The sequence below is a fragment of the Corynebacterium sp. P3-F1 genome, from assembly GCF_030503635.1.
Lineage (GTDB): Bacteria > Actinomycetota > Actinomycetes > Mycobacteriales > Mycobacteriaceae > Corynebacterium.
Genome location: NZ_CP129965.1, coordinates 1,089,085 through 1,204,427, shown reverse-complemented (window position 1 = coordinate 1,204,427; position 115,343 = coordinate 1,089,085). Strand labels below are relative to the sequence as shown.

Genomic DNA, 115,343 nt, shown 5'->3' with positions numbered 1-115,343 from the left:
AAACGAGACCCAACCGCTCTTCATGCAGATTGCGCAGCTCATTCAAGACCAGATCATGGACGGTGAACTCCAACCCGGACAGCGCGCCCCCTCGACGAACGAGCTCGCCGCCTTCCATGGCATCAACCCCGCAACCGCACGAAAGGGACTGACACTTCTTGCGGAAGCCGGAGTCCTAGAGAAGCGGCGCGGTATCGGAATGTTTGTCACCCCAGGTGCGCGCGAACGCATCGTAAGCAGGCGCCGCGAGGACTTCGCGGGTCAACACATCGCGCCGCTTATCGACGAAGCCGTGCGCCTGAGCTATGCCCGCACCGAACTTCACGATTTGATCAATCGTGTCGCGGAGAGCAGGGGAATGTATCAGTAGCGGTTCGGCGGTAACGGTTTATCGCGGCTCAACCGTTAACGTACGCCGTAAAGTGTTGAACAAGGGGCATCAAAAACAGGCAATGGCCTGCGGGTTTGTGTTGTTGTGTGGTGTGTGTGTAGGTTTATTCGAGTCAGCGCGACCGACAGCGCCCCGCTGGATTGTGGTTCTGGTGAGTTGGCGGTAGGAAAACGAGTGTTGGCGGATCCTTTTTGCTCACTGCGCATTGGGCGATTTTGTTTGGTGTGTGGGTGTGTGTAGGGTCGTTTAAGCCTCTTTGATGGTGAGCGGTTGTTGCCGTTTGTTGTTGGGTGTGCGTGTGTTGTGTGAGAACTCGATAGTGTGCCAATTGTTTTTGTCTGGTTGGTTTGTGTGGCTGTTTGTGCACTTTTTGGTGTGTGCTGGTCGGTGTTGTTTGAACCATTGATGGGATGACACTGTTCTGGTTGGTTGCATTGGCTGATTGGATGTTTGTTGTTGCTCTTTTCTCCTCGTCGGAGGGGGTGGCAATGTGGATGGACCCTTTTGTGGGTTTGTTCTAGTAATTTTTGGATTGCCAGGCTGCATGATGCGACGGGTTTTTGTTGTGTTGTGTGGTGTGGTTTGTTTTGGTTGGGTTTTGGGCTTTTCACGGCCTGTTTCACTGGTTTTGTTGAAACTTTTTGTGGAGAGTTTGATCCTGGCTCAGGATGAACGCTGGCGGCGTGCTTAACACATGCAAGTCGAACGGAAAGGCCCAAGCTTGCTTGGGTGCTCGAGTGGCGAACGGGTGAGTAACACGTGGGTGATCTGCCCTGCACTTCGGGATAAGCCTGGGAAACTGGGTCTAATACCGGATAGGACTGCCGTTTAGTGTCGGTGGTGGAAAGTTTTTTCGGTGTGGGATGAGCTCGCGGCCTATCAGCTTGTTGGTGGGGTAATGGCCTACCAAGGCGTCGACGGGTAGCCGGCCTGAGAGGGTGTACGGCCACATTGGGACTGAGATACGGCCCAGACTCCTACGGGAGGCAGCAGTGGGGAATATTGCACAATGGGCGCAAGCCTGATGCAGCGACGCCGCGTGGGGGATGACGGCCTTCGGGTTGTAAACTCCTTTCGTCAGGGACGAAGCGAAAGTGACGGTACCTGGATAAGAAGCACCGGCTAACTACGTGCCAGCAGCCGCGGTAATACGTAGGGTGCGAGCGTTGTCCGGAATTACTGGGCGTAAAGAGCTCGTAGGTGGTTTGTCGCGTCGTTTGTGGAATACCGCAGCTTAACTGTGGGGTTGCAGGCGATACGGGCATAACTTGAGTGCTGTAGGGGAGACTGGAATTCCTGGTGTAGCGGTGGAATGCGCAGATATCAGGAGGAACACCGATGGCGAAGGCAGGTCTCTGGGCAGTAACTGACGCTGAGGAGCGAAAGCATGGGTAGCGAACAGGATTAGATACCCTGGTAGTCCATGCCGTAAACGGTGGGCGCTAGGTGTGAGTCCCTTCCACGGGGTTCGTGCCGTAGCTAACGCATTAAGCGCCCCGCCTGGGGAGTACGGCCGCAAGGCTAAAACTCAAAGGAATTGACGGGGGCCCGCACAAGCGGCGGAGCATGTGGATTAATTCGATGCAACGCGAAGAACCTTACCTGGGCTTGACATACACCGGATCGGGCTAGAGATAGTCTTTCCCTTGTGGCTGGTGTACAGGTGGTGCATGGTTGTCGTCAGCTCGTGTCGTGAGATGTTGGGTTAAGTCCCGCAACGAGCGCAACCCTTGTCTTATGTTGCCAGCATTTGGTTGGGGACTCATGAGAGACTGCCGGGGTTAACTCGGAGGAAGGTGGGGATGACGTCAAATCATCATGCCCCTTATGTCCAGGGCTTCACACATGCTACAATGGTCGGTACAACGCGCAGCGATACTGTGAGGTGGAGCTAATCGCCTAAAGCCGGCCTTAGTTCGGATTGGGGTCTGCAACTCGACCCCATGAAGTCGGAGTCGCTAGTAATCGCAGATCAGCAACGCTGCGGTGAATACGTTCCCGGGCCTTGTACACACCGCCCGTCACGTCATGAAAGTTGGTAACACCCGAAGCCAGTGGCCTAAACTCGTTAGGGAGCTGTCGAAGGTGGGATCGGCGATTGGGACGAAGTCGTAACAAGGTAGCCGTACCGGAAGGTGCGGCTGGATCACCTCCTTTCTAAGGAGTTTATTTTTTCTGGCCCACGGTTGTGGGTTGTTGTTGGTTGAGTGCCTGTGTGTGGTGCTGCTGACGTTTTTTGAAATTCCAGGTGGATGCGCATCTTTCCCGGTTGGATGCTGGGGTGTGTGTGGATGGTTGTGTGGGCCTGCTGGGCGGAAATGATTGGTGCACTGTTGGGTGTCTGGGGCAGCACATGGTGCTTGCATGCATGGTTTGTGTGTGTGGGTGGTTGTTCCTGGTGGCTTACTGCTTGCTGGCTGGCATGGTTGTGTGTTGGTTGGTGGTGGTGGGTGTGGTGTGTGAGAACTGTATAGTGGACGCGAGCATCTTGTTTTTTGTTTGTGTGTGTTTTGTTTGTGTGTTGGGTTATTCGTGTGTGTTTGTTGTTTAAGGGCGCATGGTGGATGCCTTGGCATGCTGAGCCGATGAAGGACGTGTGAGACTGCGTTATGCCTCGGGGAGTTGTCAACAAAGCGTTGATCCGAGGGTGTCCGAATGGGGAAACCTGGCCGTGGTTGTGTGCGGTTACCCGTCAGTGAATGCATAGCTGGTCGGGGGGTGACGCCGGGAAGTGAAACATCTCAGTACCGGCAGGAGAAGAAAATAATAATGATTCTGCTAGTAGCGGCGAGCGAACGTGGATGAGGCTAAACCGTGTGCGTGTGATACCTGGCAGGGGTTGCGTGTGCGGTGTTGTGGGGTGTGGCTGGTCGTGTTCTGCCAGATGCGTCCACATGGTGCGTGTGTAAGCGGAAGTGGTCTGGGATGGCCCACCGGAGTAGGTGAGAGTCCTGTACGTGAATGTGCATGTGCGTGTGGTGGCCATATTTGCCCCGAGTAGCAGCGGGCTCGTGGAATCTGCTGTGAATCAGCCGGGACCACCCGGTAAGCCTAAATACTCAGTGTGACCGATAGTGGATAAGTACCGTGAGGGAATGGTGAAAAGTACCCCGGGAGGGGAGTGAAATAGTTCCTGAAACTGTGTGCCTACAATCCGTCAGAGCACCTCTTTGTGTGTGATGGCGTGCCTTTTGAAGAATGAGCCTGCGAGTCAGCGGCATGTCGCGAGGTTAACCCGTGTGGGGTAGTCGTAGCGAAAGCGAATGCTAATTGTGTGTTGTAAGTGGCATGTCCTGGACCCGAAGCGGGGTGATCTACCCATGGCCAGTGTGAAGCAGCTGTAAGAGGTTGTGGAGGCGCGAACCCACGTAGGTTGAAAACTGCGGGGATGAGCTGTGGGTAGGGGTGAAAGGCCAATCAAACTCCGTGATAGCTGGTTCTCCCCGAAATGCATTTAGGTGCAGCGTCGCGTAGGTGTGCCGGAGGTAGAGCTACTGGTTGGTTGAGCGGGACTATCATCTTAGCAATGTCAGCCAAACTCCGAATGCCGGTTACATGTGTGCGCGGCAGTGAGACTGTGGGGGATAAGCTTCATAGTCGAGAGGGAAACAGCCCAGATCGCCGGTTAAGGCCCCTAAGGGTGTACTAAGTGGAAAAGGATGTGTAATCGCGAAGACAGCCAGGAGGTTGGCTTAGAAGCAGCCACCCTTGAAAGAGTGCGTAATAGCTCACTGGTCGAGTGGTTGCGCGCCGACAATTCAGTGGGGCTCAAGTACACCGCCGAAGCCGCGGCAGCAGTATTGCTGGGTAGGGGAGCGTCGCATGTGGGGTGAAGCATGATCGTAAGGGCGTGTGGACTGCATGCGAGTGAGAATGCAGGCATGAGTAACGAATGATACGTGAGAATCGTATCCGCCGAATGACTAAGGGTTCCTGGGTCAAGTTCGTCTTCCCAGGGTGAGTCGGGTCCTAAGGCGAGGCCGACAGGCGTAGTCGATGGTCAACGGGTTGATATTCCCGTACCCGTATGTATGCGCCCAATGATGAACCGGTGATACTAACCACCCTGACCGCCTGCCATGGCCATCTTTGATGGTTGGGTGGGTGTGATGCGTGGGGCCTGATCTGTAGTAGTCAAGTGATGGGGTGACACAGTTTGGTAGCTACGCCACTTATTGGATTGTGGTGCAAGCGTGCAGCACGGCACCTAGTGAAATGCGGGTGCCATAAGTGCCAGGCGTGATGCGTAACCCTTATTGGGTGATGGTGGTGATCCTATGCTGTCGAGAAAAGCCTCTAGCGATGTGTATGTACGGCCCGTACCCGAAACCGACACAGGTAGTCAAGTAGAACATACTCAGGCGGTCGGGTGAACTGTGGTTAAGGAACTCGGCAAATTACCCCCGTAACTTCGGGAGAAGGGGGGCCACAACAGGTGAACCGGTCATGCGTCGGTGAGCGTGTTGGGGTCGCAGAAAAGAGAGGGAAGCGACTGTTTATCAAAAACACAGGTCCGTGCGAAGACGGTTAAGTTGATGTATACGGACTGACGCCTGCCCGGTGCTGGAAGGTTAAGAGGACCTGTTAGGACACCTGTCCGAAGCGGAGAATTTAAGCCCCAGTAAACGGCGGTGGTAACTATAACCATCCTAAGGTAGCGAAATTCCTTGTCGGGTAAGTTCCGACCTGCACGAATGGCGTAACGACTTCCCTGCTGTCTCAACCACAGGCCCGGTGAAATTGCACTACGAGTAAAGATGCTCGTTTCGCGCGGCAGGACGAAAAGACCCCGGGACCTTCACTATAGCTTGGTATTGGTGTTTACTGCGGTTTGTGTAGCATAGGTGGGAGACTATGAAGCGCTCACGCTAGTGGGTGTGGAGTCGGCAAGTGAAATACCACTCTGACCGTAGTGGATGTCTTAACCTTGGCCCATGATCTGGGTTGGGGACAGTGCCTGGTGGGTAGTTTAACTGGGGCGGTTGCCTCCCAAAGAGTAACGGAGGCGCCCAAAGGTTCCCTCAGCCTGGTTGGCAATCAGGTGTTTAGAGTGTAAGTGCACAAGGGAGCTTGACTGCGAGACCAACACGTCGAGCAGGGACGAAAGTCGGGACTAGTGATCCGGCACCTACTTGTGGATGTGGTGTCGCTCAACGGATAAAAGGTACCCCGGGGATAACAGGCTGATCTTCCCCAAGAGTCCATATCGACGGGATGGTTTGGCACCTCGATGTCGGCTCGTCGCATCCTGGGGCTGGAGTAGGTCCCAAGGGTTGGGCTGTTCGCCCATTAAAGCGGCACGCGAGCTGGGTTCAGAACGTCGTGAGACAGTTCGGTCTCTATCCGCCGCGCGCGCAGAAACTTGAGAAAGGCTGTCCCCAGTACGAGAGGACCGGGACGGACGTACCTCTGGTGTGCCAGTTGTTCCGCCAGGAGCACCGCTGGTTGGCTACGTACGGAAGGGATAACCGCTGAAAGCATCTAAGCGGGAAGCCTGTTTCAAGATGAGGTTTCATAGGTTCCCCATAGACGATGGGGTTGATAGGCCAGATCTGGAAGCACCGCAATGTGCGAAGGTGACTGGTACTAATACACCAACCAACAAACCACAACGTGCACCCAACCTAGGGCACAACACAAAAAACACAGACAAAAACGTCTACCCGCGTCCACTATGCAGTATCTGACACACCACACACACACTGTGTGGCCACCCAAAAAAACTACATACACCCGCACCACACCCACGTGGTGCGACCATGACGACAAACCCCAAAGGTGTGTCGGTGGTTGATAGCGGTGGGGAAACGCCCGGACCCATTCCGAACCCGGAAGCTAAGCCCACCCGCGCTGATGGTACTGCACCCGGGAGGGTGTGGGAGAGTAAGTTACCGCCGACCAAAAACTTCACACATACACCGGTCACCACCCGATCAACGGACAGTGACCGGTTTTCATTTTGTTGTCTACGTTTCTAGGCGAGATTCGGGAATTGGCAGGCCAGACCATCCTCGGGTGACAAAGCTGCGGCGCGTGCCGGCGATCGGGTCCGTGAATGCAAGACCGATGGACGCCAATAGCATTGGGGTGTTGAAGTTCTCTTCTTCAGCTGGCACCAGCTTCGGATAGATGGGGTCGCCGTGGATCGGCGCGCCGGCGGCATGCATCTGGACGCGCAATTGGTGTGTCTTTCCTGTCACTGGGTGGAGGACGTACCTGGCGGTATCTTTTTGCCCATTAAGGGGAGTGATGTCGGATACCGTCGTCAGAGCATTTGGCGCGCCGTCTGGGATGATGTTTGCGGCAAGCTCGCCCTCATTCTTTTCTATCCGGTGCTCCCATCGGAGCGGGGCTTTCAGTCCGATGTCGTCAGCGACCGCTTCGTACATTTTTTGTACTTCTCGTCGGGCGAAGAGTTGTTGGTAGGCGCCTCGATACTCGGTGCGTTTAGTCAATAGCAGTAGTCCGGATGTCATGCGGTCGAGCCGGTGGGCTGGTGTGAGTTCTTCGTTTCCCGTAGCTCTGCGCAGACGCACGGCGGCGTTTTCGGTGATGTGGGAGGCGCGCGGCATGGTGGCCAGGAACGGCGGTTTGCGGACCACCATGATGCGTTCGTCCTCGTACACAGTTTCTATGTCGTAGGGGACACGCTCTTCTGGGGCTGGGCGCCGGTAGAAGTACACGTCGGTCCCGGGGGCGAGGAGGTCGGTTGGGGCGAGAGAGGTACCGTCGATAAGCACGACCTCGTTTTGGGCGAAACGTTGCGTGACTGCACTTTCGTCGTCATCCGGGTGGCGGTGCCGCTGCGTGGACACGAGGTGCCAGATGAAATCGAGTGCGCGCACAGCCTCCCCGTCGGGTACTCGCGCTCGCGTTGCGCTAAGTCCTCCTCGCGGGGGTAGTGGTTGTGGACGTTTTCGCTTCTTCATACGTGACACATGTATTAACTTAGGTCACATGAACCTTGACGCTATTGTTTCGCAGATCACTCAGTTCTTCAGCACCGGCATTGGTAAGGCGATTGCTGATGCTTTGTGGACTATCTATACCTTCCTCTTCCCGGCAAATGCTGAGGCAGCTCACCCGATCGAGATTCCGCGTTAACAGGCGCGTTCCGGCAATAGTGCCGGGAGTTACAATGGGGATGTCGGGTGACCACCACCTCAAGGTGGGCACATAGGTTACGGAAAGGCATTTTCTTATGAGCCAGCAGGATTTGGTCATCGTCGCCGTCGACGGCGGTGAGCCCTCTAATAATGCTGTCCGCTGGGCGGCGAATACGGCCATGAAGCGCGGGGTCCCGCTGCAGCTGGCATCGTCGTACACGATGCCGCAGTTCTTGTACGCCGAGGGAATGGTTCCTCCGCAGGAGCTTTTTGACGATCTGCAGAGGGAGTGCCTGGACAAGATCGAGGCGGCCCGTGAGATCGCCAAGGAAGTCGCCCCGGACATTGAGATCGGTCACACGGTCGTGGAAGGCTCCCCGATCGACATGCTGCTGGATCTGTCCAAGGACGCCACGATGATCGTGATGGGCTCCCGTGGGCTGGGAGGTCTGTCCGGCATGGTCTTGGGCTCTGTCTCGGCCGCAGTGGTGTCGCACGCCGTCTGCCCGGTTGTGGTGGTCCGCGAGGATAATGCGGTGACGGATGAGACCAAGTACGGCCCGGTGGTTGTCGGTGTGGATGGTTCCGATGTCTCGGTCAAGGCGACCCGTGTTGCCTTCGAGGAGGCGCACGCCCGCGGTGCGGAGCTCGTTGCCGTGCACACGTACCTGGAAAACCAGATGCATGAGCCGGTGGCCGGTGCCATCTTGGGTGATGATCAGTGGAGTAAGTTCGAAGAAGAGCGCGAGACGAAGCTGGATAGCGCACTTGCACCGCTCGTCGAGCAGTTCCCCGATGTGAAGGTGACCAAGGTGGTCACCCGCGACCGCCCGGTGCGGGCTTTGGTGGACCAGTCGAAGAATGCTCAGTTGCTCATCACCGGTTCCCACGGCCGCGGCGGCTTCAAGGGCATGCTGCTCGGTTCAACGTCGCGTGCGTTGCTGCAGGCGGCTCCGTGCCCGATGATGGTTGTGCGCCCGGAGCGTCTGCCTAAGTAGAGGCGTGAACTCGGCTCCTGCGGGAGCATTGGATCCCCACGGTTGGTGAACTGTTATCTAACCGTGGGTTTTTCGTTGCCCGGTGTTATCGCTGCTGCGGGCATAATGGAGCATGGATTTCATTCAACACTTAATTGAGAGGATTTTGACATGACTATTTCTATGGGCCTGCTCGGTTGGATCATCATCGGCGGTATCGCTGGTTGGATCGCTTCCATGATTATGAACCGTGACGCTTCTATGGGCATCTTCGCCAACATTGCCTGCGGTGTTGTCGGCGGTCTGCTCGGTGGCTGGCTGCTCAGCTTCTTTGTGGATGTGCAGAGCAAGGGCATGTTCTTCAGCTTCCTTACTTGCATCCTCGGTGCGGTCATCGTCCTGTGGATTGTCAACGCGGTGACTAGCAAGCGCCGTTAATCTGTGTATCCTCGCAGCATCACGCTCCCGCCCCCATACACCGGGGCAGCGGGAGCTTTTTCATGCGAAGCTGACCTGGGGCCGCGTTGAGTGAACGAACCGGTTTGTCTATTATGTGGTGTGTTGTACGAGCCGAAAGGAGAAGCGTGATGTCTCAGGGCAGTGCCGCCACCGCGAAGAAGAAACCGGCCTCGCGCCGCCGCAACAGGCCCGCACCCCGCCAGCGTCTTCTGGATGCCGCGACGAAGCTGTTCACGGAGGAAGGCATCCGCGTCATCGGCATCGACCGCATCCTGCGGGAGGCGGATGTGGCCAAGGCGTCGCTGTATTCTTTGCTCGGTTCGAAAGACAACCTCGTCATTGCCTACCTGCAGCGTTTGGATGACGAGTACCGCGCCCGGTGGACGGAGCGCACTGCGGCGATGACCGATCCGGACGAGAAGATTCTCGCGTTCTTTGATATGGCGATTGAGGAGGAGCCCGCGAAGGACTTCCGCGGATCCCCGTTCGTCAACGCCGCCACGGAGTACCCGCGCCCGGAGACTGAATCCGAGCGCGATATCGTCGCTGCCTGTGTCGAGCATCGCGATTGGATGCACACGACAATGACGGAGCTACTGGACATGAAGAACGGTTACCCTTCTGGCACACAGGCGAGTCAGCTTCTCATTTTTCTCGATGGGGGTATGACTGGCGCGCGCATTAGCCGTGACGATGTCCCGCTGCTCACGGCGAAAGATCTCGCCCGGCAAATGCTGGCCGCGCCCCCGGCGGACTACTCCATTTGACCCTTCTGACCAGACTCGTTCGTTTCTCCCGCTGTTTCCTCGGGCATCTCCTTCGCGCGGCCGCCGCTGTCGGTGGCTGCTGAGTTCTCTTCCTTCCGCCGCTTGCGTTCCTCGCGCCGTCTCTCCATTTCGGCTTTGCGGTTTTGCGAGCGAACTTTGGCGCGGGCCTTCTTAAGGGATTTCTTCTCCGCTTCCCTCCCTTTTTGTTCGCTCTTGAATGCTGCTTTATCGGCTTTGATGTCGCGCCGAACTTGGGCAATAGATCCAGGGCTGGCCAGGGACGTGATTCTGCGGCGCCGCCAGGAACGCTTCGCGGTCTTCTTCGACTGCCGGTGTTCGCGCAGTTCACCAAGCACTTTGGTGCGGGACGTATGAATCTGCTTCTTATGCACCTCGCGCAGCGGGTACTTCTTGGCCAGCAGGTACCACATGATCACGGATTGGGAGAGGGTCCAGAGGTTGCCCAGGAACCAGTACATAAGCAGCGCCACGGGGATGAGGCCGGTCATGCCCACAAAGCCGAGCATGATCGGGGTGAGGATCACCATGGACCACATCCACTTGTACAGATTGCGCGATACTGTCTGGTCCCAGTTCATGTGGGTGCGCGTGCGTAGCTGGGAGACAACGGTGTTCACTGTGGTGAAGATGAGCGCGAAGATGAGCAGCGGAATCGCGACCGCCCGCACGTCGGCGCTGGTGGTGCCCAGGGACGTGAACTGCTCGGGGGACATGGACACATACGCCGGCAGCGGCGCGCCCATGAAGGAGGCCTGGAGGAAGCTGGCGGTGTCATCGGGGGTGAGCAGGCCGATATTTTCGCTGGTGCGCCCGTTCTCGGGAACGGACATCCACATCAGAAGGCGGTAAAGGCCTAGAATGAACGGGATCTGCACCAGTGGCGGGATGCACCCGGTCATGGGGTTGTAGCCGTATTCTTTGTTTAGGTCCTTGAGGGCTTTGTCGTGAGCGGCGACGTCTTCTGCGTCGGTGGATTCGCCGTAGCGCTCCTCGAGCTTTTCTTGCTCTGGCCGCATCAGGAGCATCATGCGGCTGGAGCGGTACGTGGACCAGTTGAACGGGACCAAGAAACTGCGCACGGTGATCACGAGCAGGACAATGGACATCACCCATGCGGTGTCGGGGGCGACACCCATAACGTTGGCGAGCAGACAATGCCACAACTTCATCACCGCTGACACTGGCCAGACAAATGCTTCGAGCAGCATAGGGGTGTGAACTCCTCCGATGAGCCGGTTTAAGACTGTGGGTTAATGTTAGGCCATGTCCTCGATGGCAGAAATTTCTGGGCATGGGGAACAACTAGGAGCTCCCGTCGCGCGTGTGACTGAGGGTGAGGTCATCGGCGAGATCTTCATCACCGTTGGCGTGATCCTTCTGTTAACCGCGGCTTTCTTCCTGCTCATGGATGTCGTGTTTCCCTGGGTCTCGCAATTGATGCCGTATAACGACGTGGCTGTCTAGAGCTTCGCTAGCACGTCGGCCACTGCTTCCGCCATGGCTTTCTGGCCGGCGGGCGTGGGGTGTGCGGGGAACGAGTTCGTCTCCTTGCCGGTGGGGTCCGTCCAGCGCTCGTCCACCGGGGCGCACACCGAGTGGAAGTCCGCGTTGGGGGGCAGAACGTACAGGGCCCCGTTGCGGGCGGCGGCGTCGCGCACCATCGCGTTCATGGTCACGGTCAGTCCGGCGGCCCAGTTCAGGGAGCCGCTGGGTAGGTCGGCGGTGGCCTCGCATTCGTCGCGAATCGATGCGACGGGCATGTACCCGGTGGTGATGATCGTCGCGTCGGGAGCTTTGTCGTGGATGCGGCGGTAGATGTCGTCGAGCCGCGCCGGGAGATCCACAAGTGCGCGGGCGGTGTCGTCGTACAGCCCGTCGTCGCAATCCGCCTCGCCCCTGCCGCTCAGCATTCCGGTGACGCAGCGGCTCCACGGACCGAAGTGAATGTCGTTGCCGCCGATGGACAGGGTGATCAGGTCCGTGTCCGGCTCGAGCGCGTCGATCTGCGCCGCCAGGACGCCGGGCTTGTTCTTGGAGGTGGATGTCGTTGCGCTCGTGCTTGGCGACGGCTCGCCGCTGCCGCTACTGGTGGGTGAGGTGGGGGTCGTCGATAAACTGGTGCTCTCCGCTGCTTGCTCTACTGCTTCTTCGGGGGCGAGGGAATCGTCGATGTGGCGCTCGCTGACGATGTGTTCTGTGGTGGCTCCTTGGCAGGTGGTGTCGACAAAACCGCGTTTCTCATTGATTCCGGGGTACAGCTCCGCCAAGATGTGCGGGTAATTGTCTTCGCTGCGGGCGCAGAAGCGCGGCCCCTCGAATGGTCCGGACGCCGAACCCATGGCTGCGTACGAGTCGCCGAGCGCGACGTACAGGTCGTAAGAGGACGGCAGGTCCTTCGGGTCCGCGGTCACAGTTACGGTGGTGGGAACTTCTACCGTGACGCGCTCAGACTCGCCTTCGGAACTGCAGCCGACCAACGCTGCGAGCGCCGACAGGGCCACGGCAGGGATGGCCGCGGACCCGAAACGGGTACGGGCGGAACGGCGGGAACGGGCGCGGATGGCGTTCATGCACCATATATTAAAGCGAGAGATTCGCGATTGTCTGTATGGCGATGAGCTGGGCTTTGACAGACTCCTTCTGGTTGGTCAACACCACTACAGGGAGTTGCGGCGGAGCTGCCCACATCGGGGTGCTGGGCCGGTTCGTCCCCGGTGCCGGATGAAAACGCGGTCACAGTCCCAGACACAGCGGTCAGCGCTGCTGTGCAGACAGGGTGCCAGCAGCCATGCGGGTGCGGACAGGTACGCTTTGGTGCATGACAGTCATGCTACCGACCGGGGAAAACAGGGCGGATCCCCCCGGCACGCGTGCGCTCGACGTCGGCATCGCGCTGCTGACGCTGTCATTGCTGCTTGTCTCTCTGGCCGGAGTGTTCGGCGCGACTTTCGAACATGGTGCGGTGCTGATTCTACTCGTCGCTGTCTTCGGTTTCATGTACAGCTTCGGCGCGCTCAATATGCCGCAGTGGAACACGGTCGGCCGCCTGGTGTGGCTGCTCGGACTGACAGGCGTGTGGATTGTGGCCATGATGTTCACCCCCGTCGCCGTCTATTGGGTTTTCACGCTGTTCTTCTTGTTCATGCGGTCCGTGGATAATTGGATGGGCATCGCCGGGGTGATTGTTGTCCTGGCGATTGCGATTCTCATGCAGGTTCCGCGCGGATTGACTCTCGGCGGGGTGATGGGCCCGGCAGTCTCCGCGCTCGTCGTGGTCATGATCACCTACGCGTTCAAGGTCATCGTGCGCGTGAGCTCCGAACGCGAGGCGCTTATCGACGAATTGGTGAGCACCCAAGATCGCCTCGCCGCCTCGGAGCGCGAAGCTGGCGTGGCGCAGGAACGCCAGCGCCTCGCCCACGAGATCCACGACACGGTGGCCCAGTCACTCTCCAGCATCCAGATGCTGCTGCACGCGGCGGAGCGCGACCTGCGCGCCACCGGGTTGAGCGAGAATAAACTGCGGGTGCCGCTCGAGCGGATCGAAGCAGCGCGACACTCCGCCTCGGACAACCTGTCGGAGACGCGTGCCATGATCGCGGCTCTCACCCCTGCGCCGCTTTCGGAGACATCTTTGCCGGAGGCGCTCGAGCGCATCGCGGTGTCGTTCGCTCACGCCGGGGACATCGCGATCGACGTCGATGTCGATGGGGATCCGCAGCAGCTTCCGATGCGGGTGGAGGCCGGGTTGCTCAGAATCGCGCAGGGAGCGGTTGGCAACGTCGTCAAGCATTCCGGTGCGACGCGTGCGCGCGTGACCTTGACCTTCTCTCCTGCCGAGGTGCGTTTGGACGTGGTGGACAACGGCTCCGGTTTTGACGCGGATGCTCAACCGGAAAAGCCGGTGGGCCTCGGCCACCTCGGACTCGATGCGATGCGGACGCGGGCGCGGGAGCTGGGTGGTGAGCTGGTCGTGGAATCCGCGCCGGGCGGCCCCACCGCTGTATCGGTTGCCGTGCCGGTGGACCCACCGGAATGCGGTGCGGGTAGGATCAACCGAAAGATTGAGGAGGAAGAATGATACGCGTCCTGCTTGCCGACGATCACGAGATCGTCCGCCTCGGCCTTCGCTCGGTACTGGAAGCCGCCGACGACATCATTGTCGTTGGCGAAGTAGCCACCGCTGAAGGGGCCATCGCGACTGCACAGGCAGGCGGCATCGATGTCATACTCATGGACCTGCGGTTCGGCGCTGGTGCCCAAGGCGCACGGGTGACCACCGGGGCGGAAGCCACCGCGGAAATCCGCGCCACCATGACGAACCCACCGAAGGTGCTGGTGGTGACCAACTACGACACCGATGCCGATATTCTCGGCGCGATTGAAGCGGGCGCCGTCGGCTACTTGCTCAAAGACGCGCCACCCAGCGAATTGCTCGCCGCGGTGCGTTCCACGGCCAAGGGCAACCAAGCAATGTCGCCGATCGTCCGCAGCCGTCTGCAAACCCGCGACCGCACCCCGAGTTCCTCACTCACCCCGCGCGAGCTCGAAGTGCTCCAGCTTGTCGCCGGCGGCTCCTCCAACCGGGAAATCGGTCAGCAGCTCATGCTGTCGGAGGCCACGGTGAAATCCCACCTCGTGCACATTTACGACAAGCTTGGCGTGCGTTCGCGCACGTCCGCGGTTGCCTCCGCGCGCGAACAAGGGGTGCTGTAGTAGCTGCTCCGCTTTAACGGGCTTTAACGGCCCGTCCTAGGCATTGGCGCGACGGTAGGCGTCGATGACCTCGAGCGGAATCTTTCCGCGCTGAGCGACCTTCATGCCCTTATTGCGCGCCCACGCGCGGATTTGCGAGGCATCCACCGTACTGCGCGGATCCGCCGGAACTTCGCGTGCGGCCGCGATGAACGGCATCAACGTCTCGTGGAATTTCGCGACATTCTCTTTTGACAGGTCGAGCACATATTCAGTGCCGTTGAAACTGAAGTGGACCACCTGATGCTCGGAATCGGACAGCGGCGACCCGTCGAGATCGTCGAAAAATTGGGTGACTTCACACCGAGCCATTTTCAGCCCCTTCTGCAGAATGTCTTACAGATTACTTCCTTGTTAAAACATACTAAAGGCTGAAACTGGCGGCTAGTGGCGCAGCGTCTTTTCCTGGATCTCGGCAGTGAGTTTGTTAATGTCGCGGTCGATCGTCTCGTGGGCGAGGCGGCGCTGAGCGTCGTTCATCTGCTCCACGTTGTTCACGGCAGCATCCAGCTCGTCGAGACGCACCTGCGCGTCGCGGCTGAATTTGTCGTCGAGAGCGTCGTTGTCCTCCACCTGGTGGCGGATCGCCTGGATGCGGCCCTTGAGCTCCGCACCCTGACTGGAGTAACGGGCCATCTCCGTGGCGGTGAGACCAGCGGCGCGGGCACGGTCGTTGACCTGGCGTTCCTGGTAGGAGGTCAGCGCGCGGTAAGCCAATGGGATGAGGACCGGCAGGAGAATGCGCGAAGCACCGACCCATTGCTTGGCTTTCTTCTTGGTCAGGCCAGCCTCCTGGATCTTCTTCAGCTCGGTCTGGGCCAGCTTCTTCTCGTGCTTCTGCTTGTTCTTCAGGCCCTTCCTCTCCTCTTTAAGCAGTCGCTTTTCCGCCTTGTCGAGGAGCTTGGCAGTCCGCTTGTCCTGCTTGGCTTCCTCTTTAGCCAGCTGGCGTGCACGGGCCTCGGCGGCCTTGATCTCTGCCTTGGTCTTGGCGCGGGAAGCGCGGATGGTCTCGAACAGTCCCATGGTCGGTACTCCTGGTTCGCATTAATTCGTCGCTGTTTGTCCCGTTCAACTTTACCTATCTCGAGCCGTTAGGCTGGGGCTCGGTGAAAGAAATGGGTAGCGCTGATGTCTCGCTCGTGCGGGCGAGTGACCTCGTGGGGTGTAGGTACCGCCTGCGCCAGCGCTTGGCGCACCCTGAGATTCCGCCGTTGCCGGACGCGGTGGAGCGCCAGCCGCAGGTCGATGCTGGTCGTGCCGCGGTCTTCGGGTTGCTGCCGACGAAGCGGGCGCTTGGCGACGGCCGCCGTAAAGCCTTCTCCCGCCTCGCCCTCGACCCGTCGCAGCCGGTGGCCGAGCGTGAAGCCGCAACCCGAAAATGCGTGAAGGACCGCGCCACCTTGATCGTTGACGGGGCATTGACCGGGCAGGTGGACGGAGTGCCGGTGGTAGCGGAGATCGACATTCTCGTACGCCGCGATGACGGCTCGTATGTGCCCGTGATCGTATCCAACCACCGCGTCGCCCGGGCGAGCACTACGTCGACCATGCAGTTCATTCCCACCCGCCGTTTAGGCTTGGGCAAGCCTTTGGACATCGGCGCTAAAGCCCGCCACCACACCGTGGACGGCTACCGGATCGCCCTGGCCCACCTGCTGCTGGAGGAGGCGGGTCTCGCCTCGGGCCTGGGTGCCGTCGTGGGGCAGGACCGCGAGCGTGCCTACCTGGGTGATGCGACAAAACACGTCGAAGCGTTGCGTGACGCTCTGGCGCAACCGACACCGGAGTACCCCCTGCGGCTGAAGCAGTGCGCAAGCTGCCGCTACTGGGCGCTGTGCGAGCCAGAGCTGAAAGCGATGGACGACATCTCACTCGTCTTCCCCGGCCAGAAGGCACGTCCTTTGCGCGAACGCGGCATCACCACGGTGGAGGAGACCATCGCCGCCGACCTGGGGGAGCCCAGCCAGATCGCCCGGGCATGGCGGGACGGAATCCCGGTGCTGGCGCGCGGCGATGTGCCGGCTTTGCCCGAACTGTGCGCCGATGTGGAGATCGACGTGGACATGGAGGCCTACCTGGACCAGGGCGCGTACCTGTGGGGCGCATTCGACGGCGCCGAGTACCGCGCCTTTGCTACGTGGGAGGAAGTCGGCGGCGCGGTCAACGCGGCGGAGGAAGAGAATTTCCTGGCCTTTTGGACGTGGCTGCAGTCGGTGCGTCGCCGAGCCCACGAAGAAGGTAAGACCTTCCGCGCCTACTGCTACGCGTCCGGCGGGGAGAACCACTGGCTCATGGCCTCCGCACGGCGTTTCGCTTCCGTTGATGAGGCAGAGGTCCGCGCCTTCATTTCCTCCGACGAGTGGGTGGACGTGTTCACCTACGTGCGCCGCTACCTCGTGGGAACTGAGGGATTGGGCTTGAAAGTCGTGGCACCGGTCGCCGGGTTCACCTGGGATGATGATGACATGGACGGTGAGCGTTCCGTTGCGCTGCGCCGCGAGGCCCGCTTGGGCAGCGCCGAAGCCCGCGACATGCTCGTGCGTTACAACGGGGACGATTGCCGCGCCACCGCCGCCGTTCGCCGCTTCCTCAGCGCAGGCGCGCCCGGCATTCCGCGGCTGTCATCCCTGCTGTGATTTCTTCACCGTGAGCGCCAGCCACGCCGCGATGCTGAGAAGCACAACGAGGAAGCCCGCCACCACACCCATGAACTCGCCCCAGCTAAGGAACTGGAATAGCCAGCCGGTTAGCGCGCCTAGTGCCGACGAACCGACGTAATAGAAGAACACGTATGTGCTGGACGCCTCCGCGCGGTCGCGCGTGGCCACCTGCCCCACCCAGCCGGAGGCGACCGAGTGCATGGCGAAGAAACTGGCGGTGAACAGCAGCAGGCCAGCCAGCGTGAACCAGAGGTTGCCGCTGATCAGGATGAGCGCGCCGGCGAGCATGATCGCCGCCGACACCACCATCACCCGGCCGCGTCCGGCTTGCTTGACGTAGACGCCTGCGCGGGCGGACGACCAGGTGCCGGACAAGTACATGAGGTAGACCAGCCCGGCCAGCGCCGGCGGCAGCCCAAAGTGCTCGATAGCCCGGAAGCCGAACATGTTGTACACCGACACGAACATGCCCATGCCCAGGAATGCGGATGCGTAGAGCCCAGCCAGGCGCCAGTCGGACAGGTGGCGCAGCATGGCGGAGAACTCGTGGCCGGGGTTGAGCGTCTTCGCCTCGAAGCGCCGCTGCTGCGGAAGCAGCGCCCACATGATGATGGCGAAGGTGAGGGCAGTCGCGGCACCGGCAAGCAGAGCCCACCGCCAGCTGGCCACCTCGAGCACGAAGGCGGGAATAAGGCGGCCGATCAGCCCGCCGATGGAGTTGCCCGCGACGTACAGGCCCATGGCACCTGCCGAATCCTCGGCCGCGATCTCCTCCGAGATCCAGGTCATGGCCACGGCCGGGGTGCCCGCGATGAGACACCCCTGGATGAAGCGCATCACGATGAGTTGCCCGCCCGTCTGGGCCAGGGGCAGGCAAAGGCCGAGGCTGGTGGCGAGCAGCGCGGAGATGATCAACACACGGCCGCGCCCGAAGCGCTCCGACAGGATCGACGCCGGCACCACGCACAGTGCCAAGCCGCCGGTGGTGGCGGACACGGTCAGGGCGGCCTGGCCTTCGGTCATGCCCAATGCGTCGGTAAGCGTGGGCAGCAGTGCTTGCGTGGCGTAGAGAGAATTGAAGATGGCCAGACCTGCGAAAAGAAGTGCAATACTCGCCCGCCGGTATTCGAGCGTGCCCTTATGGATCCCTTCTCGTGCGTGTGGCCTCATGTTCATCCATTCAAACACGGTCGCGTGACTCGGGCCATGTGGCCGCCCTCTTGCGCACTAAGGTCAGGCTAACCTATACTCATTTTCGAGAACGGAACAAACCCCGTATCTCGTTGCGAAAATCAGGTTGCGCTACCCCGGGTTCCTCCAGCCCCGGGGTAGCGCAAAAGGACCGCGCATTGTTTCTGGGTCAGTGCGCGGTCCTTCTAATTCGTGCTTAGGCGGAAGCCTTCGCGTAACGCTCAGCGACGTCGTCCCAGTTGACAACGTTCAAGAACGCCTTGGCGTAATCAGCCTTCACGTTCTTGTACTGCAGGTAGTAAGCGTGCTCCCACATGTCCAGCATGAGGACTGGGGTGAAGTCGACGGAGACGTTGCCCTGCTGGTCGGTCAGCTGCTGGATGATCAGGCGACCAGCAATGTGGTCGTAACCCAGGACAGCCCAGCCGGAGCCCTGTAGGGAGGTGGCGACACCCTCGAACTGCTTCTGGAAGCCCTCGAAGGAGCCGAAGTCGCGGTTGATAGCCTCGGCGAGCTCGCCAGCCGGCTGGCCGCCACCGTTCGGGCTCATGTTCTTCCAGAAGATGGAGTGGTTGGTGTGGCCACCCAGGTTGAAGGCCAGGTTCTTGGACAGCGCACGCAGCTTGTCCGGGTTGGCCTCGCCGTTGCGCTCTGCCTCGAGTGCCTCGAGCGCAGCGTTCGCGCCCTTGACGTAGGTCGCGTGGTGCTTGTCGTGGTGCAGCTCCATAATCTCGGCCGAGATGTGCGGCTCGAGTGCGTCGTATGCGTAAGGCAGGTCAGGAAGCTCGTAAACAGCCATGTTCTGTGTCCTTTCTCATTTTGTTCGCGCCCTTTCGAGCGCCGTACGTCGCCCATGATAGGGAATTTCGCCAGGTCTCGTTTTTGCGGCGCAATGTGCCGCGGTATCCGGGGTGAACTATGCGCTGCATAGTTCCTGGGGTTTTGGGGCCGAGCGAACACGGGTTCCTGGTTCCCGCGCACCCCTTCGCTATGCCCTGCATAGTTCCTGGGGATATGGGCCCGAACCGACGCGGGCTCTTTGGCCCTGGGGCACCGAATCTTTATGCCCTGCATAGTTCCTGGGGTTGCGCGGCATCGGGGCGAGCTATGCGCTGCATAGTTCCTGGGGTTTCACGTCACCAGATGTAGGAGGGGTAGTCGACTCCGTTGGTCCGGTTTCCGAGCAGGCCGACTAAGACAAGCACGGCGGCCGATAGAAAAGCGAGAAGGACGAAGCATGTGCCGTTATCGACTGTGACTCCGAGAATTGCTGTCGCCGCGGCAGGGGAGTGGGGCATGCGAGCGAGCATCATTGCTCCTAGTGCTAGTCCGCCGGCTAGCGCACCCAGCCACAAAGAGTCGCCGGCTAGGCCCACGATGACGCCGACAGCTGCGCTAAGGGTCTGTCCGCCGACAACGTTTCGAGGTTGCGCTAGGGGCAGGTTGGGTACTCCCATCACTAGCGCCATCGAGGCAGCCATTGGGGGAATCAGCCATTGGTGGCCGGTGGTGACGGTGAGAAAGGTGAGAACGGCTAGGGCTATGCAGCTTGAAATCGTTGCAACAGTGATGGCGCGTAAAGGCGGGCGCGGTGGGGCTTGGGTGGCGAACAGCATGGAGACTCCTTACTAATGGTCATGGCGTTAGTTGCCCGCTTAGCTTAGCGAAGCTTCTGCAGCACTAATGGGAATACCATTAGTTAGATTCACGTTAATCTTGGTACAACGAAATTAGGAAGATTTAGCGGAGGGTGGGATGAAGACTCAGTACGTCACCGATGGGGTTCTTGTTCGCCCTTTTGAGCAGACAGCCACCCGTTTTCTGAGTTCTCGTTTCTATGACGGGCGAAAAATTGTCGACTTATTGGAATCGACGGAATCCGCTCAGTTGTGGTTCGAGGTCATGGCTCGGGAAATAGACGTTGTCAACGTGGGCACGGTTACCGACGCCCAACTAGCTGACCTTCGCTCAGCTCGGGATCTGGTTTCCACTGTTTACGAAGCCGCCGTGTCTGGTGACTTTCAAAGTGCAGCGGATGGGCTCACGCGGCTAGGTAGATTGGTCACTGTTGAGCCGTCGTTCGCTTTCGCTGGGGCAGGTGTAGACGTTCACTTCTCTGCAGGGGATTCGGCCGTAGACGACTTTCTCGCCGAACTTTTGTTTTCGACTGCCGACACGATCACGCCACCCAATCTTTCGCGTTTGCGAAAATGTGACGGTCCCCATTGCGTGCTTTATTACACCCAGCTGAGGGAAGGACAACAGTGGTGTAGCAATACTTGTGGAAATCGGGCACGGGTTGCCCGACATGCGCGAAGGTGATGAAGGGAATCATTCAGCCGCGCCGGCCGTTAATGAGGGCATGGCATTCTTCTTCGGACGCACCCCAGAACTCGTCGACCCGGACCGCGCGCTGCCCGGCCGCACCGAACCGGTCCTGCCTAACCCGCAGCCGCATGCGGTGCTGGGCACCCCGATTACGGGGCCGTGGCGTGAGGGGCAGAAACGGCTGCTCATTGGCATCGGATGTTTCTGGGGTGCAGAGAAAATGTACTGGACCATGGACGGTGTGGAAGCCACATCCGTCGGCTACGGCGGCGGGGTGACCCCGAACCCGACGTACCGCGAGGTGTGCTCTGGGCAGACGAACCACGTCGAGCTCGTGGAGGTCGTCTATGATCCGGAGAAAATCTCCCTGAAAGAGCTCGTCCGCGCCGCGCTTGAGGCCCACGATCCGACGCAGGGCTTCCGCCAGGGCAACGATGTGGGCACGCAGTACCGCTCCGCGTTCTACACCGACAGCGAGTACGAGGCCGAGCTCATCCGCGGGTGGGTGGACACGTACGGGCAATCGCTTATCGACGCCGGCTACGGCCCCATCACCACCGAAGTGCGAGCAGGCGCGGACTATTACCTGGCCGAGGACGAGCACCAGCAGTACCTGCACAAGGTGCCGAACGGCTACTGCCCGCACCACTCAACGGGAGTGGCCTGCGGGATCTAGGAGGAGCTGGAGCGGTTGAAGGTGTTCTGCGCCGATTCCTTCGCGGCAGAGGCGGCGGTGGCGCGGATGCGGGTGGAGTCTTGGTGGATCCACTCGGAGATCTTGGAGATCTCCTCGTCGCTCGCCCCCGCATCCAGCACCGCGTTCCAGTAGGCGACTGTCTCGTCGTGGTACTGGTGCCCGTGGCCGCCCGGCTGGTTCTGCGAGAGCAACTGGTCCACGCCGACCTGCCAGCCGGTGATGAACGGCGCCCACCGCATGCTCTGAAGGACGTCGACATGCTGCGCCTCCGGCGCCTTCACACCGCGTGAGCCCGGTTCACGCAGCCAGTTCGGCTTGCGCACGAAGAGCTTCCAGTCCCACCACACGACCGGGTCGGAGGCGTGTTGGGCGAAGACGGCGCGGGGGAACTCCCATTCCTGGCCGTACTCGCTGCCGTCGAAAGTGTTCTCCAGGTGGTCGGGGTGCGCCGTGAAGCGGACGTGGCGGCCACCGTCCACAACGGGGAGGCGCTCCGGGCTGCCGTTGTCGCGGTCCCGGGTGAGCTGAATGTGGCGGGCTGTGAATCCGGGAGTGCCGGTGAACACGCCGCCGTCGATGCTATTCAGCAGCGAGTCGACGCTGTCGAAGGCGTCAGCGACGCCGTAGGCGCCGAGGGACTCGCCGCCGACGTAAAGCCGCGGGCGCTGGTCCTCGGGCATTTCGGCAAGGCGCTCGCGGATGGCGCTGATGAGTACCCGCGAGCTGCGCACCGGCACTTCGCGGTCCGAGGCATAAGAGTACGCCGAGGGCATGAACGAGTACTGCTGGGCGACGATCGCGCAGTCGCCCCGGTTCAAGAACTCGAATCCGGAGGTGTGGAAGTCGTTGATCCATCCTGTGCCGGCCGAAGACAGCACGGCGATGGCCTTCCGGGACCAGGCGTCGGTGCGGTCCATTTCTTTCAGCGCCATCTGGGCCTGTTCTTCGGGGCTGCGGTCCTTCAGGCCGATGAAGACGCGGATCGGTTCGCGCGCGCTGTCGGCGCCGAGCACGTTCTCAATATCAGCCTTCCGCGGTCCACCCGCCACAACGGCGCGACCCTGACGGCCCAGGTACTTCCAGCGCTCGAGAGAATCCGGTGAGCCGGAGCGCTCCGGTTCGCTGGGTTTGTCCGCGCCGGGCAGGAACTCCCGGTTGAGTTTGTCGGCGTTGCGGTAAGCGCTGTTGAGAATCTGACGCACGACCACCTTGTCCGTCAGCACCGCGCCGGCGGCGCTCAAGCCCACGATGGCCAGCGGCCACGATACAACTGGCGGCATCCAGCGGCGCAGCTCGTGGTTGAAGCGGTCGGCGGTGACCTGGATGCCCTCACCCAGCAGCAGGAGCACGCCGTAGCCGATGGAGCCGAGACCGATTCCCGCCAGGGTCTGCAGCGGCCCGAGGCGGGTGGGGTCGTCGACGAGGCGCTCGTGCTCGGAACGTCGTAAAGCGGCGGAAAGGTATGTGGCGACCGTGACGGCACCCATGGTGACCTGCACGGGAACCGCTGTTTTGCGGCGCAGCTTGCGCGGGTAATTCCAGTTCCGTGCGCTCGCGATGGACGCCGCGAGGTTCGACGCGCCGACGCCGACTGTGTGGCCCGCCGCCTGGCTGATCGCGACATTCGCCGTGGTCACCCACCACGGGTGGGGGAGCAGCGACGGCGAGATCGCGCTCCACGTGGCCACCTCCGCACCCAAAATGCCTGCTGCGAAATCATCCGGGAGCCGGCGCAGGCCCGACATGCGCACGACCGGGGTCAGATCCGCCAGCAGCTCCACGGCGTACAGGGGCGCGCGGACCGCGTGTGTGCGGCGTGGCCACAGCTCCTGCACCTTGCTCTTCGCGCTGGTAGCCGCGTCCCCGACGCGGGTGCGTAATGTCCGAAACGATGCGTCGAGAGGCGTAATAGACATGCGAACTATTGTGGCAAAGATCGCATTCGCCTGCCGACGTTTGCCCTCTAAACTAACGTCAGGTGAACAGCGCGTTATTTTCGCGTGATACTTCCGTATCTACCCCCGCCAGCACTTTTGCATGCTCTTTCGCGCGCCTATGGTCGGGTGGCAAGTTGCACGCGCTTTTCGGGGAGACATCGCAGGCATGACCATCGCCACCTCCGCCCAGATTTCGGCACCCAGCACCCATCCGCTCATCGTCGCCCACCGCGGCGCATCGGGGCTCCACCCGGAATCCACGCTTCGGGCATTCGATGAAGCGCTGAAAATGGACGGCGTGCACGGCATCGAATGCGACGTTCGCCTCACACGCGATGGCCGCCTCGTTGTCCACCACGACGCGCTGATCAACCGCACCTCCAACGGCGCGGGGCGCATCGCCAGGATGGATTTCGCGGACCTGCGCCAATTCAATTACGGCACGGAGGAGGATCCGCAGCAGCTTTTGCTTCTCGACGAACTGTTGGACCTCCTCCAGGATTACCCCGACAAGCACATCTACATTGAGACCAAGCACCCCACCCGCTTCGGGCCGGAAGTGGACGAGCAGACTGTGCGCACCCTCTGGTACCGCGGGATGCTGTCTGACCCGCGCGTCCACCTCATCTCCTTCTCTCACTCGGCCATGCGCTATTTCACCCACGCGGTGCCGGAACTGGAGACGTTCTACCTGTTCCGCTTGCGCGAGAAGAAGTGGAATCCCACCAGCACGATGCTCTCCCGCCCTTACGGCGTTGGCCCGGCGCTCGCCCACCTTCGCGGCAAACCGAAACTCCTGGGTTACCGCGGGCTGAAAACGTACACGTGGACCGTGAATGAGCCGGACCACATGCGGTGGTGCCGCGACAGTGGTGTCGACGTCTTCGCCACCGACCACCCGCAGGTCGCGGTGGAGACTTTCCGCACCCCAGGCACTGTGAACTGACCTGACCCCGGTAAATTGGGCGGTATGGCCAAGAAGAACCGCAAGAAGGAAGATCTGCCCGAGGGCATGAGCCGCCGCCAGGCGAAGCTGGCTGCCCGCGCCGCTGAGCGTGAAGCCCTGCAGAAAGATCCCCGCCCCTACAAGGGATTCGCCGCCGAAACCGACCTGGTGGCCCTGCAGGAATTCGTTCCCTCCGCAGTAGCGAAAGTGGATGTCAAGGGCACCGACGTCAACATCGTGACTGTTCTTCCCGGTGCCGGCGCGGCCCTGCGCCGCCCGGAGGAGGACGGCGGCGAACGCTTCGTGGCTCTCCAGGTACAGTCCCACTCGCAGAACCCGAACCGCGACCTCGCATACGCCCTGAACTGGGTGCTCAATGCCGAGCCGGGGGCGACGCTGAACTCCACCGCTGCGAACGGATCCCAGCCCGAGCTGAACACGCTGCTGGGCGAGAGCACTGAGCTGGACATCACCGCACACGACAACTTCAACTGGTGGTTCACGGATTCCGCCGCCGGCAACCCGCAGGTTCAGCAGGCCTTGGCCCGCGCCAACGATGCCGTTCTGCCCTCCACCGAGATCGTCACGGACCTCCCCGGATCCATCTGGTGGGTCAACCCGGGTGGCGGCAAGGCGCACATCCGTTGGGTCCGTCCGGAGGATGACGAGCGCACGCTTCTCAACGCCCTGGCGCGCATCGCCGCCCGTGGCGAGCTGAACCTGGGTGACGGCACCAAATTCGCCGGCACTTTCCGCACCCACGGTCTGGTTGTTCCGGTCTTCGATCTCGACCCGTCCGTCGCAGCCGATTCCTACGGCGAGGCGCTGACCAAGGTCAACGAGGCGATCGCGGCCGAGTACGACAACGATGCCCAGCTGAGTGCCGATGAGCGCAAGCAGCTGGAAAACATCAAGTCGCGCCAGGTAACCATCTAAGACACAAGGCGAGGGGCAAAGGGTCATGGCATCCGGGACAACTCAGTCTTCCCGCAACGGTTTGAGCACACGCCACCTGAATTTCATCGCGCTCGGTTCCGCGATCGGCACCGGCCTGTTCTACGGGTCCGCCGGCGCGATCCAGGCAGCCGGGCCGTCGGTTTTGTTGGTCTATCTTCTCGGCGGCGCAGTGGTGTACTTCCTGCTCCGGGCTCTCGGCGAGATGTCCGTGCGGCACCCCGTCACCGGTTCTTTCGCGGAATACACCCGCGCCTATCTGGGCGGTGCCGTCGGATACCTCACCGGCTGGATGTTCGCTTTCGAGATGGTCATCGTGGCCTTGGCAGACCTCACCGCCATAGGCATCTACATGGGATTCTGGTTCCCGGATGTCTCTCGGTGGGTGTGGATCGTGGCTGCCCTGCTCATCGTCGGCGCAGCGAACGTGGCCAGCGCCAAGGCCTTCGGCGAGTTGGAGTTCTGGTTCACCGTGGTCAAAGTCGGCGCCGTGATCGCGATGATCATTGCAGGCGCTGCAGTCCTCGTCTTCGGCCTGTCCACCGCGGAGACCACCGGCCCCGCCAGTTTGGTCAACGACGGCGGGTTCTTCCCCAACGGCTTCAGCGGTATGGTTTCGTCCTTCATCCTTGTGCTCTTCGCCTTCGGCGGAACGGAGATCATCGGCGTGGCCGGCAGCGAAGCCACCGACCCGAAGACTGCGGTGCCCAAAGCAGTGAACACCGTTCCGGTTCGCATCCTGCTGTTCTATGTCCTGTCGATCCTGATCATCCTGATGATCAACCCGTGGCGCACCATCACCGGTGAGGAGTCGCCGTTCGTCCAGATTTTCTCCACCCTCGGCGTGAACTGGGCCGCAGGGCTGCTGAACTTCGTGGTCATCACCGCCGCCCTGTCCGCCATTAACGCTGACCTCTTCGGTGCCGGACGCGTGCTCACCGGGCTGGCCAAGCAGAATCTCGCCCCGCGGATCATGGCCCGCACAGTCCGCGACGTGCCGGTGATGACCACGGTGATCCTGCTCATCGTGCTCATCGTGGGCGTGATAGCCAATACTCTCATCCCGGACCGCATCTTCGAGATCATTGCGTCCCTGGCTACCTTCGCCACCATTTTCGTGTGGCTGATGATCCTCCTGGCGCACCTCGCCTCGCGCCGGGCTATGACCCCGGAGGAAGAAGCCGCACTGGACTACAAGACACCCCTGTATCCGTTTGGACAGTACTTTTCCATTTTCTTCATCCTCTTCACCTTCGGGATCATGCTGTGGCTGCCGGAATTCAGGGGCGCATTCTTCGTCGGCCTTGCCTTCAGCGTGATCGTTCTGGCGTTGTATTTCATCACCGGACGCCACAAGCTCCCCGCCGAGCCTGAGGCGCAGGCTTTGCAGCGCTAGCGCAGTCCTGCGAATAATTGCTCGGCAGCGGCATCGTCCCAGACGAGGACGCTTCCCACGTCTGTGTCGATGAAGTTGGCAACCGGGACCGTCTCCGTGTCGGTCCCGCCCCGCAGTGCGAGAGCCATGCGGGCAAGGTGCCACACGTGGTCGCCCTCGCCGACGATGAACATACTGCTCCCACGCAGCACCAACGGGATCAGACGGAACGGATTCAACAGCACAGCCGGGGATAGCGCGCGTTTCATCAGCGCACCAACGAATTCTCGCTGGCGCTGGACACGGTCCAGGTCGCCCATCGCGGTGGCGCGGGTGCGTACGTAACCCAGGGCAGTCGGGCCGTCCATCTTCTGGCAACCGGCCTGTACATTCAGTTGGGCCAGAGGGTCGTCGATAGGCTCGGAGGGGCACAACTGCACCCCGCCGACGGCGTCGGTAATGCCTGCGAGGCCACCCATACCGATCTCGGCGTAGTGGTCGATGCGTAGGTGAGTGGCGTTTTCCACCGTTTCGGCGAGGAGCTTGGGTCCGCCGAAAGCGAATGCGGCGTTGATCTTATCCATTCCGTACCCGGGGATCTCGACGTACGAGTCGCGCGGGATGGATAGCAGCGTCGCCTTCCCGGCGGTGGGAATGTGCATGAGCATGATCGTGTCCGTGCGCCCAGTGCCAATGTCGCCACCGGTACCAAGGCGCTCCGCGTCCTTCTCGCTCAGCCCCTCGCGCGAATCGGAGCCGACGATGAGCCAATTCGTGCCAGCAGTGTTAGGGACCGGGGTGTCCGGAAATGCATCGACACGGGTCAAGCGGGCATCGGTGAACAGTGTTCCTGCGACGACTAAGACTAAAAGGATTGACAAAAGCGTCGGAATGCAGCCCGCACGCGGCCGGCGCAGCTTAGGGCGCCAACCTCTTGGTGCAGGTTGCGCCGCAGGTTGGACTGGTCGGACTCGTCGTTGCGGGGACAGCTCGAGTCGGGGTTCCCAGGGCTCCTCGCGCCGCGGGGGCGTATGCCGCGGGCGCTGGGCATTCTGTACCTGCCGCAGGTTCTGCACTTCCCGCGGGTTTCGGGGACGCTGTGGTTGCTGCCTTCGGCCGGGATCCTGGAATTGCCGCTCCGGTGAGCTTCGCCGGGGCTCGAAAGAGGTTTCGCGAGGCAGGGGCTGCCGTGGCCGCAATGTCTTGCGAATAGGGCCGTCGTCCTGGCGCGAAGCCTGCGGTGCCGATGACCGTGGCGACTGCGACTCGTGCCGGGGCCGTTGGGGCTCGTGCCGGGGCGGCTGGCTCGTGGACCGTTTCCTGATCGGGCGGCCGTACCGGTCGATTAACGGCTTCCCGTCTTTTCCCACGAGAAATTCCCCCGGGTTGTCTCGGGGGTCGTTGGAGTGCGGGGTCGGCGACATGGCATTCATCATAAACGCCATTCCCAGGTGTCACCGCATTAACACATGTAACAAGGCGGGCTGTGGTGCGGGGCGGCCTGGCCGGCCGCGGGGCAGCCGGGCTGAGCCAAACTCGCAGGGCCGGGGCAATGGAGGCTACAGGTTGGCATGAATTGGTTGGCATGAACTGAATGAGGTTGGACCGGGAGCTCACCGCTACTCGGTTCATGCCAACCAATTCATGCCCATCCCGTGATTGGGGGGCGGGACGAGAACCGCTTACAGCCCCAGCCAACTCAGGTCGAGGAAAAGATAGCCGACGTACGCGACGGCGTCGATGAGGAAGTGGGCGAGGATGAGCGGCCAGACCTTGCCGGTGCGGTGGTAGTAGTAGGCGAAGACAATGCCCATCACCACATTGCCTACCCCGGCGGAAAACCCCTGGTAGAGGTGGTAAGTCCCGCGCAGGACAGCTGAGGCCGCGATCGCGCCCCACACCGGTGCGCGCAACTGCTTCAACCGGGTGAGCAGCCACATCACCACGACGGTCTCCTCGGCGAATGCGTTCGCGGCGGACCAGACCAAAAGCAGCGGAACTTTGGCGGCGTCGGTGGCAGGCACGACTTCCTTGGTCAGACCGAGCTGGAGCGAGACCACGTATAGGGCGAGGCCGGGGATGCCGATGAGCGCGGCCAGACCAGCACTCCACGCCCAGTCGCGCCAGCGCGGGCAGGGCAGTCGCTCACCGAGCAGAAACAACGCTAGACCGCCCCATGCCAGCAGAGTCGCGGCCGATGCGAGTTGCAGGGCGATGTCGAGCCAGGAGAGGGAAGAGGCGGCGTCGTTAAGCACGGTGCGCTGCTGGTTGAGGGGGGCGGGGGCAAGGGCGGCGTCAATGAGCTTGAGCGTCGCGCGCACTCCGGACATGCCGAATGTGACGGTGAGGACGAGTGCGACCTCGATGGATAGGCGGCGCCGGTCGGTGGTCATGGGTCAACTGTAGGCTGGGTGACCATGAGCACGACCGTCGCGTATCTGGGCCCTGCCGGGACGTTCACTGAGGAGGCTTTGTGGTTGTTCCGCGACCACATTGCGGGCGAGATCACCCCGCTGCCCGTCGAATCGCCGTCCGCCGCGCTGAACGCCGTGCGGGAAGGACGGGCAGACTATGCCGTGGTGGCGATCGAGAATTCTGTCGACGGTGCTGTGACCAGCACATCCGACGCTCTTGTCGAGGGCGGCGGAGTGATGATCTACCGGGAGGTGGAGCTGCCCATCAGCTTCGCCATTATGACGCGTCCCGGGTTCGCGCTGAGCGACGCAAAGAGCTTTTCAACACATCCTGTCGCCCACCGCCAAGTCCGCCGCTGGCTGGACGACAACCTCCCCGGCGTGGACTTCACAGCGGCGTCCTCGAATGCCGCCGCCGCGAAAGCTGTGGCCGAGGGAGACGCCGATGTGGCGGCAGGTCCGCGCCGGGCCGCGGACCTGTTCGGGCTCGACATCCACGCGGAGGGCATCGCGGACATGAGCGAGGCACGCACCCGATTCGTGCTGGCGGGGCCGGTCGGGGTGCCCACACTACGCACCGGAAACGACCGCACTTCCGTCGTGTTCCAGCTGCCCAACGAGCCGGGCACACTCGTCGGTGCGCTGCAGGAATTCGCGTACCGCGGGGTGGACCTCACCCGCATCGAGTCTCGCCCGACACGGGAAACGGCGAACACGTACAACTTCTACGTCGACCTCGTCGGCCACATTGACGACGTTCCGGTCGCGGAAGCGTTGCGGTCGCTGTGGCTGCGCACCACCACGATCGCGTTTCTCGGGTCGTGGCCGCGGTTCGGGGGCAGCGGCGAGGAGCGTGTCGTCGACCCGGAGCGGTTGGACAGAGCCGAGCAGTGGGTCCGCGCGGCCCGGGAAGGAACACCATGCTGATCTTGTTGCGCCACGGCCAGACCACGTCGAATGTGGATCACAAGCTGGACACGCTTCTGCCCGGCGCTGAGCTGACTGATCTCGGCCGGGAGCAGGCCAAAGCGGCAGGCGAGGAAATCCTGGCCACCTACAACGTCGACCGCGTCATTTCCTCCCGGGCCACCCGCGCGAAGCAGACTGCCCGGATCGGGTTCGGGGAGCGCTTCAACGACATCCCCGCCGTCGACGGTATCCAGGAAGTCCACGCCGGGCGCTGGGAAATGCACAATTCACGCAAGGCGCACGAAGCTTACCTGTGCGCGTTCCGCGGGTTCTACCGTCGCCAGCTTGATTCGCTTATCGACGACGGCGATACCCTCGACCTCTTCCTTTCCCGCTACAAAGGCGGTCTGCTCCCGTACGCGGAGCAGGAGGGCACGACCGTGGCGGTGTCCCACGGTGGCGCGATCCGGGCCTTCGCCGCCAACGCCTGCGAGATCGATGCCGACTTTGCCGAGGCGAGCTACCTGCCGAACTGCCAGTACGTGGTTCTCGACCCGTCCGCGGGCCCGACCGGTGATCCGGTAGAGGATTTCGGCTCCTGGGGCGTGGTCCGCTGGGCGGACTACGAGCTGCCCAGTTAGCTCAGCTGAGCTAACCCCAGCCGAGGTGGTGGAGTTCGTGCTCCTCGAGACCGAAGTAGTGGCCGACTTCGTGGAAGACCGTCACCTTCACCTCGTGCCGCAGCTCCTCTTCATCGGAGCAAAGCGCCTCTAGGGCATCCTTGTAAATGAACACGGCATCAGGCAGAAACCCGGTGTGGTTGGCGTGTTGCTCGGGCAGAGGCACGCCTTCGAACAGCCCAAGGAGATCCGGGTTGTCCTCGTTGCAGGGGCGGGCAAGCACAACCATGTTGGTCATGTTGCGGGCGAAGTCCTCGGGGATCTCGTCGAGAGCGTCGTTGATCATGCCCTCGAAGAGATCGTCGCCGACGGGGGCCATCATGGCTGGGGCGCTGCGGCAGGGGCTGGAGCTGAAGCTGAGGCCGCGTTGCCGGGGTTGGCTGCATTCTCCGCTTCCTGCTGTTTCTTCTGCTCTTCGCGCAGCGGGCGGCGCTCCGGCGGCGCCTCCGGTGTCTGCCCGTCGACTTTCAGTGCGTCGCGGCCGTCTTTCGCGGTGCCGGTGATGGTGGCGAATCTGCCGTCCTTCGGCGCGATCAGGCCGCAGTTGACGGAGCGGCTGCCGCCGTCCCACGCCTGGGGGGAAATGGTGCCCCAGTACACCTGCAGCGTGGACTGGTAGAGGTTCTCCTCGTTGCCGAGATAATTCTCGGCGGCTTTGGCGCACACTTGACCGAGGTGCTTGTCCTGGTCCTCCGGCGAGGGGGTGCGGTCGGCGAAGACGGGTGCGAGGTCGACGACATCGGTCACCTCGATGTGGTGCGGCTCCGAGCAGTCGACGTAGCCCACATTCTTCGCGTCATCGGTCACCTCGCAGGCGCCGGGCTCAGCGACGCGGGCCTGGTCCTGGTCGGCGGCGTGACCGGTGGTGAGGATCGGCGTGCCCTCACTGTCGGTTTCTTGCAGGCCGCACAGCATTGTGCGGTCACCGCGCTCCCATGCTTCGGCTGGCGGCAGGATCGGGGCGATCGAGTACCGCCCGGCCGGGTCGTAGCGGCCATTCAAGTAGCGGATGGATGCCGTCTGGCACAGCTCCTCTCGCAACTGCGCTTGTCGCGTCGGGTTCGGGGCCTCCGCATCCGGCCCGAACTCGGCAGTCGGGTACGTGTTCAGGTCTTCCCGGGAGGAGACCTCGAAACGGTGCTCGTTGTTGCAGTCCGTCTCCGTGAATCCTGTGACCTCTCCGTCTGGGCCCACGTCCCACGTCAAGCAGGTGCCGCGGTCCGCGGCGGTGAACGAGGGGGTGGGTTCCTCGCCCTCGGTCGCCGGCGCAGACGGGCGGGCGGTGTCGGCGCCCGCCGGCCCCTGGTCGGCGTAGCCCGTCGCAAGGGCAAAGGTGCCCACGCCGAGAGCACCCGCCAAGGTAGCCACCAAGACCGTACGCAGACCTGATGTGCTCAGAGAAGATTTCTGTGCAGCCATGGTATCCATCATGCCTTATGTGGGGCGACATGCTCACCCCACGGGGTAGGGTTAGTAGCCGTGATCGATCTGAAGTTTCTGCGTGAAAACCCTGACGTTGCCCGCGCCTCGCAGCAGTCCCGCGGCGAAGACCCGGCGCTGGTGGACCAGCTCCTGGCCGCCGACGAGGAGCGCCGCGCCAGCATCCAGAAGGCGGATGAGTTACGCGGTGAGCAGAAGACCTTCGGCAAGAAGATCGGCCAGGCTGCTCCCGAGGACCGCCCCGCTCTCTTGGAAGGTTCCAATGAACTGAAGGAGAAGGTCAAGGCGGCGGAGGAGGCGCAGAAGGCGGCAGAAGAAGACGTCGAAAAGCTGCAATACCGCATTGCCAACATTGTGGAAGGTGCCCCTGCCGGCGGTGAGGAAGATTTCGTTGTGCTCGAGCACGTGGGCGAGGTCCCGGAATTCGATTTCGAGGTGAAGGACCACCTGGATCTCGGTGAGGCTCTTGGGATCATCGACATGAAGCGCGGCACCAAGGTCGGCGGCGCACGCTTCTACTACCTCGTCGGCGACGGAGCGTGGATGCAGCTGGGCATGCTCATGCTGGCTGCGCAGAAAGCGCGCGAGGCGGGCTTCAAGGTCATGGTGCCGCCGGTGCTTGTGCGCCCTGAGATCATGGCGGGCACCGGCTTTCTCGACGCGCACGACGAGGAGATCTACTACCTCGAACGCGACGACATGTACCTCGTGGGCACCTCCGAGGTGGCGCTGGCCGGCTACCACAAGGACGAGATCATCGATCTCACCGACGGCCCGCTGATGTATGCCGGCTGGTCCTCCTGCTTCCGGCGTGAGGCCGGCTCCTACGGCAAGGACACGAAGGGCATTCTGCGCGTCCACCAGTTCGACAAACTCGAGATGTTCGCTTACTGCAAGCCGGAAGACGCGACGGAGATGCACCAGAAGCTCCTCGGTCTCGAGCGCGAGATGCTCGCCGCAGTTGAGGTGCCGTACCGCATCATCGACGTCGCAGCCGGCGACCTCGGTTCTTCGGCCGCCCGCAAATTCGACACCGAAGCGTGGGTCCCCTCGCAGGACACCTACCGCGAGCTGACGTCCACCTCGAACTGCACGACGTTCCAGGGTCGCCGTCTGGGAACCCGTTACCGCGACGCCGACGGCAAGACACAGATTGCCGCGACGCTCAACGGCACACTGGCCACCACTCGCTGGCTCGTGGCCATCTTGGAGAACAACCAGCGTGCCGACGGCTCCGTGGTCGTCCCCGAAGCGCTGCGCCCGTGGGTGGGCAAAGATATCCTGACGCCGGAGAAAGGGTAGATAAGCACCATGCGCCGCATCCACCGCCTGTTCAACGTCCCGGACGATTTCCAGCGCCCGCAACCGCACCCGGTGGAATCCAAGGAGCGGTTTTACCAGGGCATCATTGGGGGCTTCAAGAAGATCATGCAGGCCCAAGGCCTGCAGTTCTACGTTCACGGAGCGGAGAATGTGCCGACGGACGGCGGCGCTTTATTCGTGATCAACCACACCGGCTACTACGACTTCATCATCGCCGGCATCGGCCCGCATCTGCGCGGCAACCGCTTGGTCAGGTTCATGGCCAAGAAAGAGGTCTTCGACATGAAGGTGGTCGGCTCGCTCATGCGCGGCATGAAGCACGTGCCGGTGGACCGGGCCGCCGGTGCCGCGTCGATCACCGAGGCAGTGAAGTGGTTGCGCAGCGGCGGCTTCGTGGGCATCTTCCCGGAGTCCACCATTTCCCGCTCCTTCGAGCTCGCCGAGTTCAAGACCGGCGCCGCGCGTATCGCCGACGAGGCCGGTGTTCCCATGATCCCGACGGTCATCTGGGGCTCCCAACGCTTGCTCACCAAAGACCTGAAGAAGAACCTCGGCCGGTCGCGCACCCCGATCATCGTCTCCTACGGCGAGCCCGTGACCACCACCGGCGACGCGGAACGCGATACCGAGCAGGTCAAGGCCGTTATGCAGGAACTGCTAGAGCGCAACCGTGTCGAGTACGCGGAGCGCTTCGGGCCGTTCCCGGATGGCCTGGACTGGATGCCGGCATCGCTCGGCGGCTCCGCGCCGACCCTCGAGGAAGCCAACGAGATCCTCGCCCGCAAGCGCGCCGACAAGCAGCGGAAGAAGGAAGAGAAGAAAGCCGGGAAAGCAAAGGACGGTTCCTAATGGCCGCGCCCGACGGGTACCGCGTTGACAGCCACGTTTTCTACATGCCGGTAGACGCCCCCGTCACTCCTGAACAGCCGGGTTGGCGCAGCGAATACATGTACCGCGCCATCAAGGCAACGGTGGTTCCGCTGCTGCGGTTGCAAGACGCGAAGTTCTACGTCCACGGCCTCGAGCACGTGCCCGCCGAAGGACCGGCGATCGTCGCCGGCAACCACATCGGCTACTACGACTTCATCACCGGAGCGTTGCCGGGGCTGCTGCGCGGGCGCCGCCCGACCCGCTACATGGCCAAGAAAGAGCTCTTCGACCACTGGCTCATGGGCCCCGTCTGCCGTGCAGTCGGGCATGTGGAAGTAGACCGTTCGCTCGGTGCCGGCAGCCTCGACGAGGCGGTCAAGCGCTTGAACGAGGGCGAGCTCATCGGCATCTTCCCCGAGGGAACACTGTCGGCCTCGCTCGAGCTCGAGGAGTTCAAGACCGGCGCGACCCGCATCGCCCAGGCTTCCGGTGCCCCGCTGATCCCTACTGCGACTTGGGGGACGCAGCGCTTCTGGGTCAAAAGCGGCAGGAAGGAAATGGGGCGTGCACACCTGCCGGTGGTCACTCACATTGGCCCTCCGGTGGACACAACAGGGTCTACGGGCGAGGTGACAGAGAGGCTGAAAGGGGCCGTGGATAAGCTGCTTGCAGCCGCTCGCTCGCACTACACCGAACTAGAAAACGGGAGGTAGGGGACATGGCGCCGAAACTCATTGTCAGCGATATCGACGGAACGTTGCTGGACAGCAACGGCCGGGTGAGCCCGCGGCTGCGCGACACGCTTGCCCGTGCCGTGCGCACCGGGACGAAGGTCGTGTTGGCGACAGGGCGGCCCCACCGTTGGCTTGCGCCGGTGCTCGACCAACTGCCGTTCACGCCGATGTGCGTGTGCGCGAATGGCGCGGTGGTCTACGATCCGTCCCGCGACGAGGTGCTGCACCGCCACGAGCTCGCCCCGGACACTCTCGCGGACATTGCGCGGGCAGCGACGGATGCGCTCGACGGCCACGGAAATTTCGGTTTCGGCGTGGAGCGCGTCGGGTCCTCCGCGTTCGACCCGGAAGAAGAATGCTTCCTGATCACCCCTGGTTACAGCACCGACCTGTGGGATATCGGCTACGGCGTTGTGGATGTCGATGAGCTCGTCTCCGTGCCCGCCGCCAAGATTCTCGTGCGGCACGAGGGCATGTCGTCCGCCGAGCTTTTCGACGTCGTCGCGCCCGCCGTAGACCCTGAACGCGCCCACGTGACGTATTCGATGGACGATGGGCTGCTCGAATTCAGCGCGCCGGGCATCAATAAGGCGGCCGGCGTGTCCATCATCGCTGCCGACCTGCGCATTGATCCGTCGCAGGTGGTCGCTTTCGGCGACATGCCCAACGACATCGAAATGCTCTCCTGGGCCGGAATGGGAGTGGCCATGGCAGACTCCGCCCCCATCGTGCACGATGCCGCCGATCAAACCACCGCGTCGAACGATGACTTCGGGGTCGCCCGCGTTATCGAGCAATGGTTCTAGTCCGTAGGGTTTAATAACCCCCATGCCGTTCATCGCCGCCATCGACCAAGGCACGACCTCTACCCGCTGCTACATCACCACCGCCGAAGGCGAAGTGGTGGGCACCGCTCAGTTCGAGCACGACCAGATCATGCCGCGCGAAGGCTGGGTCGAGCACGACCCGAAGCAGCTGTGGCGCAACACCCGCCGCGCGCTGTCGGAGGCTCTGGTCGACGCCGACTTGGAGCTCGAGGATGTCGACGCCGTCGGTTTGACCAATCAGCGCGAAACGGCCGTGATCTGGGACAAGAAGACGGGCCGACCGATCTACAACGCGATTGTGTGGCAGGACACCCGCACCGAGGACTTTGGCCCGGAAGGCGCGCCGAAGGACCGCTACATGCGCACGACTGGTCTGTTGGCTAATTCGTATCCGGCCGGACCGAAGTGGGCGTGGATTTTGGACAATGTCGACGGTGCCCGCGAGCGCGCGGAGAGAGGCGAGCTGCTCGCGGGCACAGTGGACACATGGCTGATCTGGAATCTCACCGGCGGCGCGCAAACTGGAAGGAAAAGCGGCGTTTTCGACCTGTTCACCAGCCGCAGCCGTGTGCAGCACGTTACCGACGTGACCAACGCGTCGCGTACGTTGCTCATGAATTTGGAGACTCTCGACTGGGACGAGGACCTGTGCGAGGAGATCGGCGTACCGCGCGCCATCCTGCCGGAGATCCGCCCCAGCTTCGGCTCCTTCGGTGCCATGCGCCGCAAGAAAGGCACCCGCGATGTGCCGATCACAGGTGTCCTCGGCGACCAGCAGGCAGCACTGTTCGGCCAGGGGTGCCTGAGTGAGGGCGACGCGAAAATGACGTACGGGACCGGCTTGTTCATGCTGCTCAACACCGGTGAGGAAGCACAGTTCTCCGAGCACGGCCTGCTTACCACAGTCGCTTACCAGGAGGCAGGCAAGCCGCCCGTGTACGCTCTCGAGGGCTCCGTGGCCGTCGGTGGCTCACTGATCCAGTGGCTGCGAGACCAGCTGGGCATCTTGAAATCGGCCGCGGAGTCGGAGGAACTCGCCTCCCAGGTGGATGATTCCGCCGGTGTTGTCATCGTTCCGGCGTTCTCCGGTCTCTTCGCCCCGCGGTGGCGCCCCGATGCGCGCGGTGTGATCACCGGCATCACACGGTTCACGGACCGCCGCCACATTGCGCGCGCCGCACTCGACGCTACATGCCTGCAGACATCGGAGGTCGTGCGCGCCATGGAGGCGGATGCGGGGATCACCGTCGACAGTCTGCGTGTCGACGGCGGCATGACCGGAAACGACCTGCTCATGCAGATGCAGGCTGATGTCCTCGGTGCGGCGGTGGTCCGCCCTGACAATAAGGAGACCACCGTGATGGGCGCCGCCAGCGCCGCGTGCGTCGGCGCTGGGCTGACAGATAAACCGCTGAGCCTGGGCGGTGAAACGAGCTGGAAAAGCGAAATGGCCGGCCCCGACAGGGACCGGCTCATCGCGCAGTGGGAGGAAGCGGTCTCGCGCTCCCTGGATCTCGCTTAATTACTTATCGACGTTCACATCCAGATTCTCGGTGCTGGCCACGTACATGATCGAGCCGCGCTCGAAATCGATGCGCACGTCCCCGTTATTGGCGGCGTCGTCGCTCTTGACTGGGCGGCCGAGCGGCCCTAGATCCAGGCCCTGCTTGAGCCATGCGTCGGCGATCTTCTCCGGCATCACGATCTGATCGCCCTCGCCGGTGAGTATGGCGATGCCCTTCTCGAAGATCCCGTATTGGTCCCCGCCGACGCCTTGCAGCACGCCTTCGAGCTTGCCCAGCGTCGGCTCGAATGTGGCCCACATTGCCTTGGTGTCCTCATCGCCGACGATGTCGATTGCCTGGCCGACCAACGGGCGCATGTCCTTCAGCGTCATGCCGGGCAGGACTTCGAGGTTAGCGATGTGCGTCACCTGGGACGGCAGCATGTCGTTTGCTGCCGCAGCCATGAGCAGTGCACCGGCCACAGTTCCAGCGGTCGCGGCAATAGTTTCCGGGTCGCCGGAGAGCAGCTTCTCAAAGGAGATCTGGTTCGCGACGTTGGCGACGTTATTGAGCCGCGTCACGGTGCCGTTGTCGTCGCTGACTACACCGCTGTTGCCAGAGGCGGTTGCCTGCGGTGCTGCCGGAGCAGTGTTCTGCGGTTGCGGCGCGGCCGGCTTCCACGCGGAGGTGTTTCCGCCGTTGATTTGGTCGTATTTCGTCTTGGCGTAGCTGCGGATGGTGCCCATCTGCGCGTAGAGGTTATCGCCCGGGCAGTCGTTGTAGTGGAAGTCGCGGTGGGCGTTGATGTTCGGGAACGTCTTGCCCTGGCCAGCCTTAAATTTTGAACCGCCGAAGTTGAAGTCGGCGGCCAGGTAGGAGCTACCGGTCGGGTCGAACTTGGCCACTGCGGCCTTCCAGCCAATCATCTCGCCCATGGCCTTGAGGGCTTCCTGGCTCGGCGCGGCCGTGCTGTAGTCGCCCATCATGGAGATACCGAACGTGTGCGCGTTAAAGCCGCCGACGTGGGCGCCCTGGACAGCCCGGTCCAGACCGCCGGCGCGGCCTTCGTAGATGTTGCCGTATTTGTCCACCAGGGCGTTGTAGCCGATGTCGCCCCAGCCGCGGGTGATGGCGTGGTACTGCCAGATGCCGCGGACCACGCCCGGCGCTTGTGCGGCGGAGTAGTTGTTGGAGCCTGCGGTGTGGTGCACTGTCGCAGCCTTCACCGGCTCGGTGTAGTAAGGCGAGCTGCTGCGGCCGGCACCCCACGACGAACGAGAGACGACGCGCGGCATGCCGTTGGCGTTGGACTGGGCCGGTGCGATCTCGCCGTCCACGGTGCCTTCGCCGCCGTCGATGAAGACGGCCTCAAGGTCCTCGGCCTTGGTGGCTTCGCCAGCCTGCTCAGCCGGGGCCTGCTCCGCCGGGGCTGCAGGCAGTTCTTCGACGTCCGCCACCGGCGCGATGTCACCGAGGTTGGACGGCAGAGCGCGGGGCAGGTCACCCAATGCGGACGGGGCGTTGGGGTCGGGCAGGTTGGGCAGGTCGACGATGTCCGTGCCCGGCAGGTTCTCGTCCGGCACGGCCGGAATGTCTTCCTGGTTTGTCACGTTCTGCGCCAGATCGAGGTTGGTCTCACCGAGGTCGACATTGGCAGTGGAGACCTGGATCTTCTTTGTCGGTTCCACGTAGATCGGCTCGGTGCCTTGTATCTCAGATCTTTCCGGACCAGGTTCGGGCTGCATGTGGTACCACTCCGACCACGTGCCGTCGGCACGCTGGGCGCGGACGTAGGCGGCGATGTCGCGTTCGCCTGTCCATGTGAGGCCGAAGATAGAGAATTCTTCGTCGCGGGTGAATTCCTTGACGGTGCGGGGCTGGTCGCCTTCGCCCTGGGTGGCGATGGCCGCGTCCTCTACGACCACGTTTGCGCCGTCGCCGAAGGAAGCGGACGAGCTGGTGACGTTCACGTCGCCGCCGCTGACGTCCTGGGTTTTGAGGATCTCGTTGCCGCCGAATGCTCCTGCGGCCACGAGCGCGACGGAGGTGACGGCCGCTAGGACCGGTGTCTTCCCGCCAGAAGACGGATTCAGCCGGCGTCGTTGTTTCACGGTGATCGCTCCTGAGTAAATAGTGGCAGCTGTGACTAATCTAGATCCTAGGATACGGATGTTACATCTGGTGTCAACGTGATTTCGTGGCGTGTCGCGTGTGCGCCGGACCCGCCCACCGCGCCCCGCTAGCCTTAGGCCTATGACTTATGACCTCATCGTCGTCGGATCCGGGTTCTTCGGCCTCACTATCGCCGAGCAGGCAGCTTCTGAGCTGGGCAAGAAAGTTCTAGTCGTCGAAAAGCGGGAGCACATCGGCGGCAACGCCTACTCCGAGAAAGAACCGGAAACCGGCATCGAGGTGCACAAGTACGGCGCCCACCTCTTCCACACCTCCAATGACCGCGTGTGGGAGTACGTCAACCGCTTCACCGATTTCACCGACTACCAGCACCGCGTCTTCGCCATGCACGACGGCACGGCGTACCAGTTCCCGATGGGCCTGGGCCTGATCAACCAGTTCTTCGGCCGCTACTACAGCCCGGACGAGGCCAAGGCGCTCATCGAGGAGCAGCGCGAAGGCAAGGACCCGGCCGAGGCCACGAACCTGGAGGAGCGCGGCATCGCGCTGATCGGCAAACCGCTGTACGACGCCTTTGTCAAGCACTACACCGCCAAGCAGTGGCAGACCGATCCCACGGACCTGCCGCCGGAGATCATTTCCCGCCTACCGGTGCGCTACACCTTCAACAACCGCTACTTCAACGACAAGTACGAGGGTTTGCCCGTCGACGGGTACGCGGCCTGGCTAGAGAACATGGCGTCGCACGAGCTTATCGACGTCCGCCTCAACACCGATTGGTTCTCCGTCCGCGACGAGCTCCGCGCGCAGTCCCCGGAGGCCCCCGTCGTCTACACAGGCCCGCTCGACCGCTACTTCGACTATGCGGAGGGCCGCCTCGGCTGGCGCACCCTCGACTTCCAGCAGGAAGTCCTGGACACCGGCGACTTCCAGGGCACCCCGGTGATGAACTACAACGACGCTGACGTCCCGTACACGCGCATCCACGAGTTCCGCCACTTCCACCCCGAGCGCGACTACGGCGACGACAAGACCGTCATCGTCAAGGAGTACAGCCGCTTCGCCGAGGACGACGACGAGGTCTACTACCCGATCAACACCCCGGAAGACCGCGCGAAGCTAGAAGCTTATCGACGCCTCGCCGCCGCCGAATCCCGCGACAACAAGGTCCTTTTTGGCGGCCGTCTGGGCACCTACCAGTACCTGGACATGCACATGGCCATCGGCGCCGCCCTGTCCGTCTTTGACAACCACGTCCGCCCCTACTTCGAGGACGGCAAGGCCATCGACCAGCCGCGCGGGCACTAGCGGATAGCGCCCACGCTGTTGGCCACCATGTAGATGCCGACGATCGCCGCGATCCACAGCAGCGTCACCTTGGCCTCGTACTGAAGGCGGGGGACGGCCTTTTCAAGGCGGGGGAAGAATCTCTGTCCCGCTACGAGGGCGATCGCCGCAAGGATTACTGTCGGCGCGACCATGATGCCGCAGTACGCGGCGATGGCCGCTACCTGTCCTGCAATGGGCGTATCCCAGTCGCTGATGATTCCCATAGCTGCAATGTAGGGAAGCATTGTCGCCGCTTCCGTCAGCGAGGCTCCGAGCCCCAAGGCGATCATCTTGGGCACGCTGGTGTGGATGGGCTTGTTCAACTGTTTCGGCAGCTCACCCGGTGCAGGTTTGACTGGGTCGGGTGCGAAGATTCCGTAGATGGCTAGAAGCGCGCCGAGGATCAGTGTGATCCACGGAAAGACGGGGGTATCGGTGATTCGCTCTACATAAGAGCTGAGGCCGGTGAACCCGAGGAGCATGGCCACTCCAAGAGCGAAATACACCGCCGCGACGGTGAGGAGGTACGTGGCGAGTGCGGGTACGCGCACGCTGCGCCACACGAGAATGAGAGCCAACGGAATGACCAGGGTGCCGATGCTCAAGCTGTCGAGCAGAGCCAAGCCAATGAGCGGAAGGAGGGTCTGCATGGCGGGAACCTTCTGTGTCGTACGAACGTAAGGGACCCTTACGAACGTACGGCAGGCTAAGCTGGTGTGCAACCATGAACAATTTCTCGTTGGACCACCAGTTCTCGGAATCGTCCGCTGCCGTTGCGGATGCGACCATCCGGATCATCGCGTCACGTGGCCTCGACGCAGTCAGCGTGCGCGAGGTGGCCAAGGAGTCAGGATTCGCCGCGGGATCCGTGCAGTACCATGCCCCGAACAAGGAGATCCTGCTGGCGCACGCGTTCATCCGCTCCATCCAGAGGCAGACAGCCCGCGTGAATGCGGCACACGTGCCCGACGATGCATTCGAGGCCTGGGTCGTCCGGCTCTCCGAGCTCCTCCCCCTCGGTGGCGAGCGCCAGGAGGACGCCACGATCTGGGTCACCTACGGTTCCGCCTCGGTGACGCGTGAATGGATAGCCGACCTCTACGGTCAGGTCCTCCGCGACTTCCAGAAAGCAGTCGTGGAGGTGTTGGGCGACAGTGACCATGCCGAGCGCAAAGCGCGGCTGATCACGGCGCTGGTGAACGGCCTGACCATCGACAATCTGGTGGCGCCCGCTTCGGAGGCAGATCGGGTTGTCGGCGACCTCCGCGCAGGTTTGCGTTTGATCCTCGGCGTTTAGCTTCCTAGTATCGTCGCGGCAGACCTGCAGCAACAAAGAATGTCCGGTGGCTTAGCTACGATTGCCCCGTGACTGTCTTCCTCGCCGTCATCGGCCTCCTCCTTGCCACTGCTCTCGTCGCCTCCATCGGCGAGCGAACAGGTTTGCCGTGGCCTGCGCTGCTCACCATCGCAGTCGCTCCGGTGCTGTTCATTCCCGGCATTGAGACGGTCAGCTTGGACACCGAGCTGATCCTGCCGGTCTTCCTACCGCCGTTGTTGTGGTCGTTGGCCCGCCGCACGAGTTGGGCCATGATCCGCGCGCAGGTGCACGTCGTGCTCGTGATGTCGGTGGTGCTGGTCTTCCTCACTGTTGCGGCGCTGACGGCGACAGCAATGTGGCTCATGCCCGGCATCGGTCTCGCGGGAGCGATGGTGCTGGCAGCGGCGATCGCGCCGCCCGACCCGGTGGCTGTCGATGCCGTCGCTGGCCCCGCAGGCATTCCGAAACGCATCACCGGCACACTTCAGACGGAGGGATTGTTCAACGACGCGGCTTCCATCGTCGCGTTCAACGTAGCGCTCGCCGCCCTCGTTGCCGGGGGTGAGGTGGACTTCGGCGAGGGGTTCCTGAAATTCCTCTACTCCGCCGCTGCCGCCGTCATCATCGGTCTGGTGGTCGGCCGCTTGGCGGCGATGTTCCTCAACAACGTCCCCGATTCCGTCATCCGCACCGCCTTCACATGGGTGCTCCCATTCGCCATTTACGTTGCGGCCGAGGAAGTTCACGCTTCGGGCGTGATCGCCATCGTGATCGCCGCCGTCGAGATGTCGTCGCGCGCATCACTCACCGCCGAGGACCGCCTCTCCGGCCAATCATTCTGGGAGACAGTGGAGTTGCTGTTCACCGGTGTAGCCTTCGGCCTGATCGGTATGAGCGTGCGTGACGCGATCGACGACGCGGGGACCAAAGTCATGGAAGCCATCCTCATCGGGCTCGTGCTCTCCGCCGTCGCTTTCGTCGTGCGTTTCGCCTGCATGTGGGTGCTCTACATGATCAAGAAACGCATGAACCGCACTGACGTGGCGCCGTTGCGCTTGCAGGAAGTGCTGCTCATGACCTGGGCCGGCATGCGCGGCTTGGTCACCTTGGCGCTCGTGCTGTCCGTTCCCGCCGGAACAACCCAGTACCACCACGAGTTCTCCGTCATCGCACTCAGTGTCCTCACGTTCACCATGGTCATTCCCGGCCTGCTTCTGCCGTGGCTGGTGGGCAAGCTCGACCTGGACTCCGGTCCGGACGCGCAAGGCGACCGGGTGAACGCCGAACTCAATCAGCGGGTGTACGTCGCGGCCCGCAAGGCTGTGCAACGACATGGCCCGGAGTACGCGCCCGAAGCCTACGACATGGTTCAGGAGTGGCTGAACCTCATGGCAGAGAAGAGGGATGTGGACCCGGAGGGTTCAAAGGAGCGTCGAAAAGCGTTTGCCCAAGCGCGGCAAGCTGCCGCTGAGATGCAACGAATCGCGCTTGAAGCCGCAACCGCTGAGATGCAGCAAGCGCGCCGGGAGCGGCGCTACAACCCGGCAGACGTGGACGCGGTGCTCGACGAGATCGACCGGATGGTCATCGCGAGTGAGCGGGACGCTTTCGCGTCGCCGGGGCAGATGCTCGCGCGACAAGACCCCATGCAGCGATGATGAACGGCAGGGTCATGAACATAAACCCCGGCATGTGAATGACCATCTCGTCGAATGCGGCGTTGCCGGTCGCGGGCCAGAGAGGATTCGCGACCACGAAGAGCAGCGCCAAGACCGTGACGGGCCAGTGCATGGGGGAATGGGGGCGGCACACGGTGAGCACAAACGGGATGAACCAGATGGCGTAGTAGTTCTGCATCAAGCCGCTGACCATGAATCCGCCGGCGAAGCACACCGCAACCGCGGTGAAGCTGAACATCACCGGGTCCACTTCCTTCCAGCGCCACAGCGTGACGACGGCCGCCAGCGTTCCCACGAGCGTCAGCACCGTCAGCGCCGTCACCGTTGCATCCGACCATCCGAGCACGATTCCGAGTCCGCCGATCGAACCGTTGAAACGGGGCCGCGGCTCACTGAGGTAGGGGACGAGGTTGGTGAAAAACAGCTCTGGCTGCGCAATGGTGAACCACCCGAAAGTGAACAGGGCCGCAGCTACCAGGGCTGCAATGACGACCACCGCGACCTGGAAGTAGGCCAGCGACACGATGAACAGGACACCGAATTGCGGCTTGATAGACACAGCGATTCCAGCCACCGCGCCCGCAAACCAGGCTTCAGGCCGGTTGAAATGTCCCAGCCATCCCGCGCCCTGCGACTGGAGACGCAGAGACAACCAGACAAACAGGACCTCGAGCAGCAGCATGAACCCGTTGATATTCGTCAGCGCGAGTGTCCAACGGATTGGCTCCGGGGTGACGAAGAAGAAGCTGACCGTCAGTGGGAACGCGTAGTGGAACCAGCGCGGAGCGGCCATCCAGGATGCCAAGGCGATCGCACCGATGATGCAAGCCGCGCCCAAATACGCCATCGCTGCCCGCGCCATTGATTCCGTGGGGAACAAGGCCACCGGCGAAATCAACACGGTGCCTGCAGGACTGTACAGATAGTGCGGCATATCGATGGTGTAGTCCGAGTTGAACACCGGCTCGCCTGCAAAGTACTCGTTCGCTGCTGTCCAGATCGGAGTGAAGTCCGTTCCCGGATTGACCAGAGGCAGCATGAACGCTGAGCGCAGCAGAACAAAGCCCATCAGGGTGTAGAGCAGTGGCGCTGCCACGTTGCGTCCCGGGGCGGTTTCTCGGATGGCGGGGATGCGGCGGGTGAGCGCGGTGTCGTCGATAAGCACAGCGGGAGACTAGCACGCCAAAAAGGGCTGGCGGTTGACTCAAGGTGTCCGTCAGATTAACTAAAGTGTTCATATTTGTTGGATAAAGGTGAACTGCAGATTAACGAAAGGGCGCCGATCGCCCATGCAGACTTTTATTCATCGCATAATAGCAGCGCAAACAGTATTTAAATGGTTGACGTACATCAATGCTTGAGGTTCACCAACCATCTACTAAAGTTAACGCCAGGTTAACAAAGAGCGAAGCTCGAAACCTTGTCCGGGGTTTCCCTCGGACACACCTTCAACTTCATGGCAATCAGAAAACGAAAGGAGGATGCCATGATCGCAATCAACAATATTTCCAAGGACCTGCACGCTCGGTTCGATGAGGAGCTCGGCGCACACATCGTCGAGACTATCTTCCGCGACACCTTGAGCGAGCACCTGCAGCGTGCGACGGTGACCGATTGGGTTCCCGTGCTCGCCAACCGCGATGCAGCTGACAAGCTCGCGCGCTTCGCAGACGGCACCCTCGATACCGGTGACCACCACTCCGGATCTTTGATTGCCGCATAACGCGAACCGAATCTGCCTCGTTCCAGAACTTTCTGGAGCGGGGCTTTTTCGTTATACGTTCACGGCTTAAGTTCTAGTGGTCGTTGCAACACTGATCTGAAGGGTTGGTGTTGGTGATGACGGTGTCACGGTGGGATCCACCGGTTGAGGAGATCACTCGGTTCCACCAGTTGGTGGTGGGTGATGGTTTGTCGGTGCGTGCGGCTGGGCTGGATCTGGGATGGTCGTTAGCTACGGCGTATCGGATTGCGCATCGTGATGGGTTACCACTGCGGAATAAGACGTTGTCGTCACAGGTGGTTGACGAGATTGTTGCGTTGTTTGCCCAGAATGTCGCGCCAATGGATATTGTGCGGCGGTTGGGTGTGAATCCTTCGTCGGTATACCGGGTGGGGATATCGATTGGTGCGCGGCCCCGTCCTGCTCCTGAGGGTCGGCGGGCTGTGGCTACGGCGCGGCGAGTGGAGTATTTGGAGCTTCGGGCCTGTGGGTTGGATCGTCGTTCTGCTGCAGCTGCGTGTGGGATGGGGTTACGTGGTGCGCTTGATGTTGACAAGGGGGTGATTAAAACACGTGGTCGGCGTGTGCCGTTTGTGCCTGATGGCCAGGCAGTTTATCGCTATAAACGGCTTATGCTGAAGCGTCCTGGTTTTCGTTCCGCTTATTGAACGCCCAACGGGTGGGCGTGTGATTGTTGATAGTAGGCGTCTTCCATCTCTTGTGGAGTGATGTATCCCAATGACTCGTGCAGGCGATGGTTATTCCACCAGTACACCCAGCGAAGGGTCGCGATCTCGACTTCCCCAACCGACGCCCACGGCCGGTGGGGATAGATCAGCTCGGTCTTGTATAGACCGTTGACCGTTTCCGCCAACGCGTTGTCGTAGGAATCGCCGACGGTGCCAACGGACGGATCAATCCCAGCGTGAGCAAGCGCCTCACTGTAACGAATGGACACGTACTGCGAGCCGCGATCGCTGTGATGGACAAGTCCTTCAGCACGGAGATCACCTGCGTGATAAAGAGCATGCTCAAAAGCCTCAAGAGGCAGCTCATCGGTGCGCATGCTCGCCCTGGTGGCAACCCCGACAATCTTGCGGGAGTACGCATCGGTGATGAACGCGGTGTACGCAAACCCCGACAGGGTACGCACGTAGGTGATGTCAGCGACCCACAGCCGGTGCGGCGCTGACGCGGTGAAGTCACGATTGACCAGATCAGGACGACAATCCGGGACATCAGCCCGAAGCGTTGTGATCGGAGTGCGGCCCCTTCTGCGGCCTTGGATGCCGGCGAGTTTCATCAACCGTGCCGTCTGATCACGACCGATGTCCCAGCCGGCGCGCTGCATGGCCTTCCACATCTTGCGTACCCCGTACACGCTGAAGTTGTCCTCGAAGACTTTCACCAATTCGGGGATAAGCAGCGCGTCTGACAAGCTCCTGGCCGACGGGGCTCGTGTTTTCGCTGCTCGGTAGCCACGAGAGGTGATAAACCCACATTCTGTCTGCCTTAACGTGCGACAGATGGCCTCGACCCCGAAGCGATCGCGATACGTGTCGATGTATTCGATCATCTTCTGGTGGGACGGTCGAGTTCCGCTGCGAAAAAAGCTGAAGCGGTCTTCAAGATCTCGTTTGCCCTGCGCAGCTCTTTGTTCTCTTGCCGCAGACGCTTCAGTTCGTCGTCGACCGACTCGCCAGTGCTCCGCTGAACGTCGGGGGACGCTTTGACAGGTTTCAACCAGTTGTTGAGCGTGTGCGCCGAGACACCGAGCTTCTCGCCGATCTCCTCCGCCGCCGCCCACTTCGAGCACCCCTCAAGCTCAACGAGCTCCTCGGCTAACCGCACCGCCTTGTCCTTGAACTTGAAGCGTCCTGGTTTTCGTTCCGCTTATTGAACGCCCAACGGGTGGGCGTGTGATTGTTGATAGTAGGCGTCTTCCATCTCTTGTGGAGTGATGTATCCCAATGACTCGTGCAGGCGATGGTTATTCCACCAGTACACCCAGCGAAGGGTCGCGATCTCGACTTCCCCAACCGACGCCCACGGCCGGTGGGGATAGATCAGCTCGGTCTTGTATAGACCGTTGACCGTTTCCGCCAACGCGTTGTCGTAGGAATCGCCGACGGTGCCAACGGACGGATCAATCCCAGCGTGAGCAAGCGCCTCACTGTAACGAATGGACACGTACTGCGAGCCGCGATCGCTGTGATGGACAAGTCCTTCAGCACGGAGATCACCTGCGTGATAAAGAGCATGCTCAAAAGCCTCAAGAGGCAGCTCATCGGTGCGCATGCTCGCCCTGGTGGCAACCCCGACAATCTTGCGGGAGTACGCATCGGTGATGAACGCGGTGTACGCAAACCCCGACAGGGTACGCACGTAGGTGATGTCAGCGACCCACAGCCGGTGCGGCGCTGACGCGGTGAAGTCACGATTGACCAGATCAGGACGACAATCCGGGACATCAGCCCGAAGCGTTGTGATCGGAGTGCGGCCCCTTCTGCGGCCTTGGATGCCGGCGAGTTTCATCAACCGTGCCGTCTGATCACGACCGATGTCCCAGCCGGCGCGCTGCATGGCCTTCCACATCTTGCGTACCCCGTACACGCTGAAGTTGTCCTCGAAGACTTTCACCAATTCGGGGATAAGCAGCGCGTCTGACAAGCTCCTGGCCGACGGGGCTCGTGTTTTCGCTGCTCGGTAGCCACGAGAGGTGATAAACCCACATTCTGTCTGCCTTAACGTGCGACAGATGGCCTCGACCCCGAAGCGATCGCGATACGTGTCGATGTATTCGATCATCTTCTGGTGGGACGGTCGAGTTCCGCTGCGAAAAAAGCTGAAGCGGTCTTCAAGATCTCGTTTGCCCTGCGCAGCTCTTTGTTCTCTTGCCGCAGACGCTTCAGTTCGTCGTCGACCGACTCGCCAGTGCTCCGCTGAACGTCGGGGGACGCTTTGACAGGTTTCAACCAGTTGTTGAGCGTGTGCGCCGAGACACCGAGCTTCTCGCCGATCTCCTCCGCCGCCGCCCACTTCGAGCACCCCTCAAGCTCAACGAGCTCCTCGGCTAACCGCACCGCCTTGTCCTTGAACTCGTCACTGAACTTCCTAGGCATGGTCCAATCCTCCTCTAGAAACGATCGGAACTAAACCCAGGACACTTCAATGCAGGTTCTTGCGTATGTTGATGGCCGGGTCAGTGTTCCGGTGGAGGTGTTGCCGCAGGCTGCGGTGGAGAAGGTGATTGACCGGCGGTACTTGTCGTTGGTGGAGCGGGAGCGCATCGCGGATCGGGTGAATCGGAATTTATCGGTTCGGGCGATTGCGCGTGAGCTTGGGCGTGATCCGGGGACGATTTCGCGCGAGATTAGTCGCAATAGTGGTGATGATGGCATTTATCGCCCGTATGAGGCGCACCGGAAGTCAACGCTTCGGAGGTTTCGGCCGAAGGTGTCGAAGATTGCGGCGAATCCGCGGTTGAAACAGCAGGTGTGGCAGTGGTTGCGGATGGAGTTTTCCCCTGAGCAGGTGGCTGGCCGGTTGCGCAGGGAATTCCCTGGCGATGAGACTATGCATGTGAGTCATGAAACGATCTATCAAGAGCTGTATTGCCAGGCCAGAGGCGAGTTGAAGAAGGTGGTGGCCCATGCCCTTCGTACGGGGCGGACGCGGCGTAAACCGCGTGGTCAGCGTGTTGCGAGGAGTCGGTTTATTGATCCGATGATCATGATTGCCGATCGTCCTGCTGTTGTTGAGGATCGGGCTGTGCCGGGGCATTGGGAGGGTGATCTGATTATCGGTGCAGGTGGAAGGTCTGCGATTGGGACGTTGGTGGAGCGGACGACGCGGTATGTGATGTTGCTGCATTTGCCGGATGGGCATGGTGCGGTGGCGGTGCGTGATGCGCTGGTGGAGGCGATTATGACGTTGCCGCAGCATCTTCGGGGGTCGTTGACCTGGGATCAGGGTTCAGAGATGGCTGGTCATAGGTCGTTTAGCATTGCGACGGATTGTCCGGTGTATTTCTGTGATCCGGGGTCGCCGTGGCAGCGGGGGACGAATGAGAACACTAATGGGTTGTTGCGTCAGTATTTTCCGAAAGGTGCGGATTTGAGTGTTTATGGGCGGGAGGAGTTGGAGCTTGTTGCTCATCGGTTGAATTGTCGGCCGCGTAAGACGTTGGGTTTTGCTACTCCTGCGGAGCGGATGGCGGAGCTGTTAGGTTTAGCTGAAAGCTAGGAAATGTTGCAACGACCCCTAGAATCCGCCCGCCCTCGCAGGGGACAAATGCTGTTGGGGTGTAGCGGAGGTAGGTAACTGCCGGCGTGGGGGTCTAACTTCGGGGCGTTTAGGACATTTGTCCCGGATGACCCGTGGAAAGTGCAGCGTTGAGCGTGGAGAGTGGAGGCACGGGTGAGGTTTGGAGGGTGGACCATGGCGAGTGGAGACCCTCACGGTGCGTCCGCGTGTACACGTGACCGAGTCATGCCACACCCACCTGCATCTGTTCGGGTGTCAGCCTGTTGCCCGCCTAGACCCACATCTAGCTTAACTATCCAGCAGTTCGAACCAGGCCGTCAGCCGAGTATCCTCCGCTAAGTCGGCGAAGCTCACATCGTAGCCTTTCTCCTGCAGCCAAGTGAGAACCGTAACTAGCTGCAGAGAGTTCATACCCTGGTCATAGAGTTCCTCGGAAACCTCGATCTCCGCTGGCTCCATCTTCATCGTCTCGGCTACACATCCGCGCAACTGGTCTTCAGTGATTGGTTCCATTAGTTCGCTACCTCAATCTTCCGTTCGGCCGTGCTATCTGCGTTGTTCTGTTGGATTCGTTTATTCACTTTGCCCACCCCGGTGGTGGGGAACTCCTCCACGATGTGCACGTGGTCCGGTACTGCGAACCGCGCGATACCGGCAGCCCGAGCATGCTTCCGGACAGCAAGTGGCGTTAGATCATCCACCCCATCCCTCAGGATCACATAGGCCGTGATGGCTTCGCCCAGATTGTCGTCCGGAGTGCCAACCACCGAAACATCGTGGATATCCGGATGGCTGAGCAACGCGTTTTCGACTGCTTCCGGAGCCACCTTTTCCCCACCGCGGTTGATCTGATCCTTTGCCCGGCCGACAACCGTCAGAGCACTATCGTCGACGGTGACGATGTCGCCAGTAATGTAAAAGCCATCTTCGGTGAATGCCCTAGAGTTGATCTCTTCAGCACGGTGATAGCCCCGGATCGTGTACGGCCCGCGGGTGAGTAGGTGTCCGGGGTGGCCTTCGGGGAGGGGGAGCATGGCGTCATCAACAATGCAAATCTCATCGTGGCTGCTCATGGGGCGACCCTGTGTATTGATTATTTCCTCGGTCGAGGCGTTTAACGGTGTGAAGTTTACGAGTCCCTCAGCCATGCCGAAAACCTGTTGCAGTTGACAGTCGAGTTCCGGCCGGATGCGGCGGGCCACCTCGGCAGATAGCTTCGCCCCACCCACCCATAGCGTGCGCAGAGTGCGTAGGTCGTGGCGATCGCGGGCCGGTGCATGGAGAATGCCCAGTACCGCCGGAGGTACCAGGGCGAGGTGAGTCGCACCGTGGCGGTCAATGGCAGGCAGCAGATCGCTGGGCATCGGTGATTTGGCGAAAACGATGTGCGCTCCGCGCAGCAGCGCACCCAGAATTCCCGGCGAGCTGAGAGTGAAGTTATGCGCCGCGGGCAAAGCGACGAGCAGGCAAGATTCCGTCTCCAAGTCACAGGCTTGCAACGCACAACGGATCGAATAGAGATAATCCGCATGGGTTCGCGGGATTAGCTTCGGTAGGCCGGTCGTGCCACCGGAGAGTTGCAGGAACGCAAGCTCGTCTGCTTCTACATCGGCGGTTGGAGGGGCGGGTGACTCTTCGTTTGCAGCCTCCGAGTGCCCCGTTGATTCGGTAGCCCAGGGAGATTCGGCGGTCTCGTCGATGAGGATCGCTCGAACAGTGCGGCCATCGTCCAGCGGCTCTTGTAGCGTGGCGTGGACGCCCGCAAGGTGCCGATCGGGGCGTGACGTGCTGATGTAGAAGCGTGCTGGCGCGTGGCTGGCGAAGTGGCGCACCTCCGTGGAGCCGAGGTCAGGCAAGGCGAAGATGGGAATGGCGCCGAGCTTCCATAATGCCAAGAGAGTTTCGAGGAACACCACACTATTGGGAAGCTGCAGGATGCAGCCATCGCCCCGGCGTACTCCGGCTTGGTGAAGGTAGTGGGCGGCGGTCTCGACGCTGTTGTCTAGTTCGTGCCAGGACAGGCTGCGGTGGCCGTCCGTCGTGGCGGGTCGATTGGGAAAGGTGGCAACCGTTTGCTGGAAGACATCCCAGTGGGTGTGGTGGGTCCATATTCCCTGGCGGTGGTATTCCTGCGCGAGGGTACGGGGCATGTGGTTGGCCAGTACCTCTGGGCCGTGGCTTCCGTTAAGCGGGCTGAGGTGGGGCTCGGGATTGGGCGCTATGTGTGCTGACGGGGGCTGCGCGGTGCCTTCTGTATCTCCCTTTGCGGCCAGTCCCAACAGCGCACGCACCGGACCGAGTTTGAAGTTGGTTTCCTCGATCTCCTGGTCTGGCTGGGATTCGGCAACGATTCCGCCGCCGGCTCGGGCAGACACTTGGGAGCCTTGAACCGTGGCACTTCGGATAGCTACCCGCCACTCGCCATCGCCGTGGGAATCTGCGTATCCGATGGCGCCGCCGTACAGACCCCGCTCCGGCTCCTGCTGGCGCAAAAAGTCCAACGCAGCAGCGGACGGTGCTCCATTGACTGCCGGAGTGGGGTGTAGCAACGCAGCCAACTCCAGAACGGAGGTATCAGGGTTCCGCAACGTGCCTTCGATATGGGTTCCTAGGTGCCAGGTGTGCGACGTGGCGGTCAGCGTGGGTAATTCCGGAACGTGTAGCTGAGTACACAGGGGTTCAAGAACCTTCCGGATGGCCGTGGTCACGAAGCGGTGCTCGGCGATGTCTTTGTGGGAGAGCGTGAGCTCAATTGCCCGCGCCCAGTCCGTCACCGGGTCCTCCGATCGAGCGATAGTTCCGGCCAGCGGGTGGGAAACAATCCGCGCGCCTTCCTTGCGGATCAGTAGCTCCGGGCTAGATCCCACGAAGAAAGCTTCTTCGGGGCCGTTAGTCGTAGCTACCAGGTGCCCGTGCCCCGTGGCGGAGGTTTCCATGAACCCTCGTAGCAGGGCTTCCGGCTCCACAGGGCTAGCCAGCGTGTACTCCTCCTCGCGGGAAAGCACCACCTTTTGAAACTCGCCACGCCCAATCGCCTCCACGGCACGGCTAACCCGCCGGCCATGCTCTTGCAGGCTGGGGCGTTGTGAGATGTCCACCACGTCGGGAACCAATGGAGCCGTCTTCCAACGCGGAGCTCCCGCGTGCCGCTGAAAGCTCTCGGGGGCCAGCAATACCGGTGCTGTGTCTGGATCGAAGGGCAGCGCTCCCACCACGACGTCTTCCCGTCCTGCCTCCGCCGCCCTACGAAGTGCTGCGGCGGCTTGCTCTACCGTGCCATAACGAGTTTTGACGCCGCAGGTTGTCAGAGTCTGGTCGCTGTCGCTCATGACAAAGCTGGGTGGGCCACTAGCCTCCCCACTGGGCGGACCATCGTGCACCTCCAGCTGTTTCAGCGCGCTGGCCGTATCCAGGCTTCTTCCACAGCGCTTGGCTACCCAATCAATCGTTTCCTGGTGGTCCTGTGCCGTGAAATCCGCAATTCCGTCCGTGATCACAAACGGCTGAATGTCCTTCATAAACGCATCCACCGCGGTGACCTTGCAGCCCATGTGGCCATATACCCCGGTGATAATTAGCTGATCCCGCCGAGCGAAAGCCAGCGACTGGTAAAGGTCCGTGCGCTCGAATGCGGAATAGCGCCACTTCGTGAGTATCTGGTGATGCTTGCCTGGCGCCAACTCTTTGATGATCGACGCTTCCTCGGCTGTTTGTAAACCTTGTCCCCACATATCGCTTAAGAGCCCTCGTCGGGTGGGGTGCTGTTGCGGCGGCTGGGCGGAATAGAACACAGGAATACCCAGCTGATCCGCCGTGGTGATGAGGCGCGCGATGTTGGCGAGCGCCGAGTGTAGCGGTTCTTTGTTCCAGTCATAGGCAGCTAGGAAGTACTTCTGCATGTCGTGCACCAGCAGTGCTGCGCGTGCGGGCTCCAGGGCCCAGGATCTCGCCGGACAATCGGCGGGCAGTGTGGTGGATGGAGTGGGGATGGGATAGGGCGAAATGGGTGGAATCGCCATAGAGATAACCTTTCGTTGGGCTGGTGGGGTACAGAGGCTAGGCATCTAGGGTGGCGCCACCATCAACACGGAGGTCGTGCATGGTGATGTGGCAGGCTGCAGGGGAGATAAGAAAGAGGCATGCTGCCGCGATATCTTCTGGCTGCGCGATGCGTTGTAAGGGGATGCCTAACCGGTAGTCCTCCGGTACACCGGCAAGGGTCTGCGCGGCTCGATCCTCGCCGTGCCAGCTGGTGCGTAGCATCGCGGTGTCTGTGGAACCAGGGGATACGCTGTTGCAGCGCACCCCGTGTGGGGCGCACTCTAGCGCCAGAGTTTTCAACCAGGCAGTCGCTGCCGCTTTGGAAGCTCCATAGGAGGCCATGCGTGCCCGGGGCTGTGCTGCTGCATTGGAAGTCACTGCCACAATTGCTCCAGTGCCGCGATCCACCATGTGCTGGGCGATTGCGGAGCATGTGCGGGCTAAGCCGGTGACGTTGACAGCGAAGTTGTTTTCCCAGGCTCCGGTCTCGTCGGGGTCCGTACCGATACCCGAGACTGTGTCAACTGTGTCAACTGCCGTGGGGCCCGTCAGTGCGCTATCTGGGATTAAGGTTCCCGCGCAGTGGATGAGTGCATCAATGTGCCCGTGAGCTGCCAGTGCTTTCGACAGGTGGCTTTCCACGCTGCGTGGGTCAGTCGGGTTTGAAGAGGTGATGTCTACTTCCGGTAGATCCCAGCCGATCACGGTGTGATCGTTCTGTCGTAGCAGGCGCACACACTCGCGGCCGATGCCTCCAGCAGCACCTGTCACGATCACCGTTTGTTGTAGTTGCGCTTGCTCCGGCGGCGACTCGGTTGGCTGCCGTGTGGCTAGGTGCGGAGGAATGTTGAAATCCATAGCGGACACTGTAATCGACTTAGGTTAGGCTAATCAACGGTGTTATTTTTGGATTTCTTGAGAGGGATGATGAGCGGGTCGCCAGTCTCCGGATCTTCGATCACCCGTGCTCGCAGGTCGAAAGCCCGCTGCAGTAGCTCTGCAGTAATGATCTCCGAAGGCGAACCGGAGGCCATCACCTGGCCTTCATTCATGACCACTAGATAATCGGAATAACGCACCGCAAGATTTAGATCGTGCAGCACCATAACCACGGTGCGGCCAAGCCGTTGGCACAGGTCCTCAACCAGTTCCAAGATGTCCACGGAAGTCGCCAGGTCTAAGTAGGTGGTCGGCTCGTCGAGGAAAAGGATGTCGGTGTTCTGCGTCAACACCATGGAAATCCACACGCGCTGGCGCTGGCCGCCAGAGAGTTCATCCAGCGTGCGGTTAGCAAGATCCTTGGAATCTGTTTGCTCCAGGGCCTCGAGTACCGCCCCTTCGTCCGTGGAAGACCATTGCCGGAACCACGCCTGGTGTGGGTGCCGCCCGCGAGCCACCAGATCGGAGACCAGCAGGCCCTCTGGGGCCACGGGCGATTGGGGAAGTACGCCCAATAGTCGGGCGACCTCCTTGCGTTTCATGGCCGTGATGTCCTGGTTATTCACACGAACGGTTCCCGTATTGAGGTCAAGTAGGCCGGACATGGCACGCAGCAATGTGGACTTACCGCAGCCGTTGGGCCCCACGATGGTAGTAATCTTGCCCGCCGGGAACGTGGCGCTAAGGTCGCGGATGATGGTGCGCTCGCCGTAGCCCACCGTGATCGAGGACGCAACTACGCCGCTGGTGTCGCTTGGCTGTGCTGTATTTGGTAGTGCCGTGTTGTGCTGTGCTGTATTTGGCTGGGGTGTGGAAGAGGTCATGCGTCTGTGCTCCTAGTGCGTTGAACGAGCAGATAGACGAGGAAGATGCCACCTAGGGCGGAGGTCACAATGCCCACCGGAAGTTCCACCGGCAGAATCGCTTGGGTGACGATGTCCGCCCCCAGCAGCAGTACTGCACCGGTGAGCGCCGAAGCCGCAAGCGGTGGGGTGGGTACGCCGCACATTCGAAGGGCCACCTGGGGTGCTACGAAGGCGACGAAGCCGATGGGGCCGGCGGCGGAGACTGCTACCGCAGCTAGGGCCACGGCCAGCGCCAGCATCGCGACCTGTACACCGTTGACCCGCTGGCCGAGTGCCCGAGCCAGATCGGGTCCCAAAGTGGTGGCCAGCGCCTGGTAGCCGATCCAGGCCAGTAGGGGACAGCACGCGATCACCAGAATCACCATCGGGATGGTGGTATTCCAGCCCGCTGTGGCCAAGGAGCCTGTGAGCCAGAACTGCGCTTGGGTAGCATTCCGTAGCTCCGAGCGGATCATAAGGAAATTGATGTAGGAACTGAGCAGCGCGGTGATGATGATGCCAAAGAGCACTAGTCGGTAGGAATCCGCCTGGCGCCGCCACGCCAGTGCCCAGATCGCTGTAGCGCTGAGTATCGCCCCTAGTAGTGCGGCCAGAGGGATTCCGATTCCGGACAGCCAGCTGAGAAATCCGCTGCCACCGCCGAGGACGATGACCGTCACGGCCATGGCTGAGGCGCCCGTGGTGATACCAAGGATATCCGGGCTGGCCAGTGCGTTGCGGGTGACTGTCTGAGTTAGCGCGCCAGAAAGCCCCAAAGCACTGCCGACCGCGATGGCGGTTGCTACACGGGGCATGCGCCAGTCCAGGACCACTAGCCTTTCCACGCGGTTTCCATCCCCGCGGAAGACAACCTCCAGCACTCGGGAAACGGAGATGGGGAAATCACCTAGTCCAATGGAAAATGCTCCCAAGAAAACGATAAGGGCCGCGGCAATGAGGCATACAAGCAGCACTCGTGGGCGCCAAACGAAGGAGATTGGCCCGACCCTGAATGCCGGACGGCCTGGAAACCGCTCGGTAGCGGTGAGCCTATTGCGCGAAGTCTTGTTGAGCCCCATCAGAGCGTCGCCACCTTCTTTCGGTAAATCAAGACGATGAAGAACGGTGCACCCACGAACGCCAGTACAATGCCCACCTGGAGCTCGCCGGGCCGGGCGATGAGGCGCCCCACCACGTCCGCGTAAAGAAGTAGTGCTGCACCGGCTAGCGCGGAGTACGGCAGAATCCACTTGTAATCCGGGCCGGTGAGGGCTCGGACGATATGGGGTACCACCAGGCCGATGAAGCCCAGCGGTCCTGCAGCGGCAGTGGCTGCACCTGCCAGCAGTGCGATGATGCCCATGCCACCTAGTCGCGCGGCCGCAGTGTTGATACCTAAGCCAGCAGCCACGTCGTCGCCCAGATTTAGGATGTTCAGCTGCGGGCCCGTGGCAAAGGCCAGGATCAACCCCAGAACCACAAACGGCAAGACGCTGAGCGCGATGTTCATATCCCGGCCCGCTAGGGAACCGACGGTCCAGAAGCGCATCCTATCCAGGTTGTTTTCACTTGTGAGAACGAAGGCGCTCGTGATGGCACTTAGCACTGCCGACAGCGCGGCTCCGCCCAGCACGAGGGTCAGGGGATTTACCGTGGCTCTGCCCGCGGAAGCTAGGCCGAAGACCAGCGCCGTCGCCGCGATTGCACCAAGGAAGGCAACCACCGCAGTCGCCCAAGGCGCGCTGATGCCCAACAGGGCGTAGCTGGCCACCACGCTCAGTGCCGCGCCGGAACTGATTCCCAGTATCCCCGGATCCGCCAGGGGATTGCGGGTATGTCCCTGGATTAGGGCGCCGGCTACGCCTAGTGCCGCGCCCACGATAATGGCCAATATGGTGCGTGGCAGGCGCAGCTCGGCGACCACGCGTTGGTTGACTGGAACCTCCTCCGGGGAGCTACTGGTAGCCGGGAGATCCCGAAGTGCAGCCCACACGTCCTCTGCGGGGATGGAACGGGCGCCGTACAGGAAACTGCAGATCGTGCCACTGACGACCAGTAGGAGTAGTACCCCCAGACCCAGTAGGCGGCTGGTGCGCACACTCATGGCGTGGCCTCCAATCGCTGTTGCGGCTCACGCCCTGCGCTAGGCCGTGTTAAGCCGAACAACCGTACGCGCCGGTCTGCCCGCTGCTGTCGCTCGCCGAAATCTTGGAAACTGGCCTTGGCCAGCGCCCGGTGCGTGCGGGTGTTGCGATAGTCCGGCTCGCCAAGCACCAGCTGGCACTGCGGGTCTTGCTCTAGCAGTGCTGCGGCCAGCTTGCTCAGAAAAGAAGAGAAGATCCCATGGCCAGTCAGTTCTGGCTTGCCGATTGCGATATGGGCTCCCAGGTCGTGGGGTTGAGAGAGATAGCTGCTGCCAATCTCGTCCCGGTGCGGACGATAGATTTCCACGTACCCCACCGGGGTTGTGGCGTCATTCTCGTCAGACGGTGTAGGAGCTGCGGAGGCATCGCCCCTCGTGGCTTCCTTTGCAGCCCGGATGTGGGGGGAGCGGGGTATCGAATAGGACAGTATTGCGGCGCGAGCGTAGGTGGTGTGAGTTTTTGCGACCCAGTCCTGGCGCCAGCGTTCGGCTGGCCAGGGTTGTTCCCACGTCTCGCGCAAGTGAGGGCGGGACATCCACTCGGCCACCAGATCGGCATCGGAAGATTCGGGATCTGGGTCCGCAGGGCGTAGGGAAAAGGGAGGGTTCATCTGCGGTAACGGTGGCGGGGAAGGGAGGAAATCCGCTGTCGGGATGTCGTGGCGCAACCGGGCCAGTATTTCCTCCGGGCGGGGTTGGGGGCTTCCTGTGAGCAGTGACTCAGGCTGTTGCTGGGGGTCATTGTCAATCATGGGTAAGCATACTACCGTCTATGTGTAAGGTAAGCCTTCACTTGGTAAGGGAATGGTAAGTTGAAATCATTGGCGATCATCGGAGCGGGGCCAAAAGCGCTAGCCGTTCAGGCGAAACTCCACGCTCTGCGCAGCCTGGGCGTTCCAACCCCGGAAGTAACCGTGCTGGATCCGCACGGCATTGGCGGTAATTGGAAGCCTTGCGGTGGGTGGACGGACGGGCGGCAGTTGCTGGGAACCTCGCCCGATAAAGATCTGGGATTTCCCTACCGCACGCGCATCGCGGGCGAGCTCAACGAGGCCGTGGACCGGAGCATGCTGGGGCTTAGCTGGGTGCGCTTCCTTACGGAGTCGGATCGTTATGCCTCTTGGATCGACCGTGGCCACCCCAACCCACCGCACTACCTGTGGGCTAGCTACCTGGAGTGGGCGGCGCAAAAGATGGGAATGCGGGTGGTTCCAGCAACGGTGCGGCTACTCGACGTGACCACTGAAAGTAGTGCCACTAGCCCTACGGGCACGGCCACCGGCACTGCCTCCCAGCCCTGCCGGTGGCGCCTCACTGCCGAGGACACACGTGGCGCCGAGTTCACTCTGGAGGCCGATAGTGTGCTCGTTACCGGCCCTGGCCGTAGCAACGGCAAAATTTCGGATGTTCCGGGTGTGCTCTCTGTGGCAGAATTTTGGGATCTCAAGGCGCGTGGAAGCCTCCCCGAGGTCCCTCGTGTTGTGGTGGTCGGTACTGGGGAATCTGCAGCTTCCGTGTTGGACCAGCTAATTCACCTCAATATTGAGGAAGCTCTGGCCGTATCGCCCCTGGCCACGATGTTCAGTCGTGGGGAGAGTCAATTCGAAAACGAGTTGTATACAGATCCGCGCAAATGGGTGACACTCAGCGAAGCAGCGCGTAGAGACTTCATCCGCAGAACCGACCGTGGGGTGCTTTCTGTGCGGGTGCAGCAGGTGTTAGATTCCGATGATCGCGTGGCACATCGCCGTGGCGTTGTCCGCCGTGTGGAGCTGGCGAGCTCGCCGGACGCTGATTTTCGACTGCGGGTGCATATTGATGATGAAGTGTGTGGCTCCTACACCGAGCTGTGCGATCTCGTCATTGACGCTCGCGGTGGTAGGCCCTTGTGGTTCTGTGATGTGATGACGCCACAGGTGCGCCTCCTCCTGGAGCGCGCACTAGGCAACCAGTCCGATGCAGCGCTGAGCTCCGTTCCGGCCTGGGAGGCCAGTATTGGGGCAGATCTGGCAGTGGAGGGATTGGTTCCGCACCTGTTTGTTCCGGCACTGGCAGCTATGCGCCAGGGGCCGGGGTTTGCGAACCTGAGCTGCCTGGGCGAGCTTTCCGATCGGGTAGTAGCTGGGCTCGGTGTAGGGGACGGCCTGGGCGATAATGCCGCCGATGTGCAGGCTGGCATGCGGGCTGGGGTGCAGGCTGGGGTTCGGGCGGAGGTGCGTTCATGAGTGCATTTCCAGCACCGCGGCCTCATGGCCGCCGAGTGAAGCAGCGCTATGCCACGGTGGATGCGATGATTTGTGCGGCAGTCCAGGAGTGTGGGGTAGATAGCCCACGGCTAGCGGTTACGGGGCCTGCTGGGGCCATTACTTGGCCAGAACTGGCTAGAGGTGCCAGGCGAGTGGCCGGCAGTATTAGCAGCCGCGGGCTGGGTAGAGGGGACCGGATCGCGGTACTGGCGCGCCGGGATACTCGGCTACCGGTAATGGTGGCAGGGATTCTTCACTCGGGCGCAGTCTATTGTCCATTGGAGGTGGATTCTCCAACAGAGCGTTTGCGTTGGCAGCTGGAAGATCTTCAGCCGGAGCTGGTGATGTTGCTCGGTGTGGAGCAGTCTGCGGAACAGGAGCTGCGCCGAGTCGTCGCCGAAGCTTGCGCCGCTGAAGTGTGGATTGGTGGCGCAGAGTGTGACCGCGAAAATATAGATGGATCGGGTGGCTCGCTGCAGGTGAGCGGTGCGCTGTTGGAGGTGAACACGGACATTTGCCCGGAGGATCCCTGTTACATCACGTTCACCTCAGGTTCGACCGGGCGGCCGAAGGCGGTGGTGAATACTCACCGTGGCGTAGCCTGCCATTTGGAATGGAGCGCCCGGATCGTGGGGCCTGGCGAGGAACTTCGTGTGCTGCAGAAGGCGCCGGCGGTGTTTGATGTGGGTATCGCGGAGATCCTGAACCCCCTGGCTAATGGTGGAACGGTGGTGATGCCCGATTCACAGTGGTGGATGGGGGATATCGATGGCTTTTTGGATTTGCTGGTGGATTACCAGGTCAGTGTGCTGTCGATGGTGCCGAGTATGCTCGGCACGCTGTTGGATGTCATGGACGACATGGGTGAGCCTCTGGAAAGGTTGGCTGGGCTCAAGCATCTGCTGCTAGGTGGCGAGGCTGTGCCCAGTGCGCTGGCAGAACGGTGCCTGCGACAGATCGGTTGCCGGGTGCATGGACTTTATGGGCCCACGGAGGCCGCGATGGATGTGCTGTGGGTTGAATATACCGAGGAATTGCTGGCTGAGCTGGCGGGATCCAGCGCGGGGGATGGTCGGCAACCGTCGCTGTTGGGTCTGCCTCAAGACAATGTGAGCTGTTATCTGCGCGCTGAGGATGGGAAAGAGGTTACCGATCCTGGCCAGGTGGGTGAGCTCTGCATTGCCGGGGTGCAGGTGGCTACTGGCTATTGGCGCCGCCCGGAGCTAACGGCACAATCTTTTGTGCCCAGTTGGTACCCACAGGTTGATGGCGGCCGAATGTACTGCACCGGAGATCTAGCACGATGGAACCAGGTGGGGTTGCTGGAATTCGTAGGTCGGGTGGGTGACCAGGTGAAGATCCGGGGCAACCGAGTGGAGTTGGGAGAGGTAGATGCGGCGCTGCGACGGGTTCCTGGTGTGCGGCAGGCGGCCAGTCGTGTCGTTGGCGAGGATTCACCAGTGCTGGTGGGCTATGTGGTGTGGGATCAGGAAGCAGTGGTACTACCGCCTACGGAGGTGGCTGCTGTGCTGCGCGAATCAGTACCGGAGTACATGGTTCCCAGCCGTGTAGTGGCTCTGCAGGCATTGCCGCTGAGCAGTAATGGGAAGCTGGATCGTCGTGCCCTCCCCGATCCAAATTAAGTTAAAAAGTCTCAGATTGCCCTTGTTAGCCTACCCTTGGTGATGGTAGCCTTACCTAATCTTGTTCGTTTAGTGAAATGGAAACCCATTCAGAATGAAGAACTCAAACGTTGTCCGTGCGCTCAGCATCGCCGTGCTCTCCACTACCCTGGTGTTGGGAGCCTGCAGCTCCGATGCAGATGACAAGGCGGAAAATACTTCCTCAGGCGCAAACTCCGCAGCGAATTCCGGCGATAATGCCTCCGAAGTCAACATCAAGCACGCCTGGGGGGAAGACACATACCCCGTAAACCCCGAGCGCGTCGTTGCCATTGGTCCAGCCATCGACAACCTGCTGGCTATGGGCATCAAGCCCTCCGCCGTGGTGGTGTCTGCTAAGGACATGAATGCCCCGTGGCGCGACGGCAAGTTGGATGGCGTGGAGATTATCAAGCAGACCGATTTCAAGACTCTGCCGAAGGAAGAGATCGCCGCCGCTGCTCCGGATTTCATCGTCGGGGACTACTGGACGATCTCCGAGGATAACTACGCACAGCTCTCCGAGATCGCGCCCACTCTGGGTGGTATTGGCACCGAGGGTGAGGGGATCAGCTGGAAGTCGCAGTTGAAGGAGCTCGGCAAGATCTTCAACAAGGAAGATAAAGCTCAAGAAGTCATCGACCAGGATGAGAAAGTCTTCTCCGATGCGAAGTCCGAGCTGCCGAATATCGAGGGTAAGACCGGTGTGGTCTCCCAGTTCGCTCAGGGATCCTTTGGAGCTGTGGCCGACCCGAAGGATCCAGGAGCCTCCTTTATCTACGACCTGGGTATGAAGTTCCCGGAATCTCTGACCGACGGCTCAATCGAGGTACAGCAGGGGCGCGTGACTCTGTCGCCAGAAAACGTCTCCGCCCTGGCTGCGGACTTCATGGTGATCTATAACCGCACCGGTGACATCGCGGAGGTGGAGAAGATCCCGGGCTACTCAGACCTGCCGCAGGTCAAGTCCGGCGCCACCCTGGCGGGTAACGAGGCTGTGGTTGCTGGCCTGAACACGCCGACCGCCCTGTCCCGTGCATGGGTATTGGAGCAGGTCAAGCCTACCTTGAAAGAGATCTCTTAGTCTCTTTTTCTCCAGCACCCCTCGCGAATGTGTCGCCCGGTGTGGCAGCGTGGGGTGTTTTCTTATGCCCTTTCTTGTTCTCTCACTCGCCTCCCCGCTGCCGCCCGCCGACTCACAAGGAACTTGACTTGTCTTCTACGCTGCCGTTAACGAGCGCTCAATACGGTGTCTGGAACGCCCAAAAACTCAACCCCGAATCGCCCTACTACGTGGTTGGTGAGGTACTGCACCTGGGGCCAGGGCACATCGAGCTGGAAACTCTGCAGCACTCCATCGCACAGCTGCAACAGGAAGCTGAGACATTGCGCGTGCGCGTCACGACGGATGGCCTTACCCCGCAACAATCCGTGGTACAGGAAGGCCCCGGGGTCGACCGCGTGATCGACGTGCGGCACGCCGCGGATCCCCAGCGCAGCGCGGAAGCCTGGGTAGATGCGCTACGCGCCGAATGTGCCGAGACGATGCGCACCATGGTGGATCAACCGTTGTGTCGTTATGTCATTATTCTTCTCGACGTCACCGAGACCTGGGTTGTCCAGCTTTATCATCACCTTATTGTCGATGGCTTCTCGGCTTCCCTGCTCACGCGTCGCCTTAGTCAGATTTATACCGCTCGCGTGGCAGGAAAGCAGGCTCGTCCATTCCGGGCAGCTTCGCTGTCCGAACTGGTGGCGCTGGATCAGGAGTACCGCGAATCCGCGGAGCATATCCGGGATAAACAGTATTGGACGTCCGTACTCGCACAGCTTCCGGAAGTTGCTGAGCGCGCCACGATGAATACGGCCACAAAGGCAGAAGGCACAGGGCAAACCACAATCACCACCACCATGCGCCTGGGGCCGGAGATCATGGAGAAGGCCACGAAAGCCGCTACTGATGAGCAGATTACGTGGGTAGAGCTCATGATCGCACTGTACGGGGCGTTTGTTCACCGTCTGTTGGCTCCACGCTCGACCAGCGAACAATTCCTGGCTGTGCCCGTGATGGCACGCTCGCATACGCGAGAGCTCCGCACGCCTGCAATGGCCGTCAATGTGCTGCCACTGCGAGTCAACGTCGACAATCAACAAACGGTGCAGGAGTATCTACACCATGCGGTGGAGTCGCTGCATGGTCTACTGGCCCACCAGCGACTGCGTGGAGAGAGCCTACCGCAGATCACGGGGGACTCCCGGGTGGCTGACGTGCTACACGGAGTGGGAGTGAATGCTAAGGCCTTCACCACCCGGGCGGATTTCGCGGGGGTTCCGGGGCGGTTGCGCAATGTGGCGGGTGGGCCGCCGGAGGATTTGGGATTGGTGCTCACCCCGGCCGAGGATGGCGGACTGGACATGGCTTTTGAGACGGATCCGGCCCGCGTGAGTGCCGAGCATGCGCGGGCTCGGTTGGAGGCACTGCGGGAGTTCACGTGTCAGGCGCTTGAAGACACATCCCGAAAGATCGGGGAGCTGCCACTGCATAGCCAGAGACGGCGCGTGGAAATGTTAGAGCAGCGGCGCGCCCAAGGTGTCGAAGTGGCCGAAAATAGCCGATCGCAGGACGCTCTGAGCACCGCTTTGTCCACGCTGCGAAACCACACACAGGCACATCTGGTGGTTCACACTGCCGATGGCTGGGATACCGAGCCCGGAACTGAGATGTTGGATCGCGAGATACTGGGCGCTGCAGTGCTGAACAGCAAGGATCTCCACGCTGCAGTACATCGCCTGGCTAGTTACTTTCGCCGTGAGGTTCTGGGAAGCGACAGGTGGCGCCAGGCGGAACAAGTCACCGAGCAAGATAGGGCGCGACCAGTGCTCGCTCTCGAGATGGAGCGGGGGCGCGAATTGGCCCTTGCTGTGCTAGCCGCTTTCGCCGCGGGTGTGCCCTTCGTCTATATCGATCCCACCAGTCCTGCCCAGCGCCGTGAGCAAATCCATGCGAACGCTGAACCGGTAGCTAGTGTGGATGCGGCGGCCATCCGCTACGCCCTAGCCTTGGGCAGTACCACCTCGGAGGAGAACGCCGTAGAACGGTCCGCGGAATCGGCAGCCTGTCCAGACCCGGAGCAATTGGCCTACCTGATCTATACTTCTGGATCCACCGGCAAGCCCAAGGGCGTGGAGGTTCCCCGCCGTGCCATTAGCTCTCTGTTTGCCCAACACCGCAGCGGATTGTACGACAGGCCGCACGCGGTGGTGGCGCATACGGCGTCTTTCAGTTTCGATGCAGCATTCGACCAGTTGCTGTGGCTGCTGGCGGGCCACGACGTGCACCTCTACCCAGAACAGGCCACTGGGGATGCAGACAAGCTGGTGGAACACTTCGCTACACAGCAGATCAATGTGGTGGATACGACTCCCTCCATGATGAAGGCGTTGTTGGCCGCGCAGTTATTGGAGAAAGTACCGAGCCTGCAGTTAGTGGTTTTGGGTGGCGAAGAGCTGCCCGCTGAGCTGTGGGATCACCTGGCGGCCACCGGCCTGGAGGTCGTCAATGCCTATGGCCCCACCGAAAGCACTGTAGATGCCCTTTTGGCCCGAGTGGAGCCGGGCGTGGCACACCTGGGGCGGCCCGTTGCCGGTATGCGTGCCTACCTGGTGGATAACGCCCTGCAGCTGGTAGGAGACCAAGAAGTAGGCGAACTGGTTCTAGCCGGTCCACAGCTGGCACTCGGCTACCGTGGCCTTCCGGAGGCCACCGATGCGGCGTTCAAGGAGGACGTTCGCATCGACCCGCGTCGGGCTCCGGAGCGCATTTACCGCACCGGGGATCGGGCACGATGGATTCCTGGGCGGGGCTACCAGTTTCTGGGGCGTGCCGATGAGCAAGTCGAGATCAATGGGCAGCGCGTGGAGCTGGCCGAAGTGGAAGCTGTACTAGCCAGCGTGAACGGCGTGCGGCACTGCGCCGTGGCACCACTGAATCGCAGTGGGCAGGCCACTGTGTTGGTTGCTGCGGTGGTAGGGGATTGGCCCATGGACGCTTCAGATCTGACCGCTATCCGGCACCAGTTGCAAGCTGCTTTACCCGCCGCGGCGATCCCCCGGCGCATCCATCCAGTGCGAGCGCTGCCCACCACCACCTCCGGCAAGATCGACCGGGAGGCCATCGCCGGATACGGACTGCAGCCGCCGACCGCTGGTGCGAAGGAGGATACCGCAGCTCCCGAGGCGACCGAACCCGTGGAGGTCTCTAGCGCAGGTAACGCAACTACAAGCGGTAAAAACGACCCGCTTGCACCGCTCGACCCTGCCCACCTCCTGCTGCATCGCACGGTGTGTGATGTTCTCCATCTACCGCCGCAGCAGACTGATCCTGATCAGGACTTCATCAGTTTGGGAGGGGAGAGTATTGCTGCTCTTCATGTGGCCTCTCGCGCACGTCAGCAGGGGCTGCTGTTGCAGCCGAAGGACCTAATGGGCGGCATTGCGTTAGCGCAGATCCCATTAGACTTCCGTCCTCCGCAGAATCCGCAGGCTCCCCAGGTTTCGCAGGCTGCGCGCCCGACCTTCCTTAGTTCTGGTGAAGACCTGGGCAAGGGGGGTAATTCGAGATCCAATAATGGGGACAATCAATGGCTGGATTGGGGTGTATTGCCGTGGAGTCCGGTGGCGCGCACGCAGATTGCAGCTGCGCCCACCGTGCATGCGATGCGTCGCCACGTGATGTACCGGTGGCTAGATATGCCACCCGGGTGCGGCCAAGCCGATGTGCTACGCGCGGTGGAGGTGCTTCAGCGCCGGCATGCGAGCCTGCGGATGTTGCTGGACTGGGACAACGTAGTGCAGCTGATCCCGCGTGTGCCACTGGCTAACGCCGAGGAGATTGTGGTGGAGCTTGCGCCGGACGGCCCAGATCCGGTGGAGCAGCTGGCCGCCGGCATAGCCCCCGATGGTGGAGTGATGTGGCAGGTCGGACTGTGCAGGGAAGGCGCGCTGGTGATGGTGCACCACCTGGCGATCGATGCGCTGTCCTGGCCGAACCTGCAGCGCGAGTGGAATGCTGTATTAATTGACGCCAACGTGAAGCTTCCCGCGCTCACCGGCCTCCTGCGCGCCCACGGGATGCAGCGTGCCGTGGAGCACCAGGCCGTGCAGAACGTGCCACCGGGATCGGCGGAGCTGTCGGTCTTGCCGGAGTTGCCGGAGAAACTGCTATGCCCACGGGGGCAGGCCACGATGATGTGGCGAAATATTGCGATGCCGGACGCTGCGGCGATGAGTTCCGAGCTGGCGCAGCGTTTTCGAACAGACCGACAGGTCGTGGTGGTGTCATTGTTAGCGCAAGCGCTACAGGCCGTAGGTTTGACCGAGCTTCAGCTGGTGGTGGAAGGGCACGGCCGCGATGGCGGCACCGGTGCCACTCGTTCTGGTGACTATGGCAGCACCGGTAGCGCGGTGGATTGCATGGAGCTGATCGGTTGGTTCACTACGGAGGAGCGTTGGGCTTTCTCTGCGAGGGCTGACGGTGCCTCCGTTCATTCATCCGCCAATTCTCCGAGGTTTATGGCAGCGTGGGTTCGCGCTGGGCGCGAGGCCGAGTCGCAGGCTCAGCCGTGGGATCCAGCTTCGTGCCCTCCAAACCGTCGTGTGGTGATTAATGTTCTGGATGCACAGCCGGAGGAGAGCTTCGGCGTGTTGGAATCCGACGACCGGCGGATGACGGAGGCTCTGACGATAAATGTCTTCCTCACCTCGGACGGCGCAGACGTGGAATACGTGGCGGACCTGGCAGCACTCAGGGATGCATCCCCGACCGTGCTGGAGAAACTGCACGAACAGCTACAGCGTGCGGCGCGGGACCTGCTGGTCGCGGATCGGTTGGTACTGCGCCAAGCACTGCCTAGCGACTACCGGGCATTCGATACACAGCCGACGAACCCTCGGCTAGGCCACAGCTCAACCAACCAGCCCACACCGACCCTCAGCGTTGCTCATCTACGCTCCCTGGAAGCCGCCCACGGTCCCCTGGAAGACATTGTCCCGGCTACTGCCTCCCAGCAGGGGCTGCTGTTCCACGGATTGGCCGGAACCGACCGCTACGTCATTGCCGCCGCCGTGGACCTTACTGGTGTGGCCTCCCCAGAGCTTATCCACCAGTCGATGCGGGCAATTCTGCGCCGCCACGCAGCACTGCGCGCCGTGTTCGATTGCAGCGACCTCCCGCTGATGCTGATTCCGGAGCGGCTCGATCTGCCCTGGACAATCCACGACTGCAGAGACTTCTCACCGGCTGCAGCTCATGCGTTCGTGGAACAGCTACGGGAGTTGCGCGGCCACCGCGCCGTGGACCTGGAATCCGGCCCGCTAGTCACCGCAGACCTGGTGCTGTTGCCAGAGAGTAACCGACTAGAAACCAACCGCCCTGCCACACTTGTGCTGGGCAGCCATCACATCCTCACCGATGGCTGGTCCACCGCCGTGATGCTGCAGGATTTGCAGCGACTGCTAAGCGGCGAGGATCTGGACCCCGCACCCTCCTTCGCGGAATTTGCTCGAAGCCTGTGCCAACGCAGCGTCGAACAACTGGAGCGGGAACACCGCGCCTGGCAACAGATTTTCACCGGCACCGATCAGCCCCATGAGGCCAGCCGCACAGGCGAGCACGGAGGTGTGATTGCGGGCTTGCGGCCGGTGGCGTCAAGTAAAAAGAGCACAACAGAAGCCCCAGAGGTGCCGCACGTACTGCACCGCGACACAGATGGGCGGGTGGCAACCGCCGCGGCGAGCCTAGGAACCACACCCAGTGTACTGGTACAAACCGCATGGTTGCTCACGCTGGCTGCGATGCATGGTGGGCGCCGAGTGACTACGGGGGTGACTCTTTCCGGCCGGTCCGCGGAGCAGCCGCGAATGGCTAGTGCGGTGGGCATGTTCATCACCACACTCCCGTTGCACGTACAACTCGAACCGGGGCACACGCTGCGCCATACCGTGCGACAGGTGGCAGATACCATGGCGCTGATCAGCGAGAACCAGACCACGCCGCTACAGGAGATCGAGACCCTGGTGGGAAGTGCACCGTTGTTCGACACCGCGGTGGTGTACGACCATCACGCACACTTCGGTGCACCGAGCGGTCCACACACAGTGGAGACCTCCGAGTCGTGCCTGCGCATCCAGGGGCTGCGCACCAGCGGTCGCACGCATTACCCGCTGACTGTCGTGTGCCCGCCCGGGGACGTTTTGGAAATTACGCTGGTGCACCGTCCGGATGTGGTGGAACGCATTCTTCCTGACGCCGCCGCGAGGTGGTTCGGCACATTCCTCAATGCACTGTGCGACGCCGCCACCGGTAGGGATCTCCGGTTGGTGGAGTTGCTTCCGGAGCGCGGCGAGTTTGAGGAGCCAGCGGACGGGCAAATAGAAGTAGATGGGCACAGCGAAGTAGAGGAAGCGGATACGTGCAATACCGGTAACCGGGAGCTTTCTGAGGACAACCCCGTATGCGCCCAGGTGCAGGCCGCCATGGAGAGCTTGCTAGGCAACCCGATCGGCCCCGAAGAGAACTTCTTCACCTCCGGTGGTGACTCCCTGCTGGCCATGCGTTTGATGGGTGTGCTGCGCAAGCAGGGCATGCAGTTGAAGATCCAGGACATTGTGGATGCTGGTACTCCGGCAGCCATCGCGGAACGGCTGGGGCAGGGCACTGGTGGAGCTATGAAGGCTAAGCAGCCGCCGAAGCCGCAGCAATCCCAGCGCTTACAGACTGCCGAGCATTCGCAACGCCGCCCGGTGTGGTGCCTCCATCCGATCGGCGGACATGGCTTGGCCTTCGCCCCGCTGGCCAGCCTTCTGGCGGACACTGAGTTCGACACCCGCCTGATCGAACTACCGTCCCCGCTACCCCAGGTGGGAACACTGGCCGAGCTAGCGGAGCTCTACACCGAACAGATCCTGGCCGAGCAACAAGAAGGACCCTTCACGTTGGTGGGCTACTCCTTCGGTGGCGTGGTGGCTGAAAACATCGCTGCCGCGTTGCAGCGCCGGGGCTATGAGGTGCGGTTCTTAGGAATTCTTGACGCCTACCCCAGCGGCAGCAGCCCCAGCTCCGGTACGCATTCCTGGCCGCCGGGCACGCCCGATGGCAGGACAGCCTTTGGTGACTACGACGTTCGGGCAATTGCGCGTGCCGATGGGATGTCACACGAATTGGGCACTGTGGGCGTCGATATAGAAAGCAACATCCGTTTCTGCATGCAGATGCTGCACACAGCAGCACCCACCAGCTACGAAGGCCGGGTCGAGCTAGTGGTGGCAACGCAAAACAACAGTGATGTGGCACACGGGCAGTGGGATCCGGCTGCTGCGTGGAGGCGCCGTCCGGGGGCGTATCCGGTGCGGGTGAGCGAGCTTGAACTTACGCACGCGCAGCTGGTGAAAGCCGATGGCTGGAAGAACGTTTTCCAGCAATGGGCACCGCGGCTGCTGAACAAGAGTTCGGCTGACCGGCCAGCACCCGAGGCGACAGGCATCGACCCTGCGCATGCCGCCCCACCGCATGCCGACCCTGCGCACTGACCCGCTACACACCGACTCACCGCACACCGCCAACCCAGAAACGAGAAAGGAATGACCATGGCGAGGAATAGCCGAGACAGGGAAATCTACCCCATTACGATCCGCGAACTGCAGGTCGATGACATCGAGGACATCACACCAGGGATGCGTCGCATTACTCTGACGGGCGAACAACTACGCGCCCATAGTGCGTTCGGCGTAGACGCACCACCGCTAGTCAGCGATGGTTTCGACGACGATATCCGCATCATCTTCCCAGACCCGGCCACCGGGGAGCGCCCTCACCCCATCACACGGGAGGACGCGACGGTGCTATGGCAAGAGGAGGTCAAAGATCTGTTTCGGACATATACCGTCCGTTCATTCGACGCCTCCCAGGGCCGCCTCGTCGTAGACTTCGCGCGGCATGGCCAAGGCCTGGCCGAGGACTGGTCCGTACGAGCTCGACCGGGAGATCTCCTGTATATCGCAGGGCCGAAGTCTTGCGCAGCGCTGCCCACCCACACTCCGTGGCTACTGATGGTGGGCGACGAGACGGCGCTGCCGGCGATTGCTCGCTGTATAGAGTCTTTGCCCGCCGGGTATAGGGCAGTGGCGATTATTGAGGTAGCCACGCGGGCACATGTCCAGCGACTGGAGTTCGAAGCACAGGTGGACATTCACTGGCAGGTGCGAGACGAGGGCGGGGACTTCGTGGCGAAAGCTACCGAGTTGTACGGAGAACACCCAGAGTGGGCGGCCGAGCCCGCCGCGATGCCCTATGTATGGGCTGCGGGAGAGGCCGGGCGATTGAAGGCGATCCGACGCTGGGTTCGAGCTCTGGGGATTCCGCGGGAAAACGTGGAGATTACGGGGTACTGGCGCGCAATGGCACCGGCACAATCGGAAGCAGGGGCGACGGCTACGCAGGGCGACAGTGAGGGGGCGGAGACAGGGGCTGTGACGAGCCACCGTAATGCGGTGATTGAGCTGCATGAACTCACCGAGATGGGGTCGGCGATTCTGGTGCGCCAAGCCGTAGGGTTGGGGATTTTTGGCCTGATTGATGAGGGCGCGGATCGAGTGGATCAACTGGCCGCAGCAACTGGCCTGCAGCAGGAGCTGGCTCTCCGGATTGCGCGTTACTTGGAGGCAGTGGGGTTAGTGACTTTGTCGGCGGATGCAGCACTGGATAGCTCAGCGGAGGATGTGGCGGACCAACGGGCGGTTCGAATCGGCCTCACTGCGCTGGGCAGCGAGTTAGCAAACCCGGATTCTCCAGTAAGGGATTGGATTGCCGGGCCGGCAGCCGCCAAGACCGCAGCACTTGGCCAGCTAGGGCAGGCACTGCAGAATCCGGCTGATACGGGCGAGCACCGCTGGGACTACATTGTGCAAACCCAGCCACAACTGGCCGTGGAGGAACACGAACAGGCGGCCTCCAGCGCTCAGTGGTCGGCCCCGGCCGCAGCGGAGATTCTAAGCAGCAAGCTACTAGCGCGACAGGATGCTGGCTCGCTTCGGTGCGCGGTGGGAGGTCCGGCCGCGGCGGTGTATGCGGATGAGATTCTACGTAAGATACCGCAGGCCAACGCCGTGGTGTTGGGGTCGTTTTCGGAGGCAGAAGATGACGCAAGGATTTCAGTAGGCGCAACAACTGCAGCGATGACGGAGCCTGGGGCCAGCGCAGAGGAGGTTATGCTGCGCGATATTGCTCCACGCCGCCGGGATCGTGCTCGCTATAGTGCACTGCACGCTCCAACGGTTGGGCGTCGCGGTGAGGATGTGCGCCGGGCGGATTGGGCTGGCACAGTGGCTACTTTGTGTGAGCAGGTAGATGCTGTGGTGCTGGTTGATCCGTGGCGGCGTTGGCCAGCTATAGAGCTGCAACAGCTGGTAGCTGCCGTACTACGTTTTGGGGCGCAGCTGTTCCTGGTGACCCCAGTGTTGCAGGAAAGCGGGGCCGAGGAGCATGACTACGAGGAAGATTTATCACGCCTCGTTCTGTATGGATCGCAGCTGCCCACGGCCCGTGTGATTGCGAAGCACCTGGCTGCCGTGGGTGCGGTAGCGCGTTCGCAGCAGGCGGTGGGGTGGAGTGCCCAGCTGTTCGAGGTGGGGAGGGGAGGTAGGTAACTGCCGGTGGTCGGGCGAACCTCAGGACATTTGTCTCGGGCGAAGCGTGTGGAGGAGCGGCGGACGTTTGGTGGTTTGCTAAACCGTTTCTAAAGTGCCCCCTGTCGGCTGGCCCCTAGCGGCTGAGCTGCCTCCATATCGGCGGCCACACATCCCCCAAAATAATTAACTTAGGGCAGCCTTTTGTGTGGTTAGCCTAACCTGTGTAAGATGGGCGCGGTTGCTGAATCCACCGTAGCTGAAAGAGGCCATCAGCCCTTTGGGGCTACGGGTACTTTACAGCGCCTCAAAGAGTTCCTTACACGTTAGGCTTTCACATGTTTCGAAACAATTCGCTGACCCGTCGAGCGGCGCTGAAGACCGCCGCTGTCTTGGCAGCATCCACTCTTGTTCTGTCTGGTTGCTCCCGAGGCGATGACGCGGCGGCGTCAAAAAATGAGGGCACCGGGGACGAGCGCATCGCCGCAGTTGGCCTGGGAGACAGCGATACCTTGCTCGCTCTAGGTATCCAACCAGTCCTCGTAGCGCCCTGGGGTGCTGAGGGTGATGTTGATGCGTCTGGCGTCGGCCCATGGGCTACCGAAAAGCTCGGCGAAAACAAACCTGAGGTGGTCTACGGTACTGCCAGCGGATTCACTGCGGAAATCCTGGAGAAGATCTCTGCAGCTGACCACGCACCGGCGGGGTCTTCTGCTTTCTGTGACCTGCTTAAGTTCTAGTGGTCGTTGCAACACTGATCTGAAGGGTTGGTGTTGGTGATGACGGTGTCACGGTGGGATCCACCGGTTGAGGAGATCACTCGGTTCCACCAGTTGGTGGTGGGTGATGGTTTGTCGGTGCGTGCGGCTGGGCTGGATCTGGGATGGTCGTTAGCTACGGCGTATCGGATTGCGCATCGTGATGGGTTACCACTGCGGAATAAGACGTTGTCGTCACAGGTGGTTGACGAGATTGTTGCGTTGTTTGCCCAGAATGTCGCGCCAATGGATATTGTGCGGCGGTTGGGTGTGAATCCTTCGTCGGTATACCGGGTGGGGATATCGATTGGTGCGCGGCCCCGTCCTGCTCCTGAGGGTCGGCGGGCTGTGGCTACGGCGCGGCGAGTGGAGTATTTGGAGCTTCGGGCCTGTGGGTTGGATCGTCGTTCTGCTGCAGCTGCGTGTGGGATGGGGTTACGTGGTGCGCTTGATGTTGATAAGGGGGTGATTAAAACACGTGGTCGGCGTGTGCCGTTTGTGCCTGATGGCCAGGCAGTTTATCGCTATAAACGGCTTATGCAGGTTCTTGCGTATGTTGATGGCCGGGTCAGTGTTCCGGTGGAGGTGTTGCCGCAGGCTGCGGTGGAGAAGGTGATTGACCGGCGGTACTTGTCGTTGGTGGAGCGGGAGCGCATCGCGGATCGGGTGAATCGGAATTTATCGGTTCGGGCGATTGCGCGTGAGCTTGGGCGTGATCCGGGGACGATTTCGCGCGAGATTAGTCGCAATAGTGGTGATGATGGCATTTATCGCCCGTATGAGGCGCACCGGAAGTCAACGCTTCGGAGGTTTCGGCCGAAGGTGTCGAAGATTGCGGCGAATCCGCGGTTGAAACAGCAGGTGTGGCAGTGGTTGCGGATGGAGTTTTCCCCTGAGCAGGTGGCTGGCCGGTTGCGCAGGGAATTCCCTGGCGATGAGACTATGCATGTGAGTCATGAAACGATCTATCAAGAGCTGTATTGCCAGGCCAGAGGCGAGTTGAAGAAGGTGGTGGCCCATGCCCTTCGTACGGGGCGGACGCGGCGTAAACCGCGTGGTCAGCGTGTTGCGAGGAGTCGGTTTATTGATCCGATGATCATGATTGCCGATCGTCCTGCTGTTGTTGAGGATCGGGCTGTGCCGGGGCATTGGGAGGGTGATCTGATTATCGGTGCAGGTGGAAGGTCTGCGATTGGGACGTTGGTGGAGCGGACGACGCGGTATGTGATGTTGCTGCATTTGCCGGATGGGCATGGTGCGGTGGCGGTGCGTGATGCGCTGGTGGAGGCGATTATGACGTTGCCGCAGCATCTTCGGGGGTCGTTGACCTGGGATCAGGGTTCAGAGATGGCTGGTCATAGGTCGTTTAGCATTGCGACGGATTGTCCGGTGTATTTCTGTGATCCGGGGTCGCCGTGGCAGCGGGGGACGAATGAGAACACTAATGGGTTGTTGCGTCAGTATTTTCCGAAAGGTGCGGATTTGAGTGTTTATGGGCGGGAGGAGTTGGAGCTTGTTGCTCATCGGTTGAATTGTCGGCCGCGTAAGACGTTGGGTTTTGCTACTCCTGCGGAGCGGATGGCGGAGCTGTTAGGTTTAGCTGAAAGCTAGGAAATGTTGCAACGACCCCTAGAATCCGCCCGGGCTGTCGCGCGGTGTCCGCGAACGAATCGACGTCCTCCCACTTTTCCCTCGCCGGGCGCGGGGTCGCGGAGCAATCGCGCCGGGTCGTTGAATGATTGTCGGAAACGAACGCTGATCCGTCCCCCATGAAGAAGCGGATCTGGTGGCCGTGCCGTTCGATCTTTGCCCAGCCGTCCGTCACGAGAGAATGGCATGCGCTGCACAGGGGAATAAGGTTGTCTAGGTTCGTTTCCCCACCGTCAGCCCACTCCTCCATGTGGTGGATCTCCATGAAACGGGTGTGGGTGCAGCCCGGCATCGCGCACTGGTGCCCCCACATGGTCATGAGGGCATTGACCTGCGCATCCGTCGCTAAGCGTTGGGCGCGTCCCACGTTGAGGATGAGTCCGGCGCTGTCGGCAACGTTGAGGCGGGTCAATCCGTTTGCCACGAGGTTTGCTAGCGCGGCTGCCGGAACTTTCGGGGCTGCCGGCATATAAGCGTGTCCGTCGGCGTTGAGCACGATGTTGACGTGAGCACCCGGAGTACGCAGTGGACTGGTCGCTTTGGTGCGCACCAAGTGCACCATCCCCATGAAGGATTGCAGCAACGAACGGCCAATCGGCATGCCGTACCCGGAGACCGTTTTTCGCGCCGGCCGGGTTTCTTCCGCGCTGGCCTGTTGCGCAGCGTGCTCCTGTTCGTAGAAGCCCATTTCGCCGATCTTCAAGGCCGCTTTGAACGAGGCACCGTCGGTGCCGCTCATGACTGCCTCGACAGCCACACCGCCATCGGGAAGATCCTTGACCCGCAGGAAATGCTCCGGCTTATCCGGTTCAGGTTGATTGGTCTCTTTGCCGGCGAGATACTTCTTCATTTGCTCGTGTCCGAGTTCCTTAGCCATTTCGACGAGCTCTACCTCGTTGTCGACGGTCACATACTTGAGCAGGAGGCGAACAGTGGAGTAATCGATCTCCGCGGCGCGAAAAGCCTCCATGAGAAAGGTGAAGTGCACTGCTTGTTTAGAGACCCGCAACCACTCGTACGCGGTTGATGCCGCAACTCCGAATTCACGCACGAGCCAGGACGACGTACATGAGGAACCGAAGGCCTGGGCGAAATTGTTGGTGTCGAAGTCATAGATCAGTTGGAGTAGCTCAGCCTTGTTCCTTGTCATCGCTTGGAACAAGTGCCGGATCCGGTCGACGAGGAGTAGTACTTCGTTGTCGTATTTTAGGTTCCGCATTGTCTTACCTGCCGTTATGTCGTTTGTCCGAGGGTTGAACGGACTGTATAAAACGGGGTGGACCATCATCCCCGGCTGAACTCGGAGGCCTGTGGATAACTTCCTTCGATGCGGGGTATCAAACTATGCCCTGCATAGTTCCTGGGGTTTTCGATCGCACGGGGCGGGACCCGGACGGTCCCTGTCCGCGCCAAGCTGAACGACGGCAGGACCGGGGTGCCAACTATGCGCTGCATAGTTCCACCGCGGAAACTTCTCCGGGAACGACGGCCGCGCTAGGGACCTCCGGCTATGCCCTGCATAGTTCCTGCGGTTTTCTCGGGACCGTTTCAGCCCGTATTACGGTGCGCCCCGCGCGCCGGGGGAGGGCGTGTCCGGCCCAGCGATTACCCTTGAGGCCGTGAATGACATGAAAGCTGTCGACGTCCTGCAACGTATCCTGCTGCCCCGCAAGGGCGAACCGCACGATGTGCGGATGCTCTACCTCATTGAGTCGGAGCAGAACACCCAGCGGGTGAGCTGGCCGGACCGTTCGCGGGTAGAGCTTCCCGAGGGGACAGAGGTCTCCTTCGAAACGTACTTCAATGCGTTCCCCGCCTCCTACTGGCGTCGCTGGTCCCAGCTGGACACGGTGGTGCTGGGCATGGACGTGGAAGGTGCGGCGACGATCTCGGTGTACCGCTCCAAGCAGGACGGCACACGCATTTCAGTCCTCAACGTCGACGCGGCGGATGAGCGGGTGGAGATCCCGCTGCCGTTGCGCAACTTCGAGGACGGAGGCTGGCTCTGGTTCGATGTGACGACGGAGACGGGGCAGTCGGAGACGTCGATAAGCAATGCCGGCTGGTACGCGCCGTGCGCGCCGGGCGAGCAGACGCTGCCGGACGGCACGACGATCGCGCCGTCGGAAAAGAAGGTCGCGGTGGGCATCCCGACATTCAACCGTCCGCGCGACGCCGTCAACGCATTGCACGCGCTCGCGGAAGATCCGCTGGTGCTGGGCGCGATCACCGATGTGCTCATGCCGGACCAGGGAAACCAGCACCCGGCGGATGAGCCGGACTTCGCGGAGGCGGAGGAGAAGCTTGGCGGCCGGTTGAAGATCTTCAGCCAGGGCAACCTGGGCGGCTCCGGCGGCTACTCGCGCATCATGTACGAGGCGCTGCACCAGACGGATGCGCCGTTCATTCTGTACATGGACGACGACATCGCGATTGAGCCGGATTCGATCCTGCGCGCTGTGCAGGCGGCGCGGTACGCCAAGAGCCCGATTCTGGTGGGCGGGCAGATGCTCAACCTGCAGGACCGCAGCCAGTTGCGCACCTCCGGCGAGCAGGTCAACCGCGCTGATTTCATGTGGGGCGGAGCGCCGCACGCGGTGTACGACCACGATTTTTCCAAGTACCCGCTGGGGTACGTGGGCACCGAGGAAGAGGACCTCGACCCGCGCAAGACCACGTCGCGTCCGTTGCACAGGCGTATCGATGTCGAGTTCAACGGCTGGTGGATGTGCCTCTTCCCGCGGGTGGTGGCGGAGAAGATGGGTCTACCGCTCCCGCTGTTCATTAAGTGGGACGACACGGAGTACTCCCTGCGCGCGGGGCAAGCCGGCTTTCCGACGGTCACGTGGCCCGGTGCCGCCATCTGGCACATGGCCTGGGCCGACAAGGACGACGCCATCGATTGGCAGGCGTATTTCCATCTGCGCAACCGGCTGATCGTGGCCTCGATGTACCTCGACGGCAGCCCGAACGGCCTGCTCAGGTCGATGCTGAAATCCAGCTACAAGCACGTCATGTGCATGGAGTACTCGACGCTGGCGATCCAGATCGAGGCGATGAAGGACTTCCTGGCCGGCCCGGACCACCTCTTCGGCATCCTGGAATCCTCTTTGCCGCGCATTCAGAGCATTCGCAAGGACTTTTCGGACGCGCAGGTCGTCGAATCGGCGGCTGACCTGCCGGTGCCGACGGGGGCACCGGGCGTGCCGACGCACAAGATCGGCGGGCGTCTGGCTAAGGTGAAGAAGATCCCGTGGGCGATCAAGTCGCTGCGCCACCTCACGACGACGGAGGACCGCGCGCACTGGGAGGCACCGCAGCTCAACCTCACCGCGGAAGAGGCGCGCTGGTACACGCTGTCCCGGGTCGACTCCGCGACGGTGTCCACCGCGGGAGGCACAGGCGTGGCCTTCCGGAAGCGCGATAAGGCGTTGGCGGACGACCTGCTCAAGCAGACCAAGGAGCTGCACAAGCAGATCAAGGAACAATGGCCGGAGTTGACCCTCGCGTACCGCGAGGCCAAGCCGGAGCTGACCAGCCACGACAACTGGGAGAAGATCTTCGATGAGCAGTAAGAAGGGCAGCAGCACGAACTCGTGGGATTCCGCGGAAGCGGGCATCCTGAGCACACTTCAGGGCACGCTTTTCGACGCCCCGGGGGTCCTCCCCGCCGCACGCGGCATGAGCCACTTCGGCGAGCATGCCCTCGGTTGGATGGGTATCGCGGGGGCGGGTGCTGCCGTCGATAAACGGCGCCGCCGGAAATGGCTCGCCATGGGGGCAGGCGCATTCACCGCGCATGCCGCATCGGTGGTGCTCAAGCGCATTGTCCGGCGGCGCCGGCCGAACGACCCGCGGGTGAAAATCGGTGTGGGCACGCCGTCGAAGCTGAGCTTCCCGAGCTCGCACGCGACGTCGACAAGCGCTGCGATGGTGCACCTGGCCGACATCACCGGGTCGAAACTCCCGTACGCCGGAATCCCCATTATGATGACCTCCCGCATGGTCCTGGGGGTGCACTACCCCACGGACACCCTGGCCGGCGCGTTGCTCGGCATTGGGGTGGCACGAGCCGCGATCGACATTGAGAGGCGAACAGCGTGACACAGCCTGTAGATGAGCCGTTTCTGAAGTCCGAGCCGCACACCGAAGGCGTGGACTACAACCGGAAGAAGACTCCGCCGAAGAACCTCCCGGACGCGATGATCAAAGGTCTGCGTCCGAAGCAGTGGGTCAAAAACGTCCTGGTGCTTGCCGCACCGCTGGCCGCAGGCGCGGACTCGTTCACGTCGCGGACCTTCGTCGACATCGCGCTCGCGTTCGTCGTGTTTTGCTTCGGCGCATCCTCGATCTACCTGATCAACGACGCGCGCGACGTGGAAGCGGACCGCGAACACCCCACGAAACGTTTCCGTCCGATCGCCTCCGGCATGCTGCCGATCAACCTGGCGTACGTCATGTCGGTCGTGCTCATCGCCGCCGCGATCGGGTTGTCGTTTTTGGCCACCGACGGGTCGGCACTGGCCACGGTCGTGGGCGTCTACATCGCTCTCCAGCTCGGCTACTGCTTCGGCTGGAAGCACATCCCGGTGATCGATATCGCGCTCGTGTCCTCGGGCTTCATGCTGCGCGCCATGGCCGGCGGTGTGGCGGCGGGCATCGACCTGTCGCAATGGTTCTTGCTGGTTGCCGCGTTCGGTTCGCTGTTCATGGCCTCCGGTAAACGCTACGCCGAACTGTTGCTCGCCGAGCGCACGGGCGCCAAAATCCGCAAGTCGCTGCAGGGCTACACCCAGACGTACCTGCGCTTTGTGTGGACGCTGTCCGCCACAGCCGTGGTCATGTCCTACGCGCTGTGGGGCTTCACGCTTAGCGACGGCGTCGAGGAAGGCCAGGGCTTGTGGTACCAAATCTCGATGGTGCCGTTCATCATCGCTATCCTGCGCTACGCCGCGGAGGTAGACAGCGGTAACGGCGGCGCACCGGACGAAATCGCGTTGGAGGATCGGGTCCTGCAGCTGCTGGCGCTGCTCTGGATCCTCGCCATTGCGATGGCGGTCTATGTTGTCCCGACCATCGGCTAATATGTCGCGCATGGAAAAACGCGCCCGCTTATCGCTGTTCATTTCTGCGGCGGTTGCGGGCGTCTTCGCGTTCTGGGGCGGGTGGGCCCGCCGCTGGATCAGTGACGATGGTCTAATCGTCTTGCGCACTGTCCGGAACATCCTGGCCGGCAACGGGCCGGTGTTCAACATCGGCGAACGTGTGGAGGCGAACACCTCCACGCTGTGGCAGTACCTGATCGCGGCGTTCAGCTGGGTTCCGGGGCTGCGGCTCGAAGACGTGGCGATGTGGCTCGCCTTGATCTGCACGGTCGTCGGGGTGGTCACGGCGGTCACCGCGTCGGGTCGGCTGTGGCAACGGGTGCACCCGGGTGCAGTCGTGCCGTTCGGCGTGATCATTTACGTAGCGCTGCCCCCGGCCCGGGACTTCGCCACCTCCGGGTTGGAATGGGGATTGGCCCTGACGTGGATCGGCGTGTGGTGGGCGCTGCTCGTAGCTTGGTCGGCCCGCGGAGCTGGGCGGATGGAGCTCTTCCTCGCTTTCTGGGCGGGTCTGTCATGGCTGGTCCGTCCGGAGCTCGCGTTGTACGGCGGGATCACGGGAATCGTGCTGTTGGCGGCGAGCCGGTCCGACTGGCGCCGTATCGGCGGGATCTTGGCCGCGGCCCTGCCGGTGCCAGTAGCGTACGAGATTTTCCGCATGGGGTACTACGGCCTGCTCACCCCGCACACCGCGGTGGCAAAGTCCGCATCGGGCGCGCACTGGGGAACGGGTGCGCGATACGTGTGGGACACGGTGAGCCCGTATGCGCTGTGGGCACCGGTGACAGCCGCTGCCGTGCTTGGCTTCTGGTGGGCACTGCGGCTGTCCTCGCGGGAAAAGCTCGTGTCAGCTCTAGCCGTCGGGTGCGGTGTGTTGCACCTGCTGTACGTCGTTCGTGTCGGCGGGGACTTCATGCACGGCCGCATGGTGTTGTTGCCGCTGTTCGCGATGCTGCTTCCCGTCGCGGCTGTGCCGCTCACGGCCCTCGGCGGGACAGCCGCGGCCGCAGCGGCGCTGTGGGCAGGAATCGTGGTCTCTCGGGGACACGAGTTGGGCTTCGAGCCTTTCGAGGCAGGCCCGGAGAACCTGAACATTGTCGACGAACGCGAGTTCTGGACGGCGGTGCTGCTGCGCGAATCCGGTGATCCGCCCCGGTACGCTGAGGATTTCCTCGCCAGCGATTTGATGGGCGGCTGGAAAGAGGGGCTCGACCGCGCTGCGGAGGAAAATGCCGGCGCGGTGAATCTGGTGCTGCAGCAACGGGATCCGTACGTGTGCCAGTGGGAGCCGGTGGCGCGGGTGAGCCGTGACACTGATCTGCAGAATATGCCCACTACCGCCTACCTGATCAATCTGGGCATGGTGAGCGCGAATTCTGACCTTGGCGTGCGCGTGCTTGACGATGTCGGGTTGGCTACTCCGCTTGCCGCCCGTCAGCCGCGGATTGAAGATGGCCGGATCGGCCACGACAAGAATCTACCCGTGCATTGGAAATTCGCGGATACGGCGGTGGCGGTGGAGGCGGTGCCGTGGGGCGTCGATAAGCAGAAAATGCTTCAGGCACGCGCGGCGCTGCGCACTCCCGAAATCGCGGAACTGCTGGCCACCTCGCGTGAGCCGATGAGCCTCCAGCGTTTTCTCAAGAACATGAGGTTCGCCCTGACCGACGGCAGCTCGCTGCAGATCGCGGACGACCCGGCCGTGTACCTCGATGAAGAGACTCTTTCGCGCATTGCCCGAGGGGAGGATGTGGGGCTATCTGGGCAGCGCATCGCCTGGCCAGTCAAGTGAATGGAACAGATTTAATCCTGTTGGTAACATCGCGGTAACGCTTTGCGATACACCTGTGTGTAATCCAAAAATTCCCTAAAGATAGGTGGACACATGAACGCGATTCATTCCATGCGTCGCACGCTCCTCGCCCTTGTCCTGACGGTGGCAGCTGCGATGTCGCTCATGGTCACAGCTCCGGGTGAAGCCCAGGCAACGGACAACCGGGGCTGGCTCCGCCCAGACGCCACTGGCCACTGCACCTGGGACCCGGTGAAGTACTGGGTCCAGCGCTGCGACGTTTACTCGCCTGCAATGGGCCGCAACATTCCGGTGCAGATCGTGCCGGCAGCCCGCGGCGGCAACGCGGGTCTCTACCTGCTCGACGGTTTGCGGGCTACGGAGAGCACGAATGCGTGGGTGAACGACGTCAACGCAGCCGCGGTCTACGCGCACTCCAACATCACCCTGGTCATGCCCGTTGGTGGCGAGGCATCGTTCTACGCCGACTGGAACCACGACCCGAAGTACGGCAACGGTAAGCCGTATCGTTGGGAGACCTTCCTGACGCGCGAGCTGCCAGGCTACCTGCAGCGCCACTTCGGTGTGTCCCCGCGCAACAACTCCGTGATCGGACTGTCCATGGGTGCGACCGGTGCGATGAACCTGGCTGCGAAGCACCCTGACCAGTTCCGTCAGGTGCTGTCCTTCTCCGGTTACCTGACCACCACACTCCCGGGTGCTCAGGCCATGCTGCACTTGGTTATGCTCGACGCGGGCGGTTACAACCTCAACGCGATGTACGGCTCCTTGTTGAACCCGCGCCGGTTCGAGAACGATCCGTTCCTCAACATGGGCGGACTCCGTAACAGCGATGTCTACATCTCGGCTGCACCGGGTATTCCGGGCCCGAAGGATGCCAAGTACCTGCCCCAGCACCAGGCGGCGGGTGCGGCGCTTGAGTTCGGCGCGATGCTGACCACGCGTACCTGGGAAGCTAAGGCGCGAGCTCAGGGCCTGCGCGTGACGTCCGATTATCCGGCGCAGGGTCTGCACAACTGGGAGCAGTTCGGCGACCAGCTGCACAAGACGAAGAAGCGCGTTCTTGACCACATGAATGCCTGGTAAAGAAGGAACGGTCATGCCCCAGTGGGGCTGGCCGTTTTGCATTCTCACAGGGCTTTTCACTGCGTTGGTTGTCGCTACGCAAGCGAGCGGCGACGACTGGTCGAGCCTCTGGATCGGTGGGATCCTCGCGGGCCGGGGACAATGGGATGATGCTTATTCGATCCACCCGACCGACTTCTCGTTGACGGGTTCGGCCCTGTGGGACCAGTTGCGCGTCGCTGAGACGACGTCAAATGTCGCGCATCCGTTCGTTCACAACCCGGGTATCGCGATCTTCATGTCGTTGGTGACCTCGGTGACCACCTTTGGGCAAAATTGCGGTGCCCGGCGTGTCGCCATGTAAAGTCTCAAGTGAAACTTAAACTTCTTCGTGAAGACTGGGCCCGGCCCGGGGGAGGGGAACCCCTGGGCCGGAGCGCCCGTTGGTCCGCCGTACCTACAATCAACTAAGGGCTCTCTAACATGCGCTTTTCACCCCGACGTTCTTCCAGCAAGGTCACCAAAGGCCAATTGCTCGCGGTCGCCGCAGTTCCCACAGCCGTAGCTGTCGGGGTGGCCGTCGTTCCGGCCGTCGCGCAGAATGGTCCTGCTGGCCTGTCAAGCTCACTGTCATCCGGGCGAGGAATTTCTGATGGTCTGCGACCGTCCGATCCGCCGCCGCGCACACCGATTGAGGTGGACGAGCACCCGCAGATCCCGGGCCTGCCAGCGGGCGTGTCCGTCGACCGTATTGAGTGGCTGACGCAGAGGCGAGTCGCAGTATTCATCAACTCGGCGGCAATGCCGGCTGAGCCAATCCAGGTGCAGATCCTGCTGGCACGCGACTGGCACTCCAATCCGCAGGCGAAATTCCCTGAGGTGTGGGCACTGGACGGCCTGCGCGCCCGCGACGATGAGAGCGGTTGGACCATCGAGACGAATATCGAGCAGTTCTATGCCGACAAGAATGTCAACGTGATCATTCCTGTGGGCGGAGAATCGTCTTTCTACTCCGACTGGCAGCAGCCGAATAACGGTAAGCACTACATGTGGGAGACCTTCCTGACCAAGGAGCTCGTCCCGCTGTTGAACGAGCACTACCGCTCTAACGGCAAGCGCGCAGTGGTCGGTCTGTCCATGGGCGGCACCGCCGCAGTCAACCTGGCGGAGCGCAACCCGAACCTGTTCAACTTCGTGGGCTCTTTCTCCGGCTACCTGGACACCACCACCTCCGGTATGCCGCTGGCGATCAAAGCGGCGCAGAAAGACGCTGGTGGCTACGATTCCGAGGCAATGTGGGGTCCGCTGGGGTCCCAGGACTGGATCGACCATGATCCGAAGCTGGGGATCGAGAACCTCAAGGGCAAGACAGTGTACGTCTCCGCTGGCTCCGGCCAAGACGACTACGGCACACCCAACTCGGTGGCATCTGCTCCGGCAGTTCCGGCCGGCGTGGGCCTGGAAGTCATTTCCCGCATGTCCACCCAGACCTTCGAGCGCTACGCCAAAAAGGCAGGCGTGCCCATCATCACCCGGTACCGCCCGTCTGGTGTCCACGCGTGGGACTACTGGCAGTTTGAGATGACTCAGGCGTGGCCGCACATTGCGGATTCCCTCGGGGTGGCCAAAGCCGATCGGGGAGCCGACTGTGCACCCGTTGGCGCGATTGCAGAAGCCACGAAGAGTGGCGTCATCGGCAGCTGTGTGACCAATGAATACGACGTTGCTGGCGGCAAGGGTAAGGCGGAGGAGTTCCGCGGCGGCACCGCCTTCTGGTCGCCGGAGACTGGCGCTCAGGTGCTGGTGGGCGGCATCTTGGCTAAGTACAACCAGCTCAATGGCCCCGGTGGGTGGCTCGGTTTCCCGAAGACGGGAGAGCTGTCCACTCCGGACGGCAAGGGCCGGTTCGTTCACTTCCAGCACGGCTCCATCTACTGGACCCCGGGTACCGGTGCGCAGGCGATCCCCGGCGACATGTTCGCTGCCTGGGGTGCCGAAGGCTACGAACGCGGGCCGCTCGGTTACCCGGTTGAGGAGGCGCAGCCGGCCGGTGGCGGTTACATTCAGAAGTTCGAGCACGGCTACCTGACCCGTAACCCGGATGCGACCAAGCACTTCATGGTGTTCGGCGCCATCGGTGCGAAGTACGGCGAAATGGGCGGACCGCGGTCGGACCTTGGCTACCCAACGAGCAACGAGAAGAAGATCGACGGTGGGTACTTCCAGGAGTTCGAGAAGGGCAGTATCTACTGGTCGCCGTCTACTGGCGGACACGCGATCTACCACGGCGCAATCTTCGACCACTGGGGCAAGAACGGTTGGGAGCGCGGTAAATTCGGCTGGCCGACGTCAGACATGAAGGAAATCCCCTCCGGAGGAATGACCATCTCCTTCCAAAACGGAAGCATCGACCAGGTCTTCGGTCAGATTCGCGAGCGGAAGAACTAGGCGAATGCGGAAAACACTTGTGGCTACAACCCTCGCAGCAGCGGGCATCGGGCTCGCCGCATGCGGTGGTACGACAGTGAACAGCGACGATGTGACCGCAACCCCGTCCGCATCGACGACGACATCGGCTTCGGCGAGTACTACCGCGACTGAGACTGCCTCTGAGACAGTGACTGAGTCCAGCGGTTCGGTGGTGGCGGCCCCAGCCGATGATCCTGCGGCGGGCGAGGGGGCAGCCAGCGAGGTGGAAAACACCCCGGACGCGGCCCCGATGCGCCCGGAGCAGGACGAGGCGTACTTGGAAGCTCTACGCCAAGGCGGAGTGAACGTCGAGGGAAATGAAGAGCAACTGATAGGTACAGCCCGTACCGTTTGTGGCGGAAGCACCATTACGCGTGACGCCGTTGCTGGCCAGCTCATTGAGCAGCAGGCAACGCAGCTGGAGATCAATGATCTGACCAAGCTCATCGATTCCGCGGCACGCGATAACCTCTGCTAGAAGCCTAGAAGGAGGGTGGCACTGACGTGCGTACCCGGAGAATTCTCACGATCATTGCCGCGCTCGCCGTAGTCGGTGTCATCGCGTTCGGCGCGGCCCAGTGGCTCGGGCCGGGTGAAACCCCGGAGACCCCGTTCAGTCCCGGGCCGAGCGCCACCAAGGCGAAGGAACCGGACTGGTGTCCGGCGGTGGAGGTGATCTCCGCGCCCGGTACGTGGGAATCGGCGAAGGATGATGATCCGTTTGCCCCGAAGGCGAACCCGCACAGCTTCATGCTGTCGATCACGCAACCTTTGCAGGGGCAGTACGACATCAACGATGTCCGTGTGTGGACGTTGCCGTACACCGCGCAGTTCAAGAACATCCAGACGGCGGCGGGCCGCGAGGAGATGAGCTACGACGATTCGCGGAATGAGGGCACGGACCGTTTGAATGCGGAACTGCGGTTCATCGATGAGACGTGTCCGTCCACCGAGTTCATACTCGCGGGTTTCTCGCAGGGCGCCGTGATCGTGGGGGACATCGCCAGCGATATTGGTAACCACCGCGGGGTGGTCGCACCGGAGAAGATTCGGGGAGCGGTCATGATCGCAGACGGACGCCGCGAAAATGGGGTGGGAATCAACCCGGGTAACCCACTCGGCGGGATCGGGGCGGAGATCGCACTCCAGCCGTTGAACCGCGTGATTCAGGCTGTTGTTCCGGGCGCGACCATGCGCGGTCCGCGCGACGGCGGTTTCGGAGCGGTCAGCGACCGCGCAATTCAGATCTGCGCCCCCGATGATTCAATCTGCGATGCGCCCCAGGATGTGGGCAACGCCCTTGGTCGGGCACGCGCACTCGTGGAGGCGAACGGGGTGCACGCGATGTACGCGACAAACCCGAACGTGATTCCAGGTACCACGGCTAGTCAATGGGCCGTAGAGTGGATTCGCGAAAGTATCGCTAACAAAAACTAAAATCCCCATCCCCCAAGCACTTCAGCAAGGAGCCCCATGGATCTCGAGCAGTTGCTCTACCAGTTCTACGACGACGACAAAATCGACCTGCCGCCGGAGCTGTCCCTGTTTCAGCTGTGCGAGATGCTCTACCAGGGCAGTGCGGAAATGGGCACTGGTGAGGTGCACCAGCTGCGGTACTGGGATTTCTCGGAGGACCGCGACGGTGTGGCCGTAGACTTTACCCGCGATGAGGTGATCACCCGGATCAAGGCGGTGGCAGCCCGGCTGCAGCAGACGGGCGCACCGGGGAACCGCGTGGCCATCATGGCTGCGAACTCGCCGGAATACCTTTTCGCGTTCATGGGCGCGATCTACGCCGGCCAAGTGCCGGTGCCGCTGTATGACCCGAATGAACCGGGGCATGGCGAGCAACTCACCGCGGTCTTGGCTGATTCCAAGGCAGCCGCTGTACTGACCAATAATGCCGGCGCAAAGGCCGTCCGCGAATTCTTCGCCGAGGTGCCGCGGGCGCAGCGTCCGCGCATTCTCGTTGTCGATGCCCTGCCTGACTCGATGGCAGAGTCGTGGACGGCACCGGAGGAGCCGACGGACACGGACGCGGTCGACCAAGTCGCATTCTTGCAGTACACCTCCGGTTCCACCCGTCTGCCAGCCGGCGTGGTGCTCACTCACCGCGCGATTTTGACGAACGTGCTGCAAATCTATGACGCTGTCGACCTGAAGATGCCGCTGCGCCTGTCAACGTGGTTGCCGCTGCACCACGACATGGGCATCATTCTCACCGTCTTTGTCACGATCATGGGCATCGAGTTTGAGCTCATGGGGCCGCGGGACTTCATCCAGCAACCGAAGCGCTGGGTCGATCAGATTGCCAGGCGTGAGGATGAGGACGACACCTTCGTCTACACGGTCGTGCCTAATTTCGCACTCGATTTGGCTGCCCGGTATGCGATGCCGGAGAACCCGGAAGAATATGATCTCTCAGCGCTGGACTGCATCATCGTCGGGTCGGAGCCGGTGACAAAGACGGCAGTGGACACGTTTGTGGAGACATTCAGCCCCTCGAAGCTTGACGCGCAGGTCATCCGCCCTTCCTACGGTTTGGCGGAAGCGACGCTCATCGTGTCCACTCCGCAGACCAAGGAGCGCCCCCTGTTCAAGACCTTCGACCGCGAGGAGGTCGGCCGAGGCCGCATCGTCGAGGCGGAGGACGGCATCCCGTTCGCCTCCAACGGCCAGCCGGTTCCCGACATGCAGTACGCGGTTGTGGACCCGCAGACCCGCGAAGAAGTCGCGGAGGGGGCCATCGGCGAGCTCTGGCTGCACGGCGATAACGTCGCCGCAGGTTATGAGGGGCGCGACGAGGAGACCCAGCAGACCTTCAACAACACTCTGCGCGGCGAGGACGGGTGGCTTGCCACCGGCGATCTCGTTGCGTTCCACGAGGGCCACCTTTACATCACCGGTCGTTTGAAGGACCTCGTGGTCATCGCGGGACGCAACCACTACCCGCAGGACATTGAGGCCACGGTCATGGAGGCGTCCGACCACGTGCGCCCCGATTCGGTGGCGGCATTCGCGGTGCAAGGAGAGGACGTCGAAAAGCTCGTGGTGCTCGTTGAGCGCGTGGAGGGCGCGGACGAGGCTGCCGATCCCATCGCCGAAGATGCGATTCGCGCTGCGGTGTCCAATAAGCACGGCATCAGCCCGGAAATCATCCGCTTCTACGCTCCGAACGAGATCGCGCGTTCCAGCTCTGGCAAAATTGCGCGCGTGGTCAACCGCGCGAAATTCCTGCAGGAAAGCTAGGGAGTTAACGCGTTGCACGCGCGGCTCGATAGATAGGCCGTATGAATTTTCAACAAGAGAAAGGGCGCGAGGCTCAAGCCATGACGGAAAACGAGCTCACCACCTGGTTGCAGTCGTGGATCTCCGATGCGACGGGGGCTGACACAGTCGATCCGTCTGTTCCGCTGGACAACCTCGGGCTTTCTTCGCGCGATGTGGTTGTGCTCTCCGGTGAGCTCGAGCGCCTGCTGGACATCAAGCTCGACCCGACGGTCGCGTACCAGTACCCCACGGTCGAAGCGCTCGCGCACGGTCTGCTGTCACCCAAGACAGGTTCCGCGCAGAGCTTACCGACGTCCGGTGCTGCCCTTACCGCCCACCGCACCGCGGGCATGGGTTCCGGCGACATCGCCATCGTCGGCCGCGCCGGGCGTTTTCCGGGCGCGAATAACGTCGACGAGTTTTGGGACCTGCTCGTCTCCGGCCGCTCCGTCACCGGACCCTTGCCGGAGGGGCGCTGGAGCGAGTACTCGCAGGATCCGGTGATGTCGGCGAAGATGCGCGAGCAGAATGTCCAGGGCGGGTACCTGGATGACATCCGCAGCTTCGACAACGAGTTCTTCGGTCTGTCCCCCCTAGAGGCGGAGAACATGGATCCGCAGCAGCGCATCATGCTGGAGCTGGCGTGGGAGGCTCTCGAGGACGCGCACCTTCCGGCGAATGAGCTGCGCGGGGAATCCGTGGGTGTCTTCGTCGGTTCGTCGTCTAATGATTACGGAATGCTGATCACCTCCGACCCCGCATCGGCGCACCCCTACGCGCTGACCGGAACGTCGAGCGCGGTGATCCCGAACCGCATCTCCTACGTCTTCGATTTCCGCGGCCCCTCCATGAACGTGGACACTGCGTGCTCGTCATCGTTGGTGTCGGTGCACCATGCGGTGCGCGCGCTGCGCGGCGGTGAAGCCGATGTGGCGCTCGCCGGCGGCGTCAACGTGCTGGCTTCCCCGTTCATTTCCACCGCTTTCGCGGAGCTCGGCGTGATCAGCCCGTCCGGCAAGATCAGTGCGTTCTCCGACGACGCGGATGGCTTCGTCCGCGCTGAAGCCGCCGGCTTCATCGTGCTCAAGCGGGTGGAGGACGCGATCGCCGACGGCGACAACGTGCTCGCGGTGATCAAGGGCTCCGCCACCAACTCCGACGGTCACTCCAACGGCCTGACCGCACCGAACCCGGAGGCGCAGGTGGACGTGCTGCGCCGCGCCTTCGTCGACGCCGGCGTGGATCCCGCAACGGTCGATCTCGTGGAGGCCCACGGCACCGGCACCGCGCTGGGCGACCCGATCGAGGCGACGGCGCTGGGCCAGGTGCTCGGTGCGAACCGTGCGGATGCGGATCCGCTGCTGCTCGGCTCGGCGAAGTCCAATATCGGCCATTCCGAGTCGGCGGCTGGTGTCGTGGCCATGATCAAGGTGCTTGAGGCGTTCACGCGCGGCACGGTCCCGCCCACTGCGAATTTCACCGAGGGCAATAAGTTCATCGACTTCGACGCGACCAAGATCGAGGTCGTCGAGGACCCGCGCGAATGGCCCGAGTACTCCGGCCGACGGATTGCGGGCGTGTCCGGCTTCGGTTTCGGCGGCACGAACACCCACATCGTTGTGAGCGACTTCGACCCGTCGGAATACAACGTCCCGGCCCGGGAACCGTCCGCAGGTCTCATGGACCCGGCTGATCCGGATCTGGTCCTGCTGCCTGTCTCGGGTCTGCTGCCGTCGCGCCGCCGGGAGCTGGCCGCCACGGTCGCGGAATCCCTCACCGACAAGACGGACCTGCGCGCTGTCGCCCGCACCCTGGCCGGCCGCAACCACGGCCGCTCCCGCGCGGTGGTCACCGCCTCCAGCATTGAGGAAGCCCGCAAGCGGCTGGGCTATGTCGCAGAAGGAAAGGTGACGCAGGGCGTTGCCTCGGCGGATTCGCCGTCGACCACCGGCCCCGTCTTCGTCTATTCCGGCTTCGGCTCGCAGCACCGCAAAATGGTCAAGCCGCTCGTGGAGCTCTCCCCGGCTTTCCGCGCCCGGATCCAGCAGCTGGACAAGGTCGTCGGCTTCGAGTCCGGCTGGTCCATGCTGGACATCATTCTTGACGACGAGCAGACGTACGACACCGAGACCGGCCAGGTCACCGTCACCGCCATCCAGATTGCGCTGACCGATCTCTTGGCCGGCTACGGCATCACCCCGGCAGCGACCATGGGCATGTCCATGGGCGAAATCGCCGCCGCATACGCCGCCGGCGGCTTGTCCGCCGAGGACGCGATGCTGATCGCCTGCACCCGCGCCCGCCTGATGGGCGAGGGCGAGAAGACGGTCGAGGGCACCGACCAAGAAGGCGCCATGGCGGTGGTGGAATTGTCGCGGGAGGAGCTTGAAGGGTTCGTCGATAAGCACCCTGAAGCGCACGGTGTCGAGCCTGCTGTCTACGCTGGCCCCGGCATGACCACGGTCGGCGGGCCCGGAAAGGCTGTCGACTACCTGGTCGCTGCGCTGGAGGAGGAGCGCAAATTCGCCCGCAAGCTGAATGTGCGCGGCGCGGGCCACACGAGCATGCTCGACCCGATCCTCGGCGAGCTCGCCGGCGATATCGCGGGCATCGAGCCGAAATCGCTGACACGCACCCTGTTCAGCAGTGTCGACGGTGTGCACCGCGCCGGCGAAACAGTCCACGACGTGGACTACTGGATCCGCATGACGCGCCAGCCCGTGCTCTTCCAGGACGCGACGGAAGCAGCGCTGGCCTCCGGACACACGACGTTGGTGGAGATCTCGCCGAATCCCGTGGCCATGATGGGCATGATGAACACGGCCTTTTCTGCTGGCAAGCCCGACACGCAGCTGCTGTTCACGCTGAAGCGCAAGGAAAATGAAGTGGCGACGCTGCTGGATCTCGCAGCGAAGCTCTACGTCGCTGGCATGCCGGTCGATTTCGCGGCCCTGGCGGGCGACGGTGAGCGCGCCACTGTCCCGCACACGCCACTGCACCGCAACGAGCTGTGGACGTCCGCGCGCCCGAACTCGTCCGGCGCGGGTCCTCTCGGGCCGAAGGTGACGCTGCCGGACGGCACGATCGTCTACGCGGCGCCGGCCGACCAGATCTTCTCCGCGATGCAGGTCGTAGAGCTCGCCGCCGCTGAGGTGGACGCGAACGCAGCAGTCGTGGCGGTCGAAGAGCGCGCGCCGCTGCCTGCCGCCGGTGAGCTGACCACCATGGTCCACCGCGGCCTGGGCGGGCTGACCATCACGGTGCACAACGGGTCCGTCCTGGTGGCCGAGGGCTTTGCCTCCACGCTGGACGTGGGGCAGACGTCCCTTCCCGGCGTGACCGAAGCCCCGCAGCCCGCGCCTGAAGTCCAAACTGCCCGTGAGCAGTTGATCCGCGGCGCCACCGACGACGTGGACATCGTGCGCTGGGATCCGGCGACCGAAACCGTCGAGGAGCGCCTGCGTGCGATCGTCTCCGAATCGATGGGATACGACGTCGACGACCTGCCCGATGAGCTGCCGCTGATCGACCTGGGATTGGATTCCCTGATGGGCATGCGCATCAAGAACCGGGTGGAGAACGACTTCCAAATCCCGCCGTTGCAGGTGCAGGCGCTTCGCGACGCTTCCGTGGCCGATGTCATCGCCATGGTCGAAGAAGCCGTGGCGGGAAACTCCGACGCCGCCCAGCCGATGGCCGAGAATGATCCGAATCGCGACCCCGCCCAGGCCGTCGAGAAGGCGAAAGAGGCCGGGACGGCAGGTGGCGGTGTCGGCGTCGCTCCGCGCGACGCGTCCGAACGCATGGTGTTCGGTGCCTGGGCGAAATACGCGGGCAATGCTGCCGCAGGCGTGACCTCACCGCTGCCGGAGATCGACCGTGAACAGGCCGAACAGATCGCCGCTCACCTGAGTGAGCGGTCCGGCATCGAGGTCAGTGCGGACGCCGTGCTAGCGGCTGAAACACTCGAACCACTGGCCAACACGGTGCGTGAGGGACTGGAGACCCCGGTCGAGGGCAATGTCCGCGTCCTGCGCGAGCGCACCGACGAGACCACTCCCTCGCTCTTCGTGTTCCACCCGGCCGGCGGATCGAATGTGGTCTACCAGCCGCTAACTCGCCGTCTGCCGGAGAACGTGCCGGTCTACGGTCTGGAGCGTCTGGAGGGCTCGCTTGAGGACCGCGTTGCGGCCTACCTCGACGACATTGAGCGCCTGGCTGCTGGCCAGCCGATCATTCTCACTGGCTGGTCCTTCGGCGGCGCGCTGGCCTACGAGGTCGCGCACCAGCTGCAAAGCCGGAAGGGCACCGACACAGAGATCCCCGTGAAGTTCATCGCCCTGCTGGACACCACCCAACCGGCGCACCCGACTCCGGACACGCCGGAAGAGACGAAGAAGCGGTGGGAGCGTTACGCCGCCTTCGCCAAAGACACCTACGGGCTCGACTTCGAAGTGCCGTACGAGCTGCTTGAATCCGCGGGCGAGGATGCACTACTGACCATGCTCGGCGAGTTCCTGGCCACTACCGACGCTTCTGAGCATGGCCTGGCCGCGGGCGTGCTGGAGCACCAGCGCGCGTCCTTCGTGGACAACCAGATCCTGGCCAAGGTGGACATGCAGCGCTGGGCTGATGTCGATCTGCCTGTGTTGCTTTTCCGCGCCGAGGGCATGCACGAGGGCGCGATCATGCTTGAGCCCGCCTACGCGGAGATCGACCCGGACGGCGGCTGGGGCGCTATCGTGGAGGACCTGACTATCGTGCAACTGCCGGGCGACCACCTGGCGGTTGTGGACGAGCCTGCGGTTGGGATCGTGGGCAAGCACATCACCGAATGGATCGCCGAGGTGAATCAAAAGCAATGACGACGACCGCCGAAAAACTTGCCGACTTGCGCGACCGCTTAGAGCGGGCGCAGGACCCGGGCTCTGAGCGCGCACGCAAGCGCCGCGACGACGCCGGGCAGACCACGCCGCGTCAGCGCATCAACGCGCTTCTCGACGAAGGCTCGTTCGTCGAAACCGGTGCCCTCGCCCGCACCCCGGGCGACCCGGACGCGGTCTATTCCGATGGTGTGGTTACGGGCTACGGGCGCATCGACGGCCGTCCAGTGGCCATCTACGCCCACGACAAGACCGTCTACGGCGGTTCCGTCGGCGTGACCTTCGGCCGCAAGGTGGTCGACGTGATGGAGCTGGCGATCAAGGTCGGCTGTCCCGTCATCGGCATCCAGGATTCCGGCGGTGCCCGCATTCAGGACGCCGTGACGTCGCTGGCCATGTACTCGGAGATCGCGCGCCGTCAGCTTCCCCTGTCGGGTCGCTCGCCGCAGATCTCCATCATGCTGGGCAAGTCCGCCGGCGGTGCCGTCTACGCCCCGGTGACCACCGACTTCATCGTCGCCGTCGACGGCCAGGCCGAGATGTACGTCACCGGTCCCGCCGTCATCCGCGAGGTCACCGGCGAGGACGTCTCCTCCGCGGAGCTCGGCGGCGCGATGCAGCAGGAGCAGAACGGCAATGTCTCGGTCACAGTCCCGACCGAGGAGGAGGCCTTCGACTTCGTCCGCGACCTGCTGGGCCACCTGCCCACCAGCGCCTTCGACGAGCCCCCGGTGGCGTGGGCGCCGTCCGACGAGGATTTGGACGATTCAGCTCTCGACGAATTCATGCCGGACGACACTAACGCCGGCTACGACATGATGGACCTGCTGGTCCAACTGGGCGATGACGAGGAGATCCTCGAGATCCAGGAGAATTACGCCCCGAATCTCATCTGCGCTATCGGGCGTATCGACGGTCGCCCCGTCGGCTTCGTGGCCAACAACCCCATGCACTTCGCAGGTTGCATCGATGCCGACGCCGCCGACAAGGGCGCCCGGTTCATCCAGATCTGCGACGCCTACAACCTGCCTCTCATCTTCGTTGTGGACACGCCGGGCTACCTGCCCGGCGTGGACCAGGAGAAGGTCGGTCTGATTCACCGCGGCGCGAAGCTCGCGTTCTCGGTGGTGCAGTCGACGGTGCCCAAGATCTCGCTCATCGTGCGCAAAGCTTACGGCGGCGCCTACGCCGTGATGGGCTCGAAGAACCTGTCCGGCGACCTGAACTTCGCGTGGCCCACCGCGCAGATCGCCGTGATGGGCTCTGCCGCCGCCGCGGTGATGATCCAGGGCAAGCAGCTTGCCGCTATCGAGGATGAAACACAGCGCAACGCGATGAAGAAAGTCTTCATGGACTTCTACGAGGAGAACATGACCTCCCCGTACGTCGCCACCGAACGCGGGTACCTCGACGGCATGATTCAGCCCTCGGAAACACGCCTGACTCTGCGCCGGGCGCTGCGCCAGCTATCCACCAAATACGACGCTGACCTGCCCAAGAAGCACAATATTCACCCGCTCTGAGTTCACTTTAGTAACGGTCGTGTAACGCTGAGTGCATCTGTCGCGATTCCTAGAAAAGACAACGAATTCATCCGTTCACCCGAAATCTCAGGAGGAAACATGCTCAGCAGCGTTCTGGACCTCGGCTCCGAGCTGGTCAACTACATCGTGTGGGCTTTCCGCATGATCTCCAGCGGCAAGCTCCCGTTCTAAGAGCTACCGCTTGATCAGGCGCACAATACCGCGCCACCCCAACATCAGCAGCGCCGACATCACGCTGGCCACCACAACGAAGGACCAGTGCGGCAGCTGCTGATTTCTTATGCCCCAGATGATCAGGCCGGTGGCGACGGTGATCAGCCAGATGAGCCAGCCCTTGTCCTCACCTTTATTCTCGCCGCCGCGGTCGCTGGAGAGCGTGACGATCACCCAGGCCAGCGCCACACCCACGAGGAACGGCCACAGCGTGGACAGCCAGCCGGTGAAGTTCAGCGGCATCTCCTCAGTCTGGTGTGCGATGCGCGCCAGTAGCGCGAAGACGGCGATGGCGAGGGTGTCCAGGGCAATGGCAACAGGTGATGAAATCTTCATGGGTTCATTCTAGAAAACTGAGTCGTTCCACCACCGGCGCTCAGGCGTGCCGGCGCGGGAACCGTTCTCATCGAGCTTGATGCCCACTACCTGGTGCAGCTCGACGACATCGTGCTCGAAGCCCCACTCGGATCCCGCCATGTACATGCCCCAGAGCTTCGCGGTGTTCCCGCCGACGAGCTCGACGGCTCGGTCCCAATTCGCCCGCAGATTCTCGCACCAGTCGTGCAGCGTGCGCATGTAGTCGAACCGGATATTCTCCTCGTGGAAGACCTCGAAACCGTGGTCCTGCATCTTGCGGATGATGGTGCCCGAACCGGTCAGTTCCCCGTCGGGGAAGATGTAGCGGTCCATGAAGTCGCCGCTCTTAGTCTTGTGGTTGTCCGGGTAGGTGATGCAGTGGTTGACCATCACCCCGCCCGGGCGGAGCTTGCCGGCGAGGAAGTCGAAGTAGGAGGCGTAGTTGTCCACACCGATGTGCTCGAGCAGGCCGATGGAGGAGATCGCGTCGAAGTCCGTCTCGGTCACGTCGCGGTAGTCGAGGTGACGGACCTCTGCCAGATCAGCCAAGCCTTCTTCCTCGATTTTCGCCTGGGCCCACTCCGCCTGCTCTTTCGACAGCGTGACGCCGAGGGATTTCACCCCGCGCCGCGCCGCGTAGCGCACCATGGAGCCCCACCCGCAGCCGATGTCGAGGTGGCGCCCGCCGGGTTGAAGGTTCATTTTCTCGAACACGAGCCGGAATTTGTTCTCCTGCGCCTCGTCCAGGCTGGCATCCGGGGTGGGGTAGTAGGCGCAGGTGTACGCCATGGATTCGCCGAGGAACAGTTCGTAGAAGTCGTTGCCCACGTCGTAGTGGGAGGAGATGACATCGGCGTCGCGCTCCTTCGAGTGTCGGGACAGGCCCTGGCGCACGCGGCGCTCCAACCAGGACGCCTGCTCGGCCTCCGGGATCGGCTGGACCTGGATTGCCCCCATGGACCGCAGGGACCGAGCGATGCGCAGGCCCGTCGCCACATCGGGGCGGGAGTAGTTGTCGTACAGCGTGCGCAGGTGGTCGAAAATCCCGTAGGGGTGGGCCAAGTGCTCGCCCTCGACGACGAGGCCGTCGGTGACCCACGCACGCGCGAGCCCGAGATCACCGGGTGCAGTGGCGATGTAGGACAGACCCTCGGGACTGGTCACCCGCACGGTGTGCTCGGCGTCCTCCGGGCCGGTCGTTGAGCCGTCGAAAGCCTCCCAGCGGAAGGGAGTGCCTGCGGGAAAGAGTGCGTCCACGATCTCGGCGACGGTCATGGGCGTGAAATTCTTGTTCAAGTTATCGACGATCATGATTTCTCCTACGCGTTCTCCACTGTCTTCTCGTACAGCCCCGGGAATCTCCGGTGTGGGTCGTACTGGTCTTTCATCTGCTCCGGCAAACCGCCGCCGTACAGGTCCTCGAACTCGCAGCGGCTGTAGAAGGCCTCCGAGTAGAGGGATTTGTGGCCGCCGAGCTCGGAGACCTTCGACTCGATGACCTTGTTGAAGGCACCGGGCTCCTGCGCGGCGGAGACATGGTCAGCCGGGACACCGGACCAGAATCCGACGTTGATCCAGGTGGTGCCCGGCTTCAACGGGTAGAGCGGCCACGGCTCGGACTGGGGCAACCCCACGCCGGAGAGCTCTTCTACACCGGCGCGTAGCCTGATCGGGCACAGCCACACCGGCTCGATGTCGCTGGCGGAAAAGAACCATTGCAGAAATTCTGCGAGGCGCGCGTCGGTGACCTCGATGTCCTGCACGACGCGTTCTGTGCGGGGCAGGTTCTTCGGTTTCTTCAAAAACCGGTATTCAAGGTCGTACTTCTTGTCCAGTCCGACGAGCTTCCAATAAAAAGAACTGCGGCGCAGCTGCCTCGGCCAGAGCTTGCGCACGCGCGGCTCTTGGGCGGCGAAGGCCCGGGAGCACCAGAACCAGTCGGTGTCCCAGCGCCAGATGTAGTCGCGGATGGTCAAAAAGTCGTGTGTGATGCCCGTGGGGTGCTGCAGCGAGCGGTAGTAGATCGCGTCGCGGGTGTAGTCGGACACCCCTGGTGCCTCATCCGTCTGGAAGGCGAGCACGATGTACTGCTCTTCGGGGGAGAATGCCACGGCGTCGAGCCCGTGAATGGGGCGGCCGTCCCAGGTCCCCGAGGCTGCGGCCTGTGCCAGACCGTCCTGGAATGCGTGCAGGTCGCTGTAACGGACGTGGGCGAGTTCGACGAAATCCGCGACCTCTTCCAGCTCGATCTTCAGCCGTACCGCATAGCCGAGGGAGCCGTAGGAATTCGGGAACGCGCGGAACAGCTCCACGTTCTCCTCCCGCGAGCAGGTGACAATCTCGCCGGTGCCGACTAGGACGTCCATCTCCAGCACCGACTCATGCGGCAGTCCGTTGCGGAAACTGGTGGATTCCACACCCATCCCGGAGACGGCGCCGCCGAGCGTGATCGTCTTCAGCTGCGGGATGACCAGGGGAGCAAGGCCGAACGGCAGTGTCGCGTCCACCAAATCCTCGTAGGTGCACATGCCCTGCACGTCCGCGGTCTTATCCACCGGGTCGATCGCGATGACGCCGCGCAGCCCGCTTACATCCAGTCCGGCGCTCTCGCCCGCGCGGGAACGGAACAGATTCGACGTCGTCTTGGCCAACCGCACGCGCTGCCCGTTAGGCACAGCATTGAACGAGCTCAGCAGCTTATCGACGCCCCCGTGATGTGCATGCCACCCCACCGGGTTCACCTGCTGCCAATCCACACTCCGCCCCAATGCGTTCATGTAAAGCCACGATAGACCTGTTCGATTAATCTGGCAGGAGCGCAGAATCGGGTGCGGAGTCGGTTGCAGAATCACCCCGCCCGATCATGAAGCCCTTTCCGGCGTAGACGAACAGGTAGATGATCCAGCCGATGGCGGTGATCAGGGCGAAGGAAATGATTCGGTAGATGAGGGTGGCGGCGGTGGCGTCGACAAGCGTGAGGCCTGAAGCGACGAGCGATGCGGTGGCCACGGGTTCGACGGTGCCGATGCCGCCCGGAGTGACCTGCGCCGCGCCGGCGAGCTTGGTCATGATGAACGCTAGGGCCACGCCCTGAACGGTCGTCTCGTTCAACCCGGCAGTGAAGCCGGGGAGGGTTCCGGTGACGGCGGTGACGGAGAAATAGAGGGTGGTGACGTCGATAAGCTGGTTCAACAGCGAGAACAACGCTGCGGCGAGGAACGCGCCCGGGCTCATGCGGATGGAGCCGAGCTGGTCGACGACCTCAACGACCTTGCCGCGCACGCGCTCAGGCAGGAAACGCACCCAGCGCCGGAGGATGTCCGGATTGTAGATGGCCCAGAACAGTCCTGCGATGGCGGCGAGCGCGACTACGAGGGAGCCAACCAGCGCCCAGATGGACAACCGGGCGCCGAGGAAGATGACGGCGGCAATCCCGATGACCACCATCCACACCGTGGACAGCGCGCCGGAGATGACGAAGAACCAGCCGCACAGCCCGACCGAGGCACCCCACGAGCGGTGCACGTTGAATGTCAGCCAAGCGGAAATCGCCGGCCCGCCCGGGATCGTCGTGGACCAGGCATTGCTGGCCAAGGTGATCGCGGACGCGTTGCCCATGTTCACGCGCACGCCGTCGGCGGTGAGCAGGATCCGCATCACCGCGGCCATCGCCAGAATCGCCAGCATCGCGCACACCACCGCCGCAGCGACGGGGGCAAGGGAGGCGTGGCGCAGCGTCTCATACGCCTTGCCGAGAAACGGCAGCTGGTCGCGGAAAACAACGCCGAGGATGACCAGCACCACGACCGGTGCCAGCCAGCGGATCCACGCCCGGGCGCTGGTCACGGCCCCTACCCGTTCAACCGGCGCATCAGCTCGTCGAACGGGATGAGCTGTGTGTCCTGGTCGACAGAAATGCCGGAACGAGCGTGCTGATTCGCCGGGACGGTCTCCCCGATGGGGATGTCGCCGGTGCGGGGGTGGGATGAGGCGTCGATAAGCTGCTTGCTGCGGTCGCCGCCCTCCCCGAACGATGCTGCGGTGCGCTTGATCCAGCGCGGTGCCCACCAGTTGTCTTCGCGCAGTTCGTGCATGATCGCGGGGACGAGCAGGAGGCGGATCAATGTCGCGTCGAGTGCGAGCGAAATGATCAGGCCGTAGGAGATGTACTTCATCATCACGATCTCACTGAGGGCGAACGCGGCGGTGACGACAATCATGATCAGCGCTGCCGCCGTGATGATTGAGCCGGTGTGCGCCGTGCCGTACTTGATCGACTGATCCGTGTCCGCTCCCTTGTTGCGTGCCTCCACCATGCGGGAGACGAGGAAGACCTCGTAATCCGTGGACAGGCCGTACAGGATCGCGATGATGAGCACCAGCACCGGACTCATCAACGGGCCGGGGGTAAAGCCGAGCACGCCCGCGCCGAGACCGTCGACGAAGACGAGGGTGAGGAAGCCCAGCGTCGCGCCGATGCCGAGAATATTCATCAGCACGGCCTTGACCGGCAGGATCATCGAGCCGAACAGCACCGCCATCAGCAGGAATGTGGCCAGCACCATGTACACGGCCATCCACGGCAGGCGCTCCAGCAGGGCCTCAATCGACTCGACCTCCATCGCCGGGGTGCCGCCGACATGCAGCTTCACGCCTTCCGGGGCGTCAATCGCGCGCAATTGCTTGACGACGTCCTCCCCGCCGTTCCGGTCCGCCAATGTTCCCGACAGGACGAAGGTGCCGTCAGGCGTGGACTTGGTCTTCTCCATCGGCGATGCCAGTCCGGTGATACCGCGGGTCTGCCAGACGATGTCGATGAACTGGTCGTTCGAGGCGCCCTCGACAACGAGCTTGACCGGGTCCGTGCGGAAGGCGGGGAACGTCTCGTTGAACTCGTCCTGCGCCTGACGCACCTGGTTGGCGGGTGGGAGGTAGGACTCGTTGATGCCGCCGAAGGTGATTCCCACGATGGGGAGCGTGAGCAGGATAAGCGCTCCCGCCACGCCGGCGATGACCGGCTTGGAGTGGCGCATCGCCCAGGACGGGATCTTGTACCAGATGGTGTCCTCGATCCGGCGGGCCTTCCGGCTGGTCCGGCGTGCGGAGAATTTGTCGATGTTGCGTCCCAGCATGCTGAACAGAGCCGGCAGCACAGCGACCGAGATGATCGCCGCGAGCACGACCGCGCTGATCGCGCCGTACGCGACAGATTTGAGGAACGCCTGCGGGAACATGAGCAGACCGGACAGCGCCACACCGATCATCAGGGCGGAGAAGAACACCGTCTTGCCCGCCGTGGTGGTGGTCTCGGCGACAGCGGCCTCGATGTCCTCGGGCGAATCGCCGCGCAGGTCCAACTCCTCGCGGAAGCGGGAGACCATGAACAGGCCGTAGTCGATGGCCAGGCCCAAGCCCAGCAGCGTGATCACGGACTGGGAGAACACGTTGACCTGCTGCACTTGGGCGAGCAGCGACAGCGCCGACAGCGACCCCAGGATGGACAAAATGCCCACTACCAAAGGCATGGCGGCTGCGACCACGCCGCCGAAGGCGAAGAGCAGGATAATCGCGACGAAGATCAGGCCGATCTTTTCCGCGCGGGCGATGTCGGCGGCCATCCCCTTGTCCAGCGCCCCTGCAATGGCGGTGGCCCCTGCGACCTGAACTTCCGTGCCCTCGGGCAACTCGATGTCGTAGAGCGCGTCCTCGATGGCGCGGTAGTCCTTCAGGGTCTGCTCGCCGTCGCCTTTCAGCCCGATCGCGGCGAAAGCTTTCGTCCCGTCCGGGGAGAGCAACTGGGGGTTCGGTTTGTCGAAGTAGCTGGTGATGTGGTCGATCTGCTCCGGGAACTGGTTTTTAAGAGCACTGATCTGCCGGTTCGCTTCCGCCATCACCTGCTTGTCCGTGACGTTTCCGCTGACGAGCAGGATCACGTCGCCGTTGTTGTCGCGGCCAAAGACCTCCTCTTCCACCGCAGCTGCCGTGGTGGACGCGGCTCCCGGGTCCTCCCACCCTTCCTGGGAGAGCCGGTCGCCGAGTTTGGAGCCCCACAGCACCTGCATGAGCAGAATGATCGCTATGACAACCACCGGGATGATCCGGCGGTGGCGATATGCAAACTGGCCCCACTTGTAGAACACGGGCTCTCCTCTTCTTTAACCTTTGTTGAGCAGCACCGACAGCGGGCGGAAAGGCTGCAGCCATGCGCCTTCTTCCGGCAGCTGGTCCAGGTTGACCCGCGGCAAGGGCTCGCGGAACACCCCGGGGATGTCCTCCAAGTCTACGAATGAAATCGTTTGGGACGTCACCGCCCAGCTCGCGTGTTCGTGGAAACCGAGCACCGTGACGGGCAGGCCGTCAGCGGCGAGCTCGTCGAGCAGCTCCTGGAAATTCTGGCCGTCAGCGGACGCGACCACGACCCCGCGCAGCACGCCTTCGTCTTGCCGGCGCCGGATGTGGTCCACCATGTCCTCGTCCACGTCCGAGTCCTCGTCGGCCTTTGGTTTGGCAAAGACAGCGAAACCGACGTTGCGCAGCGCCTCCACCCACGGGCGGACAACATCGGCGCTGCCCGGTGCGACGTTGGTGAACACGGTGGCCTCCGGCTCGACGGTCGTGCCGGTTGCGGCGCCGAGGTCCACTGCCTGCATTGCTAGCCAGCGGCCGATCGCGTCAAACCGCGGGCGGTACGCGGCTGTCGGGCGGCCGCCCAAGATCGCCCCCAAGCCCATATCCAGGTTCGGCGCGTCCCACACCAGCAGGAGATTGTCGGGTCCCGCCTCCGCTCCGGCGGTGTAAGGGTGGGTCGTCGTGTGCAAGTCTGTCATTTCTTCACCCACAGGTACTCGCGGATCATGTGGTCTTTTTCCAGGCCCTTGCCCTCGAATTTCGTGATCACTTGACGGTCGGTCAGGATGGGGGCATCGTCCCACGGCCAGCCCTTGAAGTCCAAGGCCGGTTCCGCTTCGACGAGCTCGTCGATCCATTCGGCGTAGTCCGCGTGGTCGGTGGCCACGTGGAGCACCCCGCCCGGTTTCAGGCGGGTCGCGATGAGGTTGAGCGTGCCCGACTGGATGATGCGCCGCTTGTGATGGCGCGCTTTCGGCCACGGGTCGGGGAAGAAGATGCGCACGGCATCGAGCGATTCCGGGGCGACCATGCGGGCGAGCACCTCCACACCGTCGCCGCGGATCATGCGGACATTCTCGATGTCCCCGCGCACCACCGACCCCAGCAGCTTTGCCAGTCCCGGCTTGTACAGCTCCACGGCAATGATGTTGGCGTCTGCCTCCAGCGGGGCCATCGCTGCCGTCGAGGTTCCTGTGCCCGAACCGATCTCCACGATCGTGGGGTGACCGCTGCGGCCGAACCACGCGTCGTAGTCGATGAACTGCTCGTCGGCCTCATCAGTGAGGACGGTGCCGAGGCGGGGCCAGTGTTCGTCGAAAAGCGACTGCTGGTTGTCGGTCAACGTGCCGCGGCGGAAAGTGACCGACCCCAATCGCGGGTAGTCGAGACCGGTGTCGAACTCAGTCTGCGGCGGGCGGCCGTGCGGGAGCTCGCCCAGCGCGTCTCTGCTGTCCTGGCTGTCCTGGCTGTCCTGGATGGCTTCGTGGCTGCGATCGTTTTCGTTCACGATGATATTGTCCACGAGCTCGCGTTCCGGTGCGCGATGCCCCCCGCTTAGGGGAAGCAAAAGGGCCCTGCGGGGGCCGTCCGGTCCGGCGACACCACATTCGTGCGCAAGACCTCTCGGCTTCCGGGTAAGGGCAGCTTAATAGCGTGAACGAGAGTGATTAGTGGGGGCGCACCCACACTCTTTTGGGGGTAGTAGTTTTGTAGCTTCACCGCGCTTAAATGCGCGGTTGAGGAGTTGGGGCGAGGAACGGGGGCACTCCGATACGCTGAATAAAGGAACCGCCGATGAATAAGAGGAGTAGCAATGACCGCTGCAGTCAAGGGGCTGGAGGGGCAGGCCCCCACCGAGAATGAGCAGTTGATCAACTGGATCAACGAAGCAGTCGATTTGTTCCAGCCGGAGCAGGTGGTTTTCGCTGACGGCTCCCAGGAAGAGTGGGACCGTCTCGCCGCCGAGCTGGTGGAGAAGGGCACGCTGATCAAGCTGAACGAGGAGAAGCGTCCGAATAGCTTCCTCGCTCGCTCTCACCCGTCCGACGTGGCACGTGTGGAGTCCCGCACCTTCATCTCCACCGAGACCCCCGAAGGCGCCGGCCCGACGAATAACTGGGTCGCCCCGGACGAGCTCAAGGCGGAGATGACCGAGCACTTCCGCGGTTCGATGAAGGGCCGCACCATGTACGTGGTGCCATTCTGCATGGGCCCGATCTCCGACCCGGACCCGAAGCTGGGCGTGCAGCTCACCGACTCCGAGTACGTGGTCATGTCCATGCGCATCATGACGCGCATGGGCCAGGAAGCGCTGGACAAGATCGGCAAAGACGGCGACTTCGTGCACTGCCTGCACTCCGTCGGTGCACCGCTTGAGCCGGGCCAGGAAGACGTGGAGTGGCCGTGCAACGACACGAAGTACATCTCCCAGTTCCCGGAGACCAAGGAAATCTGGTCCTACGGCTCCGGCTACGGCGGCAACGCCATCCTGGCTAAGAAGTGCTACGCCCTGCGTATCGCTTCGGTGATGGCGAAGGAAGAGGGCTGGATGGCCGAGCACATGCTCATCCTCAAGCTCATCGACCCGGAGGGCAAGGCGTACCACGTCACCGGTGCTTTCCCGTCTGCCTGCGGCAAGACCAACCTGGCCATGATCACCCCGACCATCCCGGGCTGGAAGGCGGAGGTCGTCGGCGACGACATCGCGTGGCTGAAGCTGCGTGACGACGGCCTGTATGCGGTCAACCCCGAGAACGGCTTCTTCGGTGTGGCGCCGGGCACCAACTACGAGTCCAACCCGAACGCCATGCGCTCCATGGAACCGGGCAACACCCTGTTCACCAACGTCGCGCTCACCGACGACGGCGATGTGTGGTGGGAAGGCATGGACGGCGAGACCCCGGAGCACCTCATCGACTGGCAGGGCAACGACTGGACGCCGGAGTCCAGCACTCCGGCCGCCCACCCGAACTCCCGCTACTGCGTGCCCATCACCCAGTGCCCGTCCGCGGCCGAGGAATTCGACGACTGGCGCGGTGTGAAGGTCGACGCCATCCTCTTCGGCGGCCGCCGTCCGAGCACGATCCCGCTGGTCACCCAGACACGCGACTGGAACCACGGCACCATGATTGGCTCCCTTCTCGCTTCGGGCCAGACTGCGGCTTCGCTGGAGGCTAAGGTCGGCTCCCTGCGCCACGACCCGATGGCCATGCTGCCGTTTATCGGCTACAACGTGGGCGACTACTTCCAGAACTGGATCGACCGCGGCAACGAGGGCGGCGACCGCATGCCGTCGATCTTCCTGGTCAACTGGTTCCGACGCGGTGAGGACGGCCGCTTCCTGTGGCCGGGCTTCGGCGAGAACTCCCGTGTGCTGAAGTGGATCGTCGACCGCATTGAGGGCCGCGTCGAGGCCGATGAGACCGTCGCCGGTCACGTCGCTCGCGCCGAGGACCTCGACCTGGAGGGCCTGGACACCCCGATCGAGGATGTCCGCGAAGCACTCGCCGTCAACCCGGAGGAATTCGCGGCCGACTTCGAGGAGGGCAAGGAGTACCTGGGCACCCTCGGCGACCGCGTCCCGCCGGAGATCTTCGACGAGCTGGAGAAGTCCCGCTCGATGATCTAAGGGGTCACGCCCGCAGAACCAGCACGAGGTTCGACACCGCGAACTCCCGCACCACCGGCACCGAGGTGAGCCACCAGGCCCACCCCGGGTGGTAGCGGGGGAACGCGGTGATTTTTTCTGCCCCGGCTTTCTCCGCTGCGTCCGCCCAGTCCAGCCCCCATTTCGCGGAGACCGCGAAGAGGGATTCGCCCCACACGTTCTTCGGCGGGTGCCCGTGGATGTGCTCGTAGCGCCGCCACGCGAACTCCCCGCCGACATAGTGCGGCCACAGCCCTGTCTCGTGCCCGCCGTACGGCCCCAGCCACACCGTGTAGCTCACCACGACGAGCCCGCCAGGCCGCGTCACACGCAGCATTTCACCGCACATCGCCGCCGGATCGGGCACGTGCTCCACCACATTCGACGAGTACGTCACGTCGAAGACACCGTCCGCGAAGGGCAGCGCCGCGCCGTCGCCGCGCACAGCCCCGTACCCGCTTAAGCCCGCCGCCGACATTTCGCTTATCGACGGCTCCAGCCCCACATACATTGCCCCCTTTTCCCCGAATGCCTCGGCGAAATACCCAGGGCCCCCGCCAACGTCAAGGACCCGCTGGCCGTTCAGGTTGTGCCCGCGCACATCTTCGCTTAGGGCCTCGATCAGCGCGGCGGTGTCCTGTGCCAGCACCCCATAGAAGAGTTCTGGCCGTGTCTGCTCGTGCTTGAACGCGCGCAGCAGCCCGACTGAGCGCTTCAACGTCGCCAGTTGCCGGGTGCGTTTCAAGCGAATGTCCATCTAGGTGACACTAACACCGGCGATCCAGCGCCCGCGTATGATCAGCCGGGATGAAGATCCTCTTGCTGTGCTGGCGCGACACCGCCCACCCCCAAGGCGGCGGCAGCGAACGCTACCTGGAGCGCGTCGGGGCGTATCTGGCCAGCCAGGGGCACGAGGTCATCTACCGCAGCGCCAGCCACACCGACGCGCCGCGGCGTTCGCTTCGCGGCGGCATCCGGTTCCAGCGCAGCGGCGGTAAGTACACCGTCTACCTGCGCGCGCCTTTCGCGGTGTGGGGGAGTGGGGCTGATGTTGTCGTCGATACGCAAAACGGCATTCCGTTCTTCGCGCGGTTAGTCACGCGCAAACCTGTTGTGCTGCTCACCCACCACTGCCACAAGGAACAGTGGCCGGTGGCGGGACCGGCGATCGGGCGGCTGGGCTGGTTCCTGGAATCAAAGGTCGCGCCGCTGGTGTACCGCGGTGCGCAGTACGTGACCGTCTCCGAGGCGTCGCGCGCCGACCTTGTCGCCCTCGGTGTGAATCCCGGGGACATCGCCATCATCGAGAACGGCGTCGACCCCGTCCCCGCCGACCTGCCCGCCCTGCAACCGGACGGGAAAACCCACCTTGTCGTTCTCTCCCGCCTCGTGCCGCACAAGCGCATCGAGCAGGCCATCGACACCGTCCGCGACCTGCCCGGCGTGGTCCTGGACATCGTCGGCTCCGGCTGGTGGGAAGACCAGCTGCGCGCCTACGCGGCGGACCTCGGTGATCGGGTCATCTTCCACGGCCACGTCGGCGACGACCTCAAGCACGCCCTCCTCGCACGCTCCGCCCTGCACCTCATGCCGTCCGCGAAAGAGGGTTGGGGCATCGCCGTGATCGAAGCCGCCCAGCACGGCGTGCCCACCATCGGCTACCGCGAAGCCGGCGGCCTGCGCGATTCCATCATCGACGGCGAAACCGGCCTTCTCGTGGACACCGAAGCCGAGTTTCATGCCGCCGTCCGCTCGCTCGTCGCCGACCCCGAACGCCGCGCCGTCCTCGGCGCCGCCGCCCGTCAGCGCGCCGCCCGCTACTCCTGGCAGGAGACCGGCCGCAAATTCGCCGCCCTCCTCGACCGCGTCGTCCGCACCGAAGCCGGTTCCGAAGCCGGGCACTAACCGCAGGAACTTTACAGCGCATAGGTGAACCGGGCAGAGCTATGCGCGAGAAATGTTGGAGGAGCGGCGTTGGGAGACGACCCGGAGGAGCGCCGGTGTGAACGCGAACAGAGGCAGAAGCATCCACAGTGCAAGGAGCGCGATTCCGGAGCGCGGCAGGGGGCGCGCGGGGTAGCCGGTGTCCTCGACGGTGCCGTCGGGGTGGACAACGAGGGCGACTTGGGGATCGGAGTAGAAGCGTTGGACATCGAGTCCGTCGGCGGCAATGTCAGCAGGGTCGCGCGGGGCGGTGCCGTAAATGTCCTGTGCGGCGCGCCAGCGGGGGGAGGGGGTGTCAACGATGATGCCGTCGACGACGAGTTCGCCAGACTCGACGACGTTCATGGCCTTTGTGGCTGGGTCGACAATGGGGATGCCGTCGGGGCGGGTGAGGAGGTGGGGGCGGCCGTCAAAAAATACGTCGCGTCCGCGGTGGTCGATCTCGGGGACGGACACCTGCACTGGGGCGAGCGCGGCGATTGCGCGCGGGGCATCAGGCACCTGGATGATGGCGAGCAGGCAGACAAGAGCGGGGCAGACACGAGCTAGAAGGACAGGGAACGGCAGACGCAGGTTCACTCTGTCGATGCGGCCAGCTGCCACCACGAAGGCGGGCAAGGCGAGGGCGACGAATTTCTGGGCGTCGCGGAAGAGGCCCGCGCCGGGGACTGTGGCTACGAACCAGGCCATTAGGCCGGGCAAGAGCCAGGAAACGAGCGGGACAGTGAGACCGATGCCAGCCAGCACCAGCAGGGGGCGGGGCACGTGCCGGGCCGCGAGGCACAGCACCCCGAAGAGGAGCACCCCGGCGAGGGCGAATCCGGACTCGCGGGAAGCGGGCACGGCAGCGGAGTTCCAGATCCCGCCCGTCCCGAGAAGCGCGCCGAGGGTGCCCGTGAATGTTTCGGCGCGGGGGGCGAAAGCGGCGGCGGACGCGGCAGGGGAAGTCCCGCTACCCAGCCCGCTGAGCAGGGCAGGGAACACCCATGGCGCGCAGGCGGCGAGGGGGAAGAGGGCGGTGCGGGGCCGTGGGGACGTCGATAGGCATGTGAACAGCGCGAAGAGCCCTCCCGTCGGTGTGAGGGAGGCACCCGAGACGGCGAGTAACTGCGCCGGTCCGCGGCACACGGCCACTGCGGGCAGCAGCCATGCGGCGAGCGCGAGCGACCACTGGCCCTGCAGCATCCGTTCCACGACGAAGGGGTTCCACACCGCCACCGTCATCGCCGCGGCCTTCGTCCACGGTCCCGTGCCCACGCGCGAGCCAGCCCACGTCGCAGCAGCCGCCGACGCGACCATGAGCAGCGCCACGAACCACGTAGCGGGCACCAGCTTGCCGACGACCGCCAGCACCCCATCCTGCGGCGCACTCCGCGCCGGTAAATCGCCGAAGCCCAGCGCGGCGTGGGTGAGCGCGGGGTGGGGGAGCACCATCATGTCGCGCAGGGCGAACGAGGCGGTGGGCGAGCCGAATGCAAGCAGGAAAGGCCAGGTCAGCGCACCGACGAGGAACACGCCCCAAGCAGTGAGTGCGGCGCGGCCAAGCCAGCTAGCGCCGGGCAAAAATCACCACTCCCACCACTGCCGCGAGGAAAGCGATGAACCTGCCCAGCCACGCTAGGAACTGCAGAATCTTCAGCACCCGCACGCGGTCGTGGGCACGTTCGAGCTGGGCGGACGCGGTCGCCTCGTCGAATTGGTAGGTGCCCTCGGGCGTCTTCCACGTCGCACGCAGAAGCGTTCCAGTGCGGCGCTCCACTTCGAGGGTGCGCTCCGCATGGTAATCGTCGTCGTCGAAAGTCCCGTGGAATTGGTATGTCCGCAGCCCGTCCACCGTGCCGGGGTCGACGTAATCGACCGTGCCCTGCGCGTCGCCCACCGGGTCGTAGAAGCGGAAGCTGCGCCGGTCGGGCTCAAAGGGAAAAAGAAACACCAGGCCGCGAGACGTCTCGGCTGTGTAGCGGGAAATCTCGTCGGTGAATTCCCCGCCGGGCCCGCGCACGGTGACGGTCGCGTCTTTTTTTGCGCCGCTGACCTCGATGTGCTCGGTCACGGGACCAGCGGGTCCCTCCCAGGTCAGGGTGGTCGTACCGTTGGCCAGCGGTTTCATCGAACTGACAATCGGCGGCGCAACCATCGTGCCCAGGACCATGCCGAAGACGAACACGGCGATGCACCAGTACAACCGCTTCATGGCCCTCCTTTACACTTGCAGTATCTCGAACCCTAGCAAGCCGCACACAACGATCCTCCCGGAACTCGAGGGCCTGCGCGCCGTCGCTGCCCTCGGGATCGTGGTCACGCACGTTTCTTTCCAGACGGGGCTGGGCAGTGCGCTGTTCGAGCGCTTCGATTTCTTCGTTGCGGTCTTCTTCGCCCTGTCAGCGTTTCTGCTGGCACGGGGGAGGGCACGCTTATCGACGTACCCTTTCAACCGCCTCACCCGCATCCTGCCCGCCTATGCGGTGTGCGTGTGCGTGGTCATGGCGGCGCTGCCGAGTTTGGCGGGTCTGAGCCTGAGCCAGGTCTCGGCCAATGTGTTCATGGTGCAGATCTACGTGCCGGGCGGGCTCGTTCCCGGGCTCACCCAGATGTGGTCGCTGTGCATCGAGGTGGCGTTCTATGCCGTGCTGCCCGCCTATCTCGTGCTCGGGCAGAGGGGCAGGACCGTAGTACTCGTGGCTGCGGTCCTGTTCGGACTTGGATGGCCGTGGTTGATCGCGGGGCTGGACGCGGGGATAGAGGGTGTGAACCTGCAGATTTGGCCGCCGTCGTACGCGCCGTGGTTCGCCGTCGGCCTAGGGTGCGCGGAGCTGGAGCGTGCCGGTGTCGGCCTGCGTGTCCGGGGCGCGCGGCGGTGGGTGTTCCCGCTGCTCGCACTCGGTGTGGCGTGGCTGGCTGGCCAGGAGTGGGTGGGTCCGCGGGGACTTGTGCACCCGAGTCCGTCCGAGTTCAATGCACGCATCATCTTGGGCACGCTTTTCGCCGCGCTGGTTCTCGTCCCCTTCGCGCTCGCCCCGCGTAACGACGGTGTGCTGGCGCTTCCCGCCATGCGTGCCCTGGGGCGCTGGTCCTACTCCATCTTCTTGTGGCACGTGGCTGTGCTGGACATCGCGTTCCCGGTGCTCGGGGTCGAGCTGTTCTCCGGCAGCGTGCTCGACTTCGTGCTGGTGCTCGCTTTCACCGTGGTGGTGTCGGTGGCGGTGAGCTACATCAGCTACGAGGTGGTTGAGGCCCCCGCCATGCGCTGGCTGCGAGACAGCTCAGCGCGACGCATCCGGCGACAGTCACGGCGACTGAATCACCCGCGTAGTTTGCGGCCGGCCACGGAGCGCGTGCGAGCCACAACCCCATGACACCGGCGGCACCCGCACCGAGTGCCCACGGCGGGATGAGCGTGAAGCGGCGGATGAGGAATGCCGCGGCGTAGGCAGCCGCACCGGCGAGTCCGCCGACCAGCACGACCGTGATGCCCGCGGCGGCGGAAATGACGAGCGCAGATTCACGTCCGCGGCGGCCGGCGGAACGAGGCGCCGTGGACCACAGGACGCACAGGCCCAGGGCCAGAAGGCTCAACGCCCCTCCGAAGACGAGGCTGGAGCGGAAGAACGTCTCGCCGGCGAAATCCATGGCGAACTGGCCGCTGACACCGGCTGGAACGCGGAAGGCCTGCATGCCGGAGTCGATGCGCGCCGGTTCGACAGGTCTGCCGCCGACAGTGCCGCGCAGGCCGGAATTGAATGCGCGGGTGGTCACGACGAGTTGGTCGGCAGGGGAGGGGTCTACGGTGCCGTCGAAAGGCGACCATGCGGCTTCGTGCTGAGTGCGACTCAATGAGACAGTTTCTGCTTCGGTGACCAGCGTGTGCTCACCAGCGGGGAGTTGAACGGAACCGGCGGAGCGGCGCTTGCCGTCGATCTCCGCATCGTGGGAGAGCTCCCACGACCCGGCGCGGTCTGTGGTGAACGCGCGGTGGATCACGTCGTCGGCGGGCAGCAGGCGCTGGAAGAAATAGGTGTCGCCGGTGCCAGTGACGGTGACGGTGCGGTCCACGCCCGCGTCGAGCTCGCTGATGCCCACCGGTGAGCGCAGACTCACACGAATGTCACCTGTGGCGGGTTCGGCCCCGGTGCCGACGGCGACAGTGAGCGCTTCGTCCTCGGTGAGCGAGATCTCGCGCGAGCCACCGGGCCAGCTGACGGCCGCTTCAGTGTCGCCGGTGGCGGTGATGGTGATCGACTCGACGGGGGTCTCGGGGGACACCTCGATCCAGGGTGAGCGGTCACCGGGGGTGGGGTGCCACGCTGTGTCGTCGAGACCATCCACCGCGGCCGTCATCGACTGCGCCGGCTTCGCACCGCCGAAGGAGGTGGCGTCGCTGGCGGAGGAGGAAGCTCGCACTGTTCCACCGGTCTCCGCCACCCGGACGCGCCGGGCATCGGAAGGGTAGTCGGTGACCCGGTTGCGGATCGCGCCTCCTTCGGACATGTCGCGCAGGTACGACGAGGCTGGCCCCGTCAACGTCCCGTAATTGCGCTTCGCCAGGGCCGGGGTGTCGGTGATGATGTCGGCGCTGTCCGCCGAGGTGATCCTGCGCGGGGAATAGCCGAATTCACGGTCCAGCAACGGCAGCACCTCGCCGCCGCCGGCGACGGTGGGCAGGTCGGCGGTGTCGGCAGGGGTGATCATCATGTCCCGGTCCGGTTCGACGAGGTAGACGGACACGTCTCCGAAGCGTTCCGGCTCGCCGAAGGAGTCGTCGAGTGGAGGGGCTGCGGGCCCCGAGGCGAGGTCGTCGCGCACCACGACGGCACCGACGCCGATGGCGCGCATTGCCTCCGGCGAGAGCGCGGCCATCTGTCCGTCGAGCCCGCGGATCGCCTCTGGGTCGATGAGGGGGACGGCGTCGCGGGCCGCGAAGCGGGTGCTGGTCAGACCTTGGATCGGTTCGTCGCGGGTCCAGCCCCATGTCTGCCGCGCGAATTGTGCTTCTGGCACGACGAGGGTGCGGGTGTGGGCGGCATTGGCCTCGATGAAGGCGGCTGCGGCCTCCCAGTCCGAGGACACAGCAGTCCACGTGCCTTCGGGCGCGAGGCGCAGTGTCCACGCCGGGGAGGTGGCCAGCACGGTTGCGAGCACCCCGGCGACGACAGCAGGTGTGCGCGCCCGGCTCAGCGCGTACCCGGCGCCGAGGGAGAGGGGAAGGCGGACAAGCGGGTCGAGTTTGTGGAGGTTGCGGAAGGGGGCGGCGGGGCCGTCGAGAAGCGAAAGCCACGGGGTGCCGAGCGGCCCGTGCGCGGCGGCGAGTATACCGGCACCGAGGCACAGCAGCACGACGAAGTAGCCGCGCCACGGCATGCCGCGCAATGCGAGTCCCGCCAGACCGATCGCCGCGACGGCCAGCGTGAACAGGACGAATACGGGTTCCGCGGCGAGCAGGTGGCCGGCGGTGCGCTCCGTGTCCACGAAGGGCGCCCAGGATGTCGTGCCGCGCAGCACCTCCGCCAGATTCGTCCAGCGCGTGGTCACATACGCGGACTCGATGAAATCGGTGAACGGCGGCGAATAGCGCCCGAGCACGAGCAGCGGGCCGATCCACCACGCCGAGGCCACAGCCACGCCGAACAGCCACCCGGCCAGCGGCTTCCACGCGAAGCGGTAGATGAGCAGGACGAACGCGGGCAGGCACGCCATCATCGTCGCGGTCGCGTTCACCGCGCCCATGAGCGCCACGGGAATCACCGCGGCAGCCACATCGCCGCGGCGCAGCCGCGGCGCGAACAAGGGAGCCAGCGTCCACGGCACGAGCGCCACGGGCCACGCTTCGGAAGAAATCGCCGTCAGCGTCGTCAGCACCCGCGGGCTCAGCGCGTACAGGAAAGCGGCAACGCTTACGGGCACCCCCTTCAACCCCACGCGCCTGCCCAGCACCACCGTGCCGGAAAACGCGGTCCCCATGACGATGGTCCACCAGATCCGTTGCGCCACCCAGTCCGGTAGCGGTTCGGTCAGCCAGAAGAAGGCGCCGTGGGGGAAGAGGTAGCCGTAGGCCTGGTTCTGGATCTGCCCCAGTGTGAAGCGGTCGGTGTACGCGTGCGTCGCCTCCGCCAGAAATGCGCCGGGATCTGCGGTGAGATCAAATTTCGTGTCGGCGGCGGTGCGCCCGGGAGCCTGCAGGAATGCGAGCAGTGCCAAGACGATCCAGCCCGCCGCGTGCGTCGCATGCGGGCCGCGGGCAGTGAACGTGCGCAGCGCCGGCATCTACTGCCGTGAGCCGTACTCCGGCCCGCCGAGCACAGCTTCATCGGCGGGGACAGCGTTTCCGGACGGCACTTGGTTCTGGGCGGAAAAGGACGCGATACCTACCACGCCCACGATGCCCAGCACGATTCCGGTGACCGAGCTGGCCAGCACCGGGCCGAAGGTGCGGCGGGGCCACGAGGTACCTGCGCCGGTGCGGCGGGTGCGGATCACGGAGCTCATGGGAATTGAGGGTACCAGGGGGATAGGATTCGAAGGAGGCGTCGATAAGCGAGGACAAGAAGGGGGACGCGATGCGAGTAGCTGCTGTGGCCGTCGGTGCGCTGACGTGCATGCTGTGTGCCGCATGCGCGGGCCCCGAGCCGGAACCTGTGGCCGTCGAGGAGACCGAGACGCGAACGGTCACGGAGACTCCGCCGCCGGTGCCCGCTGACCTGCGCGAACGCGTCGCGTCGCTGATGGTCGTCGGTGTGAAGAACTACGACGAGGCGCGCGCCGCTCTCGAGCAAGGCGCAGGCGGTCTCTTCCTGCCCAGCTGGTCCGACCCCGCGCTGCTCACCGAGGAAGGCCGCAACATTAACGCGCTGCGGGCGGAATTCGGCCGGCCGTTCTCCGTCGGCATCGATTTCGAAGGCGGCCGCGTGCAGCGCCACGCAGACGTCCTCGGATCCTTCCCGCCGCCGCGCGACCTCGCGCAACAGCCCCCCGAGGTGATCCGCGGCGCCGGTTACGACGTGGGCCGCACGCTGAAGAAATACGGAATCGACGTCGACTACGCCCCGCTGCTCGACGTCGACGCGGCCGGTCTCGACATCGTCGGCGACCGCGCGTTCGGCTCCTCCCCGGAACGTGTCGCAGAAGTCGCCGTCCTGTTCGCGCAGGGGCTTGTCGACGCCGGCGTCACTCCCACCTTCAAGCACTTCCCCGGTCATGGCCGCGCCAGCGGCGACACCCACCACACGCTCGCGCTCACCCCGCCGATCCAGGACCTCCACACGTTCGACCTCGCGCCGTACGCCGCTGTCTTGCCGAAATTCCCCCGTGCCTCTGTCATGGTCGGCCACATGGTCGTGCCCGGTGCAGGCGACACGAACACGCCGTCGTCGCTGAACCCGAACACTTACCGCATGCTGCGCACCGGCGACTACCCGGGCGGGCAGCCATTCAATGGCGTCGCCATCACAGACGACCTATCCGGCATGCGCGCCATCACCGACCACCTTCCCACCCCGATAGCCGTCCGCCGCGCCATCGCCGCCGGAGCCGACCAGGCCCTGTGGTCCTCGGGCGAAGAACTCCGCGAATCCGTCGACGGCATCGTCGCCGCAGTGGAAAAAGGTGAGATTCCTCTCGCCCGCATTGACGAGGCCGCTCTCCGCGTGCAGCTGCAGATGAAGAACGTTTCCAGCTAGCCCTTTTCCCGCCATCGGATCCAGGGTCAACTACCCTTGAAGCCCGTGAGTACTGTGCAAACGAAAGGTGAGGCCGGCGGTGCCCGCGGGTGGAAAGTCGCGGCGGGCTTTCTCGTCGGCCTGCTCGTGCTACTTCTGGGGCTGTACCTGGCCGATGTCGCGTTCAACCGCGGCAACGTCCCGCGCGGCACCGCCGTCGGCGGAGTCGAAGTCGGCGGCATGGAACCCGCAGCCGCAGTAGACAAGCTGAGCAGTGAGCTCGGCAGCGTCAACGAGAAGCCTGTCACCGTCACTGCTGGTGAAAAGAGCACCGAATTCGTCCCGGCCAGCGCCGGGCTCGGGCCAGATTGGCCGGCCACCGTCGAGGCAGCGGGAAGTGAACCGCTCAACCCCGTGGCCCGCTTTTTGGGTCTGTTCCGCACCAACGAGGTAGAGATCGTCTCCACCGCCGATGACAACGCCTTGCAACCGACCGTCGAGCGCGTGGCCAAGGATCTCACCGTCGCGCCGACCGACGGCGCTGTCGCGATCAAGGACGGCAAAGCCGATGTCACG

Annotated in this window: 87 protein-coding genes, 3 rRNA genes and 2 pseudogenes (2 of these 92 only partly in view); 53 read left to right on the top strand and 39 right to left on the bottom strand. The window is 62.8% G+C overall.

All coding sequences use genetic code 11. The annotated features are described in order from the left end of the window. From QYQ98_RS05580 to rrf, 4 genes are all read left to right on the top strand, one after another. Positions 1-370: the 3' portion of a GntR family transcriptional regulator gene (locus QYQ98_RS05580; protein WP_302005922.1), read on the top strand. 5 nt of this gene lie to the left of the window's left edge; 370 of the gene's 375 nt are visible here — the last part of the coding sequence; the start codon falls outside the window, past its left edge; its stop codon occupies positions 368-370. 661 nt (positions 371-1,031) lie between these two features. Further along, positions 1,032-2,548, top strand: a 16S ribosomal RNA gene (locus tag QYQ98_RS05575). A gap of 380 nt (positions 2,549-2,928) precedes the next feature. Next, positions 2,929-6,001, top strand: a 23S ribosomal RNA gene (locus QYQ98_RS05570). Between the two features lie 172 nt (positions 6,002-6,173). Continuing rightward, a 5S ribosomal RNA gene (gene rrf, locus QYQ98_RS05565) occupies positions 6,174-6,291 on the top strand. The 16S, 23S and 5S rRNA genes sit together here, the layout of an rRNA operon. A 66-nt stretch (positions 6,292-6,357) precedes the next feature. Here rrf and QYQ98_RS05560 read toward each other — a convergent pair. Further along, a complete protein-coding gene (locus QYQ98_RS05560; protein WP_367881620.1) occupies positions 6,358-7,236 on the bottom strand; it encodes a pseudouridine synthase in 879 nt (292 codons plus the stop codon). A 112-nt stretch (positions 7,237-7,348) separates the two neighbouring features. Between QYQ98_RS05560 and QYQ98_RS05555 the strand changes: the two genes are divergently transcribed. The 4 genes from QYQ98_RS05555 (at position 7,349) to QYQ98_RS05540 (ending at position 9,700) form a co-directional block, all read left to right on the top strand. Then, positions 7,349-7,495: a hypothetical protein gene (locus tag QYQ98_RS05555; RefSeq protein WP_302005921.1), complete on the top strand. Its 147-nt coding sequence runs from the start codon at positions 7,349-7,351 to the stop codon at positions 7,493-7,495. A 97-nt stretch (positions 7,496-7,592) separates the two neighbouring features. Further along, entirely contained in the window at positions 7,593-8,495 is a 903-nt protein-coding gene (locus tag QYQ98_RS05550; protein WP_302005920.1) for a universal stress protein, read from the top strand. A 150-nt stretch (positions 8,496-8,645) separates the two neighbouring features. Beyond that, positions 8,646-8,912 (top strand): GlsB/YeaQ/YmgE family stress response membrane protein, encoded by a 267-nt coding sequence (locus tag QYQ98_RS05545; RefSeq protein ID WP_302005919.1) that lies wholly within the window; start codon positions 8,646-8,648, stop codon positions 8,910-8,912. Positions 8,913-9,061: 149 nt separating this feature from the next. Next, positions 9,062-9,700 (top strand): TetR/AcrR family transcriptional regulator, encoded by a 639-nt coding sequence (locus tag QYQ98_RS05540; RefSeq protein ID WP_302005918.1) that lies wholly within the window; start codon positions 9,062-9,064, stop codon positions 9,698-9,700. Here QYQ98_RS05540 and yidC read toward each other — a convergent pair. Next, positions 9,688-10,929, bottom strand: a complete 1,242-nt coding sequence (gene yidC / locus QYQ98_RS05535) for a membrane protein insertase YidC (RefSeq protein WP_302005917.1) — start codon at positions 10,927-10,929, stop codon at positions 9,688-9,690. The genes QYQ98_RS05540 and yidC overlap by 13 nt on opposite strands. Before the next feature lie 115 nt (positions 10,930-11,044). Here yidC and QYQ98_RS05530 point away from each other — a divergent pair, with 115 nt between their 5' ends. Continuing rightward, the gene (locus QYQ98_RS05530) at positions 11,045-11,185 is read left to right on the top strand and encodes a hypothetical protein (protein WP_302007812.1); all 141 of its coding nucleotides are present in this window, start codon (positions 11,045-11,047) and stop codon (positions 11,183-11,185) included. Here QYQ98_RS05530 and QYQ98_RS05525 read toward each other — a convergent pair. Together QYQ98_RS05525 and QYQ98_RS10090 are read right to left on the bottom strand one after the other, a co-directional pair. Beyond that, positions 11,182-12,291, bottom strand: coding sequence for an SGNH/GDSL hydrolase family protein (locus QYQ98_RS05525; RefSeq protein ID WP_302005916.1), 1,110 nt, complete (start codon positions 12,289-12,291; stop codon positions 11,182-11,184). The two genes, QYQ98_RS05530 and QYQ98_RS05525, sit on opposite strands and share 4 nt — an antisense overlap. Before the next feature lie 10 nt (positions 12,292-12,301). Further along, positions 12,302-12,409: a DUF2020 domain-containing protein gene (locus tag QYQ98_RS10090; protein ID WP_367881619.1), complete on the bottom strand. Its 108-nt coding sequence runs from the start codon at positions 12,407-12,409 to the stop codon at positions 12,302-12,304. Between the two features lie 130 nt (positions 12,410-12,539). Between QYQ98_RS10090 and QYQ98_RS05520 the strand changes: the two genes are divergently transcribed. Further along, on the top strand, positions 12,540-13,802 hold the full coding sequence (locus QYQ98_RS05520) for a sensor histidine kinase (protein WP_302005915.1): 1,263 nt from the start codon (positions 12,540-12,542) through the stop codon (positions 13,800-13,802). Beyond that, the gene (locus QYQ98_RS05515) at positions 13,799-14,437 is read left to right on the top strand and encodes a response regulator transcription factor (protein ID WP_302005914.1); all 639 of its coding nucleotides are present in this window, start codon (positions 13,799-13,801) and stop codon (positions 14,435-14,437) included. The genes QYQ98_RS05520 and QYQ98_RS05515 overlap by 4 nt, the downstream gene beginning before the upstream one ends. Before the next feature lie 36 nt (positions 14,438-14,473). Here the strand turns inward: QYQ98_RS05515 and QYQ98_RS05510 are convergent, their stop codons facing one another. Then, a complete protein-coding gene (locus QYQ98_RS05510) occupies positions 14,474-14,788 on the bottom strand; it encodes an Lsr2 family protein (RefSeq protein ID WP_302005913.1) in 315 nt (104 codons plus the stop codon). Between the two features lie 72 nt (positions 14,789-14,860). Then, positions 14,861-15,499, bottom strand: a complete 639-nt coding sequence (locus QYQ98_RS05505) for a DUF6474 family protein (protein ID WP_302005912.1) — start codon at positions 15,497-15,499, stop codon at positions 14,861-14,863. 92 nt (positions 15,500-15,591) lie between these two features. Here QYQ98_RS05505 and QYQ98_RS05500 point away from each other — a divergent pair, with 92 nt between their 5' ends. After that, complete coding sequence (locus QYQ98_RS05500) at positions 15,592-17,112, top strand: TM0106 family RecB-like putative nuclease (protein ID WP_302007691.1); 1,521 nt, start codon at positions 15,592-15,594, stop codon at positions 17,110-17,112. Here the strand turns inward: QYQ98_RS05500 and QYQ98_RS05495 are convergent. The 3 genes from QYQ98_RS05495 to QYQ98_RS05485 form a co-directional block, all read right to left on the bottom strand. Beyond that, positions 17,098-18,306 (bottom strand): MFS transporter, encoded by a 1,209-nt coding sequence (locus tag QYQ98_RS05495; RefSeq protein WP_302005911.1) that lies wholly within the window; start codon positions 18,304-18,306, stop codon positions 17,098-17,100. The genes QYQ98_RS05500 and QYQ98_RS05495 overlap by 15 nt on opposite strands. A gap of 217 nt (positions 18,307-18,523) precedes the next feature. Next, positions 18,524-19,126 (bottom strand): superoxide dismutase, encoded by a 603-nt coding sequence (locus tag QYQ98_RS05490; protein ID WP_302005910.1) that lies wholly within the window; start codon positions 19,124-19,126, stop codon positions 18,524-18,526. 337 nt (positions 19,127-19,463) lie between these two features. Then, positions 19,464-19,943 carry an HPP family protein gene (locus QYQ98_RS05485; protein WP_302005909.1) on the bottom strand — a complete coding sequence of 160 codons (480 nt, stop codon included), beginning with the start codon at positions 19,941-19,943 and terminating at the stop codon, positions 19,464-19,466. A gap of 139 nt (positions 19,944-20,082) precedes the next feature. Between QYQ98_RS05485 and QYQ98_RS10085 the strand changes: the two genes are divergently transcribed. Then, positions 20,083-20,649 carry a CGNR zinc finger domain-containing protein gene (locus QYQ98_RS10085; protein WP_367881618.1) on the top strand — a complete coding sequence of 189 codons (567 nt, stop codon included), beginning with the start codon at positions 20,083-20,085 and terminating at the stop codon, positions 20,647-20,649. Between the two features lie 40 nt (positions 20,650-20,689). Next, entirely contained in the window at positions 20,690-21,331 is a 642-nt protein-coding gene (gene msrA, locus QYQ98_RS05480) for a peptide-methionine (S)-S-oxide reductase MsrA (RefSeq protein WP_302005908.1), read from the top strand. Here the strand turns inward: msrA and QYQ98_RS05475 are convergent. Next, the gene (locus QYQ98_RS05475; protein WP_302005907.1) at positions 21,328-23,268 is read right to left on the bottom strand and encodes an alpha/beta-hydrolase family protein; all 1,941 of its coding nucleotides are present in this window, start codon (positions 23,266-23,268) and stop codon (positions 21,328-21,330) included. The two genes, msrA and QYQ98_RS05475, sit on opposite strands and share 4 nt — an antisense overlap. A 187-nt stretch (positions 23,269-23,455) precedes the next feature. Here QYQ98_RS05475 and QYQ98_RS05470 point away from each other — a divergent pair, with 187 nt between their 5' ends. Genes QYQ98_RS05470 through QYQ98_RS05460 form a run of 3 tightly spaced genes read left to right on the top strand, consistent with a single transcriptional unit; the run spans position 23,456 to position 26,585 of the window. Continuing rightward, the gene (locus tag QYQ98_RS05470; protein WP_302005906.1) at positions 23,456-24,235 is read left to right on the top strand and encodes a glycerophosphodiester phosphodiesterase family protein; all 780 of its coding nucleotides are present in this window, start codon (positions 23,456-23,458) and stop codon (positions 24,233-24,235) included. A 24-nt stretch (positions 24,236-24,259) separates the two neighbouring features. Then, a complete protein-coding gene (locus QYQ98_RS05465) occupies positions 24,260-25,171 on the top strand; it encodes a DUF5926 family protein (protein ID WP_302005905.1) in 912 nt (303 codons plus the stop codon). A 25-nt stretch (positions 25,172-25,196) separates the two neighbouring features. Then, entirely contained in the window at positions 25,197-26,585 is a 1,389-nt protein-coding gene (locus tag QYQ98_RS05460) for an amino acid permease (protein WP_302005904.1), read from the top strand. Here QYQ98_RS05460 and QYQ98_RS05455 read toward each other — a convergent pair. Continuing rightward, entirely contained in the window at positions 26,582-27,988 is a 1,407-nt protein-coding gene (locus QYQ98_RS05455) for an LCP family protein (RefSeq protein ID WP_302005903.1), read from the bottom strand. The two genes, QYQ98_RS05460 and QYQ98_RS05455, sit on opposite strands and share 4 nt — an antisense overlap. A gap of 258 nt (positions 27,989-28,246) precedes the next feature. Next, entirely contained in the window at positions 28,247-28,957 is a 711-nt protein-coding gene (locus QYQ98_RS05450) for a CPBP family intramembrane glutamic endopeptidase (protein ID WP_302005902.1), read from the bottom strand. Positions 28,958-28,981: 24 nt separating this feature from the next. On the opposite strand from QYQ98_RS05450, the gene pheA reads away from it, so the two are divergent. Then, positions 28,982-29,905, top strand: a complete 924-nt coding sequence (pheA, locus tag QYQ98_RS05445) for a prephenate dehydratase (protein ID WP_302005901.1) — start codon at positions 28,982-28,984, stop codon at positions 29,903-29,905. Next, positions 29,899-30,528, top strand: a complete 630-nt coding sequence (locus QYQ98_RS05440; RefSeq protein ID WP_302005900.1) for a histidine phosphatase family protein — start codon at positions 29,899-29,901, stop codon at positions 30,526-30,528. The genes pheA and QYQ98_RS05440 overlap by 7 nt, the downstream gene beginning before the upstream one ends. Positions 30,529-30,538: 10 nt before the next feature. Here QYQ98_RS05440 and QYQ98_RS05435 read toward each other — a convergent pair whose 3' ends face one another. Further along, entirely contained in the window at positions 30,539-30,886 is a 348-nt protein-coding gene (locus tag QYQ98_RS05435; protein ID WP_302007690.1) for a metallopeptidase family protein, read from the bottom strand. Continuing rightward, a complete protein-coding gene (locus tag QYQ98_RS05430) occupies positions 30,886-31,986 on the bottom strand; it encodes a septum formation family protein (protein ID WP_302005899.1) in 1,101 nt (366 codons plus the stop codon). The genes QYQ98_RS05435 and QYQ98_RS05430 overlap by 1 nt, the downstream gene beginning before the upstream one ends. A gap of 60 nt (positions 31,987-32,046) precedes the next feature. Between QYQ98_RS05430 and serS the strand changes: the two genes are divergently transcribed. Genes serS through glpK form a run of 5 tightly spaced genes read left to right on the top strand, consistent with a single transcriptional unit; the run spans position 32,047 to position 37,283 of the window. Next, on the top strand, positions 32,047-33,309 hold the full coding sequence (gene serS / locus QYQ98_RS05425) for a serine--tRNA ligase (RefSeq protein WP_302005898.1): 1,263 nt from the start codon (positions 32,047-32,049) through the stop codon (positions 33,307-33,309). Positions 33,310-33,318: 9 nt separating this feature from the next. Further along, on the top strand, positions 33,319-34,179 hold the full coding sequence (locus QYQ98_RS05420) for a 1-acyl-sn-glycerol-3-phosphate acyltransferase (RefSeq protein WP_302005897.1): 861 nt from the start codon (positions 33,319-33,321) through the stop codon (positions 34,177-34,179). Further along, a complete protein-coding gene (locus QYQ98_RS05415; protein WP_302005896.1) occupies positions 34,179-34,913 on the top strand; it encodes a 1-acyl-sn-glycerol-3-phosphate acyltransferase in 735 nt (244 codons plus the stop codon). The genes QYQ98_RS05420 and QYQ98_RS05415 overlap by 1 nt, the downstream gene beginning before the upstream one ends. 5 nt (positions 34,914-34,918) lie before the next feature. Continuing rightward, a complete protein-coding gene (locus tag QYQ98_RS05410; protein WP_302005895.1) occupies positions 34,919-35,740 on the top strand; it encodes an HAD family hydrolase in 822 nt (273 codons plus the stop codon). A 22-nt stretch (positions 35,741-35,762) separates the two neighbouring features. Further along, entirely contained in the window at positions 35,763-37,283 is a 1,521-nt protein-coding gene (glpK, locus tag QYQ98_RS05405; protein WP_302005894.1) for a glycerol kinase GlpK, read from the top strand. On the opposite strand, the gene QYQ98_RS05400 is transcribed toward glpK, so the two are convergent. Continuing rightward, positions 37,284-39,377, bottom strand: coding sequence for an N-acetylmuramoyl-L-alanine amidase (locus QYQ98_RS05400; protein ID WP_302005893.1), 2,094 nt, complete (start codon positions 39,375-39,377; stop codon positions 37,284-37,286). A 142-nt stretch (positions 39,378-39,519) separates the two neighbouring features. Between QYQ98_RS05400 and glf the strand changes: the two genes are divergently transcribed. Next, positions 39,520-40,707 (top strand): UDP-galactopyranose mutase, encoded by a 1,188-nt coding sequence (gene glf, locus QYQ98_RS05395; protein WP_302005892.1) that lies wholly within the window; start codon positions 39,520-39,522, stop codon positions 40,705-40,707. On the opposite strand, the gene QYQ98_RS05390 is transcribed toward glf, so the two are convergent. After that, on the bottom strand, positions 40,704-41,378 hold the full coding sequence (locus QYQ98_RS05390; protein ID WP_302005891.1) for a GAP family protein: 675 nt from the start codon (positions 41,376-41,378) through the stop codon (positions 40,704-40,706). The genes glf and QYQ98_RS05390 overlap by 4 nt on opposite strands. Before the next feature lie 74 nt (positions 41,379-41,452). On the opposite strand from QYQ98_RS05390, the gene QYQ98_RS05385 reads away from it, so the two are divergent. Both QYQ98_RS05385 and QYQ98_RS05380 read left to right on the top strand, forming a co-directional pair. Further along, positions 41,453-42,025 carry a TetR/AcrR family transcriptional regulator gene (locus tag QYQ98_RS05385; protein ID WP_302005890.1) on the top strand — a complete coding sequence of 191 codons (573 nt, stop codon included), beginning with the start codon at positions 41,453-41,455 and terminating at the stop codon, positions 42,023-42,025. Between the two features lie 68 nt (positions 42,026-42,093). Next, positions 42,094-43,704: a sodium:proton antiporter gene (locus QYQ98_RS05380; protein WP_302005889.1), complete on the top strand. Its 1,611-nt coding sequence runs from the start codon at positions 42,094-42,096 to the stop codon at positions 43,702-43,704. Here the strand turns inward: QYQ98_RS05380 and QYQ98_RS05375 are convergent. Further along, the gene (locus tag QYQ98_RS05375; protein WP_302005888.1) at positions 43,631-44,890 is read right to left on the bottom strand and encodes a glycosyltransferase family 87 protein; all 1,260 of its coding nucleotides are present in this window, start codon (positions 44,888-44,890) and stop codon (positions 43,631-43,633) included. The two genes, QYQ98_RS05380 and QYQ98_RS05375, sit on opposite strands and share 74 nt — an antisense overlap. A 321-nt stretch (positions 44,891-45,211) precedes the next feature. Here QYQ98_RS05375 and QYQ98_RS05370 point away from each other — a divergent pair, with 321 nt between their 5' ends. Further along, positions 45,212-45,448 carry a three-helix bundle dimerization domain-containing protein gene (locus QYQ98_RS05370; protein WP_302005887.1) on the top strand — a complete coding sequence of 79 codons (237 nt, stop codon included), beginning with the start codon at positions 45,212-45,214 and terminating at the stop codon, positions 45,446-45,448. A 661-nt stretch (positions 45,449-46,109) separates the two neighbouring features. On the opposite strand, the gene QYQ98_RS05365 is transcribed toward QYQ98_RS05370, so the two are convergent. Continuing rightward, a protein-coding gene (locus tag QYQ98_RS05365) for an IS3 family transposase (protein WP_302005886.1) occupies positions 46,110-47,299 on the bottom strand; the annotation gives its coding sequence in 2 pieces (ribosomal slippage) (positions 46,110-47,062 and positions 47,062-47,299; 1,191 coding nt in all). Positions 47,300-47,341: 42 nt separating this feature from the next. After that, positions 47,342-48,570 (bottom strand): IS3 family transposase gene (locus QYQ98_RS05360; RefSeq protein WP_302005885.1). Its coding sequence is split into 2 segments (ribosomal slippage): positions 47,342-48,294 and positions 48,294-48,570, totalling 1,230 coding nucleotides; the frame shifts between segments, so codons are not numbered across the junction. A 49-nt stretch (positions 48,571-48,619) separates the two neighbouring features. Here QYQ98_RS05360 and QYQ98_RS05355 point away from each other — a divergent pair. Continuing rightward, a complete protein-coding gene (locus QYQ98_RS05355) occupies positions 48,620-49,693 on the top strand; it encodes an IS30 family transposase (protein ID WP_253577577.1) in 1,074 nt (357 codons plus the stop codon). Between the two features lie 309 nt (positions 49,694-50,002). Here the strand turns inward: QYQ98_RS05355 and QYQ98_RS05350 are convergent, their stop codons facing one another. The 7 genes from QYQ98_RS05350 to QYQ98_RS05320 are packed head-to-tail and all read right to left on the bottom strand — an operon-like array spanning position 50,003 to position 58,434. After that, complete coding sequence (locus QYQ98_RS05350) at positions 50,003-50,227, bottom strand: phosphopantetheine-binding protein (protein ID WP_256019842.1); 225 nt, start codon at positions 50,225-50,227, stop codon at positions 50,003-50,005. Continuing rightward, complete coding sequence (locus QYQ98_RS05345; RefSeq protein ID WP_256019844.1) at positions 50,227-53,733, bottom strand: isochorismate synthase; 3,507 nt, start codon at positions 53,731-53,733, stop codon at positions 50,227-50,229. Before QYQ98_RS05345 ends, QYQ98_RS05350 begins: the two co-directional genes overlap by 1 nt. 37 nt (positions 53,734-53,770) lie before the next feature. After that, positions 53,771-54,613, bottom strand: a complete 843-nt coding sequence (locus tag QYQ98_RS05340) for a 2,3-dihydro-2,3-dihydroxybenzoate dehydrogenase (protein WP_049780521.1) — start codon at positions 54,611-54,613, stop codon at positions 53,771-53,773. Positions 54,614-54,642: 29 nt separating this feature from the next. After that, on the bottom strand, positions 54,643-55,518 hold the full coding sequence (locus tag QYQ98_RS05335) for an ABC transporter ATP-binding protein (RefSeq protein WP_256019846.1): 876 nt from the start codon (positions 55,516-55,518) through the stop codon (positions 54,643-54,645). Beyond that, complete coding sequence (locus QYQ98_RS05330; RefSeq protein WP_256019848.1) at positions 55,515-56,618, bottom strand: iron chelate uptake ABC transporter family permease subunit; 1,104 nt, start codon at positions 56,616-56,618, stop codon at positions 55,515-55,517. Before QYQ98_RS05330 ends, QYQ98_RS05335 begins: the two co-directional genes overlap by 4 nt. After that, complete coding sequence (locus QYQ98_RS05325) at positions 56,618-57,643, bottom strand: iron ABC transporter permease (protein WP_011274154.1); 1,026 nt, start codon at positions 57,641-57,643, stop codon at positions 56,618-56,620. Before QYQ98_RS05325 ends, QYQ98_RS05330 begins: the two co-directional genes overlap by 1 nt. Continuing rightward, positions 57,640-58,434, bottom strand: coding sequence for a GNAT family N-acetyltransferase (locus tag QYQ98_RS05320; RefSeq protein ID WP_034984982.1), 795 nt, complete (start codon positions 58,432-58,434; stop codon positions 57,640-57,642). The genes QYQ98_RS05325 and QYQ98_RS05320 overlap by 4 nt, the downstream gene beginning before the upstream one ends. 69 nt (positions 58,435-58,503) lie before the next feature. On the opposite strand from QYQ98_RS05320, the gene QYQ98_RS05315 reads away from it, so the two are divergent. The 7 genes and pseudogenes from QYQ98_RS05315 (at position 58,504) to QYQ98_RS05285 (ending at position 74,638) form a co-directional block, all read left to right on the top strand. Next, complete coding sequence (locus QYQ98_RS05315) at positions 58,504-59,907, top strand: SidA/IucD/PvdA family monooxygenase (RefSeq protein ID WP_253579595.1); 1,404 nt, start codon at positions 58,504-58,506, stop codon at positions 59,905-59,907. Next, positions 59,904-61,571 carry an amino acid adenylation domain-containing protein gene (locus QYQ98_RS05310; protein ID WP_011274151.1) on the top strand — a complete coding sequence of 556 codons (1,668 nt, stop codon included), beginning with the start codon at positions 59,904-59,906 and terminating at the stop codon, positions 61,569-61,571. Before QYQ98_RS05315 ends, QYQ98_RS05310 begins: the two co-directional genes overlap by 4 nt. Before the next feature lie 94 nt (positions 61,572-61,665). Continuing rightward, the gene (locus tag QYQ98_RS05305; protein ID WP_011274150.1) at positions 61,666-62,673 is read left to right on the top strand and encodes an ABC transporter substrate-binding protein; all 1,008 of its coding nucleotides are present in this window, start codon (positions 61,666-61,668) and stop codon (positions 62,671-62,673) included. After that, the gene (locus tag QYQ98_RS05300; RefSeq protein ID WP_256019851.1) at positions 62,628-70,175 is read left to right on the top strand and encodes a condensation domain-containing protein; all 7,548 of its coding nucleotides are present in this window, start codon (positions 62,628-62,630) and stop codon (positions 70,173-70,175) included. The genes QYQ98_RS05305 and QYQ98_RS05300 overlap by 46 nt, the downstream gene beginning before the upstream one ends. A gap of 57 nt (positions 70,176-70,232) precedes the next feature. Continuing rightward, positions 70,233-72,290, top strand: coding sequence for a siderophore-interacting protein (locus tag QYQ98_RS05295; protein WP_253579591.1), 2,058 nt, complete (start codon positions 70,233-70,235; stop codon positions 72,288-72,290). 317 nt (positions 72,291-72,607) lie between these two features. Further along, positions 72,608-72,961 (top strand): annotated as a pseudogene (locus tag QYQ98_RS05290) (iron-siderophore ABC transporter substrate-binding protein); the annotation flags it as partial. A gap of 462 nt (positions 72,962-73,423) precedes the next feature. Then, the gene (locus QYQ98_RS05285; protein ID WP_302007689.1) at positions 73,424-74,638 is read left to right on the top strand and encodes an IS30 family transposase; all 1,215 of its coding nucleotides are present in this window, start codon (positions 73,424-73,426) and stop codon (positions 74,636-74,638) included. Here the strand turns inward: QYQ98_RS05285 and QYQ98_RS05280 are convergent. Continuing rightward, positions 74,589-75,896: an HNH endonuclease signature motif containing protein gene (locus tag QYQ98_RS05280; protein ID WP_302005884.1), complete on the bottom strand. Its 1,308-nt coding sequence runs from the start codon at positions 75,894-75,896 to the stop codon at positions 74,589-74,591. The genes QYQ98_RS05285 and QYQ98_RS05280 overlap by 50 nt on opposite strands. 409 nt (positions 75,897-76,305) lie before the next feature. On the opposite strand from QYQ98_RS05280, the gene QYQ98_RS05275 reads away from it, so the two are divergent. From QYQ98_RS05275 to QYQ98_RS05220, 12 genes are all read left to right on the top strand, one after another. After that, positions 76,306-78,252 (top strand): glycosyltransferase, encoded by a 1,947-nt coding sequence (locus QYQ98_RS05275; RefSeq protein ID WP_302007688.1) that lies wholly within the window; start codon positions 76,306-76,308, stop codon positions 78,250-78,252. Beyond that, a complete protein-coding gene (locus QYQ98_RS05270; RefSeq protein WP_302005883.1) occupies positions 78,242-78,781 on the top strand; it encodes a phosphatase PAP2 family protein in 540 nt (179 codons plus the stop codon). The genes QYQ98_RS05275 and QYQ98_RS05270 overlap by 11 nt, the downstream gene beginning before the upstream one ends. Beyond that, complete coding sequence (locus tag QYQ98_RS05265) at positions 78,778-79,761, top strand: decaprenyl-phosphate phosphoribosyltransferase (protein WP_302005882.1); 984 nt, start codon at positions 78,778-78,780, stop codon at positions 79,759-79,761. The genes QYQ98_RS05270 and QYQ98_RS05265 overlap by 4 nt, the downstream gene beginning before the upstream one ends. A 10-nt stretch (positions 79,762-79,771) precedes the next feature. Further along, on the top strand, positions 79,772-81,574 hold the full coding sequence (zomB, locus tag QYQ98_RS05260) for a flagellar motor control protein ZomB (protein WP_302005881.1): 1,803 nt from the start codon (positions 79,772-79,774) through the stop codon (positions 81,572-81,574). A gap of 93 nt (positions 81,575-81,667) precedes the next feature. Beyond that, the gene (locus tag QYQ98_RS05255; RefSeq protein WP_302005880.1) at positions 81,668-82,681 is read left to right on the top strand and encodes an alpha/beta hydrolase family protein; all 1,014 of its coding nucleotides are present in this window, start codon (positions 81,668-81,670) and stop codon (positions 82,679-82,681) included. Between the two features lie 13 nt (positions 82,682-82,694). After that, positions 82,695-83,024 (top strand): hypothetical protein, encoded by a 330-nt coding sequence (locus QYQ98_RS05250; protein WP_302005879.1) that lies wholly within the window; start codon positions 82,695-82,697, stop codon positions 83,022-83,024. Between the two features lie 119 nt (positions 83,025-83,143). After that, positions 83,144-85,108, top strand: coding sequence for an alpha/beta hydrolase-fold protein (locus tag QYQ98_RS05245; RefSeq protein WP_302005878.1), 1,965 nt, complete (start codon positions 83,144-83,146; stop codon positions 85,106-85,108). Between the two features lie 4 nt (positions 85,109-85,112). Beyond that, on the top strand, positions 85,113-85,607 hold the full coding sequence (locus QYQ98_RS05240) for a DUF732 domain-containing protein (RefSeq protein ID WP_302005877.1): 495 nt from the start codon (positions 85,113-85,115) through the stop codon (positions 85,605-85,607). A 26-nt stretch (positions 85,608-85,633) separates the two neighbouring features. Then, positions 85,634-86,566, top strand: a complete 933-nt coding sequence (locus QYQ98_RS05235; RefSeq protein WP_302005876.1) for a cutinase family protein — start codon at positions 85,634-85,636, stop codon at positions 86,564-86,566. Positions 86,567-86,602: 36 nt separating this feature from the next. Continuing rightward, on the top strand, positions 86,603-88,378 hold the full coding sequence (locus QYQ98_RS05230; protein WP_302005875.1) for a FadD32-like long-chain-fatty-acid--AMP ligase: 1,776 nt from the start codon (positions 86,603-86,605) through the stop codon (positions 88,376-88,378). An 80-nt stretch (positions 88,379-88,458) separates the two neighbouring features. Next, positions 88,459-93,264 (top strand): polyketide synthase Pks13, encoded by a 4,806-nt coding sequence (pks13, locus tag QYQ98_RS05225; protein WP_302007687.1) that lies wholly within the window; start codon positions 88,459-88,461, stop codon positions 93,262-93,264. Continuing rightward, a complete protein-coding gene (locus QYQ98_RS05220) occupies positions 93,261-94,805 on the top strand; it encodes an acyl-CoA carboxylase subunit beta (RefSeq protein ID WP_302005874.1) in 1,545 nt (514 codons plus the stop codon). The genes pks13 and QYQ98_RS05220 overlap by 4 nt, the downstream gene beginning before the upstream one ends. 195 nt (positions 94,806-95,000) lie before the next feature. Here QYQ98_RS05220 and QYQ98_RS05215 read toward each other — a convergent pair whose 3' ends face one another. The 7 genes from QYQ98_RS05215 to trmB are packed head-to-tail and all read right to left on the bottom strand — an operon-like array spanning position 95,001 to position 103,002. After that, the gene (locus QYQ98_RS05215) at positions 95,001-95,375 is read right to left on the bottom strand and encodes a DUF3054 domain-containing protein (protein WP_302005873.1); all 375 of its coding nucleotides are present in this window, start codon (positions 95,373-95,375) and stop codon (positions 95,001-95,003) included. A 9-nt stretch (positions 95,376-95,384) separates the two neighbouring features. Then, a complete protein-coding gene (locus QYQ98_RS05210) occupies positions 95,385-96,707 on the bottom strand; it encodes a cyclopropane-fatty-acyl-phospholipid synthase family protein (protein ID WP_302005872.1) in 1,323 nt (440 codons plus the stop codon). An 8-nt stretch (positions 96,708-96,715) separates the two neighbouring features. Further along, the gene (locus QYQ98_RS05205) at positions 96,716-98,173 is read right to left on the bottom strand and encodes an FAD-binding oxidoreductase (protein WP_302005871.1); all 1,458 of its coding nucleotides are present in this window, start codon (positions 98,171-98,173) and stop codon (positions 96,716-96,718) included. A gap of 25 nt (positions 98,174-98,198) precedes the next feature. Then, a complete protein-coding gene (locus tag QYQ98_RS05200; protein WP_302005870.1) occupies positions 98,199-99,242 on the bottom strand; it encodes a lysylphosphatidylglycerol synthase transmembrane domain-containing protein in 1,044 nt (347 codons plus the stop codon). 5 nt (positions 99,243-99,247) lie between these two features. Then, positions 99,248-101,536 (bottom strand): MMPL family transporter, encoded by a 2,289-nt coding sequence (locus QYQ98_RS05195; protein ID WP_302005869.1) that lies wholly within the window; start codon positions 101,534-101,536, stop codon positions 99,248-99,250. A gap of 15 nt (positions 101,537-101,551) precedes the next feature. After that, on the bottom strand, positions 101,552-102,223 hold the full coding sequence (locus tag QYQ98_RS05190) for an NYN domain-containing protein (RefSeq protein ID WP_302005868.1): 672 nt from the start codon (positions 102,221-102,223) through the stop codon (positions 101,552-101,554). Then, on the bottom strand, positions 102,220-103,002 hold the full coding sequence (trmB, locus tag QYQ98_RS05185) for a tRNA (guanosine(46)-N7)-methyltransferase TrmB (protein ID WP_302007686.1): 783 nt from the start codon (positions 103,000-103,002) through the stop codon (positions 102,220-102,222). The genes QYQ98_RS05190 and trmB overlap by 4 nt, the downstream gene beginning before the upstream one ends. Before the next feature lie 336 nt (positions 103,003-103,338). On the opposite strand from trmB, the gene QYQ98_RS05180 reads away from it, so the two are divergent. Further along, a complete protein-coding gene (locus QYQ98_RS05180; protein WP_302005867.1) occupies positions 103,339-105,153 on the top strand; it encodes a phosphoenolpyruvate carboxykinase (GTP) in 1,815 nt (604 codons plus the stop codon). Positions 105,154-105,157: 4 nt separating this feature from the next. Here QYQ98_RS05180 and QYQ98_RS05175 read toward each other — a convergent pair whose 3' ends face one another. After that, positions 105,158-105,928, bottom strand: a complete 771-nt coding sequence (locus tag QYQ98_RS05175; protein WP_302005866.1) for a methyltransferase domain-containing protein — start codon at positions 105,926-105,928, stop codon at positions 105,158-105,160. 50 nt (positions 105,929-105,978) lie between these two features. Between QYQ98_RS05175 and QYQ98_RS05170 the strand changes: the two genes are divergently transcribed. Next, on the top strand, positions 105,979-107,076 hold the full coding sequence (locus QYQ98_RS05170; RefSeq protein ID WP_302005865.1) for a glycosyltransferase family 4 protein: 1,098 nt from the start codon (positions 105,979-105,981) through the stop codon (positions 107,074-107,076). 39 nt (positions 107,077-107,115) lie between these two features. On the opposite strand, the gene QYQ98_RS05165 is transcribed toward QYQ98_RS05170, so the two are convergent. Both QYQ98_RS05165 and QYQ98_RS05160 read right to left on the bottom strand, forming a co-directional pair. Then, positions 107,116-108,678, bottom strand: a complete 1,563-nt coding sequence (locus QYQ98_RS05165) for a hypothetical protein (RefSeq protein ID WP_302005864.1) — start codon at positions 108,676-108,678, stop codon at positions 107,116-107,118. After that, complete coding sequence (locus QYQ98_RS05160; protein WP_302005863.1) at positions 108,665-109,309, bottom strand: porin PorA family protein; 645 nt, start codon at positions 109,307-109,309, stop codon at positions 108,665-108,667. Before QYQ98_RS05160 ends, QYQ98_RS05165 begins: the two co-directional genes overlap by 14 nt. Here QYQ98_RS05160 and QYQ98_RS05155 point away from each other — a divergent pair. Further along, positions 109,308-110,471 carry an acyltransferase gene (locus QYQ98_RS05155; RefSeq protein WP_302005862.1) on the top strand — a complete coding sequence of 388 codons (1,164 nt, stop codon included), beginning with the start codon at positions 109,308-109,310 and terminating at the stop codon, positions 110,469-110,471. The two genes, QYQ98_RS05160 and QYQ98_RS05155, sit on opposite strands and share 2 nt — an antisense overlap. 1,483 nt (positions 110,472-111,954) lie before the next feature. Here the strand turns inward: QYQ98_RS05155 and QYQ98_RS05150 are convergent. Then, positions 111,955-113,376 (bottom strand): annotated as a pseudogene (locus tag QYQ98_RS05150) (alpha-(1->3)-arabinofuranosyltransferase family protein); the annotation flags it as partial. Then, complete coding sequence (locus QYQ98_RS05145; protein WP_302005861.1) at positions 113,377-113,598, bottom strand: DUF2613 domain-containing protein; 222 nt, start codon at positions 113,596-113,598, stop codon at positions 113,377-113,379. A 71-nt stretch (positions 113,599-113,669) separates the two neighbouring features. On the opposite strand from QYQ98_RS05145, the gene QYQ98_RS05140 reads away from it, so the two are divergent. Both QYQ98_RS05140 and QYQ98_RS05135 read left to right on the top strand, forming a co-directional pair. Beyond that, positions 113,670-114,788 carry a glycoside hydrolase family 3 N-terminal domain-containing protein gene (locus QYQ98_RS05140; protein ID WP_302005860.1) on the top strand — a complete coding sequence of 373 codons (1,119 nt, stop codon included), beginning with the start codon at positions 113,670-113,672 and terminating at the stop codon, positions 114,786-114,788. Between the two features lie 54 nt (positions 114,789-114,842). Further along, positions 114,843-115,343: the 5' end (the start) of a VanW family protein gene (locus tag QYQ98_RS05135; RefSeq protein ID WP_302007684.1), read on the top strand. 1,185 nt of this gene lie beyond the right edge of the window; only the first 501 of its 1,686 coding nucleotides appear in the window; the start codon lies at positions 114,843-114,845; its stop codon lies off the right edge, out of view.

Coding starts and splice junctions, on each gene's coding strand:
- msrA (WP_302005908.1), top strand. CDS start 20,690: ATGGCATTCTTCTTCGGACGCACCCCAGAACTCGTCGACCCGGACCGC.
- QYQ98_RS05325 (WP_011274154.1), bottom strand. CDS start 57,643: ATGAGTGTGCGCACCAGCCGCCTACTGGGTCTGGGGGTACTACTCCTA.
- QYQ98_RS05160 (WP_302005863.1), bottom strand. CDS start 109,309: ATGAAGCGGTTGTACTGGTGCATCGCCGTGTTCGTCTTCGGCATGGTC.
- QYQ98_RS05340 (WP_049780521.1), bottom strand. CDS start 54,613: ATGGATTTCAACATTCCTCCGCACCTAGCCACACGGCAGCCAACCGAG.
- yidC (WP_302005917.1), bottom strand. CDS start 10,929: ATGCTGCTCGAAGCATTTGTCTGGCCAGTGTCAGCGGTGATGAAGTTG.
- QYQ98_RS05485 (WP_302005909.1), bottom strand. CDS start 19,943: ATGCTGTTCGCCACCCAAGCCCCACCGCGCCCGCCTTTACGCGCCATC.
- QYQ98_RS05525 (WP_302005916.1), bottom strand. CDS start 12,291: ATGAACGCCATCCGCGCCCGTTCCCGCCGTTCCGCCCGTACCCGTTTC.
- QYQ98_RS05180 (WP_302005867.1), top strand. CDS start 103,339: ATGACCGCTGCAGTCAAGGGGCTGGAGGGGCAGGCCCCCACCGAGAAT.
- QYQ98_RS05320 (WP_034984982.1), bottom strand. CDS start 58,434: ATGATTGACAATGACCCCCAGCAACAGCCTGAGTCACTGCTCACAGGA.
- QYQ98_RS05520 (WP_302005915.1), top strand. CDS start 12,540: ATGACAGTCATGCTACCGACCGGGGAAAACAGGGCGGATCCCCCCGGC.
- QYQ98_RS05370 (WP_302005887.1), top strand. CDS start 45,212: ATGATCGCAATCAACAATATTTCCAAGGACCTGCACGCTCGGTTCGAT.
- QYQ98_RS05230 (WP_302005875.1), top strand. CDS start 86,603: ATGGATCTCGAGCAGTTGCTCTACCAGTTCTACGACGACGACAAAATC.
- QYQ98_RS05460 (WP_302005904.1), top strand. CDS start 25,197: ATGGCATCCGGGACAACTCAGTCTTCCCGCAACGGTTTGAGCACACGC.
- QYQ98_RS05410 (WP_302005895.1), top strand. CDS start 34,919: ATGGCGCCGAAACTCATTGTCAGCGATATCGACGGAACGTTGCTGGAC.
- glf (WP_302005892.1), top strand. CDS start 39,520: ATGACTTATGACCTCATCGTCGTCGGATCCGGGTTCTTCGGCCTCACT.
- QYQ98_RS05390 (WP_302005891.1), bottom strand. CDS start 41,378: ATGCAGACCCTCCTTCCGCTCATTGGCTTGGCTCTGCTCGACAGCTTG.
- QYQ98_RS05505 (WP_302005912.1), bottom strand. CDS start 15,499: ATGGGACTGTTCGAGACCATCCGCGCTTCCCGCGCCAAGACCAAGGCA.
- QYQ98_RS05355 (WP_253577577.1), top strand. CDS start 48,620: ATGCAGGTTCTTGCGTATGTTGATGGCCGGGTCAGTGTTCCGGTGGAG.
- QYQ98_RS05415 (WP_302005896.1), top strand. CDS start 34,179: ATGGCCGCGCCCGACGGGTACCGCGTTGACAGCCACGTTTTCTACATG.
- QYQ98_RS05495 (WP_302005911.1), bottom strand. CDS start 18,306: ATGAGGCCACACGCACGAGAAGGGATCCATAAGGGCACGCTCGAATAC.
- QYQ98_RS05295 (WP_253579591.1), top strand. CDS start 70,233: ATGGCGAGGAATAGCCGAGACAGGGAAATCTACCCCATTACGATCCGC.
- QYQ98_RS05435 (WP_302007690.1), bottom strand. CDS start 30,886: ATGGCCCCCGTCGGCGACGATCTCTTCGAGGGCATGATCAACGACGCT.
- QYQ98_RS05170 (WP_302005865.1), top strand. CDS start 105,979: ATGAAGATCCTCTTGCTGTGCTGGCGCGACACCGCCCACCCCCAAGGC.
- QYQ98_RS05310 (WP_011274151.1), top strand. CDS start 59,904: ATGAGTGCATTTCCAGCACCGCGGCCTCATGGCCGCCGAGTGAAGCAG.
- QYQ98_RS05215 (WP_302005873.1), bottom strand. CDS start 95,375: ATGAAGATTTCATCACCTGTTGCCATTGCCCTGGACACCCTCGCCATC.
- QYQ98_RS05350 (WP_256019842.1), bottom strand. CDS start 50,227: ATGGAACCAATCACTGAAGACCAGTTGCGCGGATGTGTAGCCGAGACG.
- pheA (WP_302005901.1), top strand. CDS start 28,982: ATGAGCACGACCGTCGCGTATCTGGGCCCTGCCGGGACGTTCACTGAG.
- QYQ98_RS05255 (WP_302005880.1), top strand. CDS start 81,668: ATGAACGCGATTCATTCCATGCGTCGCACGCTCCTCGCCCTTGTCCTG.
- QYQ98_RS05250 (WP_302005879.1), top strand. CDS start 82,695: ATGCCCCAGTGGGGCTGGCCGTTTTGCATTCTCACAGGGCTTTTCACT.
- QYQ98_RS05275 (WP_302007688.1), top strand. CDS start 76,306: ATGAAAGCTGTCGACGTCCTGCAACGTATCCTGCTGCCCCGCAAGGGC.
- QYQ98_RS05420 (WP_302005897.1), top strand. CDS start 33,319: ATGCGCCGCATCCACCGCCTGTTCAACGTCCCGGACGATTTCCAGCGC.
- QYQ98_RS05205 (WP_302005871.1), bottom strand. CDS start 98,173: ATGAACGCATTGGGGCGGAGTGTGGATTGGCAGCAGGTGAACCCGGTG.
- QYQ98_RS05305 (WP_011274150.1), top strand. CDS start 61,666: ATGAAGAACTCAAACGTTGTCCGTGCGCTCAGCATCGCCGTGCTCTCC.
- QYQ98_RS05300 (WP_256019851.1), top strand. CDS start 62,628: ATGGGTATTGGAGCAGGTCAAGCCTACCTTGAAAGAGATCTCTTAGTC.
- QYQ98_RS05245 (WP_302005878.1), top strand. CDS start 83,144: ATGCGCTTTTCACCCCGACGTTCTTCCAGCAAGGTCACCAAAGGCCAA.
- QYQ98_RS05240 (WP_302005877.1), top strand. CDS start 85,113: ATGCGGAAAACACTTGTGGCTACAACCCTCGCAGCAGCGGGCATCGGG.
- QYQ98_RS05515 (WP_302005914.1), top strand. CDS start 13,799: ATGATACGCGTCCTGCTTGCCGACGATCACGAGATCGTCCGCCTCGGC.
- QYQ98_RS10090 (WP_367881619.1), bottom strand. CDS start 12,409: ATGTGGGCAGCTCCGCCGCAACTCCCTGTAGTGGTGTTGACCAACCAG.
- QYQ98_RS05270 (WP_302005883.1), top strand. CDS start 78,242: ATGAGCAGTAAGAAGGGCAGCAGCACGAACTCGTGGGATTCCGCGGAA.
- QYQ98_RS05430 (WP_302005899.1), bottom strand. CDS start 31,986: ATGGCTGCACAGAAATCTTCTCTGAGCACATCAGGTCTGCGTACGGTC.
- QYQ98_RS05220 (WP_302005874.1), top strand. CDS start 93,261: ATGACGACGACCGCCGAAAAACTTGCCGACTTGCGCGACCGCTTAGAG.
- QYQ98_RS05555 (WP_302005921.1), top strand. CDS start 7,349: ATGAACCTTGACGCTATTGTTTCGCAGATCACTCAGTTCTTCAGCACC.
- QYQ98_RS05330 (WP_256019848.1), bottom strand. CDS start 56,618: ATGGGGCTCAACAAGACTTCGCGCAATAGGCTCACCGCTACCGAGCGG.
- QYQ98_RS05175 (WP_302005866.1), bottom strand. CDS start 105,928: ATGGACATTCGCTTGAAACGCACCCGGCAACTGGCGACGTTGAAGCGC.
- glpK (WP_302005894.1), top strand. CDS start 35,763: ATGCCGTTCATCGCCGCCATCGACCAAGGCACGACCTCTACCCGCTGC.
- QYQ98_RS05500 (WP_302007691.1), top strand. CDS start 15,592: ATGGGTAGCGCTGATGTCTCGCTCGTGCGGGCGAGTGACCTCGTGGGG.
- QYQ98_RS05385 (WP_302005890.1), top strand. CDS start 41,453: ATGAACAATTTCTCGTTGGACCACCAGTTCTCGGAATCGTCCGCTGCC.
- pks13 (WP_302007687.1), top strand. CDS start 88,459: ATGACGGAAAACGAGCTCACCACCTGGTTGCAGTCGTGGATCTCCGAT.
- QYQ98_RS05490 (WP_302005910.1), bottom strand. CDS start 19,126: ATGGCTGTTTACGAGCTTCCTGACCTGCCTTACGCATACGACGCACTC.
- QYQ98_RS05155 (WP_302005862.1), top strand. CDS start 109,308: ATGGCCCTCCTTTACACTTGCAGTATCTCGAACCCTAGCAAGCCGCAC.
- QYQ98_RS05210 (WP_302005872.1), bottom strand. CDS start 96,707: ATGATCGTCGATAACTTGAACAAGAATTTCACGCCCATGACCGTCGCC.
- QYQ98_RS05550 (WP_302005920.1), top strand. CDS start 7,593: ATGAGCCAGCAGGATTTGGTCATCGTCGCCGTCGACGGCGGTGAGCCC.
- QYQ98_RS05510 (WP_302005913.1), bottom strand. CDS start 14,788: ATGGCTCGGTGTGAAGTCACCCAATTTTTCGACGATCTCGACGGGTCG.
- QYQ98_RS05470 (WP_302005906.1), top strand. CDS start 23,456: ATGACCATCGCCACCTCCGCCCAGATTTCGGCACCCAGCACCCATCCG.
- zomB (WP_302005881.1), top strand. CDS start 79,772: ATGGAAAAACGCGCCCGCTTATCGCTGTTCATTTCTGCGGCGGTTGCG.
- QYQ98_RS05465 (WP_302005905.1), top strand. CDS start 24,260: ATGGCCAAGAAGAACCGCAAGAAGGAAGATCTGCCCGAGGGCATGAGC.
- QYQ98_RS05145 (WP_302005861.1), bottom strand. CDS start 113,598: ATGAGCTCCGTGATCCGCACCCGCCGCACCGGCGCAGGTACCTCGTGG.
- QYQ98_RS05440 (WP_302005900.1), top strand. CDS start 29,899: ATGCTGATCTTGTTGCGCCACGGCCAGACCACGTCGAATGTGGATCAC.
- QYQ98_RS05455 (WP_302005903.1), bottom strand. CDS start 27,988: ATGTCGCCGACCCCGCACTCCAACGACCCCCGAGACAACCCGGGGGAA.
- QYQ98_RS10085 (WP_367881618.1), top strand. CDS start 20,083: ATGAAGACTCAGTACGTCACCGATGGGGTTCTTGTTCGCCCTTTTGAG.
- QYQ98_RS05280 (WP_302005884.1), bottom strand. CDS start 75,896: ATGCGGAACCTAAAATACGACAACGAAGTACTACTCCTCGTCGACCGG.
- QYQ98_RS05475 (WP_302005907.1), bottom strand. CDS start 23,268: ATGTCTATTACGCCTCTCGACGCATCGTTTCGGACATTACGCACCCGC.
- QYQ98_RS05190 (WP_302005868.1), bottom strand. CDS start 102,223: ATGACAGACTTGCACACGACGACCCACCCTTACACCGCCGGAGCGGAG.
- QYQ98_RS05345 (WP_256019844.1), bottom strand. CDS start 53,733: ATGGCGATTCCACCCATTTCGCCCTATCCCATCCCCACTCCATCCACC.
- QYQ98_RS05335 (WP_256019846.1), bottom strand. CDS start 55,518: ATGACCTCTTCCACACCCCAGCCAAATACAGCACAGCACAACACGGCA.
- QYQ98_RS05540 (WP_302005918.1), top strand. CDS start 9,062: ATGTCTCAGGGCAGTGCCGCCACCGCGAAGAAGAAACCGGCCTCGCGC.
- QYQ98_RS05545 (WP_302005919.1), top strand. CDS start 8,646: ATGACTATTTCTATGGGCCTGCTCGGTTGGATCATCATCGGCGGTATC.
- QYQ98_RS05450 (WP_302005902.1), bottom strand. CDS start 28,957: ATGACCACCGACCGGCGCCGCCTATCCATCGAGGTCGCACTCGTCCTC.
- QYQ98_RS05140 (WP_302005860.1), top strand. CDS start 113,670: ATGCGAGTAGCTGCTGTGGCCGTCGGTGCGCTGACGTGCATGCTGTGT.